The organism is Phytohabitans houttuyneae (assembly GCF_011764425.1).
Classification (GTDB): Bacteria; Actinomycetota; Actinomycetes; order Mycobacteriales; family Micromonosporaceae; genus Phytohabitans; species Phytohabitans houttuyneae.
On the sequence record NZ_BLPF01000001.1, the window covers coordinates 1 to 115,343 of the forward strand.

The 115,343-nt window shown below is 73.0% G+C and carries 91 protein-coding genes and 7 pseudogenes (1 of these 98 running past the window's edge); 36 read left to right on the top strand and 62 right to left on the bottom strand.

What is annotated here, in order from left to right:
* Positions 1–41: 41 nt before the first annotated feature.
* From secA2 to Phou_RS00015, 3 genes are read right to left on the bottom strand one after another with little or no spacing between them, the layout of a single operon-like run.
* A complete protein-coding gene (gene secA2, locus Phou_RS00005; protein WP_173052369.1) occupies positions 42–2,330 on the bottom strand; it encodes an accessory Sec system translocase SecA2 in 2,289 nt (762 codons plus the stop codon).
* Positions 2,331–2,348: 18 nt separating this feature from the next.
* Positions 2,349–3,437: a zinc-dependent alcohol dehydrogenase gene (locus Phou_RS00010; protein WP_173052372.1), complete on the bottom strand. Its 1,089-nt coding sequence runs from the start codon at positions 3,435–3,437 to the stop codon at positions 2,349–2,351.
* A complete protein-coding gene (locus Phou_RS00015) occupies positions 3,430–4,383 on the bottom strand; it encodes a Gfo/Idh/MocA family protein (RefSeq protein WP_173052374.1) in 954 nt (317 codons plus the stop codon). The genes Phou_RS00010 and Phou_RS00015 overlap by 8 nt, the downstream gene beginning before the upstream one ends.
* 67 nt (positions 4,384–4,450) lie before the next feature.
* On the opposite strand from Phou_RS00015, the gene Phou_RS00020 reads away from it, so the two are divergent.
* The gene (locus tag Phou_RS00020) at positions 4,451–5,440 is read left to right on the top strand and encodes a glucosyl-3-phosphoglycerate synthase (RefSeq protein WP_173052376.1); all 990 of its coding nucleotides are present in this window, start codon (positions 4,451–4,453) and stop codon (positions 5,438–5,440) included.
* Positions 5,441–5,445: 5 nt separating this feature from the next.
* A complete protein-coding gene (locus Phou_RS00025) occupies positions 5,446–6,558 on the top strand; it encodes a glycosyltransferase (protein WP_246273707.1) in 1,113 nt (370 codons plus the stop codon).
* Here the strand turns inward: Phou_RS00025 and Phou_RS00030 are convergent.
* Positions 6,531–7,652: a baeRF2 domain-containing protein gene (locus tag Phou_RS00030; protein ID WP_173052378.1), complete on the bottom strand. Its 1,122-nt coding sequence runs from the start codon at positions 7,650–7,652 to the stop codon at positions 6,531–6,533. The genes Phou_RS00025 and Phou_RS00030 overlap by 28 nt on opposite strands.
* 111 nt (positions 7,653–7,763) lie before the next feature.
* Here Phou_RS00030 and Phou_RS00035 point away from each other — a divergent pair, with 111 nt between their 5' ends.
* On the top strand, positions 7,764–8,312 hold the full coding sequence (locus Phou_RS00035) for a hypothetical protein (RefSeq protein WP_173052380.1): 549 nt from the start codon (positions 7,764–7,766) through the stop codon (positions 8,310–8,312).
* Between the two features lie 12 nt (positions 8,313–8,324).
* Here Phou_RS00035 and Phou_RS00040 read toward each other — a convergent pair whose 3' ends face one another.
* From Phou_RS00040 to Phou_RS00055, 4 genes are all read right to left on the bottom strand, one after another.
* Positions 8,325–8,831, bottom strand: a complete 507-nt coding sequence (locus Phou_RS00040) for a nucleoside deaminase (protein ID WP_173052382.1) — start codon at positions 8,829–8,831, stop codon at positions 8,325–8,327.
* Positions 8,832–8,923: 92 nt separating this feature from the next.
* Entirely contained in the window at positions 8,924–9,478 is a 555-nt protein-coding gene (locus Phou_RS00045) for a hypothetical protein (protein ID WP_173052384.1), read from the bottom strand.
* Complete coding sequence (locus tag Phou_RS00050) at positions 9,471–11,267, bottom strand: hypothetical protein (protein WP_173052386.1); 1,797 nt, start codon at positions 11,265–11,267, stop codon at positions 9,471–9,473. The genes Phou_RS00045 and Phou_RS00050 overlap by 8 nt, the downstream gene beginning before the upstream one ends.
* A 112-nt stretch (positions 11,268–11,379) precedes the next feature.
* Positions 11,380–12,357, bottom strand: coding sequence for a LacI family DNA-binding transcriptional regulator (locus Phou_RS00055; protein ID WP_246273085.1), 978 nt, complete (start codon positions 12,355–12,357; stop codon positions 11,380–11,382).
* Between the two features lie 76 nt (positions 12,358–12,433).
* Here Phou_RS00055 and Phou_RS00060 point away from each other — a divergent pair, with 76 nt between their 5' ends.
* Complete coding sequence (locus tag Phou_RS00060; protein WP_246273086.1) at positions 12,434–13,645, top strand: MFS transporter; 1,212 nt, start codon at positions 12,434–12,436, stop codon at positions 13,643–13,645.
* Here Phou_RS00060 and Phou_RS00065 read toward each other — a convergent pair.
* The gene (locus Phou_RS00065) at positions 13,642–14,988 is read right to left on the bottom strand and encodes an acyl-CoA synthetase (protein WP_173052390.1); all 1,347 of its coding nucleotides are present in this window, start codon (positions 14,986–14,988) and stop codon (positions 13,642–13,644) included. The genes Phou_RS00060 and Phou_RS00065 overlap by 4 nt on opposite strands.
* Positions 14,989–15,380: 392 nt before the next feature.
* Here Phou_RS00065 and Phou_RS00070 point away from each other — a divergent pair, with 392 nt between their 5' ends.
* From Phou_RS00070 to Phou_RS00080, 3 genes are all read left to right on the top strand, one after another.
* The gene (locus Phou_RS00070; protein WP_173052392.1) at positions 15,381–16,037 is read left to right on the top strand and encodes a hypothetical protein; all 657 of its coding nucleotides are present in this window, start codon (positions 15,381–15,383) and stop codon (positions 16,035–16,037) included.
* Positions 16,038–16,177: 140 nt separating this feature from the next.
* Positions 16,178–17,068 carry a DMT family transporter gene (locus tag Phou_RS00075; protein ID WP_173052394.1) on the top strand — a complete coding sequence of 297 codons (891 nt, stop codon included), beginning with the start codon at positions 16,178–16,180 and terminating at the stop codon, positions 17,066–17,068.
* Positions 17,069–17,106: 38 nt separating this feature from the next.
* Positions 17,107–18,585, top strand: coding sequence for a glutamate-cysteine ligase family protein (locus tag Phou_RS00080; RefSeq protein WP_173052396.1), 1,479 nt, complete (start codon positions 17,107–17,109; stop codon positions 18,583–18,585).
* 816 nt (positions 18,586–19,401) lie between these two features.
* On the opposite strand, the gene Phou_RS00085 is transcribed toward Phou_RS00080, so the two are convergent.
* Positions 19,402–20,931, bottom strand: a complete 1,530-nt coding sequence (locus tag Phou_RS00085) for a hypothetical protein (RefSeq protein WP_173052398.1) — start codon at positions 20,929–20,931, stop codon at positions 19,402–19,404.
* A 45-nt stretch (positions 20,932–20,976) separates the two neighbouring features.
* Complete coding sequence (locus tag Phou_RS00090) at positions 20,977–22,260, bottom strand: citrate synthase (protein WP_173052408.1); 1,284 nt, start codon at positions 22,258–22,260, stop codon at positions 20,977–20,979.
* A 164-nt stretch (positions 22,261–22,424) separates the two neighbouring features.
* On the opposite strand from Phou_RS00090, the gene Phou_RS00095 reads away from it, so the two are divergent.
* Entirely contained in the window at positions 22,425–22,820 is a 396-nt protein-coding gene (locus tag Phou_RS00095) for a VOC family protein (protein ID WP_173052410.1), read from the top strand.
* Positions 22,821–22,960: 140 nt separating this feature from the next.
* Positions 22,961–23,644 (top strand): helix-turn-helix transcriptional regulator, encoded by a 684-nt coding sequence (locus Phou_RS00100; protein WP_173052412.1) that lies wholly within the window; start codon positions 22,961–22,963, stop codon positions 23,642–23,644.
* 238 nt (positions 23,645–23,882) lie between these two features.
* Here Phou_RS00100 and Phou_RS00105 read toward each other — a convergent pair whose 3' ends face one another.
* The 6 genes from Phou_RS00105 to Phou_RS00135 form a co-directional block, all read right to left on the bottom strand.
* Positions 23,883–25,046 (bottom strand): MFS transporter, encoded by a 1,164-nt coding sequence (locus Phou_RS00105; protein ID WP_246273087.1) that lies wholly within the window; start codon positions 25,044–25,046, stop codon positions 23,883–23,885.
* 34 nt (positions 25,047–25,080) lie between these two features.
* Positions 25,081–25,458 carry a DUF2255 family protein gene (locus Phou_RS00110; protein WP_173052414.1) on the bottom strand — a complete coding sequence of 126 codons (378 nt, stop codon included), beginning with the start codon at positions 25,456–25,458 and terminating at the stop codon, positions 25,081–25,083.
* Between the two features lie 997 nt (positions 25,459–26,455).
* Complete coding sequence (locus Phou_RS00115) at positions 26,456–26,689, bottom strand: ferredoxin (protein WP_218578545.1); 234 nt, start codon at positions 26,687–26,689, stop codon at positions 26,456–26,458.
* On the bottom strand, positions 26,686–27,984 hold the full coding sequence (locus tag Phou_RS00120) for an NADH-ubiquinone oxidoreductase-F iron-sulfur binding region domain-containing protein (RefSeq protein ID WP_173052416.1): 1,299 nt from the start codon (positions 27,982–27,984) through the stop codon (positions 26,686–26,688). Before Phou_RS00120 ends, Phou_RS00115 begins: the two co-directional genes overlap by 4 nt.
* Positions 27,981–29,441 (bottom strand): FAD:protein FMN transferase, encoded by a 1,461-nt coding sequence (locus Phou_RS50810; protein ID WP_218578546.1) that lies wholly within the window; start codon positions 29,439–29,441, stop codon positions 27,981–27,983. The genes Phou_RS00120 and Phou_RS50810 overlap by 4 nt, the downstream gene beginning before the upstream one ends.
* Positions 29,438–29,797, bottom strand: coding sequence for a hypothetical protein (locus Phou_RS00135; protein WP_173052418.1), 360 nt, complete (start codon positions 29,795–29,797; stop codon positions 29,438–29,440). The genes Phou_RS50810 and Phou_RS00135 overlap by 4 nt, the downstream gene beginning before the upstream one ends.
* Before the next feature lie 90 nt (positions 29,798–29,887).
* Here Phou_RS00135 and Phou_RS00140 point away from each other — a divergent pair, with 90 nt between their 5' ends.
* Complete coding sequence (locus Phou_RS00140) at positions 29,888–31,528, top strand: hypothetical protein (protein ID WP_173052420.1); 1,641 nt, start codon at positions 29,888–29,890, stop codon at positions 31,526–31,528.
* 6 nt (positions 31,529–31,534) lie between these two features.
* On the opposite strand, the gene Phou_RS00145 is transcribed toward Phou_RS00140, so the two are convergent.
* Genes Phou_RS00145 through Phou_RS00155 form a run of 3 tightly spaced genes read right to left on the bottom strand, consistent with a single transcriptional unit; the run spans position 31,535 to position 33,461 of the window.
* Positions 31,535–32,152, bottom strand: a complete 618-nt coding sequence (locus Phou_RS00145) for a histidine phosphatase family protein (RefSeq protein WP_173052422.1) — start codon at positions 32,150–32,152, stop codon at positions 31,535–31,537.
* A gap of 37 nt (positions 32,153–32,189) precedes the next feature.
* Complete coding sequence (locus Phou_RS00150) at positions 32,190–32,579, bottom strand: cupin domain-containing protein (RefSeq protein ID WP_173052424.1); 390 nt, start codon at positions 32,577–32,579, stop codon at positions 32,190–32,192.
* Between the two features lie 45 nt (positions 32,580–32,624).
* On the bottom strand, positions 32,625–33,461 hold the full coding sequence (locus Phou_RS00155) for a phosphotransferase family protein (RefSeq protein WP_173052426.1): 837 nt from the start codon (positions 33,459–33,461) through the stop codon (positions 32,625–32,627).
* Between the two features lie 80 nt (positions 33,462–33,541).
* On the opposite strand from Phou_RS00155, the gene Phou_RS00160 reads away from it, so the two are divergent.
* Positions 33,542–34,342, top strand: a complete 801-nt coding sequence (locus Phou_RS00160; RefSeq protein ID WP_308784472.1) for an MBL fold metallo-hydrolase — start codon at positions 33,542–33,544, stop codon at positions 34,340–34,342.
* Here Phou_RS00160 and Phou_RS00165 read toward each other — a convergent pair.
* From Phou_RS00165 to Phou_RS00190, 6 genes are all read right to left on the bottom strand, one after another.
* The gene (locus Phou_RS00165; protein ID WP_173058017.1) at positions 34,315–34,791 is read right to left on the bottom strand and encodes a tetratricopeptide repeat protein; all 477 of its coding nucleotides are present in this window, start codon (positions 34,789–34,791) and stop codon (positions 34,315–34,317) included. The two genes, Phou_RS00160 and Phou_RS00165, sit on opposite strands and share 28 nt — an antisense overlap.
* A 256-nt stretch (positions 34,792–35,047) precedes the next feature.
* Positions 35,048–35,653 (bottom strand): response regulator transcription factor, encoded by a 606-nt coding sequence (locus Phou_RS00170; protein ID WP_173052428.1) that lies wholly within the window; start codon positions 35,651–35,653, stop codon positions 35,048–35,050.
* Positions 35,650–36,741: a sensor histidine kinase gene (locus Phou_RS00175; RefSeq protein WP_173052430.1), complete on the bottom strand. Its 1,092-nt coding sequence runs from the start codon at positions 36,739–36,741 to the stop codon at positions 35,650–35,652. Before Phou_RS00175 ends, Phou_RS00170 begins: the two co-directional genes overlap by 4 nt.
* A complete protein-coding gene (locus tag Phou_RS00180) occupies positions 36,738–37,448 on the bottom strand; it encodes an ABC transporter permease (protein WP_173052432.1) in 711 nt (236 codons plus the stop codon). The genes Phou_RS00175 and Phou_RS00180 overlap by 4 nt, the downstream gene beginning before the upstream one ends.
* 119 nt (positions 37,449–37,567) lie before the next feature.
* Positions 37,568–38,455 carry an ABC transporter ATP-binding protein gene (locus Phou_RS00185; RefSeq protein ID WP_173052434.1) on the bottom strand — a complete coding sequence of 296 codons (888 nt, stop codon included), beginning with the start codon at positions 38,453–38,455 and terminating at the stop codon, positions 37,568–37,570.
* Positions 38,456–38,523: 68 nt separating this feature from the next.
* Positions 38,524–39,525 (bottom strand): NAD-dependent epimerase/dehydratase family protein, encoded by a 1,002-nt coding sequence (locus Phou_RS00190; protein WP_246273088.1) that lies wholly within the window; start codon positions 39,523–39,525, stop codon positions 38,524–38,526.
* Positions 39,526–39,672: 147 nt separating this feature from the next.
* Here Phou_RS00190 and Phou_RS00195 point away from each other — a divergent pair, with 147 nt between their 5' ends.
* Positions 39,673–40,551: an ABC transporter ATP-binding protein gene (locus tag Phou_RS00195; protein ID WP_173052436.1), complete on the top strand. Its 879-nt coding sequence runs from the start codon at positions 39,673–39,675 to the stop codon at positions 40,549–40,551.
* Positions 40,552–40,612: 61 nt separating this feature from the next.
* Here Phou_RS00195 and Phou_RS00200 read toward each other — a convergent pair whose 3' ends face one another.
* Together Phou_RS00200 and Phou_RS00205 are read right to left on the bottom strand one after the other, a co-directional pair.
* Positions 40,613–42,049, bottom strand: a complete 1,437-nt coding sequence (locus tag Phou_RS00200; protein ID WP_173052437.1) for a sensor histidine kinase — start codon at positions 42,047–42,049, stop codon at positions 40,613–40,615.
* Positions 42,027–42,767 (bottom strand): response regulator transcription factor, encoded by a 741-nt coding sequence (locus Phou_RS00205; RefSeq protein ID WP_281364992.1) that lies wholly within the window; start codon positions 42,765–42,767, stop codon positions 42,027–42,029. The genes Phou_RS00200 and Phou_RS00205 overlap by 23 nt, the downstream gene beginning before the upstream one ends.
* Positions 42,768–42,955: 188 nt before the next feature.
* Between Phou_RS00205 and Phou_RS00210 the strand changes: the two genes are divergently transcribed.
* Entirely contained in the window at positions 42,956–43,639 is a 684-nt protein-coding gene (locus tag Phou_RS00210) for an FAD:protein FMN transferase (RefSeq protein ID WP_173052446.1), read from the top strand.
* A 657-nt stretch (positions 43,640–44,296) separates the two neighbouring features.
* Here Phou_RS00210 and Phou_RS00215 read toward each other — a convergent pair.
* The 4 genes and pseudogenes from Phou_RS00215 to Phou_RS00225 form a co-directional block, all read right to left on the bottom strand.
* Positions 44,297–45,172, bottom strand: a complete 876-nt coding sequence (locus Phou_RS00215) for an SWIM zinc finger family protein (RefSeq protein WP_173052448.1) — start codon at positions 45,170–45,172, stop codon at positions 44,297–44,299.
* Positions 45,169–46,490: pseudogene (locus Phou_RS51990) on the bottom strand (DEAD/DEAH box helicase); the annotation flags it as partial. The pseudogene Phou_RS51990 and the gene Phou_RS00215, both read right to left, overlap by 4 nt.
* 12 nt (positions 46,491–46,502) lie before the next feature.
* Positions 46,503–47,795: pseudogene (locus Phou_RS51995) on the bottom strand (LAGLIDADG family homing endonuclease); the annotation flags it as partial.
* Positions 47,781–49,412, bottom strand: a pseudogene (locus Phou_RS00225) (SNF2 helicase-associated domain-containing protein); the annotation flags it as partial. The pseudogenes Phou_RS51995 and Phou_RS00225, both read right to left, overlap by 15 nt.
* An 88-nt stretch (positions 49,413–49,500) precedes the next feature.
* Between Phou_RS00225 and Phou_RS00230 the strand changes: the two are divergent.
* From Phou_RS00230 to Phou_RS00245, 4 genes are all read left to right on the top strand, one after another.
* Positions 49,501–50,271, top strand: coding sequence for an aldo/keto reductase (locus tag Phou_RS00230; RefSeq protein ID WP_246273089.1), 771 nt, complete (start codon positions 49,501–49,503; stop codon positions 50,269–50,271).
* Positions 50,272–50,503: 232 nt separating this feature from the next.
* Positions 50,504–50,827 carry a hypothetical protein gene (locus Phou_RS50815; RefSeq protein ID WP_218578551.1) on the top strand — a complete coding sequence of 108 codons (324 nt, stop codon included), beginning with the start codon at positions 50,504–50,506 and terminating at the stop codon, positions 50,825–50,827.
* 139 nt (positions 50,828–50,966) lie between these two features.
* Positions 50,967–53,879, top strand: coding sequence for a YfhO family protein (locus tag Phou_RS00240; protein WP_173052450.1), 2,913 nt, complete (start codon positions 50,967–50,969; stop codon positions 53,877–53,879).
* On the top strand, positions 53,876–54,895 hold the full coding sequence (locus tag Phou_RS00245) for a lysylphosphatidylglycerol synthase domain-containing protein (protein WP_173052451.1): 1,020 nt from the start codon (positions 53,876–53,878) through the stop codon (positions 54,893–54,895). The genes Phou_RS00240 and Phou_RS00245 overlap by 4 nt, the downstream gene beginning before the upstream one ends.
* A 1,865-nt stretch (positions 54,896–56,760) precedes the next feature.
* Here the strand turns inward: Phou_RS00245 and Phou_RS00250 are convergent.
* The 10 genes from Phou_RS00250 to Phou_RS00295 all read right to left on the bottom strand — a co-directional run bounded on the left by Phou_RS00250 (position 56,761) and on the right by Phou_RS00295 (position 70,450).
* Positions 56,761–57,498, bottom strand: coding sequence for a class I SAM-dependent methyltransferase (locus tag Phou_RS00250; RefSeq protein WP_173052453.1), 738 nt, complete (start codon positions 57,496–57,498; stop codon positions 56,761–56,763).
* Positions 57,495–58,661 (bottom strand): glycosyltransferase, encoded by a 1,167-nt coding sequence (locus tag Phou_RS00255; RefSeq protein ID WP_173052455.1) that lies wholly within the window; start codon positions 58,659–58,661, stop codon positions 57,495–57,497. The genes Phou_RS00250 and Phou_RS00255 overlap by 4 nt, the downstream gene beginning before the upstream one ends.
* Before the next feature lie 100 nt (positions 58,662–58,761).
* Complete coding sequence (locus Phou_RS00260; RefSeq protein WP_173052457.1) at positions 58,762–59,496, bottom strand: class I SAM-dependent methyltransferase; 735 nt, start codon at positions 59,494–59,496, stop codon at positions 58,762–58,764.
* 46 nt (positions 59,497–59,542) lie between these two features.
* The gene (locus Phou_RS00265; protein ID WP_308784473.1) at positions 59,543–60,439 is read right to left on the bottom strand and encodes a lysylphosphatidylglycerol synthase domain-containing protein; all 897 of its coding nucleotides are present in this window, start codon (positions 60,437–60,439) and stop codon (positions 59,543–59,545) included.
* A 67-nt stretch (positions 60,440–60,506) separates the two neighbouring features.
* Positions 60,507–61,613, bottom strand: coding sequence for a glycosyltransferase (locus tag Phou_RS00270; protein ID WP_173052461.1), 1,107 nt, complete (start codon positions 61,611–61,613; stop codon positions 60,507–60,509).
* A 15-nt stretch (positions 61,614–61,628) separates the two neighbouring features.
* On the bottom strand, positions 61,629–62,585 hold the full coding sequence (locus tag Phou_RS00275) for a glycosyltransferase family 2 protein (RefSeq protein WP_173052463.1): 957 nt from the start codon (positions 62,583–62,585) through the stop codon (positions 61,629–61,631).
* A 646-nt stretch (positions 62,586–63,231) separates the two neighbouring features.
* On the bottom strand, positions 63,232–65,367 hold the full coding sequence (locus Phou_RS00280; RefSeq protein ID WP_173052465.1) for a hypothetical protein: 2,136 nt from the start codon (positions 65,365–65,367) through the stop codon (positions 63,232–63,234).
* A gap of 226 nt (positions 65,368–65,593) precedes the next feature.
* The gene (treZ, locus tag Phou_RS00285) at positions 65,594–67,180 is read right to left on the bottom strand and encodes a malto-oligosyltrehalose trehalohydrolase (protein ID WP_246273090.1); all 1,587 of its coding nucleotides are present in this window, start codon (positions 67,178–67,180) and stop codon (positions 65,594–65,596) included.
* A gap of 163 nt (positions 67,181–67,343) precedes the next feature.
* Entirely contained in the window at positions 67,344–69,191 is a 1,848-nt protein-coding gene (glgB, locus tag Phou_RS00290; RefSeq protein WP_173052467.1) for a 1,4-alpha-glucan branching protein GlgB, read from the bottom strand.
* Positions 69,188–70,450 carry a glycosyltransferase family 4 protein gene (locus Phou_RS00295; protein ID WP_173058021.1) on the bottom strand — a complete coding sequence of 421 codons (1,263 nt, stop codon included), beginning with the start codon at positions 70,448–70,450 and terminating at the stop codon, positions 69,188–69,190. The genes glgB and Phou_RS00295 overlap by 4 nt, the downstream gene beginning before the upstream one ends.
* A gap of 542 nt (positions 70,451–70,992) precedes the next feature.
* Between Phou_RS00295 and Phou_RS00300 the strand changes: the two genes are divergently transcribed.
* The 6 genes from Phou_RS00300 to Phou_RS00325 all read left to right on the top strand — a co-directional run bounded on the left by Phou_RS00300 (position 70,993) and on the right by Phou_RS00325 (position 78,470).
* On the top strand, positions 70,993–71,619 hold the full coding sequence (locus Phou_RS00300; RefSeq protein WP_173052469.1) for a TetR/AcrR family transcriptional regulator: 627 nt from the start codon (positions 70,993–70,995) through the stop codon (positions 71,617–71,619).
* Between the two features lie 20 nt (positions 71,620–71,639).
* Complete coding sequence (locus tag Phou_RS00305) at positions 71,640–72,392, top strand: hypothetical protein (RefSeq protein WP_218578553.1); 753 nt, start codon at positions 71,640–71,642, stop codon at positions 72,390–72,392.
* Between the two features lie 81 nt (positions 72,393–72,473).
* A complete protein-coding gene (locus tag Phou_RS00310) occupies positions 72,474–74,705 on the top strand; it encodes an HAD-IB family hydrolase (protein ID WP_281365053.1) in 2,232 nt (743 codons plus the stop codon).
* A 52-nt stretch (positions 74,706–74,757) separates the two neighbouring features.
* Positions 74,758–75,951: a zinc-dependent alcohol dehydrogenase gene (locus Phou_RS00315; protein WP_173052473.1), complete on the top strand. Its 1,194-nt coding sequence runs from the start codon at positions 74,758–74,760 to the stop codon at positions 75,949–75,951.
* Between the two features lie 31 nt (positions 75,952–75,982).
* A complete protein-coding gene (gene larAH / locus Phou_RS00320; RefSeq protein WP_218578554.1) occupies positions 75,983–77,542 on the top strand; it encodes an NPN-dependent hydroxyacid isomerase, LarAH14/15/16 family in 1,560 nt (519 codons plus the stop codon).
* A gap of 13 nt (positions 77,543–77,555) precedes the next feature.
* Positions 77,556–78,470, top strand: a complete 915-nt coding sequence (locus tag Phou_RS00325; protein WP_173052477.1) for a lysophospholipid acyltransferase family protein — start codon at positions 77,556–77,558, stop codon at positions 78,468–78,470.
* Between the two features lie 655 nt (positions 78,471–79,125).
* Here Phou_RS00325 and Phou_RS00330 read toward each other — a convergent pair.
* The 7 genes from Phou_RS00330 to larE all read right to left on the bottom strand — a co-directional run bounded on the left by Phou_RS00330 (position 79,126) and on the right by larE (position 88,488).
* A complete protein-coding gene (locus tag Phou_RS00330) occupies positions 79,126–79,533 on the bottom strand; it encodes a hypothetical protein (RefSeq protein ID WP_173052480.1) in 408 nt (135 codons plus the stop codon).
* Between the two features lie 33 nt (positions 79,534–79,566).
* A complete protein-coding gene (locus Phou_RS00335; RefSeq protein ID WP_246273091.1) occupies positions 79,567–81,540 on the bottom strand; it encodes an ABC1 kinase family protein in 1,974 nt (657 codons plus the stop codon).
* 54 nt (positions 81,541–81,594) lie between these two features.
* Positions 81,595–82,287 carry an RraA family protein gene (locus Phou_RS00340; RefSeq protein ID WP_173052482.1) on the bottom strand — a complete coding sequence of 231 codons (693 nt, stop codon included), beginning with the start codon at positions 82,285–82,287 and terminating at the stop codon, positions 81,595–81,597.
* A complete protein-coding gene (locus Phou_RS00345) occupies positions 82,287–83,141 on the bottom strand; it encodes a MarR family winged helix-turn-helix transcriptional regulator (RefSeq protein ID WP_173052484.1) in 855 nt (284 codons plus the stop codon). Before Phou_RS00345 ends, Phou_RS00340 begins: the two co-directional genes overlap by 1 nt.
* Before the next feature lie 177 nt (positions 83,142–83,318).
* Entirely contained in the window at positions 83,319–86,222 is a 2,904-nt protein-coding gene (locus Phou_RS00350) for a YfhO family protein (RefSeq protein WP_173052486.1), read from the bottom strand.
* Between the two features lie 56 nt (positions 86,223–86,278).
* Positions 86,279–87,709, bottom strand: coding sequence for a serine/threonine-protein kinase (locus Phou_RS50820; RefSeq protein ID WP_218578556.1), 1,431 nt, complete (start codon positions 87,707–87,709; stop codon positions 86,279–86,281).
* Between the two features lie 119 nt (positions 87,710–87,828).
* On the bottom strand, positions 87,829–88,488 hold the full coding sequence (larE, locus tag Phou_RS00360) for an ATP-dependent sacrificial sulfur transferase LarE (protein WP_218578558.1): 660 nt from the start codon (positions 88,486–88,488) through the stop codon (positions 87,829–87,831).
* A gap of 168 nt (positions 88,489–88,656) precedes the next feature.
* Here larE and larB point away from each other — a divergent pair, with 168 nt between their 5' ends.
* The 4 genes from larB to Phou_RS00380 all read left to right on the top strand — a co-directional run bounded on the left by larB (position 88,657) and on the right by Phou_RS00380 (position 91,657).
* Positions 88,657–89,352, top strand: a complete 696-nt coding sequence (gene larB, locus Phou_RS00365; RefSeq protein WP_173052489.1) for a nickel pincer cofactor biosynthesis protein LarB — start codon at positions 88,657–88,659, stop codon at positions 89,350–89,352.
* Positions 89,349–90,566 (top strand): nickel pincer cofactor biosynthesis protein LarC, encoded by a 1,218-nt coding sequence (larC, locus tag Phou_RS00370; RefSeq protein WP_246273092.1) that lies wholly within the window; start codon positions 89,349–89,351, stop codon positions 90,564–90,566. The genes larB and larC overlap by 4 nt, the downstream gene beginning before the upstream one ends.
* Before the next feature lie 11 nt (positions 90,567–90,577).
* Entirely contained in the window at positions 90,578–91,063 is a 486-nt protein-coding gene (locus Phou_RS00375; RefSeq protein WP_173052491.1) for a YbaK/EbsC family protein, read from the top strand.
* An 87-nt stretch (positions 91,064–91,150) separates the two neighbouring features.
* Positions 91,151–91,657, top strand: coding sequence for an SH3 domain-containing protein (locus Phou_RS00380; protein ID WP_173052493.1), 507 nt, complete (start codon positions 91,151–91,153; stop codon positions 91,655–91,657).
* 368 nt (positions 91,658–92,025) lie between these two features.
* Here Phou_RS00380 and Phou_RS00385 read toward each other — a convergent pair whose 3' ends face one another.
* A complete protein-coding gene (locus Phou_RS00385; RefSeq protein WP_173052495.1) occupies positions 92,026–93,264 on the bottom strand; it encodes a cellulose-binding domain-containing protein in 1,239 nt (412 codons plus the stop codon).
* A 142-nt stretch (positions 93,265–93,406) separates the two neighbouring features.
* Between Phou_RS00385 and Phou_RS00390 the strand changes: the two genes are divergently transcribed.
* Entirely contained in the window at positions 93,407–94,867 is a 1,461-nt protein-coding gene (locus Phou_RS00390) for a PQQ-dependent sugar dehydrogenase (protein ID WP_218578568.1), read from the top strand.
* A 53-nt stretch (positions 94,868–94,920) separates the two neighbouring features.
* Here the strand turns inward: Phou_RS00390 and Phou_RS00395 are convergent, their stop codons facing one another.
* The 7 genes from Phou_RS00395 to Phou_RS00425 form a co-directional block, all read right to left on the bottom strand.
* The gene (locus Phou_RS00395; protein ID WP_173052499.1) at positions 94,921–95,919 is read right to left on the bottom strand and encodes an aldo/keto reductase; all 999 of its coding nucleotides are present in this window, start codon (positions 95,917–95,919) and stop codon (positions 94,921–94,923) included.
* 1,182 nt (positions 95,920–97,101) lie between these two features.
* Positions 97,102–97,773 carry a FadR/GntR family transcriptional regulator gene (locus Phou_RS00400; RefSeq protein ID WP_173052501.1) on the bottom strand — a complete coding sequence of 224 codons (672 nt, stop codon included), beginning with the start codon at positions 97,771–97,773 and terminating at the stop codon, positions 97,102–97,104.
* 18 nt (positions 97,774–97,791) lie between these two features.
* On the bottom strand, positions 97,792–98,646 hold the full coding sequence (locus tag Phou_RS00405) for an amidohydrolase family protein (protein ID WP_173052503.1): 855 nt from the start codon (positions 98,644–98,646) through the stop codon (positions 97,792–97,794).
* Positions 98,643–99,620: an aldo/keto reductase gene (locus Phou_RS00410; protein WP_173052505.1), complete on the bottom strand. Its 978-nt coding sequence runs from the start codon at positions 99,618–99,620 to the stop codon at positions 98,643–98,645. The genes Phou_RS00405 and Phou_RS00410 overlap by 4 nt, the downstream gene beginning before the upstream one ends.
* Positions 99,617–99,973, bottom strand: a complete 357-nt coding sequence (locus Phou_RS00415; RefSeq protein ID WP_218578569.1) for an L-rhamnose mutarotase — start codon at positions 99,971–99,973, stop codon at positions 99,617–99,619. The genes Phou_RS00410 and Phou_RS00415 overlap by 4 nt, the downstream gene beginning before the upstream one ends.
* 46 nt (positions 99,974–100,019) lie before the next feature.
* Positions 100,020–100,673 carry an SDR family NAD(P)-dependent oxidoreductase gene (locus Phou_RS00420; RefSeq protein WP_246273093.1) on the bottom strand — a complete coding sequence of 218 codons (654 nt, stop codon included), beginning with the start codon at positions 100,671–100,673 and terminating at the stop codon, positions 100,020–100,022.
* 87 nt (positions 100,674–100,760) lie between these two features.
* A complete protein-coding gene (locus Phou_RS00425) occupies positions 100,761–102,110 on the bottom strand; it encodes an L-fuconate dehydratase (RefSeq protein ID WP_173052507.1) in 1,350 nt (449 codons plus the stop codon).
* Positions 102,111–102,175: 65 nt separating this feature from the next.
* Between Phou_RS00425 and Phou_RS00430 the strand changes: the two genes are divergently transcribed.
* From Phou_RS00430 to Phou_RS00460, 4 genes and pseudogenes are all read left to right on the top strand, one after another.
* Positions 102,176–102,625 carry a GNAT family N-acetyltransferase gene (locus Phou_RS00430; RefSeq protein WP_173052509.1) on the top strand — a complete coding sequence of 150 codons (450 nt, stop codon included), beginning with the start codon at positions 102,176–102,178 and terminating at the stop codon, positions 102,623–102,625.
* A 584-nt stretch (positions 102,626–103,209) separates the two neighbouring features.
* Positions 103,210–105,795 (top strand): annotated as a pseudogene (locus tag Phou_RS52000) (nSTAND1 domain-containing NTPase); the annotation flags it as partial.
* Positions 105,796–105,854: 59 nt separating this feature from the next.
* Entirely contained in the window at positions 105,855–106,616 is a 762-nt protein-coding gene (locus tag Phou_RS56140; RefSeq protein ID WP_173052511.1) for a WD40 repeat domain-containing protein, read from the top strand.
* A gap of 19 nt (positions 106,617–106,635) precedes the next feature.
* Positions 106,636–107,820: a low temperature requirement protein A gene (locus Phou_RS00460; protein ID WP_246273096.1), complete on the top strand. Its 1,185-nt coding sequence runs from the start codon at positions 106,636–106,638 to the stop codon at positions 107,818–107,820.
* Position 107,821: 1 nt separating this feature from the next.
* On the opposite strand, the gene Phou_RS00465 is transcribed toward Phou_RS00460, so the two are convergent.
* Complete coding sequence (locus Phou_RS00465; RefSeq protein WP_173052513.1) at positions 107,822–108,133, bottom strand: hypothetical protein; 312 nt, start codon at positions 108,131–108,133, stop codon at positions 107,822–107,824.
* 159 nt (positions 108,134–108,292) lie between these two features.
* On the opposite strand from Phou_RS00465, the gene Phou_RS00470 reads away from it, so the two are divergent.
* From Phou_RS00470 to Phou_RS00480, 3 genes are all read left to right on the top strand, one after another.
* Positions 108,293–108,565, top strand: a complete 273-nt coding sequence (locus Phou_RS00470) for a hypothetical protein (protein WP_173052515.1) — start codon at positions 108,293–108,295, stop codon at positions 108,563–108,565.
* Positions 108,505–109,233: a hypothetical protein gene (locus tag Phou_RS00475; RefSeq protein WP_173052517.1), complete on the top strand. Its 729-nt coding sequence runs from the start codon at positions 108,505–108,507 to the stop codon at positions 109,231–109,233. Before Phou_RS00470 ends, Phou_RS00475 begins: the two co-directional genes overlap by 61 nt.
* 453 nt (positions 109,234–109,686) lie before the next feature.
* The gene (locus Phou_RS00480) at positions 109,687–110,118 is read left to right on the top strand and encodes an Lrp/AsnC family transcriptional regulator (RefSeq protein WP_173052519.1); all 432 of its coding nucleotides are present in this window, start codon (positions 109,687–109,689) and stop codon (positions 110,116–110,118) included.
* 132 nt (positions 110,119–110,250) lie between these two features.
* On the opposite strand, the gene Phou_RS00485 is transcribed toward Phou_RS00480, so the two are convergent.
* Together Phou_RS00485 and Phou_RS00490 are read right to left on the bottom strand one after the other, a co-directional pair.
* Positions 110,251–111,078, bottom strand: a complete 828-nt coding sequence (locus tag Phou_RS00485; RefSeq protein WP_173052521.1) for an ABC transporter permease — start codon at positions 111,076–111,078, stop codon at positions 110,251–110,253.
* Positions 111,075–112,030: pseudogene (locus Phou_RS00490) on the bottom strand (ATP-binding cassette domain-containing protein). The gene Phou_RS00485 and the pseudogene Phou_RS00490 overlap by 4 nt, the downstream one beginning before the upstream one ends.
* 144 nt (positions 112,031–112,174) lie before the next feature.
* Here Phou_RS00490 and Phou_RS00495 point away from each other — a divergent pair.
* Positions 112,175–113,196 (top strand): annotated as a pseudogene (locus Phou_RS00495) (aspartate-semialdehyde dehydrogenase).
* Positions 113,197–114,063: 867 nt separating this feature from the next.
* On the opposite strand, the pseudogene Phou_RS52010 reads toward Phou_RS00495, so the two are convergent.
* Positions 114,064–115,278 (bottom strand): annotated as a pseudogene (locus Phou_RS52010) (D-alanyl-D-alanine carboxypeptidase family protein); the annotation flags it as partial.
* Between the two features lie 61 nt (positions 115,279–115,339).
* On the bottom strand, positions 115,340–115,343 hold the 3' portion of the coding sequence (locus Phou_RS00505; RefSeq protein WP_173164868.1) for an SsgA family sporulation/cell division regulator. It continues 401 nt past the right edge of the window; 4 of the gene's 405 nt are visible here — the last part of the coding sequence; its start codon lies beyond the right edge, outside the window — the gene reads right to left on this strand; the stop codon is at positions 115,340–115,342.

A 115,343-nucleotide genomic window follows, 5' to 3' on the forward strand; every position in this document is an offset into this window, starting at 1 on the left:
CACGACGACGTTGAAGTGCTCAGTCATACGAAAAGGAAACCTCAGCGGGACGTCAGGCGCCGACCAACCGCCGAGATGAGCCGGTCCAGCTCGGAGCCGAACGGGTTGTCGTGCACCAGGTACGTCCAGGTCGCCGACGGCCGCACCAGTGTGGCCGCCTCCGGCTCCCAGTCCTCGGTGACCTCGATCGACTCGAAGGTCTCCAGCGTCCGCTCCTCGATCTTCGGGAAGAGGTCGTTGAACGCGGGCACCGCCGAGCGGTGGAACTCGTCCAGCGGGTCGAGCCGCCCCAGCGCGCGCAGGTGCACACCCTCGCGCACCTCGTTGAGCTCGGCCAGGTGCTCGGCCCACAGGCGGTCGAGGTGGTACAGCGCGATCGAGCGGCCCACCCGCGACAGCAGCTCGTCGTCCAGCTCCTCGGTCTCCTCCGGGAAGCGGTCGCGCAGCAGGTCGGCGGCGACGTCGGTGGTGAGCAGGCGCTCGCGGCGCTCGGCCAGCGCGATGCGCTGCTGCTCGATCACCACGCTGTACCGCCAGGTGTTGCGGTGGATCTCGTGGTTGACGCCCTCGGCGACGCGCTGGGCGTGCTCCACCGCGTACGTCACCGCGTCGTCCTGCACCTTGCCGTCCGCGTACATCTTCGGGGAGGCGGGGATCAGCTCGGGCGCGTGCCGGACGACGAGCTCGTCCTCAAGGCTCACGAAGAAGACCGAGCTGCCCGGGTCGCCCTGCCGGCCGGAGCGGCCGCGGAGCTGGTCGTCGACGCGGCGGCTGTCGTGGCGGCCGGAGCCGATGATGTAGAGGCCGCCCAGCTCGGCGATGCGGTCGTAGTCGGCCTGGTCGCTGCCGCCGAGGCGGATGTCGACGCCGCGGCCGGCCATCTGGGTGGAGACGGTCACCGCGCCGTGCGTGCCGGCCTCGGCGATGATCGCCGCCTCTTCCTCGTCGTTTTTGGCGTTGAGCACGACGCAGGGGATGCCGGCGGCGGTCAGACCGGTGGCGAGCTGCTCGGACTCCTTGACGTCGAGCGTGCCGACCAGCACCGGGCGGCCCGTCTCGTGGGCCTCGCGGATCTCCTCGATCAGCGCCTCGTCCTTCTCGGCCCGGGTGGCGTAGATGCGGTCCTCTTCGTCCACGCGGATGCAGGGCGTGTTCGGCGGGATGACCGCGACCTCGAGCTTGAAGAACTCGCGCAGCTCGTTGCCGACCAGCACCGCGGTGGCGGTCATGCCGCACAGCGTCTTGTACAGCGCGATGTACGCCTGCACGGTGATCGTGTCGAGCACCTCGCCCTCGGCGGTGGCGTTGAGCCCCTCCTTGGCCTCGACGGCCGCCTGGAGCCCGTCCGGCCAGCGGCGGCGCTGCGCCACCCGGCCGCGCATCTCGTCGACCAGCTCGACCGCGCCGTTGCGCACGATGTAGTCGACGTCGCGGTGCAGCAGCGCCTCGGCGTGGAGGGCGACGTTGACGGCGGAGAGCTGCTCGACGTTCTCGTCCGCGTACAGGTCGATGCCGCCCAGCTTGGCCTCGACGGCCTGCAGGCCGCGGTCGGTGAGCGCGACCGACCGGCCGTCGTCGGCGATCTCGTAGTGGCGCTTGTTGACCAGGCCCTTGACCAGGGTGGCGGCCTGGTGCACCGGGTCCTGCTCGCCGGCCACGGTGCCGGCCAGCACCATCGGCACGCGGGCCTCGTCGATGAGGATGGAGTCGGCCTCGTCGACGATGCAGCAGGCCAGGTCGCGCTGCACCCGGTCGTCGATGTCGGTGACCAGCTGGTCGCGCAGGTAGTCGAAGCCGGCCTCGCTGACCGACACGTAGGTGACGTCGTTGCCGTAGGCGGCGCGGCGCTGGTCGCGGGTGGAGGACTCGGTGACCCAGCCGACGGTGAGGCCGAGCAGGCGGTACACCGGGGCCATCCAGAGGGCGTCGCGGCGGGCCAGGTAGTCGTTGACGGTGATCACGTGGACCGGGCCCTTGCCGCGGCGCACGTGCCCGTACGCGGCGATGGCGGCGGTCAGCGTCTTGCCCTCACCGGTGGCCATCTCGGCGACCTTGCCGGACAGCAGCGCCATCGCGCCGAGCAGCTGCACGTCGTACGGCGTCTGGTCGAGCCCGCGCCGGGCCGCCTCCCGCCCGTACGCACAGATGTCGACGTAGTCGGTGGCCTCGCCGGCCGCCTCGGTCAGCTCAGAGTCGCTGAGGTCGGCCAGCTCCTCCGCGCGACTACTGATCTTGGGGAGCAGCTTTTCCAGCGGGCCGAGGTCGACCGTCGTGCCCGGGCGCTGGAGGAAGCGCTGCATCCTGCTTTTCAACCGCTGCGACACACCCATGGTGCGCAACGGTACTATTCAAACTTCCAAGATCGTCGCCACCTCCTGCCGCGCACGCCGAGCGAGGTCGCGCAGCAGCTCAGGGCCCTTGTCGAACGGGACCACCGCGGTCACCACGTGCCGCATGATCCCCTCGCCGCACTCGCGGAGCATCGATATCGTCTCGCCGGAGAGCCGCTCGCGGTCCCAGGCGGCCGCCAGCCCGCGCGGGACGCGCCCGATCTGCGCGCAGCGCACCGAAAGTCCGTTGTGGTGAAACTCCTCCCCCAACCGCACCTCCCCCGCCCCGCCCTGGTAGAACGCCAGATCGACCACCGTCCCCTGCGGCCGCAGCAGGCGCATCGCGAGGTGCAGCGCCGACGCCCGCCCCCGGCACTGGAAGACGACGTCCGCGCCACGGTCGCCCGGCCCCCGCCGCCACGCGCTCTTGACGGCGACCGCCGGGTCGCCGGCGGCCGGGTCCAGCACCGCACAACCGAGGGCCTCCGCGACCGCCCGGCGCCGCGACGTCTCATCGAGTACGAGCACCGACTCCGCGCCGTGGCGGACGGCGAACGCCGCGGTCAGCAGACCGATCATGCCGGCGCCGATCACGGCGACACGCCGTCCCCGCACGCCGTCGCCGAGGTCGCGCACCGCCGGCCCGAAGGCGTCCGCCGCGGCGTGCAGCAGCCCGTTGGCGCAGATGGGGCCGGCGTGCGCCACGTAGACGCCCAGCATGGGGTCGAGGTCGGGCGGGAGTGGCACGAACCGGTCCACGAGCGGGTCGGCGAGGTAGCCGGTGCGGTGCCCGTACGCCATCGCGACGACCGTGCCCTCGGCGACCGCCGGCGTGGCCGACTCGGTGACCCGGCCGACCTCCATGTAGCCGAGGCGGGTCACCGGGTACCCCTGCGCCGGCTCGCCGTCGCGGAACAGCCCGAGGTCGGTGTCGAATCGCGCGGAGAGCATGGGGTTGGTGCCCTTGACGTAGCTCAGCTCGGTGCCCGCCGATACTCCACTGTAGAGCGTCGAGACGCGGAACGTGCCGCCCCGTACCGGCGCCGGCTCCTCCTCGACCATCTCGACCCGCTCGGGGCCGGCGACGACGATGACCCGGTCAGACACCGACGGCCTCCCCGATCACCGCCGAGCGGGCGACGGCCGCGGCGAGACGGTGGGTGCGCAGCGCCTCGGCGTACGGCACCCGCACGTCGTCGGCCACACCCAGCACCGCGTCGACGAACGCCCGGTCCACCGCCACCCGCGCCGCGGCCGGGTCGCCGGGGTAGCGGTGCTCGGCCTCCCCGTCCCGTACCAGAAGGCCGTCCTCGCCCACCGAGATGGCGAGGCCGTCCGCGAAGACCTCGACCGAGGCCCGGTGTTTCCACCCCAGCACGCAGGTCGTGGTCAGCGTGCCCGGCGCGCCGCTCTCGAACCGCAGCATGGCGGCGGTGGCGGCGTCCACGTCGGCACCCTCCACCGCCGGCCGGCCGCCGCCCACCGCGTGCACCTGCGCGACCTCGCCCGCCAGCAGCCGCATGACGTCGAGGACGTGCGGGGCCTGCTCGACCACCGGCCCGCCGGAGGACTCCCGCCGCACCCACCAGTCGACCGGCGGCACCTTGTCCAGCCAGCTGCCGGTGACCAGGCGCACCTCGCGGCCGGCGAGCAGCGCGCGGGCCCGTTCGACGGCGTCCAGGTACCGCCAGTGCAGCCCCACGGCGGTCACCACCCGCTCGGCGAGCGGCGCGATCCGCTCGGCGGTGGCGAGGTCGACGGCGAGCGGCTTCTCCACGAACATCGGCAGCCCCGCCGCCAGCACCGCCTCCTCGGCCGGGCCGTGCGCGAAGGGCGGCACGCAGACGTACACGGCGTCGGGCTCGGCGTCGACCACCGCGGCCACGTCCGGGTACGCGAGCGCGCCGTACTCGGCGGCGAGGGCGCCGGCCGCGTCGGGCACCACGTCGGTCACACCCACCAGGCGCACGTCGGAGAATCCGGCCAGGACGCTCGCGTGCCGCCGGGCCACATTGCCCGCCCCTACGATCGCAATGGCGCACCTTGTACCCATTTGTTGTGGCTCCCAACGCCGATCTTTCGCCGCGGTTGGATACCCGATCTTTGGGAAACCACGCGCCATGTGGCATCCGCTTTCGGTGAGCCCTGTGGTGGAGGCTTGGTCCGCTTACCGGACCAGCACCGCGAGACAGTGGAAATCCCGAGATCTGGTCCGGGCCAAAGGGTCCAGCGCGGTATCCGTCGTGCTGCCTGCCCGCAACGAACAGGAAACGGTCGGTGAGATCGTCCGTACGATCCGCCGGCACCTCGTCGAGCGCCTCCCGCTCGTCGACGAGGTCATCGTCGTCGACTCCCGCTCCTGCGACGCGACCGCGCGCGTCGCGGGCGAGGCCGGCGCGCGCGTCGTCGACCAGGACCAGCTGACACGGGGCCTGCCCCGCCTGGAGGGCAAGGGCGACGCGCTGTGGGCCGGCCTCGCCGCCGCACGCGGGGACATCGTGGCGTTCATCGACGCCGACCTGCGCGAGTTCCAGCCGCACTTCGTCACCGGGCTGCTCGGCCCCCTGCTCACCGATCCCTCCGTCGTCTACGTCAAAGGCTTCTACCACCGCCCCCTGGAATCCTCCGCCGACACCGAACGTGACGGCGGCGGCCGGGTCACCGAGCTCATGGCCCGCCCGCTGCTCAACCTCTGCTGGCCTGAGCTGGCCGGTTTCGTACAGCCCCTCGCCGGCGAGTACGCCGGCCGCCGCGACGTGCTCGAACAGCTCCCCTTCGTCTCCGGGTACGGCGTCGAGCTGGCCATGCTCATCGACCTGCTGGAGACCGTCGGCCTGGACGCGCTCGCCCAGGTGGACCTCGGCGAGCGCCACCACCGCCACCAGAGCACCGAGGCGCTCGGGCGGATGTCCGCGCAGATCCTCTACACCGCGTGGTCCCGCCTGCACCGCCAGGGCATCGTGCCCGACCCCGAGCCGCCGTCGGGCGCGCTGACCCAGTTCCGGCGCGGTGGTGCGCAGGCGCTGCCGGGGCTGGACCGCGAGGTCGTCGTGCACGACGTCGCGGTCAGTGAGCGTCCGCCGCTGGCCCAGCTGCGGGTCGTCTCGTGAAGGTCATGATGAACGCCGGCCCGTGGCTGTCCGTACCGCCGGACGGCTACGGCGGCATCGAGAACATCGTCGCCACGCTCGTGCCCCCGCTGCGCGAGCTGGGCGTCGAGGTGGTGCTCGCCAGCGTCGGTACCTCCACATTGGACGTGGACGGCCTCGTCACGGTCTTCCCGGAGGGGCAGTTCCGGCAGCTGCAACGCCCGTACAACCAGGTCAACGGCGTCGTGCCGGCGCACCAGCACGCGGTCGTGCGCGCGGTGCGCGAGCGCGGCGACATCGACCTGGTGCACGATCACGTGGAGGCGGCGGGGCTGGCCACGCTCGCCGCGCTCGGCCCGGACGACCCGCCGGTGCTGCACACGCTGCACTGGGACCTGCACAAGCACCCCGAGCTGTACGGCACGTTCGACGGCGGCGGGCGGGTGTGGGTCAACGGCGTCTCCGCGGACCAGGTGTCCCGCGCGCCGGAGGCGTTGCGGGCGCACGCGATCGGCCACGTGTACCTGGCCACCCCGCTCGCCGAGGGCGCCGACCGGCGGCAGCCGCCGCAGAAGGGCGACCACGTGGTGATCCTCGGCCGGATCACGCCCGGCAAGGGGCAGGACGTCGGCGTGCGGCTGGCCCACGAGCACGGCTTCGACCTCGTCCTCGCGGGGCCGGTGGGTCCGTACCACTCCCCCGCGGACCTGGCCGCCGTGTCCACTTCGGACAACCCCGACGTGGCGTACTACCGGGACAAGGTCGAGCCCTATGTGGACGGTGACCGGGTCCGCTGGCTCGGCACGGTACGCCCGCCGGCCCGCGACGACCTCGTGGCGAGCGCGCGGGCGGTGCTGGCGCCGCTGCGGTGGTCGGAGCCGGGCGGCACGTTCGTGGTCGAGGCGCTCGCGCTCGGCACCCCGGTCGTCGGCCTGTCGATGGGCTGCCTGCCCGAGCTTGTCGACCACGGCCGTACCGGCTTCCTGACCGAGGACGACGGCGAGCTGCCCGACCTGCTGGAGGCGGCGACGAAGCTGGACCCCGCCGAGTGCATGCGGGAGGCCGCCACCCGCTTCACGCCCGCGATGATGGCGGCCCGCTACCTGGAGCTCTACCGCACGGTGCTCGCGTCGGTGTAACGCAGCACCGCGCCGACACCGTGTCGCAGGTCCGCGTCGTCGGGGCCGACCAGCACCAGGTCGGCCCCGGCACCGGCCACGGCACGGACGAGGGCGGCGTCGGCGCGTACCCGCACCGGCTCCTCCACGCCCATCCCGCGCAGCTGCGCCGGGTCGACCGCGACCTGCGCCGCCTCCGGCCCGATCCACAGCTCGTCGGTCGACGACGGGTCGTCCACGATCAGCATCGCCTCGACCTGCTCGCGCTGCAGCGCGGTGACGACCGCGGCGAGCCCGTTGCCGACGCCCGCCTGCGCGCCGAAGCGGTCCACGGCGTCCCGGGTACGCCGGTCCGCCACCTCCGCCACCGCGATCGTCGTCGCGTCGTCCAGCGGCTCGGGGTCGGCGCCGTCGGCCCGGGTGCCGGCGTCGGTCACCACCGCACGTTCGCGCCACCGCTTGGGCAGCTGCTCCAGCAGGAGCTGCCGGGCCCGCACGTCGCCGGCCAGGACCAGCACGTCCGGCCCCATCGCGTCGGCGAGGTCCGCGGTGGCGGCGGCCACGTCGCCCGTGTTGCGCCGCCACGAGGTCTCGGCCTCGCGCTGGTACCGCGCCTGCGACCAGCCACCCGGCTTGACCTTGCGGATCGGGTACGACTCACGCCCCCGCACGGTCTCGCTCGCGGTGGGACGCACCCCGCCCGCGTCGAACGCGGTCACCTCGCCGCCGGTACGGTCCGCGACCACGCGCAGCCACCCGACCTCCTCGCCGCGCTGGGCGACGAGGGGCATCGAGTGTGGCAGGACGCCGTAGCGGGCAAGGTCGACGCGGGGACGCGTGGGCAGGCGCTCGACGGTCACGTCGTCCGGGGCGGCCTCGGAGGCGAACATCGCGATCCCGCGGCGGTCAGGCTCGGCCGGTACCCCGTCCAGGGCCTGGTCCATCGCGGCGAGGACGGCGGGGCCCACGCCCTGGCCGGCGAGGCTCTCCCGCAGCCCACGCCAGCGCAGGCCCAACGCCCGCGCGGCGTCCGCGGTGTCCGGGGTGGCGTCCATGTAGGCCGACGCCCACGGCCCGGGATGCGAGTAGAGCGGGCGCAGGAATGAGAGATCCATAGCGTGGCCATACCCCATGAGAAGGCATTCACTCACCCGCCGCCCTCTCGTGAGAATGCGCGTTTGTCGATACGCTGAGTACTTGCGCGATAAACAATCGGTAGGACTCTCATGACCTGGGACCGGGAGCTCTTCCCCGACCCCGTGGCGCGCCGGCAAGGCCCGATCATCAACGGGCACGTGGTGAAGCTGGAGGGCGGCTACTCCCGCGAGATCAAGGTGGGCCAGCCCATCCTTGTCGCGGTGCTGGCGGCCGCCGGCGTGGCCCGCCTGCTCTCCAAGGTGGTCCTGGCCGTCCTGCGCGCCGGTTCCGGCGCCGGCGGCGGGCGCAAGTGGAAAGAGCTGAAAAAGGGCCCCGAATACCTCGTCACCCCGATGCGAATCCGCGCCACCGACGGCGTCCTGTGCGAAATGGAAATCCACGGCCACCTGCCGCAAAGCGCGCTGGAACCCCGCGACCACGTGCAGGTGACCGTTCGCCGCCAGAAGGACCCGGACCTCCCACCCCGCGTCGAACGGATCGTCAACCTGACGACCGCCCAACTGCTGACCCCGCGCACGCCGACGCTCTGGTCCCACCTGGGCCCCGCCCTGCTCACCCAGGCCGTGTTGGGCATCGTCGTCTTCACCGTGGTAGCGGGGTGCACCGCCCTGACCTGACCAGCGACGTCCCTACAACTTCGGGACCAGCGGTCCCGGCAGCCGCTCGGCCCAGTCGCGCAACACGTCGACCGCTTGAGCCTGAGACGTCGGGCCGGCGAAGTCCGCACGCAAAGATCGCCGTTCGCTCGGGACGCCGAGCTCCCGGTAGAACTGAAGGTCCTCGAAGCCGTAGGTGGCGACGTCATGGCTGGTGGCACCGAAGACGACGCGGGGAACGCGGGCCCAGTAGCACGCGGCGAGACACATCGGACAGGGCTCGCTGCTCGAGTACATCACCCCATCTTCGAAGAGATGACGCCCCAACGTGCTGCCTGCGTGGCGTAAAGCCATGACCTCGGCATGCGCGGTGGGATCGCGCAGCTCCATGACGCTGCTCGTGCCTTCCCCCACGATCTCGCCGGCCACGACCACCACGGCGCCGAAGGGCGTCTTGCCCTCCAGCTCTAGCGCCTGGCGGGAAATCTCGATCGCGCGCGCGAGAAACTGCCGATCGGTGACACCGAGCGCGTCAGGCATCAGGCCAACCCTCTCTGGACGACACGACGGGGGCGACCCACGGGATACATCGCGATCTTACGTGCGATCCGCGCACCACTGCCGCTGGGCGTTCATGTCTGGCTGCCGACCCAGAGTGGACTTCGGTCGCTGTACGGCCCGATGATCGTCGCCTCGTGTGGATCAAGCGGGATCTTCCCCGGCGCTTGCCAGACCCTGTCGAAGGCAGCCGGCGGAGCGCTGTCGAGCCAGATCCCGTCGGGCAGGTCGAGCGTCGGTGAGCGCCCGGCCCGCGGCAGGATCACGAGACCGACCCGATAGTCCTGACCGCGCACGGCGCCCGGTCCCGCGCTGCTGGGCGCGCCCAACGCGGCGAGCTGGCGGCGCACCCGCGTCACCCACCGATTGTGTTCCGCCTTGGCCTGCTCGTAGTCCGGCGGCCTGCTCGCCGGATCGCTGGGCGGGTCGTAGAGCAGCAACCGGCGGACGCGGCCGGGTCGCCCGCGCAGCAACCACCGGAACACCGCCAGATCCAGGTCGTCACGGACCGCCGCCCAGGCCGGATCGCCATACCACCGGCTCGCGAGCTGCACGATCGACACGTTCGCCGCTCGAGACACCTGCTCGGCGGCCCGCCTCCAGGCGGCGAGATCGAGGGCATCAGGCATCGGCCAGCAACTCCCTGACGATTCCCAGCAGCTCCCGCTCCTGGCTGCGCCGGGTGCCGAGCCGTCGCTGTCTGGCCGGAGACCAGGTCAGCATGACCGGTTCGCCCGTGCCCTCGTCGCTGAACACGAACCTGGCGTGCTGCAGAGCACCTGCCAGCAGCGATGGAGGAAGCTGGCGCGCCAGCGACTCCGCCTGCCGTGGCCGGTGGAACGCAAGGCGGCACAACGCGGCGAGAGTGACCGCGGCGGGCCGTTCGCCCAGGTCGCGCAGCGGGAGAATGCTGGGCTCGCGGTATCCACGATGCGCCTCGCGGACCAGCTTTCCGAGGCTGGGCTGGGTCGGCGCGCTCGTCAGGGCCTGCGCCATCCAGTCGGTGGCCGCCTCGGCGGTGCGCAGGCAGTCGTAGGTGGCGAACACGCTCACCTGGGCACGCAGGTAGCGCCGGTCGATGGTGAAGTCCGGGTCGTCATCCCAGCCCGCCGGCGGGATGAACCGGCGGTTGCGCAGTCCGGCGATCACCCCCGCGGCCAGCTCGAGGCTGATGTTGCCGAGACCGCCGCACGAGCGGAGCAGGGGATGACCGGTTCGGCCGACCCGCCGTTGGATCTCGGTGAAGACACAGTCGCCGTGCCAGTAGTTGCCGTCGAACTTCTCTCCCGTCAGGACCTCACAGAAAATGTAGAGGCCGCTGCCGATATCGCTGCCCCCGAAGTCGGTCAGGGCGGACAGCCACAGCAGTGCGGCCAACGGGTCAGTGAAGCCATCCGGCCAGGGATCCTTCGGTCCTCGGACGAATCCGGGCGGATCCGGATCGACAAACTTGACGATTCGGACCCGAGCTTGGCCGAGGGTGTTCACCACCTGGCGGCTGCCCGCGTCGTCTGGACTGTGTTGCAGGCGCTCGTGGGCGCTCTGTCGCAGCCACCCGAGAATGCGGCAGATGTGACCGAGTGCCACGGCAGCCGGCACCTCGTCTCGACGCGCGGCGCCGCGCGACCGGACGGACAGGACGCTGAGCTGCCAGCTTGTGTGGAGTGCGCCCTGCACCAGCGGCGGCACCGCGTTGCGGATCGCCCCGGAACTCAACGCCTCGTACAAGACCGACCGGCCCAACCGCTCCAGCAGATGTGCCTGCAAGGCCAGCCGGAAGCGGGCCTGACGGACGGTCCGGTCCATCGGCCATCCGTCGACGATCTCGTGTGCGCGTGCGGCGATCTCCGCCACGTCGTTGCGGTTGATCGCGTACTCGATCTCCTCCATGAGATCGGAGACCTGGTCATGCCGGGCGCAATGGGACTGGCCGGCGCGCGACGCCGCCCGATGCATTCTTCGGGTGGCGAGCCCCATCAGAATGTTCCGGCGACCGGCGGCCGACCGGAACCGCATGAGCGCCAGGAGCGTGTCCAGCCCGAACGCCAGCTGGACGACGGTGAAGACGACGCCCACGATCGTCAGTCCGCGCACGTCGTAGATGTCGCCCGATGCCGCCGAGAGAATAGCTACCAACGCCACCGCCAGCCAGGATGTAACGGCGATCGCCCCGACGAGGTCTCCGAACGATGGCCAACGCGTTTGCGGCGTCACCGTGACAGCGAAGACGATGGTCAATGCCGTCAGCAGCGCGGAGAACGATCCGAGACCGACCTGCCACACCACTTCGGCCTTGGCCGCCGGCGCCGGCACGTCCAATCGCCATAGCAACACGCTCGTCGCGGCGGCGACAAGCACGGCCACGATCCGGGTCAGGTGCCGCACCGTCCCCGCGGAGGCTGCCACGATCCGCGGCATACCACCTCCGGAGCCATCCGCTGATTGGTGCACATGTACCAATGCAACCTACCAACGGCGGACCGGTACCACTCACCCGGTTTTGGCGCACGCGGCCGCGACCAGCGCGAAGCTAGGCGGTCTCGCGGGCTACCACGTGGGATGCGTACGCCGTCACCGGTGGGGATGTGCGGGCGCCGGCGATCACGGCCGTCGCGGCCCCCGCCGCGATCCGCTCGACCGGGTGGGTCGCCGTGGTCAGGGACGGCAGGCTCAGCGCGGCGAACGGGATGTCGTCGAAGCCGGCCACCGCCACGTCGCCCGGCACGTCCAGGCCACGCGCGCGCAGGGCGGCGATCGCGCCGAGGGCCATCGCGTCGCTCGTGGCGAACACGGCGTCCGTGTCCGGCCAGCGGTCCAGGATCCGGGCGGCGGCGGCGCGGCCGGAGGCGGCGGTGAAGTCGCCCGGCACCAGGCGTACCGGCATGCCCGCCTCGCCCGCGGCGTCCCGGTACGCGTCGATCGGGCGTTGCGTGCACGGCATCCAGCGCGGGCCGGTGACCATGGCGACGCGGCGGCGGCCGGCCGCGTAGAGGTGGTGGATCATGGCGGTGGTGGCGCCGCCGTTGTCCACGTCGAACGACGGGATCTCGCGCGAGCCGACGCCGATCGACGCCACCCGGCCGGCGAGCGCGGGCGGCAGCGCGGCGAGGACCGCGTCGGTGGTGTTGGCGATGACCAGGCCGCGTACCCCGCGGTCCTCGGCCAGCCGGCGCAGCAGCGGGGCCGGGTCGTCCAGCGGGAGCCACACGAGCGACACCCCGACGTCGTGCGGCGCGCCCGTCGCGGCGGCGGAGCGGACCACGCGGTCGACGTACGGGTCGTCGAGCACCGCGGGGCTGGCGCCGGCGATCGCGACGACGAGGCGGTAGCCGGCGCCGGTCACGAGGGCGCGGGCGACCTGGTCGGGGGCGTACCCGAGCTGGTCCGCGGCAGCCCGGACGCGGTCGCGCGCGGCTGGCGACGCGGGGCCGTAGCCGGCCAGGACGCGGGACGCCGTGGAACGGGAGACGCCGGCCGCGCGGGCGACGTCGTCCAGGGTTGGTGGCATGAGAGAAATCATGCACCCGCTTGAGGTGAGAACGCTCTCAGGGATGTGATGCATCAATCGCGTGAAAGGAGCGACCGTGCCACCACCCCGCTACGTCATCGCCGCCCGCAACGGGGTCGCCGCCGTCTTCGGCCTCAACGGGCTGGCGGTCGCGTCGTGGTTCGCACGCGTGCCGGCCGCCAAGGACGCGCTCGACCTCACCGCCGGACAGCTCGGCCTGCTGATGCTGACGCTCTCCGCGGGCGCGGTGCTGGCGCTGCCGGCGGCAGGGATGGTGGCGCACCGGCTGGGCGCCGCGCGTACCGTCGCCACCGCCGGCGTGTCCATGGCCGCCGGCCTCGTGCTGGCCGGCGTGGCCGCGGGCACCTGGGGTTGGATCCCGGCCGTCGGGGTGGGACTGTTCGCGATCGGGTTCGGCGCGGGCTGCTGCGAGGTCGCGATGAACGTCGAGGCGGCCGCCGTCGAGCGCCTGCTGGGACGCACGATCATGCCGCGCTTCCACGCGGCCTGGAGCCTGGGTACCGTCGCCGGCGCCGGCATCGGTGCCGCCGCGGCCCGCCTCGACGTGCCGATCGCGGCGCACCTGGCGTCGATGGCGGTGATCGTGGGTGGAGGCACGCTGGCCGCGATCCGCTACTTCCTGCCGGACGAGCGGGCCGAGGAGGAGCGCACCGCGAAGGGTGGCGGCCTGCTCGCCGCCTGGCGCGAGCCGCGCACGGTCCTCATCGGGCTGCTGGTGCTGGTGATGGCGTTCACGGAGGGTACGGCCAACGACTGGCTCGCGGTCGCCTTCGTCGACGGGCACGGGGTGAGCGAGGCGGCGGGCGCGGCGAGCTTCGGCGTGTTCGTGGCGGCGATGACCGTGGGGCGCACGGTCGGCACCGTCGCGCTCGACCGGTGGGGCCGGCTGAAGGTGCTGTGGGTGACGATGGCGTTCGCGGCCGCGGGTGCGGCCGTCACGGTGTACGCGGACTCGCTCGCCCTCGCCCTCGCCGGCGTGGCGCTGTGGGGTGTGGGCGCGTGCCTCGGATTCCCGGTCGGGATGAGCGCGGCGGCCGACGAGGAGAGCCGGGCACCGGCGCGGGTGAGCGTGGTGGCCGTGATCGGCTACACGGCTTTCCTGGCCGGCCCGCCGCTGGTCGGCCTGCTCGGCGACCGGGTGGGCGTCCTGCGCGCGCTGCTCATCGTGCCGCTGCTGATCGTGCCGGCGCTCGCGCTCGTGCCCGCCCTCCGCCCGCCGCGGGTGGCCGAGCCCGCGGCCGCGCCGGTGGAGGCCGCGAAGGCCTAGAGCAGCTGCTTCTGCACCTTGCCCATGCCGTTGCGCGGCAGCTCGGGCAGGAAGCGGACCTGGCGCGGCCGCTTGTGCACGGACAGCTGGTCGGCCACGAAGCCGATCAGCTCGTCAGCGGTGACGCCGTCCGCCACCACGTACGCGACGATCTCCTGCCCCAGGTCGTCGTGGGGCGCGCCGACGACGGCGGCCTCGCGTACGGCGGGATGGGCGAGCAGCGCGTTCTCCACCTCGCCCGCGCCGATGCGGTACCCGCCGCTCTTGATGAGGTCGGTGGAGGAGCGGCCGACGATGCGGTGCCACCCGTCCGGGCCGATCGTGGCCACGTCACCGGTGCGAAACCACCCGTCCTCGGCGAACGCGGCGGCGGTGGCGTCGGGCCGGTTCAGGTACCCGCTGAAAAGCGTCGCCCCGCGCACCTGCAGCTCGCCCACGGACTCGCCGTCGTGCGGGGCCGGCGCGCCGTCCTCGCCGACAAGGCGGGTCTGCACGCCGGCGATCGGCCGCCCGACCTGGCCCGGCCGCCGCTCGCCGTCGGCGCGGGCGGCGACCGTGATGAGCGTTTCGGTCATGCCGTACCGCTCGACCGGCTCGTGCCCGGTCAGCTCGCGCAGCTTGGTAAAGACCGGCACGGGCAGCGCCGCGCTGCCGGAGACGAGCAGCCGCGCGGGTGCGAGCGCGCGGGCGGAGGCCGGGTCGGACGCGACGCGGTGCCAGACCGTGGGCACGCCGAAGTAGAGGGAGCCGCGGGCGGCCGCGTACGCCTCGGGGCGGGGCCGCACGGTGTGCACGAGGCGCGAGCCGGTGCGGAGGGCGCCGAGCACGCCGAGCACGAGGCCGTGCACGTGGTACAGCGGCAGGCCGTGCACCAGCGTGTCGCCGGCGGTCCAGTCCCACGCGTCCGCGAGCCCGTCCAGGCCGGCCGCGATCGCGTCGCGGCGCAGGAGCACTCCCTTGGGCGCGCCCGTGGTCCCGCTCGTGTAGAGGATCAGCGCGGTGGCGTCGCCCGGCCCGCCCGCCGTGTACGAGCCGCGGGCCGCCAGGTCGACGCCCTCCACGAGCGCGGCGCCGGCGTCGCGGAGGATGTGCTCGCGCTCCATCGGGCCCGAGTCGGGCGGGACGGGCACGACCGGGACGCCCGCCGCCAAGCCGGCCAGCACCGTCACGATCGTCTCGAACGAGGCCGTGGCGGTCACCGCGACCGCCGGCGCGCCCGCGATCCGGTCCGCGAGCGCCCCCGCGGCGCCGGCCAGGTCGGCCCACGACATCGCGCGGTCGCCCACGCGGACCGCGTCGGGCCGATCTCCGAAATGGCCGCTCAGCGCGGGCAGCAGCTCCATGCGGAACACCCTAAGGTGGGCGATATGAGCGGGAGGCGCGAGATCGGCCACGACGGCGGACGAGCGCCGAGCGACGGAGCGAGGTAGGCCATGAGCGGGAGGCGCGAGGCAACGGAGTCCAGCCACGACGGAGGACGAGCGCCGAGCGACGGAGCGAGGTAGGCCATGAGCGGGAGGCGCGAGGCAACGGAGCCCGACCACGACGGAGGACGAGCGCCGAGCGACGGAGCGAGGTAGGCCATGAGCGGGAGGCGCGAGGCAACGGAGCCCGACCACGACGGAGGACGAGCGCCGAGCGACGGAGCGAGGTAGGCCATGAGCGGGAGGCGCGAGGCAACGGAGCCCGACCACGACGGAGGACGAGCGCCGAGCGACGGAGCGAGGTAGGCAGAGTGGCAAAACCGACTGTCGTCGACCTGGAGGCCGGGCAGAAGAAGGTCTTCGTCTGGGCGGTCGACTGGCCCGGGTGGTGCCGCTCGGCCCGCACCGAGGAGCAGGCGCTCGCCGCGCTCGCCGACTACCAGCCGCGCTACGCGGTGGTGGCCGACAAGGCCGGCCTGCGGTTCCCGAAGACGGCGGGCGACACGTTCGAGATCCGTGAGCGGCTGACCGGCGACGGCGGCACCGAGTTCGGGATACCCAGCACGATCTCGGCGGGCGACCGCGAGCCGGTGAAGGCGGCCGAGGCCAGCCGCGCCGCCAAGCTGATGACGGCCGCGTGGGAGCTGCTCGCCGAGGTCGCCGCCGAGTCCCCGGCCGAGCTGCGCAAGGGCCCGCGGGGCGGCGGACGCGACCGGGACAAGATGCTCGACCACGTGGTGGGCGCCGAGGTGGCGTACGCGCGGCAGGTGGGCATCAAGCACAAGCAGCCGGCGTTCGACGACGAGGAGGCGGTGGCAGCCGTGCGGGCAGACCTGCTGGCACTGCTGGGCAAGCCGACCCGGGCCGGCGCGGAGACCAAATGGCCCCAGCGGTACGCGGTGCGCCGCGTCGTCTGGCACGTGCTCGACCACGTCTGGGAGATGCAGGACCGCGCCACCCCCGCCTGACCTGGCCGGATCCCCTACCACCGGGCAGCGCGCATCCCTCTTGAGGAGGAGGCGTGACGCGCGTCCTACCGCCCATGACGTAGCGCACAAACCAACCGGTGGTGGACGCCAGGAGGCGTTTTCCGAGAGATCATCGTTTCATGAGTGCGGTAGCGCTGGCCGTGATCTTCGCGATCGCGTCAGCAGCGGCGTACGCAGCGGGGGCAGTGGTGCAGGAGCGACTGGCCGCCGAGGCTGTACGCATTCCCGTCCTGGCGCTACTGCGCCGGGGTCGGTGGTGGTTCGCGGTCGGTCTCAACGGGGCCGGTGGGGCGCTGCACGTCGCCGCGCTCGCTTTCGGCCCGCTCTCCCTGGTGCAGCCGCTGGGAGTGCTCACGCTCGTGCTGGCGCTGCCGATGGGCGCGGCGCTCGCCGGCCGCCGGGTCTCCATGCGGCACTGGCGCGGCGCGGGGTACACGGTGGCCGGACTTGTGGTGCTCCTGCTGCTGGTGAGCCCCGTGACAGGTGCCGAGGCGCTTGGTGGCCGCGATGCCACCACGCTGGCCGTCACCGCGGCGACGATGGTGGCCGTGCTGATGGCGGCCGCCCGCCTCGCCCGCCCGCCGGTGGCCCGCAGCCTGCTCAACGCCGTCGCGGCGGGTGTGGCGTTCGCCGTCGCCTCCGCGCTGACACAGACCGTGGCGCTGCGGACCAGCGAGGACGGCCTGTCGGCCCTGGTCAGTCCGATCGCGCTGGTGCTCGCCGCGATGGCGGTCGGCGGGCTGCTGCTGTCCCAGATGGCGTACCGCGACTCCGGCCTCGGCGCGCCGCTGGCCACCGTCACGCTGGCCAACCCGATCGCTTCCGCGGTCATCGGCATGATCCTGCTCGGGGAGCGGTTCATCGGCGGTACCCCCGGAGCGGTCGCCGCCCTCGCGGCCGCCGCGGTCGCCTCGTGGGGCGTGGTGGTGCTCGCCCAGCCCGAGTCGTACCCCCTCCCTCCCCTCGGCGAGCCTGACCTCGCCGAGGAGCGCGAGCCGGCCCTCGTGTAGCACTTTCCCCCGGCGCCTCGCCGTGCCACCGTAAACGCATGGGCACGGAGGTGGAGCGTCACGAGTTCAGCCGGGAAGACCGTGCCCGGTACCGGCGCAAGGTGCGGCAGTGCCTGGACGTGTTCGCGGAGATGCTGCGCGAGTCCCGGTTCGAGTTCGAGCGGCCGATGACAGGGCTGGAGATCGAGCTCAACCTCGTCGACGAGCAGGCCGAGCCCGCGATGCGCAACGCCGAGGTCCTCGCCGCGATCGCCGACCCCGACTTCCAGACGGAGCTCGGCCAGTTCAACGTCGAGATCAACGTGGCACCCCGCCGGCTGACCGGCGACGGCACCGCCGACTTCGAGCGGCACGTCCGCGACAGTCTCAACGCCGCCGAGGAGAAGGCCCGCACGGTCGGCGCGCACATGGTGATGATCGGCATCCTGCCCACCCTCACGCGCGACCACCTCACGCTGGAGTCGCTGTCCGCCAACCCCCGCTACGCCCTGCTCAACGAGCAGATCTTCGCCGCCCGCGGTGAAGACCTCGACATCCGCATCGACGGCGTCGACCGGCTGGCCGTCACCGCCGACACGGTCGCGCCGGAGGCGGCGTGCACGAGCACGCAGTTCCACCTGCAGGTGAGCCCGGGGCAGTTCGCCGCGTACTGGAACGCCGCGCAGTGCATCGCCGGCGTGCAGGTGGCGCTCGGCGCCAACGCGCCCTTCCTCTTCGGCAAGGAGCTGTGGCGGGAGACCCGCATCCCCCTCTTCGAGCAGGCGACCGACACGAGGTCCGAGGAGATCAAGGCCCAGGGGGTACGCCCGCGGGTGTGGTTCGGCGAGCGCTGGGTGACCTCGGTCTTCGACCTCTTCGAGGAGAACGTCCGCTACTTCCCCGCCCTCCTGCCCGTCTGCGACGACGACGATCCCGCGCGGACCCTGGCGCAGGGCGACACCCCGCAGCTCGGTGAGCTTCGCCTGCACAACGGCACGGTCTACCGCTGGAACCGCCCGGTCTACGACGTGGTCCGCGGCCGCCCCCACCTGCGCGTGGAAAACCGGGTGCTCCCAGCCGGACCCACGGTCGTCGACACGGTGGCCAACGGTGCCTTCTACTTCGGCCTGGTCCGCACGCTGGCCGACTCCGACCGTCCACTGTGGTCACAGATGAGCTTCAGCGCCGCCGAGGAAAACTTCCACGCCTGCGCGCGGCACGGCATCACCGCGCAGGTCTTCTGGCCCGGCCTCGGCTACCTGCCGGTGACGGAGCTGGTGCTGCGGCGGCTGCTGCCCCTCGCCCGCGAGGGCCTGGACGCGTGGGAGGTCGAGCCGGCCGAGCGCGACCGCCTGCTGACCATCATCGAGCAGCGCTGCCTGACCGGCCGCAACGGCGCGACGTGGCAGGCGGACACGCTGCACCTGCTGGAAGACGACCGCAACATGGCGCGGCCCGACGCACTGCGCGCGGTGCTGCAGCGCTACATCCCGCTGATGCACGAAAACACCCCGGTCCACGAATGGCCCGTGGAGTAGAGACCTTTCGCGGTCTGGTAAATGTCCAACCCAAAACAAGATGTGAGCTGCCGCGATGTCCGCCGTGGTCCGGACCGCTGCTCCCGCGGCCTCACCCTCCGCGGTCGCCCCTGGCGCAGCTCGACTTTCGGAGTGGGGATTGCCTCCCGCTGCGCCCCACGTCTCCCCGCAACGGTCCGGACCACGAGCGGTCGCACCTCACCCTGACCGCGAAAACGTCTAGAGACCTTGAGGTCCGTCCACTGTGCAGCGCCATCGCGGGAGGCGTCGACCTTGCCCACGGCGGACCTTCCAAGGGGGTCGCCGCCAGTGGCTCTCGACCTGGGCGCACGGATGCGCCCACGGACCGGTACCGATCGTTGGGTGTGGCTTGGGCAGCCGCCTGTGACTGTGTCGGGCTCCACGGCCAGCGGCTCCCACCGACCTGGACCGGCGCCGCCAGCCGCGCGCGACCTCGGGCTCGGCGCCAGATCGGGTTGAGGTACACAACCCGCGGAGGGCGAGGCCACAGGAGCAGGTCAGGGCATCCGCTCGCCACACAACCCGCCGGCCCGGACAACGGTTCCGGCTGCCAACGCCAGCCCACCCACGGTTGTGGTCCGAGCCCAGGGGCAACGGTCCGGACCGCCGCGGACCTCGCGGTAGCTCACAATCCCTCGGATCAAGGCCCTTAGTGCGGTGACCATTGATCAGGGAGTTCGTGGAGCGAATCGCCGACCGACACGCCCACGAACTCCCTGATCAACAGCCCGAGATCCCGGAGCGGTGCCTGCACCCGGCGACGACGACGGTGGTACAGGCCGGCGCACTAGGAGGTCAGGACGGAGTCGTCCACGGGGTGATGACGGTGGCGCCGGCCGGCGGGAGCGGGGTCAGGCGGAGCTCGCGGCCCGCGGCGAGGTCGTCGGCCGTGCAGATGTAGCGCTCGGTCACCATGAACTCCCACCGCGGATCGCGCGTGCACACCCGCGGGCCCATGCGCTCGCCGTGCACGACGAGGGCGGTGAGCGCCGGCCACGCCTCCTGCTGCACGTCGAGCACCACGGGGCTGCCGGCTGTGTAGCGGTCCAGGATGGCCATCACCGCGGGCATGTCGGGCACGTGCTCGGGCAGCCTGCGCATCGCTGGCGCGCCGCTGCCCACGCCGAGTGCGCCGATCACCACGGCCGCGACCAGCCAGGCGGCCACCGGGCGCCCCGCCCAGACCGCGGCCAGCGCGGGCAGGCGGCGAACGGCGGGAGAGGTCGCGGCGGCGGCCACCGCGATCCAGAGCAGCAGCAGCGGTACCGCGCGGCTGAACTGCCCGACGTAGGTGAAGCGGAGGTCGTCGACGCCGCGTGTCACGTACACGGCGAAGAGGAGCGTGGCCACCGCGGCGGCGCACACGCCCGCGGTGAGGAAGCGGCGCGGCGGCCCGGCGGGCAGGTGGCGGGTGAGGGCCGCGGCGGCGGCGAAGAGTAGCGTGGCGATCACAGCGGCCAGCGGGGTGGGCGAGGCGTAGAAGCTCAGCATGTAGCGCGCGATGTCGGCGGGGCCGACGCCACCGCCACCGCCACCGTTGTAGGCGAAGTAGCGCGCGAACTCGCCCGGCCAGTGCAGCAGCAGGTTGAGCACGATCGGCAGCGCGAACAGCCCGCACACCGCGGCCGCCACGGCCACCGCGGTGCGCACCTCGCGAAATGCCTCGCGGCGGCCGGTGCGCAGTGCGGCCGCGACGGCGGCGCCGGCGATCACCGGGACGAAGAGCAGGAAGCTCACGTGGCCGTGGATCAGCAGGCCCGACGCGAGCGCGAGTACCGGCAGGTGGGCGACGCGGCCGGCGGCCACCGACGCGGCGGCGATGAGCAGGAGCAGGAACGGCGCGACGTAGAGGTCGGGCATCCACGCCGACGCGAGGATCGCGGGTTGCGTGGCGAAGTACAGGATCCCGGCCGCGCCGCACAGGGCGGTCGCGGCCCGCGAGGCGGTCCAGCTGTGGATGACGGCGAGGGCGAGGCCGAGGAGTACCGAGTTGAGCGCGAGCAGCGCCACCCACTGCCCGTTCCACGGGGTGGGCACCACGCCGAGCAGGTCGTGGAGGAGCCACTCGCCGAAGGCCTGCACGTAGAAGAAGGCCGGGCCGGGGTGGTGGAAGCCGAGCCGCGAGTAGTTGCCGACCAGCAGCTCGAAGTGCTTCGCGTCGGCCGTGATGATCGAGTTGGCGGCGAAGTCACCGCGCTCGTACACGACGCGGCCGAACGTGACCGGGTTGCGCCACAGCAGCAGGCCGAAGAGAGCGCCCGCCGCGACCGCGAACACGGCGGGATCGAGGGTGACCCGCCGTGCCGCAACGCCTTGCTGTGTCACGTATCCGCCCCGTTGTCGACCGACCGGAGCGGATCGTACCTTGAGTTACCGCTCGTCGATGGGAACGTACGGCCGCTCCGCGGCCCCCGTGTAGACCTGGCGCGGACGGCCGATCTTGTTGGCCGGGTCGGCCATCATCTCGCGCCACTGCGCGATCCAGCCGGGCAGGCGGCCGAGCGCGAACAGCACCGTGAACATCTTCGGCGGGAAGCCCATCGCCTTGTAGATGAGGCCGGTGTAGAAGTCGACGTTCGGGTACAGCTTGCGGGAGACGAAGTAGTCGTCAGCCAGCGCGATCTCCTCCAGCTGCATCGCGAGGTCGAGCAGCTCGTCCGGCTGGTCCATCCGCTCCAGCACGTCGCGCGCGGCCTGCTTCACGATCGCCGCGCGGGGGTCGTAGTTCTTGTACACCCGGTGACCGAAGCCCATCAGCTTGACGCCGGGCTCCTTGTCCTTGACCCGGCGTACGAACGACTTCACGTCGCCGCCATCCGCCTTGATCTTGTCGAGCATCTCCAGCACGGCCTGGTTGGCGCCGCCGTGCAGCGGGCCGGAGAGGGCGTGCACGCCGGCGGATACCGAGGCGAAGAGGTTGGCCTGCGCCGAGCCGACGAGGCGCACCGTAGAGGTGGAGCAGTTCTGCTCGTGGTCGGCGTGCAGGACGAACAGCATGTCGAGCACCTTGGCGACGACCGGGTCCACCTCGTACGCCGTCGCGGGCACGGCGAACGTCATGCGCAGGAAGTTTTCCACGTACCCGAGGGCGTTGTCCGGGTACATGAAGGGCTGGCCGATCGACTTCTTGTACGCGTACGACGCGATGGTCGGCACCTTCGCCAGCAGCCGGATCGTGGAGATCTCCACCTGGTCGGCGTCGAACGGGTCGAGGCTGTCCTGGTAGAACGTCGACAGCGCGCTCACCGCCGAGGAGAGCACCGGCATCGGGTGGGCGTCGCGGGGGAAGCCGTCGAAGAAGCGCCGCAGGTCCTCGTGCAGCAGCGTGTGCATGCGCACCTTGTCGCTGAACGTCTCCAGCTGCTGCTTCGTCGGCAGCTCGCCGTAGATGAGCAGGTAGGACGTCTCGAGGAAGCTGGCGCGCTCGGCCAGCTCGCCGATCGGGTACCCCCGGTAGCGCAGGATGCCGGCGTCGCCATCGATGTACGTAACCGCGGAGGTCGTGGACGCGGTGTTGACGAAGCCCGGGTCGAATGTGACGTACCCGGTCTCCTTGAGGAGCTTGCCGACGTCAATGCCGGAGGCGCCCTCGACCGCCTCGTGCACCGGCATCGGCAGCTGTCCGCCGTGGTGCTCCAGCTTCACAACCGTCATGGGGTGCCTCGCTTCGCCCGCAGATTCTTCGTGAGTGGCTTTACTCAACCGTAATCCCTCCGGGGTTGATAGGCCTGAGCGCGCCCGCCCGTGAGGAATGCGTCACTAACCCTTGTCTGTTTTGTTCAAGCCACCTACTCCGGCGGCCTCCTAGCGTGGTGGTCATGGCACCTCGTGTAGACGCGATCGGCCTGGTAGTGGCCGACATGACCCGTTCCCTGTCCTTCTACCGCCGCCTCGGTCTTGTCTTTCCCGACGGGGCTGAGTCCGAACCTCACGTCGAGGCCCAGCTGGCCGGTGGCCTGCGCCTGCTTCTTGACACGGTGGAAACGGTCCGCTCGTTCGATCCCGAGTGGCAGCCACCGTCGGCGGGTGGGCCGCGGGCCGCGCTGGCGTTCGCCTGCGACAGCCCGGCCGAGGTCGACAAGGTCTACGCGGACCTGGTGGCCGCCGGCTTCGAAGGGCACAAGGAGCCGTGGGACGCGTTCTGGGGCCAGCGGTACGCAATGGTCCACGACCCCGACGGCAACGGCGTAGACCTCTTCGCCCGCTTGCCTTAGCCGGCTGCCCGCTCGGGGGTTGTTGATCAGGGAGTTGGTGGGCGTGTCTGTCGGCGTGTCCACCCACGAAGTCCCTGATCAACGCCGGCCCCGGGAGGTAGTGACGCGCGGATGTCGGGGGTCGCCGGTAGCCTCGGCGTGTGTACGAGGAGCGGCCTTCCCGGCTGCCCGGCGCCTATGTGTGGCGGCGCACCGCCGTCGGTGAGCCGCGCGCCGGGCGCGTGCTGCCGGACGGCTGCATGGACCTGCTGTGGTGGCGCGGCGACCTGGTGGTGGCCGGCCCCGACACCGCGGCCTACGAGTCCCGCCTCGACACCGGCGAGACGATCGTCGGCCTCCGCTTCGCGCCCGGGACGGCACCGGCCGCGCTCGGCGTGCCGGCCGACGAGCTCCGCGACTCGCGCGTGCGGCTGTCCGCGCTGTGGCCCGGCCGCCTGGCACGCGAGGCCGCCGAGCGCGTGGCCGCCGCACCCGAGCGCGCCCTGGAAGACATCGCCGCCACGCGACTGGCGGCCGCCGGCGGCCCCGCCCGCGAGGTCTCGGCGGTCGTGTCACTGCTGCGCGCCGGCACGCCGGTCGCCACGGTCGCGGACGAGGTCGGGCTCAGCGAGCGGCAGCTGCACCGCCGGTCACTGTCCGCGTTCGGCTACGGGCCGAAGACGCTGGCCCGCATCCTCCGGCTGGAGCGGGCGCTCGCGCTGGCCCGGTCCGGCACGCCGCTGGCCAGGGTGGCGGTGGAGTCCGGCTACGCCGACCAGGCCCACCTGTCCCGGGATGCCCGCGCGCTCGGCGGGGCGCCGATGGGCGAGCTCATCCGCCCTTGACCTGCGCCGTGCCGCACAACCCCGAACCAGATGCGAGCTACCGCGATGTCCGCCGTGGTCGGGACCGTCGCTCCCGCGGCCTCACCCTCCGCGGTCGGCTCGACTTTCGGAGTATGGATAGCTTTCCCTACGACAGCCTCCGGTGTCCTCCCAGCTCACGGTGTCCGCGCCGGCGTGGCCAGCTCCCCGGTGCACCATCCCGGACCCGCAGGACCGACGCACCCCGTCCACGACCCTTCTACGTGCCCCGCAGCGGACCCCTCCGGCCCACGGCCCACACAGCCAGCGCGAAACAACTCACCACCACACCCGCGGCCGACACCGCCCGCCAGCCGCCGGCGGACCACAACACCGTCGCGGCGGCGGAGCCGAGCGCGCCACCGGCGAAATTGCCGGTGATGAACGCGGTGTTCAGCCGGCTCCGGGCCTCGTGCGACACGGCGAAGAGGCGGGTCTGGTTGAGGATTCCCTGCGCCTGGATGGCGGCGTCGAGCACGACCACCACCACGATCACCAGCACCACCGAACGCCCCGCGAACAGCGCCACCACCCACGCACCCAGCGCCAGGCCCCACGCCGCGCCGGTCGCCGGCAGTGACCAGCCGCGGTCGTGCAGGGCGCCGGCGCGCTGTGCGGCGAGCGCGCCGGCGATGCCGGCCAGGCCGAAGAGGCCGATGACGGAGACCGGGTAGCCGAAGGGCGGGCCGCTGAGCAGGAACGTCAGCGCCGTCCAGAACATCGTCAGCGCCGCGAACCCGCTCGCCCCCAGCGCCATCGTCCACCGCACGGTGCGGTCGCGCAGCACCACCGTGCCGACCGACGCGATCAGCCGGTGGTACGGCATCCGCGCCTTGCCCGGCAGCGACGGGATCGCCCGGTACAGCAGGAACGCGAACAGCACGGACAGCGCCGCGGCCAGGGCGAAGACCGCCCGCCACCCCGCGACGTCGGCGATGAGACCGCTGACGGTACGGGACGCGAGGATCCCGGTCAGCAGCCCCGAGACGACCGCGCCCACCACCCGGCCGCGGTCGCCGTCGCCGGCCAGGTCCCCGGCGAGCGGGGTGAGGATCTGGCCGGAGACGGTGGTGACGCCGAGTGCGGTGATCGCCACCAGCAGCACGGCGAATGTGGGCGCGAGCGCGCACAGCACCAGCGCGGCCGCGGCGCACAGCATCATCACCGGCAAGAAGCGGCGGCGGTCGAGCACGTCGCCGAGCGGTACGAGCAACAGGATGCCCGCGGCGTAGCCGACCTGGGTCGCGGTGACCAGCCAGCCGGCGGTCGCGGTGGAGGCGTTCAGGTCGTCCGCGATGAAGTCGAGGAGCGGCTGCGCCCAGTACAGGTTGCCGACCGCCACGCCGGCGGCCACCGCGAACAGGAATGTCAGCCGCCGGGTCACGGTCGTTGATCTTGCCAGGTGGCGGAGCGCTCAGCTACCGAGGTTCGAGCCGCAGCGTGGCAGCGCGGGCCGGCGGCGCGAGCATCGGATCGACGTACTGCGCCCCGTAATGCTGGTACTTCCCGCGGTAGGCGTCGTCGATCCGGGCGTTCACCCCCGGGTCGGTCTCGTCGACGAACCTGACGTCGCGCCCGACGCCCCCCGCCTCGATGTGGCCCTGATGGCGGGCGCGGGTGCCGCGGTACCAGTGCGACCCCGCGCCCTTGAACGACCGGACATACAGGTCGTCACCGTCCCGAACCACCCAGATGGTGGTGGGCTCGCGAAGCGTGCCGTTCCGCCGCAGCGGCGCGATCCGCAGCTCGTCGGCGCCCTCGATCGCGGTCAGCTCGTCGGCCTTCCAGTCGGACATCGCAGTTCCCCCTCACGGGCGCGCAGCGCCCCTTGATGCCTCTTCCAGCGATACCCAGCCAGGACCCGTTCCAGCGGCGGCGTGAGACCGAACACCCCGCCAAGGGCTCCGTCACCAAAGCCCCAAAGCAAGATCCCAATGCAAATCCGGGCTACCGCGATGTCCGCGGTGGTCCGGACCGTTGCTCCCGCGGCCTCACCCTCCGCGGTGGCCAACCCCACCCAGCGCCCCGGCCGCCACTGGCCGCTCCCCCGAGGCGTAATCCTGTTCACCCACGTCGACCGTGGCCCGCTGCGCGAACCATGATCACGCAGAGGGACGGCACGCGGAGAGCGGGCCCGAGAGCTTTTTGAGGTCGAGGTGGGCGAATCCGTCCACAACGGAACGGACCGGTCGCCCTTGCCGACGCCGATCTGGGCGACCGCACGATCTCAACGGCAACCCGGAACTTGAAGCTCGCCCACCGCGGAGGGTGAGGCCGCGGGAACGCACCCCAAGAAACGCTCCGCTGCGCTCCACGTTTCCCCCGGGGCCCCGCGCGACGGTCCGGACCACTGAAACGGTCTCTAGAGACCTTTCGCGGTCAGGGTGAGCCTTCGCAGAGTCCGACCCGAGTTAGCTGTGAGCTGCCGCTATGCCGCGGGTGCCGCCTCACCCTCCGCGGTCGCCCAGCTCAACCCAGGAGCCCGCTCCGGCAGATCTTGGCAAGTTAGCGTCGAAATAACGCGCCAACTCACCAAGATCTCGACTGCGGCGCCGCATCCGTCCGACGGATGGTCACAGACGGTAGTAAAGCCCTCCAAGACGGCGCCGCATCGTGGGCGGGCTCGGCGCCGCCGTCCGGCTGTCCATGGAGCAGGCCCTTGGGTTGAGCCTGGCGACCGCGCAGGGTGAGGCCGCGGGAGCAACGGTCCGGACCACCGCGGACATCGCGGCAGCTCACATCTCCTTCGGTTTGAACTTTCCAGAAGGGCTTCACCCTGACCGCGAAAGGTCTCTAGCGCTTGCGGGCGACCTTGCCGTCGACGCGCAGGGCGAGAGTCGGGCAGGCGGCGACCGCGCGCCTCGCGTGGGAGACAAGGCCTGACGGCAGGGGGTCGGTCTCGATGATCGGGTAGCCCCACTCGTCCAGGGAGACGCGTTCGGGGAGGAGCTCGAAGCAGGAGGCGTGGCCCACGCACTTGATCATGTCTACCTGCAGGCGCAGGCCCTCCGGGTTGGGGGCGCTCACTTCCAGCTCCGGTCGCGGTGGCGGCGGTCGGGCAGCGGGAGGATGGGGTCGCGGCTCACGCCGGTGCAGGTCCAGCCGTCCATGTGGGTCATCAGGTCGTCGGCGAAGGTGGTCAGCGCGCTCGTCGCGAGCTTGGTGGCGGCGTCCGGGTGCCGGCAGGCGCCGCGGCCGGTGACCTGCGCGATGCGGCGGCTCAGCCGCTGGCGCGTGGCGGGGTCGCAGCGGCCGTACGCCACGGCGGCCAGGTCGGTGGCGATCGCCGGAAGGCCGAACATGCACGGGCCGCACTGCTGCGCGGACTCCTCGGCCAGGTAGCGCACCACGCGCGCGGTCTCGGCCAGGCCGCACGACTCGGCGGGCAGGGCGATGATGCCGCCGCCGCCGAGGCTGGTGCCCTGCGGTCCGGTGCGGTCGTGGGTGAGCGGGAGGCCCCAGCCGTCGGGCATGGGGACCCAGGTGCCGAAGTAGCCGCCCACCAGCACCGCGCCGATCGGCTCTACCGCGCCGCCCGCAGCGTCGAGCACCTCGCCGAGGCGCATGCCGGGCGCGATCTCGTACACGTTCGGGCGGGCCACCGCGCCGCCGACGGTGACCAGAGTGGACCCGGGGTCGCTGCGGGTGCCGACCTCGCGGAACCAGCCCGGACCGTACGCGGCGATCAGCGCCACGTGCGCGAGCGTCTCCACGTTGTCAACGAGCGTGGGGCGGCCGGCCACGCCCTTCTCGTACGGCCGAGGGGGCGCCGCCATCGGCCGGCCGTCGCCGTCGTTGATGAGGTGGACGAGGGCGGACTCCTCGCTGGACACGTACCGCCGGGGGACGCGCACCAGCTTCCACTTCACCGGGTCGTCGCGCTGGGCGAGCTCGCGCTCCAGGCGGTCGGCGATGCTCGTGCCGCGCTCCACGCAGAGGTACACGCGGTCGGCGCCCACGGCGTGCGCGGCCAGCACCGCGCCGTCCATCACGAGGTGCGGCGCGCACGCCATCAGCATCTTGTCCTTGCGGCTGGCGGGCTCCGACTCGCAGCCGTTGGCGATCACGACGGGGCGCTTGGCGCCGGCCGCGACGCTGGTCATCTTCCGCCCGGTCGGGAAGCCGGCGCCGCCACGCCCGCGCAGCCCGGCGTCGGTGATCGCGCGGATCAGCGTGCGGCGGCCGTCTTCGCCGGCGAAGCGGCGCAGCGGGATCTGCCCGTACGTCGCGCGGTGCTCGCCCAGCCGCCGGCCGCCGGCCAGGAGCCGGGGCAGGGTGCCGGGGGCGCCCTGCCGGGTGCCGCGTTCCAACATGATCGTCATGAGAGCCTCGCCAGGATCTTCTTGCGGGCCGCGGCGATCCGCCAGCCCACGCCGGCCAGGACGGCCAGCGCGCAGACCACCGACAGGCCGAGTGGCCAGCCGGACAAGGCGTCGGTGCCGATCCCCAGTCCATGCACCAACGCAAGCGGCCAGCAGAGGTACGCCGACCAGTGCAGCACCCGCCACATCCGCGGGTTGATCCGTGGCCGCAGCATGCTCGTCACCAGCAGCGCCAGGAAGATGTCGAACGAGACGGTGCCGATCCCCATCCACACCGGGTGGTACGCGGAGATGAACGGCACGAAGAGGTCCGTCCAGGTGATCGGCACGTACGAGTCGACGGCGACGCTCACCACGTGCACGCCGAGCAGGCCGAGCGCGATGAGCGAGATGTTGCGGTGCAGGCCGGCGAGCGTGAAGCGCGGCCAGCTCGGCGTGCCCACCCGCATCGGGCCGAGGATGCCGAGCAGCACCGTGGCGGTGAGCAGCAGCGTCGCCACGAAGCCGCTCGCCCGCGCCGCGTGCCAGAGCGACACGTCAGGCATGAGATCTCCACCCCCGACGGTCACGACCCGTCCGTCGTGACCCACCAGCCGGGCCGGAAGGCCGAGCCCGTCGAGCCAGGCGTCCGCGCCCTCGCCGCGGACGACCGCCGCGGTGGCCGCGGCGTTCGCGTCCACGCAGGTCCGGGCGGCGACCGAGACGGTGCGCCACACGGGTGCCGGCAGGTCGCCGGTGCGCGGGTCGACGATGTGGTGCACCGCGCGGCCACCCCGCCGCCACGCCCGCTGGGTGGTGCTGGAGGTGGCGAGCGCGCCGGAGCGGATCGTCACCACGGGGTCGCCGGGCGCCGCCGCGCGGTGGTCGTCGCCGACGCCGACGAGCCAGCCACCCTCGGGTGCCGGGCCGGCGGTGGCGAGGTCGCCGCCGAGCGAGACGAGCACACCGCAGCCGAGCGCGGCGATGCGGGCGGCGGCGCGGTCCGCCGCGTACGCCTTGCCGGTGGAGCCGAGGTCGAGCCGGACGCCGCGGGGCACGACCACCTGGCCCGTGGCCGCGTCCAGCCGCACCCGCCACCAGCCGGGCGCGGGGCGCGGGGCGGGCGGGTCGCCGTCGGCGGGGCCGAGCGCGAAGTCCCGGTCGTAGCCGAGATCGATCATGGCCTGGCCGACCGTGAGGTCGACCAGGCCGTCGGTGGCCGAGGCCGCGCGTAGAGCCGCGTGGAGCGCGGCGGCGAGCAGTGGGCTGACCGGTGCGACCCGCCCCTCGTACGCGCCGAGCCGCACGATCTCCGAGTCGTCCCGAAACCGGCTGTACGCCGCGTCGACCTCGGCGAGGCTCGCGCGGAGCAGCCGCTCCCCCTCGGCGAGCGCGGCCGCGTCGGTGACGAGCAGGACGGCCGTGGTGCCGAGCGCGGGAAAGGCGGCGCGAGGTGGCGCCGCCCGTACCGAAGTCATGATCCGCCGGACTGGGTGTCCGGCGGCGGTGCCGCCTCCTCCTGGGGTGGCTCCTCCACCGGGGCTTCCTCGGGCGCTTTGAGCTCGGGCTCGTCCTCGGTCTTCGTCGCGGCCGGCTTCTTCGTCGCGGGTTTCTTCGTCGCGGCCGGCTTCTTGGTCGCCGGCGTCTTCTTGACCGGCGCGGCGGGCTGCTCAGCGGCGGGGGCCGGCGCCGGCTGGGCGAAGATCCAACCGAACAGCAGTGCGAGCGCGGTGGCCCCGCCCGCCGCCGCTTGGGTCACCAGGCGCTGCCGTCGCATGCCCTGGTCACGCCGATCGACATGCCTGGGCTGGTGGCGGTCCGTCGGCTCCCTCACGCACGGCTCCCTCACACAGGTGACGAGTAACCAGTGGTACGGACGGTTCCCGCGCAAGGTTCATTCGCACCGTGCGGTACGGTGCCTCCGGTGGAACGGGCAGTGACGGACGTACCGCCGAAAAGTGTCGATCCGACCCGGCCGCTCCGGCGGCGGCCGTGGCTGCTCGCCGCGGTGGCGGCGCCGCTGCTCTTCGCGGCCTACCTGCTGATCTCCCGCCAGCTCGGTGTCAACTCCGACGGCGCGAGCAACGCCCTCCAGGCGCGCGAGATGCTCGACGGCAACGTGCTGCTCAGCGGCTGGACCGTCACCGACGTGTCGTTCTACACGAACGAGCTGCTGCTCTTCATGCTTGTCGAGCTCGTGTACGGCTTCCACGGCGACACCACCCACGCCACCGCCGCGCTCGTCTTCACGCTTGTCGTGCTGCTGGTCGCCGCGGCGGCGAAGGGCCGGGCCACCGGGCGGGAGGCGGCGGCGCGGATCGGGGTGGCGGTCGCGATCGTCGCGGTGCCGGCGCTCGGCCACGCCGCGATCACGCTGCTCACCTCGCCCGACCACACCGGCACCGCGATCCCGCTGCTGGCCACCTGGCTGGTGCTGGAGCGCGCGCGGCCCGGCCGGGGGCTGCCGGTCGTGATCGCGGTCATGCTCGCCTGGGCGCAGATCGCCGACCCGCTGGTCATGTACATCGGCGTGCTCCCGCTCATGCTGGTCAGCGGGTGGCGGGCCTGGCGCGGGCGCTCGTGGCGCGGCCCCGACGCCCGCCTCGTGCTCGCCGGTGCCGGCTCCGTCGTGCTGGCGCAGGTGACGCTGGTCCTGCTCCGGGCGGCCGGCGGCTTCGGTGCGCACGCGGCCGAGGCGAAGCTGGCCGAGCTGTCCAGCCTGGGCCGGCACGCCTGGCTGGGGGTGCGGGTGGTCGCGGTCAACTACGGCGCGTACCCGCCGGACCGGCACGGCCCGCTCGACACGTTCATGTCCGCGTTCCACCTCGTGGGACTGCTCGCCGCGGCCACCGCGCTCGTCGTGGTCGTGGCCCGGGCGCTGCGCCGGCCGGCCGGCGAGCCCGGTGACCGGCTGGCCGAGCTGGCCGCGGTCGGCGTCCTGGTCAACCTCGGCGCGTTCGTGGTCTCCGCCCTGCCGACCGACCTGCTCTCCGCCCGCCAGGTGGTGGCCGTCCTCCCGCTCGGCGCCGTGCTGGCCGGCCGCGTCTGGGGTCCCCGCCTCGCCACACTCCCCCGCGCCGCGCCGGTCGCGGCGGCCGTGGCGGTGCTGCTCGCGGCCGAGCTGGCCGGTCACGCGGCCGCGCGGGGCGCGCCGGGGCACGCCGAGGACGTCGCGGAGTGGCTGGACGGGCGCGGCCTGCGCTACGGGCTCGGCGAGTACTGGAACGCCAACAACATCACGCTGCTCACCAGCGGCCGCGTGGCGGTGCGGCCGGTGGTGGCCGGCGACCGGGTGGCCGCCTACCGGTGGGAGTCCAAAGTGGACTGGTACGACGCGGCCACGCACGACGCCACGTTCCTGGTGCTGGACACGCGAGTGCCGGGCGCGCGGGCCGAGGCGGTGGCGACGGCCCAGTTCGGCGCGCCGGCCGAGCGGCACGAGTTCGACGGCGCGGTGGTCCTGGTGTACCGCAAGGACCTGCTTGCCGGGCTCCCCGCGTACTGCGTGCCCGAGACCGTCCCCGACATCCGCGACTGCCCGTCACACGGGGTGGCCCTCTTCTGACGCGGCTTACTCCAGGTGCGCGATGTCGTTGTAGCGCATGAGGATCCACGGCCCGTTCGGCTCGGTGTACTCCCACTCGGTGATCGACGTGTACGCCGGGTTGATGTAGGCGCCGGTCCCCGGCCGGGGCACGTCGAAGCGGGTCAGGAACGCCCACGAGATGAACCCGCCGTGCGAGACCGCCACCACCCGCCGCCCCGGAAAGCGCCGGGGCAGCGCGTCGGTGGTGCGGCGGACCCGCGTGACGAAGTCGTTCCAGCACTCGCCGCCGGGTGCGACCACCCGGTTGGGCTCGGCCTGCACGTCGAACGAGCCGTACCGGGCGGCGAACTCCGCGATCGGCAGCCCGTCGCCGTCGCCGGGGTGCAGTTCGCAGAGGTCGCAGTCGACGAGGACGTCCGGCGCCAGCACGGACGGCGCGAGGATCCGCGCGGTCTCCTGTGCCCGCGGCGTGCCGCTGGAGAGCAGCACGTCCGCCGTGAACTCCTCGTCCGCGAACCGCCGCCGCAACGCCCGCGCCTGCTCCCGACCACGCTGCGTGAGCCCGGGGCAACCGCGCGGCCCGGCGACGAGCGCGCGGCGCCCGTGCTCCGATTCACCATGACGGATGAGTACCAACCGCATGGCGCTCAAGCCTAGGACCCCATGGATGTGGGGGTGGCTACAGGGCGTGGCCAGCGGTGCTGTCGACGTGGGCCGGGATCTCCCCCTCGTGGTGGTCGCCGGTGGTGAGCGTGCCCGAGGGTTCGAACATCAGGATCGAGCCGCCGGGCGACGAGGGCTTGTGCGCGACGCCGCGCGGCACCACGTACGTGTCGCCCTTGTTCAGCACCACCGTGGACTCGGTGCCGTCGGCCGCGCGCACCGCGACGTCGAAGCGCCCCTCCAGCACCAGGAAGAACTCGTCCGTGTCCTCGTGCGTGTGCCAGACGTGCTCGCCGCGCACGTGGGCGACGCGCACGTCGTAGTCGTTCATGCGGGCGACGATCCGCGGGCTGTACACCTCGTCGAAGGAGGCCAGCGCCGCGCTGAGGTTGACCGGTTGCGTCATGTCCCGATCATCCCGCGCGCGTCTTGAACGCGCGTGCGCCCCCGCTCACGCGAACAGCCACTCCAGCGCGACGAGCGACTTGGCCACGTACCGTTCGCGGCTTGTCTCGAGGCCGTAGGCCAGGTCTTCGAAGACGTTGCACCGCGCGTAGAAGACGGCCCGCGCGCGCAGGGCCTCGGACCCACCGCCGTACGCGGCGAGCGCCGCGTCCAGCGCGGCCGGGCCGAGGTCGCGGTACACCAGCCCGAAGTCGAACGCCGGGTCGACGATCGCCGCGTCGGACCAGTCGATGACGCCGGTGACCGCGCCGGTGAGCGGGTCCACGAGGACGTGCTCGATGCCCAGGTCGTTGTGGGAGAAGGCGAGCGTCTCCGGGTCTTCGGGCGGCGAGGTCTCCAGGAACGTCTCGACCCGCCGCCGGTACGCCGACGGCACGTTTGCGGACACCGACGCGTACGTCTCCCGCGCCTCGCGCCGCCACTCGTCCATCGGCAGGTCGTCGGTGGCGACGAGCTTGCCCATCCGCTCGACCGGTGCGGCGTGCAGGGCGGCCAGGAAACCGCCCAGGGCCGCGGCCACCGCGAGCCCGTCGACGCCGGCGGCGTCCAGGAGGGGCACGCCGCGCAGCTTCGGGTACGCCAGGCAGCCCGAGTCCGTGAAGCACGGCACCGGAACGGGCAGCGGCGAGAAGTTGCCGACGGCGGTGAGCAACCGCGCCTCGCGGTCGGCGCCGGCGCCGCTGCCGAAGCGGACGATGAGGTCGCCGTTCACCTCGTAGGCCACGTTGTCGAGGCCGGCGCCGAGCCGGGTCACCGACTCCACGCGGTACTCGGGGAGGTGCGCGGCCACCAGCGCACGCACGCGCTCCTCCGAGTCGACCATGGGACAATCCTATGAGTGTGGGTTGAGCTTGGTGACCGAGTCTTCGTGAGCCCAGGTGAGGGGCCTACCCCAACGCGGGCCTGATCGTGGGCGAATCCGCCTGCCTCGTCGTGGACACGCGCATGACCCACCCGCAGGGACGGGAGATCGCCGAGGCGGTGCGGCGGGTGACCGCGCTGCCGTGGGTGGTGGTCAACACGCACGGTCACTTCGACCACTGTTTCGGCAACCACGCGTTCCTGCCGGCGCCGATCTGGGGCCACGAGCGCTGCGCCGAGATGCTGCGCCGGGACGGGCCGGTCAAGCGGGCGCACTTCGCGGGTCGCGCCGAGCCGCCCCTCTCCGCCGACCTCGCCGCCGTGGAGATCGTGCCGCCGGACCGCACATTTGGCGGCGAGGCGGCGGTCGACCTCGGCGGCCGCACCGTCCACCTGCGACACCTGGGGCGCGGCCACACCGACAACGACGTGGTGGTGGACGTGCCCGACGCGGCGGTGCTGTTCGCCGGCGACCTTGTCGAGGAGGGCTACCCGCCGGTGTTCGGCGACGCGTTTCCGCTGGACTGGCCGGCCACGATGGACGCCGTCGCCGCGCTGGCCACCGGCGCGGTGGTGCCCGGGCACGGCGCGGTGGTCGACGGGGCGTTCGTCCGGGAGCAGGGCGCCACGCTCGCGCGGGCGGCCGAGGTGGCGCGCGAGGCGTACGCGGCGGGCCGCCCGGTCGACGACGCGTGGCCGGACATGCCGCTGCCCGAGGACTTCGCGCGGCAGGCGCTGGACCGCGCGTACCGGCAGCTGCGCGGCGACCCGCCCTACGACCCGCCGGAGGTGCTCGCCGCCCGGCTGGGCGTGCCCTACGGCTCGACCAGCAGCCGCCCGTAGTTGGCCATCGAGCGCTGGTAGCGCGGCAGGTGCGGAGCGATCGCGATCAGCAGCAGCGACACCGCCTCCCGCTCGCGGCCCAGGTCGGTGAGGGCGAGCGCGAGCACGCACCTGACGGCGTCGTCGAGGTGGTCGGAGGTGCGGTCCCGCTCCTGCTCCAGCAGCGCGACGCTCTCCTGTGGACTGCCGAGGTTGCGCAGCGAGCTGGCCAGCTGGATGGTCGCCCGCCGCCGCCGCTCACCGGTGAGCCCGGTGGCGAGCGCCGCGCGGTAGAGCGGCACCGCCCGCTCCGGGACGCCCGTGGAGTCGAACGCGCACGCCCGCTCGAAGTCAGCCTCCGCGCTCCCCGCCGGCAGCTCGCTGGCAAGCGACTCGATGAGCGCCCGGAACTCCTCCGGCTCGAACTCGTCGATCCGCTGCCACGCCTCGGCGACCCGCTCTTCCCACATCACCCGATCACCATATGGCGTTGACCTGCGCCGCAAGGTCACCGGGCAGCGGTATCCGCGGATCTCACAGAATTTTGCCCCGGTCCGCGCCAGCCGCTGACCGTATGCGCGGGCCCCGGGGGAAACGTGGAGCGCAGCGGAGCGTTTTCTTTGGGTGCTTTCCCGCGGGCACCGCTGCGGCCGGCGGCTCGCTCGGCGCTCGCCGAAACCCCGGCCTCCGCTGCCGGGTCCGCGCGACAAGCCCACCCGGCCGCGCTCAGAGCCAGCCCGACGCGTCGGCGAGGCGGACGGCCTCGGCGCGGGTACGGGCGCCGGTCTTGCCGATCGCGGCCGAGAGGTGGTTGCGCACGGTGCCCTCGGACAGGCCCAGCGCGGCGGCCAGGTCGGCGATCGTGCCGCCGTCGCGGGCGGCGCGCAGCACGTCGGCCTCGCGGGCGGTGAGCGGGCTGTCCCCCGCGGCGAGGGACTCGGCGGCGAGCCCCGGGTCGACGACGCGGAGGCCGGCGGCGACGCGGCGTACGGCGTCGGCGAGCTGCCGCGCGGGCGTGTCCTTGACCACGAAGCCGCTGGCGCCGGCGGCCATCGCGCGGCGCAGGTAGCCGGGCCGGCCGAACGTGGTGACGACAAGCACCTTGCACGACGGCAGCGCGGCGCGCAGGGCGGCGGTGGCGGCGAGCCCGTCGAGGCCGGGCATCTCGACGTCGAGCAGCGCCACGTCGGGCCGGTGGGCGCGGGCCGCCTCGACGACCTCGTCACCGCGGCCGACCTCGGCCACCACCTCCAGGTCCGGCTCGAGGGACAGCAGAGCGGCCAGCGCACCGCGCACGAGCGCCTGGTCGTCGGCGAGGAGGAGGCGGATCACGGCACCCGTACCCGCAAAGTGAACCCCCTCTCCGGCGCGCGGCCGACGGTGAGCGAGCCGCCGGCGGCCTCCGCCCGCTCCCGCAGCCCGGCCAGGCCCCGCCCGGTGGACGCGCCGTCCGGGCCGTGGCCGTCGTCGGTGACCTCGACCTCCCGCGGCGTGACGCGGATCCGGCAGCGCTTGGCACCGCTGTGGCGCACCACGTTTGTGACACCTTCCCGCACGACCCAGCCGAACAGCTCGCGACGCTCCGGCGGCACCTGCTCCACGTCCTCGGGCAGGTCGGCCTCGATGCCCGCCGAAGTGAGCGCGGCCTGCGCGCCGGCGAGCTCGGCGGCCAGCGACGCCTGTGCGTACCCGGCGACGGCCGCGCGCACGTCCCGCAGCGACTGGCGGGCGAGCCGCTCGACGTCGCCGATCTCCTCCTCGGCGCGTTCCGGCGCCAGGCGCACGAGCCGGCCGGCCAGCTCGGCCTTGACCGCGACCACGGTGAGCGAGTGGCCGAGCAGGTCGTGCAGGTCGCGGGCGAGGCGGTTGCGCTCGTCGGCGACCGCGAGGCGGGCGATCTCCTCGCGGGCGGCGGCGAGCTCCGAGTTGCGCTTGAGCAGCTGGGTCACGCCGAGCACGATCAGGCAGGCCAGGAAGATGGAGAAGCTGAGGTCGAAGCGGGGCTCCCAGCCGGGTACCGCGTACGGCACGACCGAGGGCGCCAGCACCAGCGCCGCCGCCAGCGCGACGGCCGCGCGGCGGGGCAGGGCGAAGAGCGCGACGACGGCGATGAAGGCGTACATGCCGAGCGCGCTCTCCCCGATCGCCGGCATGATCGCCAGGGAGAGCGCGAACATCGCGGCCACGCTCGCCCACCCCCACCAGCCGGGTATCGGGCGGCGCTGCTCGCGGGCGCGGCGGAACGCGGAGAAGAACCAGATGAAGATCGCCGCGAACAGACCGACCGCCACCACGCCGAGCGCGCGCACGGCCGGCCTGTCCTCGCGCCACGCCTGGACGAGCGGCTCGATCAGGTAGACCAGCCAGACCCCGTACCAGAGGTGGAAGACGCGTCCCCGCACGCTGCGAACGCTACTCATGCCCGTGCGGTGTCGGCGCGGAACCGCCGCAGCGCGATCGCGCCCAGTCCCACCGCCCAGGCCAGCAGCACCAGCAGCGCGCGCGGGTCGAGCGAGCCGTGGAAGAGCGGGTTGCGGGCGAGCTGGCCGACCCAGTACGCGGGCGTGAACTCGGCGATGTCCCGCATCAGCCGCGGCATGACCTCGACCGGCACCCACAGCCCGCCGAACGCGGCGAGCAGCATGTACAGCAGCGCGGAGATCTGCTGCACGCTGTCCGGAGTGGCGATGTAGCCGATGACCACGCCGAGCGCGGCGAACGGCAGCGCGCCGAGCCACGAGCCGACGAACACCAGCAGCCACGTCGCCGCCGACAGGTGCACGCCGAGCGCGAGCGCGCCGATCAGGTACACGACGACGAGCGGCGGGACGGCCATCAGCAGCGAGGTGGCCACCTTGATGGCGACATACCGGCTGGGGCGCAGCGGGGTGAGGCGCAGCTGGCGGTTCCAGCCGATGCCCCGCTCGACGGCGATCGAACCGCCCCGCCCCATCACGCTGGTCATCGAGCCGAAGACGCCCAGGCTGACCATGATGTACGCCGAGGCGTCCACGCCGTTGAGATCCTGGCCCTTGTTGAGGCCGCCGAAGACCAGCAGCAGCACGGCCGGCATGAGCATGCTGAAGATCAGCACACGCCGGTTGCGGGGCAGCCGCTTGAGCTCCATCAGCAGGTACGTCCACCCTGCGCGCCACGCTCCGCTGTTCCGCGCTCGTCCGCCGCCGAGGTCCAGGTCCGTAGCCGCACGAATCCCGCTCACACGAATCCCGCTCACACGAATCCCGCTCATTTGACTGCCTCCATGGTGAGCGCCACGAACGCGTCCTCGAGGCCGCGCGCGGTGACTTCGATGTCGTACGCCGGTGTGGTGGTGATGAGCGCGCGCAGCGCCGCGTCCGAGTCGCGGCAGGTCAGCAGCACCGCGTCGCCGCGGGTCTCCACCTCGTCGACGCCGGGCAGGCCGGCTAGGGCACCCGGGTCCGCGCCGGGCAGCGTGGCCCGGATCGTGCGGCCGGAGACCTGGGCCTTGATCTGCGCGGCGGTACCGTCGGCGACCACCCGCCCGGCCCGCACGAACACGATCCGGTCGGCGAACGCGTCCGCCTCCTCCAGGTAGTGCGTGGCGAACAGCACCGTGCGGCCGTGGCCGCTCTCCTCCCGCATCGCCGCCCAGAACGAGCGCCGCGCCTCCACGTCCAGGCCGGTGGTGGGCTCGTCCAGCACGATCAGCTCGGGGTCGGCGACCAGCGCCATCGCGAACCGCACCCGCTGCTGCTGCCCGCCGGAGAGCTTGGCGACCCGGCGGCCGGCGAGGTCCGTGAGGCCGGCGCGGGCGAGCACGTCGGGCACCGCGCGGTGGCCGGCGTACAGGGCGGCGGACAGCTCGACGATCTCCCGGACGGTGAGGTCGGGCAGCAGCCCGCCGGACTGGAGCAGCGCCCCCACCCTGCCGGCGGCGATGGCCGCGGCCGGTGCCATCCCGAACAGCAGCGCGCTGCCGCTGTCCGGCCGGGCGAGGCCGAGCAGCATGTCGATGGTGGTGGACTTGCCGGCGCCGTTCGGGCCGAGGAGGGCGACGACCTCGCCGGGCCGGATGGTGAGGTCGAGGCCGTCGACGGCGCGCACGTTGCCGTACGACTTGGTGAGCCCGTGGAGGGCGACGGTCGGTGTCATGCACCTACCGTCCGGCGGCGCGGGCCCCCGCGCGTACGCCGCTCGTCAGCCCCGGGGCATGACGGATGTCATGGCCGCCCGTGCGCCCAGGTCCGGCGGTACCAGTAGAAGGTGCGGCGCAGCCCGTCGGCGAGGTCGACGGAGGGCTCGAAGGCGGTGAGTCGGCGCAGCTTGGCCAGGTCGGGGGCGCGCCGGGCGGGCGAGCCGGGCGGGGCGGGCTCGGCCACCACCCGGGTCTCCACGCCGGCGATCCGCAGCACCATGCGGGCCACCTCGCCGATCGCGGCCTGCGGGGCGTCGTTTCCGATGTGGACGATCTCGCCGACCGCGGCCGGCGCCTCCATCAGCCGCAGCGTGGCCTCGACCGCGTCGTCGACGAAGCAGAACGCGCGCTTGCGGTGCGGCCCCTTGACCAGGAACGGGTCGTCGCCGCGCACGGCGCGCAGGCACATCTGCGGGATCAGGTGGTCGGTGCCCATGCGCGGCCCGTACACGTCGTAGAAGCGCCCCACCACCACCCGGCTGCGGCCGGCGCGGGCCGCGTGCACGAGCGCGGCCTCGGCGAACAGGCGGCTCGCCGCGTACGCCGAGCGGGGCTCGGCCAGGTCGCCGACCACCACCGGCTCGGACTCCTCGGTCGGCACCTGCACGACGCCGTCCTCGACGCCGTCCGCGTACACCTCGCCGGAGGAGGCGAAGAAGACCTTGTCGCCGGGCGCGGCCCAGTCGAGCAGGTGAAGGGCGGCGAGGGCGTGCCCGCGCACCGACCGGACCGGGTCGGACTCGATCGCCCTCGGCAGCGGCGCGGGCGGCAGCAGGTAGATCTGCGCCCAGCCGCGCTGCAGGGCGGACCAGGTGGCGGGGTCGGTGAGGTCACCGGCGATGAGCTCGACGCCGGGCGTGGCGCCGAGCGCGGCCACCTCGGCGCGGTTTCGGCCACGGGACAGGTTGTCGACCACCACGACGTGGTAGCCCTCGGTCACCAAGCGTCGCGCGAGGTGCAGGCCGAAGAAGTCGGCGCCGCCCAATATGAGAGCCCGAGCCTTCAGGCTGACCGCTCCGCCGTTCACCGCCTATGTCCCCCAAGCCCACGCTCTCCGACGCAGAACGTTAGCAACGTGGGGCTGAGCCCCAAAGAGGTGCGTCGATTGCACGACAGGGCAGGTCAGAGGTTATGTTAGGCTCACCAAACTTCGTGGGACCGGGGGTGGTTTCTCGTGCCGACGCGGCTGGCCGGCGAAGGGCTCACGCTCGCGTACGACCAGCGGGTCGTGACCGAGGGACTAAGCGTGACAATCCCCGACAACTCGTTCACCGTGATCGTGGGTCCCAACGCGTGCGGCAAGTCCACGCTCCTGCGCGCCCTCTCCCGCATGCTCCGCCCCCGCACCGGCGCCGTCCACCTCGACGGCAAGGCCATCACGTCGTACCCGTCCAAAGAGGTCGCCCGCCGCCTCGGCCTGCTCCCCCAGACCTCGATCGCGCCGGACGGCATCACGGTCACCGACCTCGTCGCCCGCGGCCGCTTCCCGCACCAGCGCCTGCTGCGCCAGTGGTCCCGCGAGGACGAGCGGGTGGTGCGCGAGTCGATGGCCGCCACCGGCGTCACCGACCTCGCCGACCGCCTGGTCGACGAGCTCTCCGGCGGCCAGCGGCAGCGGGTGTGGCTGGCGATGGCCCTCGCCCAGCAGACCGGCATCCTGCTACTGGACGAGCCCACCACGTTTCTCGACATCACCCACCAGGTCGAGGTGCTCGACCTCTGCGCCGACCTGCAGGAGACCGGCGGCCGCACCCTCGTCGCGGTGCTGCACGACCTCAACCAGGCCTGCCGGTACGCCACCCACCTGATCGCCATGCGCGACGGCCGCATCGTGGCCGAGGGCGCGCCCGGCGACATCGTCGACGCCGCGCTGGTGGGCGAGGTGTTCGGCCTGGCCTGCCGGGTCATCCCCGACCCGGAGACGGGCAGCCCGCTGGTGGTGCCGGCCGCCCGCCGCCCCTCCCGCGGGCCTCAGGACACGAGCTGGGACGCGACGGCCGAGGCGGTGTCGGCCGGGATCGCGAAGCCGAGCCCGATGTTGCCGCTGTCCTGACCCGTCGTGGCGATCGCCACCGTGATCCCGACAACCCGGCCGCTGGAGTCGACGAGTGCCGTCACTGTGAACCCGGCAGCCGCACGACGAACTCGGTGCGGCCCGGCCCGCTCTCGACCTCGACGCTCCCGCCGTGCGCGTCCACCACCGCCGCGACGATGGCGAGCCCGAGGCCCGTGCTGCCGGCGGCGCGGGAGCGGGAGGTGTCGCCGCGCGCGAACCGTTCGAAGACGTCGTCCTGCAGCTCCGGCGCGATGCCCGGCCCCGTGTCCAGCACGCTGACCTGCGCGCCTCCCCCGTCCCAGGGACGCAGGGTGACGGTGACCTCGGTGCCCGGCGGGGTGTGGGTACGCGCGTTCGCCAGCAGGTTGCCGACGACCTGGTGCAGGCGCGCCGCGTCGCCGGGCACGGTGACCGCCTCCTCGGGCAGGTCGAGCCGCCACCGGTGCTCCGGCCCGGCCACGTGCGCGTCGCTGACCGCGTCGACGAGCAGCCGGGACAGGTCCACCGGCTCCGTCTCCAGTGGACGGCCCGAGTCGAGGCGGGCCAGCAGCAGCAGGTCGTCGACGAGCGTGGTCATCCGCGCCGACTCCGACTCCACCCGCCGCAGCGCGTGCGCCACGTCCGGCGGCACCTCGTCACGGCCCCGGCGGGTCACCTCCGCGTACCCGCGGATCGCGGCGAGGGGCGTGCGCAGCTCGTGGCTGGCGTCGGCGACGAACTGCCGTACCCGCGTCTCGCTGGCCTGCCGCGCGGAGAGCGCGGCGGCGACGTGCCCCAGCATGCGGTTGAGCGCCGCGCCCACCTGCCCGACCTCGGTGCGCGGGTCGGTGTCCGCCTCGGGCACGCGCACCGACAGCGCCACCTCGCCCCGGTCCAGCGGCAGCTCGGCGACCCGCCCGGCGGTGGCGGCGACGCGGCGCAATGGCCGCAGCGCGCGGCCGATGATGAACGCGCCGACACTCATGGCCAGGAGCACGCCCGCGCCGACGACGGCCACCTCGATGGCGACCAGCCGCAGCACGGTGTCGTTGACGGAGCCGAGGGGGATCGCGGTGATCGAGTCGCCGTCGGGCGTCTTCACCGCGACCACCCGGTACCCGCCGAGGCCGGGCAGCTCGGTCGTGCGGATCGTGCCGTCGACGGGCACCGAGGCCAGCGCCCGCCCCTGCTCGGCGGTGATGTCGCTGCGGCCCCGGTCGGCATAGGGGTCGGCCCGCTCACCCGACACGGCACCGCCGGGGCGGACGACCGCGCGGACGGTGTCCTTCGGCTGGCCGGGCCGGACGGTGCCCGGGTCGCCCGGCCCTCTCATGTGGAAGCCGACGTCGCGCCGGGCCTCCTCCTGGACCTGCGCGTCGACCTGCTGGATGAGGTAGTCCCGCACCGCGAACGTGGTGGCCACCCCGATCGTCAGCCCGACCACCGCGAGCAGCGCGATGACGGCCGCGAGCAGGCGGGCCCGCAGCGACCAGCTACTGCGCCGGCTTGAGGACATAGCCCGCGCCACGCAGGGTGTGGATCATCGGCGGGCGGCCCGCGTCGATCTTCTTGCGCAGGTACGAGATGTACAGCTCGACGACGTTCGCCTGCCCGCCGAAGTCGTAGTTCCACACGCGGTCGAGGATCTGCGCCTTGCTCAACACCCGGCGGGGGTTGCGCATGAGGTACCGCAGCAGCTCGAACTCGGTCGCGGTCAGCGACACGAGGTCGCCGCCGCGCCGCACCTCGTGGCTGTCCTCGTCGAGGCTCAGGTCGCCCACCACGAGCACCGCGTCGTCGCGCGTGGTGCCCACGCCGGCCCGCCGCATCAGCGCGCGCAGCCGGGCCACGACCTCCTCCAGGCTGAACGGCTTGGTCACGTAGTCGTCGCCGCCCGCGGTCAGCCCCGCCACCCGGTCCTCGACCGCGTCCCGCGCGGTGAGGAAGAGCACCGGGACGTCGGGCCGCACGCCGCGCAGCCGCCGCAGGACCTCCAGGCCGTCGAGGTCGGGCAGCATGATGTCGAGCACCACCGCGTCCGGCTCGAACTCGCGCGCCACCCGCACCGCGGCCAGCCCGTTGCCGGCGCTTCGCACCTGCCAGCCCTCGTAGCGCAGGGCCATCGACAGCAGGTCGGTGAGCGTGGCCTCGTCGTCCACGACGAGCACCCGCACCGGCTCACCGTCCGGCCGGCGCAGCTCGGGCCCGGCCGTCCTCGCGTTCACGCTGATCACGCTCCTAATGCTGGCGAGCGCGCCTGTGCCCGGCCTGGGCCGTTTCTGTGCGCCAACTGTGAGAATGTCACAGCTCCCGCACAGCCGCGCCCGAACAGCCGCACAGCCCGAAGCCGCACGCTTCCGTGGTGTCCCTGCCCTTCTCACTCGCTGTCGCTCAGCCTTTGTCACACTCCTCGGTCGGCACCGTGGCTCGCGAGGCGCGGCGCCTGGTGGCCCGCGAGGTCGCCGCCGCGCGCGCCGCCCTGGCCCGCGAACTGCCGAGCGTCACGCTCGCCGCCGGCCGCCCGGTCCACCTGAGCCCCGTCCTGGCCGACCTCGTCCGCGCCGCCCTGGAGGCCGCCCGGCTGACGGACGGCGCCGTGGACCCGACGGTCGGCGCGGCGCTGCTCCACACCCGACCGTGGCTGCCGGCCTGCGGCTCCGCGGTAGGCCTGTTGGGGGCCCGCCGCCACAGCTGGCGCGACGTCCGCCTCGACGGCCGGTGGCTGACGCTGCCCCGGACCGTCCTGCTGGACCTGAACGCCACGGCCGCCGCGCGCACGGCCGACCGCTGCGCCACCCTCGTCACGACCCGCTTCGGCGTGGGCGCGCGGGTGAGCGTGGCCGGCGACGTGGCCACCTGCGGCCCCGCGCCGGCGGGCGGCTGGCCCGTCCCCGGCTGGCCGGGCACGCTGCCCGCGGGACGGTCACTGGGCACGTCACGCGCGCCGCTGGTCGACCCCGCCACCGGCCGGCCCGCACCGCGGACCTGGACGGCGGTGACGGTCGAGGCGGCGGACGCGCTGACCGCGAGCGCCTTGGCCAAGGCCGCCGACCTGCGCCCCGACACCCCGCTCCCGCCGGGCACGCGCGCCCACACCGTCTCCTGAGCCCGCGATCCGGCAGCCTTTTTTGATGATGTGAGCTACCGCGACGTCCGCGGTGGTCCGGACCGTTGCTCCCGCGGCCTCGCCCTCCGCGGTCGCCCAGCTCACCCCTTCTGGCGCGCGGCTGACAGCGCCGGCCGGTCGCGCCGCTACCGGTGGCCGTTGTTGCCCCGACGTGCCACGGCGCTTGGTCGTTTCACCGCACCCCGCACCCGCGCAGGCCGCCCCACCGGCAGACCATCTGAGCTGCGGCGGCCGTCCGCAGTCGTCCGGACCGTTGCTTCGCGGCCTCACCTTCCGCGCTGGGCGCGGTTAACCCCGGGTCCCGTTGAGATCGTGGACGTCTACTGCCCCTACAGGGGCAGTAGACGTCCACGATCTGCTCTGTACAGGCCTTTGTCGACGCCGATCAAGGAGCCAGTGTGGTCCAGACCGTTGTCTACCGCCCTTGGGGTTGAGCCTGGCGACCGCGCAGGGTGAGGCCGCGGGAGCAACGGTCCGGACCACGACGCACATCGCGGCAGCTCACATCTCGTTCGGATTGAGGTTTCCAGATAGGGCTCACCCTGCACGGCGAAAGGGTCTCTAGACACGAGTGGCTCTCGACCTGGGCGCGCGAGTGCGCCCACCGACGTGTGGCGCGGCGCGGGCCGGCAGGCGCTAGGGCGGGGGTGTCTCGGAGAACGCCTCGTACGCGGGGCGCAGGCGGGCCACCAGGCCGGCGCCGCCCAGCTGCGGGCCGGGCGTGGGGAGCTGGCGCAGCAGCAGGTCCGGCTCGGTCTCCAGCGTCGGCGGGCGCGCGGGCAGCGGCTGCGGCGGGAGCCAGAAGCGGTCGACCGTCTCCGCCAGCGGCGTGTCCACCACCTCGGCCAGCGCGGACGCGGCACCCACCGGCGCCGGCGGGCGCTCCCTGCGGCGGGAGGGCTCACCGGCCACGCCGCCGCCGCGCAGCAGGCGCAGGCGGGACAGCAGATCCTCGCGGGAGCGGCCGCGCCAGTGCAGGATCTGGAACGGGTCGTCGTCGAACTCCTCCGCCAGCAGGTAGAACGTCGCCGCCAGGTGCTTGCACGGCACCGCGTGGTCGGGGCAGGTGCAGCGCATCAGCAGGTCGGTCATCGCCTGCGGGAAGAGCGGCGCGTCAAGGTCGGAGAAGAGCTGCTCCAGCTCGGGCGGTACGTCGCCGGCCAGCAGGCGGGCGCTGTAGAGCGCCTGGCTGGCCAGGGCCTCCTCGACGCGGGCCCACACGGCGGCGGAGAAGCGCTCCAGCCGGATCGACACCTGGTACGGCGCCTCGCGTGAGCCCTGCACCGACGCGGTGACCTCGCCCGGTGCCACGGCGAGCGAGAGCACCTGGCCCTTGCGGGCGTACGAGCGGCCGCGCGTGAGGCGGCTGCCGACCGCGAACGACTCCAGCACCGCCAGGAAGCGGCGGGACCACCACGACTCGCCGATCGCGCCGCGGGTGCTGCGCGCCTTGAGGCCGCCCTCGACCGAACGCGTGCGGCCGTACTGGCGGAAACCACCCGGCTGTGTCACTCGACCACCGCCCCCGCCTCGAGCGCGAACAGCTTGCGCAGATCCGATGTGGACATCTCGGTGAGCCACTGCTCGCCGGTACCGACGATCTTCGCGGCCAGCCCCCGCTTGTCGCGGATCATGCCGGCGATCTTCTCCTCGACGGTGCCCGCGCACACGAACTTGCGTACCTGCACCGCCCGCCGCTGCCCGATCCGGAACGCCCGGTCGGTCGCCTGGTCCTCGACCGCCGGGTTCCACCACCGGTCGACGTGCACGACGTGGTTGGCCGCGGTCAGCGTGAGGCCGGTGCCGCCCGCCTTCAGCGAGAGCACGAACAGCGGCGGGCCGGCGGGACCCTGGAAGCGGGCCACCATCGCGTCGCGGTCCTTCTTGGACACTCCACCGTGGAGGAAGAGCACCTCGCGGCCGGAGCGGGCGGAGAGGTGGGCGCGGAGCATGCCGCCGAACTCCGCGTACTGCGTGAACAGCAGCGCCTTCTCCCCGCCGCCAGCACCTCCTCGAGGATCTCCTCCAGGCGAGCCAGCTTGCCCGACCGCCCGGCGAGCCGCGTGTCGTCGTGCAGGAACTGCGCGGGATGGTTGCACACCTGCTTGAGCTTGCTCATCGTGGCGAGCACGAGGCCACGCCGCTCGATGCCGTCGCTCCGCTCGATCTTTTCGAGCATGTCGTCGACCACCGCCTGGTACAGGGACGCCTGCTCACCGGTCAGGTTGCAGAGCACCTCCATCTCCAGCTTCTCGGGCAGGTCCGAGATGATGGTCTTGTCGGTCTTGAGCCGCCGCAGCACGAACGGGCCCGTGATCCGCCGCAGCCGCGCCGCCGCCTCCTCGTCACCGTGCCGCTCCACCGGCTCGGCGTACTTCTTCTTGAACGCCGCCGCCGCGCCCAGCAGCCCCGGGTTGGCAAAGTCCATGATGGACCAGAGGTCGGCGAGCCGGTTTTCCACCGGGGTGCCCGTGACGGCCACGCGGTGCCGCGCGGGCAGCGCCCGGACCGCGGCGGCCTGGCGGGTGGCGGCGTTCTTGATCGCCTGCGCCTCGTCGACGACCACCCGGTGCCACGGGATCTCGCCGAGCGCCTCGGCGTCCCGCGCCGCGATCGAGTACGTCGTGACGACCACGTCCGACTCCCGCACCGCCGCCGCGAAGTCCGCCCCGCGCGCCCGCTCCGCGCCGTGGTGCACGTGCACGCGCAGCCCGGGCGCGAACTTCGCCGCCTCCCGCTCCCAGTTGCCGACCAGCGACATGGGGCAGACAAGCAGCGTCGGCCCCACCTCCGGCCCGTCGCCCGAGATCAGCGCAAGCAACTGCACGGTGTTGTGGCAGAGCATCCCACCGGCGACGAAGTTGTGGTGCCGATCGACCTCGAAGTCGTACACCCAACCCGTATGGTGCACGTCCTCGACCTCCACCACCTCCGCGAAGTGCACCTCGCTGCCCGCCCGCCACGCGAGCGCATCGCGCAGGTCACCGAGGCGATCGAGATCAAGGCGCCGGTAGGCCTCGGTCACGGCCGCCGTCCACCTGTTGCGCGGGCGGGTGGCGTAGTGGCGGGCGGGCAGGCCCGTGACCGCCTTGGCGTGCATCAGGATGTCGGCGGCGGGGACACCCTCGACGTTCGTGCTGGCCGGCTTGGCGCATATGTCCGCGAGCTTCGCGGTCTTGGCCGGGTCGGAGAAACCGATGTGCTCTTGGAAGAGCCGCAGCGACGGACCACCGATGGTGCCCACGTGGTAGGGGCGGAGGATGCCCGAGCCGTTGGTGGCACGCTTGTGCTTCACGCCGAACCGCAGCCAGATGCCGAAACGGCGCAGCATCGTGGAGAGCTGCCGAATGACGGCGGGCGACGCCGAGCTGATCTCGACCAGGCGCATCGACGGTATGACGGAGCCCTCCGCCGTGAAGAACTCCCGCAGGAACAGCGCGATCGTCGCGTCGTCGGCCGCGACGATGAAGTCCGGGATCGACTTGCCCGCCGAACGCTCTCCCCAGCGGTATCCGCGACTTTCCAGGTAGCGCATGTACGCGACGCTGCGGATGCCCAGGACGCCTTGCCCCTTGGCGTCACGACCTGTCGACGGCTGGTTCATCCGCACGCCTAGCCGGGCACCCACGTCGACCGCGGCCAGGCGCAGCCGATCGAGGACGCTCACGTCCTTCTGTGTGATGCGGAGCGCCCCGTTGGGCAGCTCGTAGCCCTCGCCTATCTGCCAGGCCAGGAGCGTCGTCAGGTCGGGGTCGACCGGCTCGCCCCGCCAGGTCAGCCGCGCCGGCACGCAGAGCCGGTCACCCACCGCGATGTCGTTGGTCCAGCCACGCGTACCGAGCAGCTTGTGCCGTCGGGTGATCAGGACTTCGCTTCCGTCGTCGAGCCGGACCCGCCGGAGCCGCTCGCTGACGCGCTGGCGGTACAGGTGGCGGATCGGCGCCTCGACCATCGGCCCGGGGAAGGGACCTCCCGACAGCGCGTTCACGATCAGCGGCCGGGTCGGGACGGCCCACTCGCCCACGCCGTCCGGTGTGGTTGGCCCGGCACACTCGGCCCACAGGCGCTCGGCCGTGGTGAGGCTGCCGTTGACGAACACCGACATGTCGCCGCTCAAGCATTTACCCAAGCCCATGTCGTCGGCGAGGATGCCGCCCAGGCCCAGTGACTGCAGGAAGGTCAGCCACGCCAGCCCGCGCTTCTGGTACGGGCGCAGCGTGCCCGCGAAGCCCGCCGGCGGGTCGATCGGGGCGAGGTGGCGCTCGGCCTCGCCGGCGAGCAGGTCGCCCAGCGCGCCGTCGGCCGTCACCGTCTGGATCGGCAGGGCGTCCGGGTCGTCCTCCATGGACAGTCCGAGGTGGAGGAGCTCGCCGACGCTCATCTCGCCGCCCGACTTGAGCAGCTTGAGGCCGGCGGCCAGGTGCTTGGCGTCGAGCTCGACCCACTGGCCGCGCAGGCGCACCAGCGGCGTCTTGAGCTTCGCCAGCTCGCGCAGCTCCTTTTCGGACAGCGGCTCGTCGCCGAGCGCCAGCTCCCACTGGTAGTCCACAAGGGAGCTCATGCCGACCGCGCTCGCGGTGGCGACGGTGCCCGGCGCGGAGCGGCGGCCCCGCGCGCGCAGCTTGGCGCCCAGCCGCGAGCCGGGCCGTCCCCACCAGGTGGGCAGCAGCACGCCGAAGCCGGCCGCGTGCAGCTGCGGCGCGCCCTCGCGCAGGAAGCGGTGCGCCCCCGTCACGTCCATGCCCAATGTGGACGGCTTCGGGGTGCGCAGGGCGTCGTCGAGCTCGGGCCACAACCGGCTGGCGCGGCCCAGCTCGGTCAGGAGCGTCTCTTGTGGAGCGTCGAGGTGGCGGGCGAGGGCGCGGAGCGCGCCGCGAGAGCGCCACACCTTCTCCGCGTCGACGACGAGGCTCGGCTCGTCGGCGGCCTGGAGGGAAAAGTCGACGCGCCAGTCCTGTGTCTCGTCCTCGTCCGGCTCGACGAGCCGGAAGCACGCCCGCACCGCTCCCCCGGCCGCGTCGCGCTGCCACTCGGCCACCGCGACGGCGAGAGCGTCCAGTTCGGGCGCGGCAGCGTCGACGACCCGCTCGCGCCCCGACAGCGCCCCGAGCCATGAGCCGGAGATGGTGCCACGGCCGCCCGCGAGGCGTACCCCCTCCAAAGCTGTCCGTGCGGCGGCGTCGACAAGCGCGTCGAGCGCGCCCCCGACGAGCGCCCGCGGGTCTCCGCCGGCGGCCCGCGCGGAGGGCGGGAGCGCGGCGGCGAGTGCCCGCGCCCACTCCGCGTCGCCCCCGGTCAGCAGCGGCCGCCACACGGCCGCGCCCCCCGACACGCCCGGAAGGACCCGCCCGCGCCGCACGAGGTCCGCGGCGAACGCGGCGATCTCCCCCGCGTGCCGCAGCGAAAACCCGCGGGCCACACCGTCGTCCAGGCCGCGCAGCAGCGCCAGCGCCGCGTCGGGCTCCAGCTCCAGCGTGGGTACGAGCCATGGGGCGAGCGCCACCTCGGCGCTGCCGCGGGCCGGCGGGTCGGTGCGCACGAGCTCGGGCGAGTCGAGCGGGCGGCCGCCGGCGGTGGGCAGGTCGAGGGTGGCGGTGGCGTGGCTCCCCTTGGCGGCCGCGTCACCCAACGCGCCGGCGACGGCCTCGGCGGGCGCGGCGAAGGGGTGGGGCCGCACGGCGCGCCGGCTCGCGCGGACGGGCATGGTCGGGTCTTCCGCCCAGAGGCCGAGGTGGCCGGTGGGCAGCCACAGACCGTGTACGACCAGCACCGCACAAGTCTGCCAGCCCGATGCGGTGAGCCGGCGGAACGGCGCGGCGCCACTCGGTAGGTTGGGTGGCATGACACAACCCTCCGTGAGCGTCGGTGACGGACAGGCGATGCCGCTGCTCGGCTTCGGCACGTGGCAGCTGCCCGGCAAGCAGGCGTACGAGCCGGTGCGGGTGGCCTTGGAGACCGGCTACCGGCACCTGGACACGGCCACGATGTACCGCAACGAGAGTGAGGTCGGCCGGGCGCTGCGGGACAGCGGGGTCGCGCGCGGGGAGGTGTTCATCACCACGAAGCTGCCGGCCGAGCGGGCGGGGCGCGAGCGGGAGACGATCGAGGCCAGCCTCAAGGCGCTCGGCATCGACCAGCTGGACCTGTGGCTCGTGCACTGGCCGCCGAACGGGTCGGCGAGGCCTCAGACGTGGCGCGAGTTCGTGGCGGCGCGCGAGGCGGGCCTCACTCGCGCGATCGGGGTGAGCAACTACAGCATCCCTCAGATCGACGACCTCACCCAGGCGACGGGCGTGACGCCGTCGGTGAACCAGATCCCGTACAGCCCGGCGCTGCACGACGCCAAGCTGCTGGCCGAGCACCGCGAGCGTGGGGTGGCGCTGGAGGGGTACAGCCCGTTTCGCCGCAGCGACCTGCGAGAGCCGGTGTTCGCGCAGGTGGCGGCCGCGCACGGGGTGACGCCGACCCAGGTCATCCTGCGGTGGCACCTGCAGCACGAGATCGTGGTCATCCCGAAGTCGGCGACGCCTGAGAGGATCCGCGCGAACTTCGACGTGTACGGCTTCACGCTGACGGACGAGGAGATGTCCCGCATAGACGCGGTCCGCTGACGGCTCGTCGCATGCGCCCGGCGGATTGCCTGTTCGCCGGCTCAGCACTCACCTGCCCGTCGGTGGCCGTGGCGGAAGCCTCGATGAATGGGTTACCAGCAGTTCGTTCCGGGTCGAGTCGGTGAAACATCCAACCCAAAACGAGATGTGAGCTGCCGCGATGTCCGCCGTGGTCCGGACCGTTGCGCGGGGCCATGGGGAAACGTGGAGCGCAGCGGAGCGTTTTCTTGGGGTGCGTTCCCGCGGCCTCACCCCGGCCGGGGGCCTCGTCGGCTGGGCGACCCAGGGTGGCGGCACCACCGGCGGCGGCAGCGCGGCGGCCACGACCGTGACCAGCTCGTCGGCGCTGTCCAGCGCAGTCTCCGGCACGACCGCCCGGGTGGTACGCGTCTCCGGCACGATCTCCTGCTCCGGCATGATCTCGGTCGGCTCGAACAAGACAATCGTCGGCAGCGGCCAGGCGGGTGGCAGCGTGGCGAGCATCCCGTACTCGTACTCGCTGGAGACCGCGAGCGCGGGGAAGGCGTCGGTCATGGCCGGCGCGGGCGCCCGCTGACGCGGTAACCCAAAGGGGGAGGTGGCCGGGAGCGCGGCCGCCTCCCCCGCGCGCGTGCACGGTCCCGGGCTCCACCGCTGGGCGGAAGGTCGTAGGCTATCCGGGTTTACGTTCTGTACCCACTGGCCTAGGAAGCTCGATGGTCTTGCCGCGCGCACTGACGCCGCCAGCCGCTCCGGACACGCCCGACCCCGCCCCGCAGGCGGGCGGTCGCGTCCCGGCGCTGCGCCGGCTGGACCGCATCCTGCCCGCCGTGGTGCTCGTGGCGATCGCCGCGTTCGCCCTGATCGGCATCGGGTCGCCGCTGCTGGGCCAGGCCACGTTCGCGGCGACCGACGAGATGGTGACCACCTCGCCGTACAGCGAGGTGCCCGAGTTCGCCGGCGTGCGGCCCACCAACAACTACCTCGACGACACGTGGGACTCGGCCCTGCCGAACACGCTGCTTTTCGGCGAGGAGCTGCGCGACGGCAACATCGCCCCGTGGAACCCGTACACGGCCGGCGGCGTGCCACTCGGCGCCACGCCCAACTACGGGCTCGGCTCCCCGCTGACGGTGCCGTTCTACGCGCTGCCCGGCTGGTTCGCGCCCGGCATCGTCAAGCTGCTGGAGATCGTCGTCGCGATCGGCGGCATGTACCTCTTCCTGCGCCGCCTCCGCCTCGGCGCGGCGTCGTCGCTCCTCGGCGGCCTGGTCTTCGCGAGCAGCGCGTTCATGGTGGTCTGGACCGGGTGGCCGCAGACCCGGGTGGCGGCGTTCATCCCGGCGGTCTTCTGGGCGGTCGAGCTGATCGTGCAGCGCAGGCGCGTGCGCGACGCGGCGGTGCTCGCGCTCGCGATGGCCGCCATGATCTTCGGCGGCTTCCCCGCCGTCACCGGGTACACGGTCGCCACCGGCGCCATCTACCTCGCCGTCCGCCTCTTCGCCACGTACGGGCGGGAGTGGCGCCGGATCCTCGGCGGGTTCGCCCTGGCCGCCGGCGGGGTGGCGGGCGGAGTGCTGCTGACCGCGGTGCAGCTGCTGCCGTGGGTCGCGTTCATGAGCAGTGCGTACGTGGAGGGTCGCGCCCAGCAACCGGACGCCCACCTGTCGATGGCGAGCCTCGTCACCTCGATCGCGCCGTGGGCGCTCGGCTCCACCAACCCGTACGGCGACGTGTACTGGTACCTGCCGGTCAACCTCGTCGAGTCGATGTCGTACCTCGGCGCCGCCGCGCTGGTGCTCGTGGTGGCCGCGGTCGCGATGGCGCGGCGGGGGCGGGCCGCGCTGCCACAGGGCGCGTGGCTCTTCATGGTCGTCGCCACGGGCGGCTGGCTGGTGCTGATCTACGGCGGCGGCTTCCCGCTCAAGGTGGCGCAGAGCCTGCCGTACCTGTTCTCGGACAACTTCGTCGGCCGGTCCCGCTGCGTGCTGGGCTTCCTGCTGGCCGTGCTGGCCGCGGTCGGGCTGGAGCTGCTGCTGCGCCGGCGGGAGGCGGTGCGCGCGCGGCGTTGGGAGCTCGCCTGGGCGCTGCTCGTCGTCGGTGGCGTCGGGGTCGCCGCTCTGGCCGCGCTGCGGGGTGCCCGCCGCGCCGCGTACCTGGCCGACCGCGCGGCCGCCGGCGACGGCTGGCCGCGCACGCACGAGCTGACCCGCGAGTTCGCGGTGGGTGCCGTGCTCGTGCTGCTCGCCGCGGCCTGCGCCGCCGCACTCTGGTGGCAGGGGCGGCGCGAGGGCGGCGGGAGGCTGCGCCTCGTCGCGGCCGGCCTGCTGCCGCTGCTCGTCGCGGGGCAGGCGCTCGCGTTCGTCGTGCCGTACTGGCCGCGCTCCGACCGCGACACGTTCTTCCCGATGACCGACGCGCACGACTACCTCGCCTCGCACCTGGGACCCGACCGCTTCGCCGGCATGTACCGGTCGATGACCCGCAGCGTGGAGTCGGCGTTCAGGCTGCGCTCCGCGACCGGCCACGCGTTCGTCGACCGGCGGTACGGCGAGCTCATCCGCTCCCCCGCCGACCGGGTCAACTTCTCCTCCACCAACGTCGCCGTCGGCGGCGGGCTGACCGCGATCACCAGCCCCACCCTCGACCGCATGTCCGTGCGCTACGGCATCACCGCTCTTGACGCCCCCGTGCCCGGCACCGCCCGCCCCGCGCCGACGACCACCGGCCTCACGACCCTCCAGCCAGGCGCCTCGGTGACCGTGCCCGTGCCCGGCACGGGCCCGATCCGGGCCGTGGAGCTGACGCCGATGGAGAGCCGGGAGGAGTGGGAGGCGACCGATCGCATCGAGGCCGTCGTCACCGACGAGAGCGGTGCCGAGGTGGCCCGCACCAGCCGCCGCCTCGGGCGCACCACGGCCGGGCAGCCGCTGTACATCCCGCTCGCGGCCGAAAGCGCACCCGCCGGGGCCCGGCTCGGTGTCACGATCACCGTCCGTGCCGCGCACGCCGTCCCGGTGCAGGCCGCCGGCGAGCAGGCGGCGGTGGGCGCTGTCGGTACGGCGGACGACGGGCTCAAGCTGGCGTTCGTCGGCGCCGCGGCGATCTACGAGCGGACGCGGGCACTCCCGCGCGTGCGGTGGGCCGGCACGGCCGTCGTCGAGCCCGACTCGACGCGCCGGCTCGACCTGCTCAAGGGCGGCACGCTCACCAACGACCAGGTGGTGCTGGAGCAGCAGCCCTCCGCGCCGGGCGGCGGCACGGCCGACGTGCGGATCACCGAGGACGGCACCGACACCACCGAGGTGTCCGTGACCGCGCGCGGCTCCGGGTACCTCGTGCTCGCCGACCCGATCCAGTCCGGCTGGACCGCCACCGTCGACGGCGCCCCGGCCACGATGCTCAAGGCCGACCACGCATTCGTGGCGGTCGCGGTGCCGGACGGCACGCACACGGTGCGGTTCCGGTACACGACCCCCGCCGGCGGCGCGGGCGGATGGCTCAGCCTCGCGGCCGCGCTCGGCATCGCCGGCGTACTCGTGGCGGGCGTGGTGCGGGACCGCCGCCGCCGAACGGGCGAGGCGCCATTAGGCTCGTCAGGTCCCGTTCTCCCACCGTCTGCGAGTTGAGCCAGCCGATGACCGTGCGCGACGACACCACCGAAAGCCCCGCCGTGCCGGCGCCTCCCGCGCCGCCGACCCGGCGCGCGCGGGCCCGCCGGTGGATCCGCGCCGGTGTCCTCGTGGTCATGGTCGTGTCGGCGGTCACCGTGCTGGCCGCCAACCGCGAGGCGGTGCTCGACGCGCTCACCGAGATCTCCCCCGGCTACGTCGCGGCCGCACTCCCCGGCGCCATCGCCGCCATGCTCGCGGCCCTCATCGTGTGGCGCTCGCTCCTGGCCGACCTCGGCTCGCCCATCGCCTGGCGCGACGCCGCGCGGGTGTTCTACCTGAGCCAGCTCGGCAAGTACGTGCCGGGCACCGTGTGGTCGATGGTCGCCCAGGTCGAGCTGAGCCGCGACCTGCGCATCCCCCGCCGCACCAGCCTGGCCGTGGGCGTGCTGGCCATCGCCGTCTCGGTCACCGTGGGCCTGACCGTGGGCTCGGCGATCCTGCTGGTCGCGGCGCCGGGCGTGGCCGAGCACTTCCGGTACTTCCTCTTCGCCGTGCCCCTCCTGCTGACCGTGCTGCACCCCGCCGTGCTCACCCGCCTGCTCAACCTGGCCTACCGCCTGCTCCGCCGCCAACCCTTGCCCAAGGCACCAAGCTGGGGCGGCATGCTCCGCGCGGCCGGCGCACAGCTGCTGGTCTGGATGTGCCTGGGCCTGCACATCTGGCCGTTCCTGGTCGGCATCGGCGCCGACCCGCTGGAGTCCCTCCCGGTAGCGATCGGCGGCTACGCCCTCGCCTACAGCCTCGGCCAACTCGCCGTAGGCCTGCCCGCCGGCGCCGGCGTCCGCGAGGCCGCCCTGGTGCTAGCCTTCGCCCCCCTCCTACCAGGCGGCGCCGCGGCCGCACTGGTGGTCGCGCTGATCTCGCGCGTCACCCTCATCGTCGTGGACGTCCTGATGGCCGGCCTCCAACGCCTGATCGCCCGCCGCGCCCCCGCGACCCCACCGCCCGCCGAGGAGCCCGAGGCGGCGTAGCGGCGCGGTTACGGTCCGCAGCCGGGCCCGCTCTTCGAGAGCTGGCGCCCTCCACAACAGATTCGAGCTACCGCGACGCCCGTCGTGGTCCGGACCGTTGCTCCCGCGGCCTCACCCTCCGCGCTGGTCAAGCCCCAGCAGCTCGCCGCTTCACCGCGGGCAAGGGCCGCCGCCTCGGCCTTAACCACCCGCCCGCGCTCCCGCCGCCCACGCACCCGTCGCCGCGCACGCCCGCTGCACGGTCGCGCCACTCGCCCGCTGCACGGTCGCCTCGCCCGCCGCCCGCCGGCGCACGCGCACGCGCACGCCCGTCCGCCCGCCCGCCGCATGGTCGCCTCACTCGCCGCCCGCCAGCGCACGCGCACGCCGCCGCGCGGTTGCCCGTGCTCGCCGCCCCCGTCCACCGCTGCGCACACCCGCACTCGCCGCGCGCACGCCCGGACGCATCCCGCTGCGCGCGTCCGCGCCCTGCCGTCGCCGCAGCCCGTGACCATGGTCTCTGCTGCACTGATCATGGTTTGTGTACCAGTTTTCGGTGATTTGTTCCCGCAGAAATCATGATCGCGCGTAGCGCAAAGGTGCGGGTCCGTCCACAGTGCAGGAACTGCGAGAAGCCAAGCACGATGCGAGATCTTGGTGAGTTATCGCGCCATATCGCCGCCTCGACTTTCGGAGTTTCGTCGTCTGGAGTCCTTCCGCGGTCGGGGTGAGCTTTCTTGGAGTCCGACTCGATTTAGCTGTGAGCCGCCGCTGTGCCCGCGGTTGGCGCCTCACCCTCCGCGGTCGTCCGGCTCAGCCCAGGAGGCTGCTCCGGCAGATCTTGGCAAGTTAGCGTCGAAATGGCGGGCAAACTCACCAAGATCGTGAAGCGCACACCGCCGCACCTGATCGACAGTCACCGACCGCGACGAGGGTGCACTCGCGCACTGCCGCCCGAAGATCTGCAGAAGCACGGGTGGGGGAAGATCGGACCGGTGAATCTTGCATCTTGCCTGGTCAATGCCTTGCCCCGTAAAGCCGGCCGCCGGGGCGCGGACCGTGAGCGGGGAAGACCCCGGAAGCTCTCGCACGGCAAGTGATCCCAAACGCCGAAAAGTCGAGGCCGCTAACTCACCAAGATCTGCCGGAGTCGCCGTGGAGGGTGCGGTCGCGGGACACGAAACGCGCCGGGCTCGCCGCCGGATCCAGCCACGGGTTCAGCTTCGCCACCCCACGGAGAACAAGGTTGCGGCCCTGGACAACCCCGCCCAGACCAAGGAAGCCGCCAGACACGGCCGGTGATGGCGTCAGGCGACCGGGACTGTGGGCGCACCGGTGCGCCCAGCTTGAGAGGCACTCGCAGCACGACACCTTCGGAGGCAGGCGAAGCCGCCCTCGGGGTGAGCTTGCCGACCGCGTGGACGGTGAAGCCGCGCGGGAGCAACGGTCGGTCGGTGAAGACCCCAGGCGCACCGATGCGCCCAGGTCGAAAGGCACTCGCGGCACGACACCTTCCGAGCCAGGCGAAGCCCTCGGGTGAGCTTGCCAACGGCGGACGGTGAAAGCTTCAGGCGACCGGGACCCTGGGCGCACCGGTGCGCCCAGCTTGAGAGGCACTCGCCGCGCGACACCTGCCTAGCCAGGCGAAGCCGCCCCGGGTGAGGTGGCCGACCGCGGACGGTGAGGCCGCGCGCAGCAGTGGCGGACGGTGAAGGCGACGGGACCGCGCACCGTGCGCTCGGGTTGAGGGGCGCTCGCGGCGCGACACCCTGCGGAGCCAAGGCGTCCCTTGGGTGAGCTTGGCCACCGCGGAGGGTGAGGCCGCGGGAGCAACGGTCTGGACCACGACGGACGTCGCGGTAGCTCGAAGTGGGGTGGTGGTTTCCTCAGGAGGCGCGGCGGCCGTACGCCACCAGGCCGATGCCGCGGCCGGGCGCGAAGTTTTGCACCACGGTGAATGGCGCGATGCCGAGCTGGAGGACGGCGCTGGCCACGCGGCGCGGCTGGAGGAAGCGGCCGGAGGTGGCGCTGCGCTCCTGGATGTCGGTCGAGGCGGCGGCGAGGCGGCGGGCGGAGATGCGGTTGTGCGCGGCCTCCAGGGCGTAGCCGACGGGCCAGCCGTACTGCCGGACCTTGATGTCGACGCAGCCGGCCTGCTGCATGACCTCGGTGAGCTGCTCGGGCGTGTACCGCCGGAAGTGGCCGACCAGCTCGTCGGACGGGCCGAAGCGCTTGGGGTCGGCGGGCACCGACAGCAGCACGTGGCCGCCGGGGCGGGCGAACGGCACCCACTCGGCGAGCACGCCGCGGTCGTCGTCGATGTGCTCAAGCACCTCGAACGCGCACACCAGGTCGAACTGCGCGCCGTCGGGGACCTTGTGGTGATCGCCGTGCAGGACGGTGCCGCCCAGCGGGGTGACGCGCGAGGAGGCGACCGACCACGATGACTCGTCCGGCTCCACGCCCGTGTATTCCCCCAGGCTGGCCAGGCGGGCACCGAAGCCGCCCTGCCCGCAGCCGAGCTCCAGGATGCTCTTCGGCGCGAGCCTGCGCAGCAGCGGACCCACCACCGCCCAGCGGAGGCGGGCGCGGGCGCTGAGCGGCGGAGTGGCGGTCGAGCTCATCGGTGTCGGTGTCCAAACTCGAGGTGGGCGACGGATCGGCGGAGCGGCGCGACGACGGCATCGGGGCCGAAGCGCTCGGCGGCGTAGAGCTGGCCGCTGGACTTGAGCTTGGCCAGCCGGTCCCGGTCGTCCGCCAGAGAGCGTAGAGCCTCGGCGAGCGCGGCCGCGTCACCGGGGGGCACGAGCACGGCGGTGTCGTCGAGCGCGTTGCGCTGGGGTGCGGTGTCGGAGGTGACGACCACGCAGCCGGCGGCCAGGCCCTGGTAGACCTTGGTCGGCACGACGCGCGTCGCCTTGTCGGTCGTGCCGAAGATGCCCAGGCTGACGTCGTGGCCGGCGACGAGGTCGGGCAGGTCGGCGCCGGGCACCCAGTCGAGCCAGGTCACGCGGGGGTTGGCGGAGGCGAGCTCGCGGCAGCGGTCGTAGTCCTGCCCGGTGCCGACCATCGTGAACGCGATGCGGTCGTCGCCGGCCAGCTCCGCGAGTGCCTCGCCGATCGTGGCGGTGCCGTGCAGGGGCGTGAAGAGGCCGACGAAAATCACCCGCAGGGGGGCGCCGGCCCGGTGGACGACGCCGGGCTCGCGGGCCACGCCGGCGTCTCCGGTGTGGGCCTCGCCGGCCTTGAACCACACGTCGCTCGCGCCCACGGGCACGACGACGGACCGCTCGGCGGCGTCGGCCGGCAGCGTCGCGCCCTGCTCCACAGTGTCGACGATGACGACGTCGGCGCGGCGCAGCGCGGTGCGGTCGATCCAGCGCATCAGGCGGTGCTTGATCCCGCCGCTGCCGGCCAGCGCGCGGTCTTCGGCGGTGCCGGCGGCGGAGACGAGGTGGTCCAGCGCGATCGGCGTGGAACGGAACAGCAGCCGAGCCAGCCGTACATCGAAATGTCCGAGATATCCGACAAGCACCGCATCGGGCGCCTGTCGCCGGCGTTCGCGGCGTGCGGCGACCGCCAGGCGGGTCCAGCAGGTGGCGAGGCGCCAGGCCAGCAGCGGAAGGCGCCACGGCTGCCGCAGCATGGCGACCCGCGCCGCGGTGGACAGCCGCAGCGGCGCGTTGACCTCGACGACCTCGTCGCCGCTGGCACGCAAACCCTCGATGAGCACCGCCACCCTGGGGTGGCGCTCGACGTCGAAGGTGCCGAAAGCCAGCCAGCGCATCCGCAGAGCGTACCGGAGACTCACGCGCAGACCGAGCCCCCGTGCGGCCGGTCGCGGTATGCCGCAACAAGGTCGAACACGGACCTGAGCTGCCGTTCCGCTAGGCGCGGACGAATGCCAGCCGGATGAACGTGTAGTCGACGCCGACGCGCTTCCAGTGCACGGGTCGCTCGGCGTGTTCGAGGGCGAGCTCACCGAGCAGGCGCAACCGGTGACGCTCGGCAACCGCGACAAACTCCTTGATCTCCACCGGCGAGAAGATGTGGACAGGCGCGCCGTACGCGGTGCGGCCGCTGGTGTCCGGCGGGTCCTGGTCGTAGTCGGTGGAGACGACGAGCAGGCCACCCGGGCGGATGATCCGGGCCGACTCGGCCAGGAACGGCTCCAGCGGCACCCCGTGCTCGATCACGCTCATGCAGGTGACCGCGTCGAAGCGGCCGTCCGGGAAGTCGGTGCCGGTGATGTCGCCGTACCGGAAGAGGACACCGTCGCGGCGGACGTCCACACCGAACTCGAGGTTGTTACCGACCAGGTCGGTGAGGCCGAACAGGCGCAGCCACGGAAGCACCGACGAGTACCGCGCGCTGCCCGCGTCCAGCACCGACGCGTCCGTGCCGAGGCGGGACAGGATCGTGGCCACCGCGCCGAGCGCGTCCCAGTTCTTCGGGCGGTCGTGGTGCAGCGGCAGCCGCAGCCGCCGGCATTCGGCCACCGCCCGCTCCCACTCGGCGCGCGAACGCAGCACGTCGGTCGGGGGCACGCCGGCCGGGTGGGTGGTGGGCGCGGCGAGGGCGCGCTGGAGGCGTACCCGCGTCCACAGCGCCCGCTCCGCCACGCGCTTGGCCAGCGCGATGGCCGCTCCCCCGGCGGTGCCGCGGCACTCATGTCTTCTCCTCGTGCTGGTGCTTGGTCCGGTGGATGCTCAGCGCGGCCATTCCCATGTCGACCACGGCGAGCACGAGCCGCGAGACGAGCACGACGGCGGCCGCCGCCTGGGCGGGCAGCGCGGTGGCGAGGGCGGCGCCGAGTGCCAGCTCGCGTACGCCGACCCCGGCCGGTGCGGGTACGAAGAGGACACCGGCGCAGTACGCCAGCGTGAAGCCGCCCACGGCGAGCGGCAGCACCGACCACCCCTCGGCGCCGGCCGCGCGCACGAGGATGTAGCAGTGCAGCCCCATCAGGCACCAGCTCAGGACCTGCCACCCGGCGGCGGCCAGCATGCCGCGGCCGCTGGGGCGTACGGCGAGGGGCGGCCGCCGCAGCACGCGCAGCATCTGGTTGATGCCCCACGTGGTGACCGACGGGTGGATCACCGCGACGAGCACGGGCAGGATCAGCCACAGCCACCAGAACTCGCGCAGCGCGTCGCCCGCGCCGAACGGCAGCAGGATCGCCGCCATCCCCAGGCCCACCGCGATCGACAGCACGACAGCGAGCACGCTCACCGCGAACGACACCGCGCGCGGCACCTTCAGCTGCTTGGCGAGCTCGACCTGCGCGACGAACGTCCACACCGAACCGGGCAGGTACTTGCCGAGCTGGCTGGTGTAGAAGACCCGGCCGGCCGGCACCACCGGGAGCGGGTGGCCGAGGTCGGCGAGGAGGCGTCGCCACGCGAGCATGCCCGCGATGCCGGCGCCGACGACGAACGGCACCGAGGCGAGTGCGGCGCCCCAGCCGATCTGGCGCAGGGCGGGTCCGGTCTCGTCCCAGTTGGCCACGACGTACCAGACGCCCGCCGCGGCGGCGAGGACCAGAAAGCCGATCTTGAACCAGATGCCGGGGCCACGCCGCCGCCTGCCCGCGGGGGCGTGGGGACGTCGGACGACACGGAAGCCTGTGCCGTCACGACGAGGCCGCCGACAGCGACGACGCGGTCAGGACCGCCGCGCAGTACGCCCGCCAGCCGGGTCCCGTGTCCACCGGGCGCACGCCGCGGCGCAGCCGCGCCGGCTCGCCGTCGGTGTAGAAGCGGCGCAGCGCGTACACCAGGGACTCGACGTTGTCCGGTGCGCACAGCACCCCGTCGACGCCGTCCCGCACGTCCTGCTCGACCGTGCCGACCCGGGTGGCGATCACCGGCCGCTCGTGCGCGAACGCCAGGAACGCGTTGAGCGAGGCGGTCGCCGACCGGTACGGCAGCACGAGCGCGTCGGCGTCCGCGAAAAGGCTTGGCACGTCGGCGGCGTCCACGTACCCGGGGCGCAGCTCCACGCGAGAGACGAGCCCCAGCTCGCGGATCAGCCGCTGGGTCTCCTCGGTGCCGCCCCAGAACTCGCCCGCGACCCGCAGCGTCACACCGGGCGGACCGGCGGCCATCGCGCGCAGCAGCACGTCCAATCCCTTGTACGGGCGGACGATGCCGAAGAACAGCAGCCGGTTGAACACGCCGTCGACGGTGCACGGCGCGGTCGGCGAGGCAACCACGACGGGCGCCATGTGCTCGACCACGACCGGCTTGTCGGTCAGCGACTTCGCGATCTTCGCCTGCTCGGCCGTGTGCGCGAGCACACCGTCCACACGGGACAGTACGCCGCGGATCAGCCGCACGTCCATGGAGCCGCGCTCGTGCGGCAGCACGTTGTGGCACTGCGCCACCACGCGGGCGGTCCGGTGGCGGCCGAGCCCCGCGAGGATCGCGCGGTAGGCCGGCAGCTGGATCGGCGCGGCGACGACGAGCACCACCACGTCGGCGCCGCGCAGCCGCCGCCCGCAGGCGAGCCACGAGTCGGGACGCCGCCAGGAGAGGTGCCGCACGGTACCCGGAAAGGGCGGCAGCTCCGGCTCGCGGACCGTCAACTGCCCGGGGTAGAGCAGCTTCGGGTACTGGTGAGCCCAGGACTCCAGCCGCACCTGGTGACCCGCCGCGGTCAGCTCGTGTGCCAGCGCCGTCGTGTACTGGGCGATGCCGCCCTTGTACGGATGGGCCGGCCCCACGATCGCGATTCGCAACAGATGGCCCCCGGGTCAGTCCGCCCGCGACCGGACTATGAGGTCGGCCAGCAGCGCCACCGCCGCGATGATCAGACCGGTGACGATGAGCAGCATCGCGTTGGTGGTGACCCGGAAGTTGTACTGGATGACGTCGACGACCGCCTTGACCGCGCCCAGCCCGAAGAGGAAGAGCGCGAGCGGCATCAGCACCTTGATCGGGTTGAAGTACACGACCATGCGGAGCACCTGCAGGATGTACCGGTAGGCGTCGCGCACGAAGTGGAACTTGCTCTTGCCCGACCGCTTCGCGTAGTCGATCGGCAGGAAGTCGACCTGGTGCTGGTTGGACAGGAACGCCAGCGTGATCGTGGTGACGCAGGAGAAGCCGGGCGGCAGCAGCCGCAGGTACGGCAGCGACACCTCCTTGCGGAACGCGCGAAGCCCGGAGTTCAGGTCGGGGATCTTCGTGCCGGCGAGCACCTCGGCAAACTTGCGGATCGCCCACTTGGCCGGCACCCGCAGCGCCTTGTGGCTGCCCTGCTCGGACGTGCGCGCGCCGACGACCTGGTCGACGTGCTCGTTGTCGCGCAGGTACTGCACGAACTCGGGGATCCGCTCGTTCGGGTACGACATGTCGGCGTCGGTCCACACGACGATGCCGCCCCTGGCCTCCTGCGAGCCGATGCGGCGGGCGGTGCCGGAGCCGCCGTTGCGCTGGAACGCCATCAGGCGCATGTGCGGGAAGCGCGGCTCGGCCTCGCGGAGCACGGCGAGCGTGTTGTCCGTCGACTTGTCGTCGATGACGAGAAGCTCGTACGTGAACTCGCTCGCGTCCATCGACTTCGTGATCCGCTCGATCTCGGCCACGACGTGGGTCTGCTCGTTGTAGCAGGGAAGGACGATGGTCACGTCGAGCGTGGCCGGCTCAGGTGGCGTTGGTGCCATGGATGGGCGCCCCTCGGCGGTCCGTACCGTCTGCTCGATAATCATCGACTCGTCACAATCTGGCTCTGGCGTGCGGCGCCGAAGCCCTCGGATGTGGAACGGCGGCGGTCCCGGACGCGTCCGACCACCACCACCATGACGATGGCGATGACCATGAGCATAGAGACCCAGCCGCCGAGATTAGCGTATGGCGCGGCATATTCGACGCGCACCACGTGCTCCCCCGCGGGGACGGCGACGGCCACGAGGCCGTGGTCAGCCGGGCGCAGCTCGGCCGGCGTGCCGTCGACCGTGGCGGTGAACTGACCCTGCACGGCGTCGGCCACGACAAGGTACCCGGCGCCCCGCGCGGAGACCGACACCTCGATGCGGTCCGTGCCGTCCTCGTCGATCCGGAGGTCGGCCCCGGCGCCCTGCGCCGGCGGGCCCGGCGTGTCGAGCACGACCTGGTCGGGGCGGAGCGTGCCGCTCGCCTCGCGGTCGACCCGGGCCACCCCGTCCGGCTCGACGATCGCCTCGCTCGCCCAGCGGATCCGCGGCGCCGCGTCCAGCCGCTCGTACACGACCGCCGGGAACGCCTGGACGAGCTTGAGCCCGTCGCCGGCCGCGGTGGTGGTCTCGAGCGCGACCTCCCCGTCGATCCCCTCGGCGCGCAGCGGCCCGTCGACCCCGCTCGTGCTGAACTCCACGGTCAGCTCGCTGCCCGCCGGCACGTCCTCGGCCGCCACCGGGAAGTCGAACGGCTGTCCCTCGACGAGCCTCGCGGCGAGGCGCTGTGACCGGGCCACCTCCCGCCCGCCGGAGTCCTTGAGCACCGCCACGACCACCGAGTCGGGCGCGCGGGCGGGCAGCGGACCGACCGGCCGGATGACCACCGCGCGCAGCGGCCCCTCGGTCGTGAGGCTGGCCGGGCCCTCCCCACGACGACCGGGGTGCCGCCCTTGGGCGCCGGCGTGCGCCGCCCGAACACCCGGTCGGACGGGCTGGTCACGAAGTAGCGGACGCCCAGCCGGTCGAGGACGGGGCTGCTCGCCACGTCCGCCCGCGCGGGCAGGTCCAGCCAGGTGGACGATTCGAGCTGCTTTGTCGGTATGCCCTGCACAAGCTCGGCGAAGCGCCGGTTGACGAACTGGTGGCCGCTGAGCGCCCGCAGCCGCAGCTGCGAGTCGGCGCCGATCTGCATGCCGCCCCAGGTGCCGGAGAAACGGTCGTGGCCGATGTGCTCCATGAGGTACCGGTGCGTCTGCGTGACCGGGAAGAACGTGTCCTTGTCCACCCGCGGCAGGTACGGCACGGTGAGCGTGAGCGCCTGCGCCGCCGCGAGCACGGGCAGCGTGGCGGCCGCGCCCACGCGGACCCGGCCCCACAGCGGACCCCGCCGGCCGCCCGACCACCAGGCCAGCACCACGGCAGCCACCGCGACCGCGAGGAAGATGACGCCGACCAGCACCTCGCCGTCGAGCTGCCGCATCCGCTCCGCCTGCTGCACCGCGTCGGCGCGGCCAACCGTGGTGACCTGCCGCGCCTGGAAGAGGATCACCAGGCCGGCCGCGCCGAAGGCGGTCGACACGCCCGCGGCGTACCAGAGGCGTCGGCGGCGCCCGCCCGCGACGGCGCCGGCCTCCCGGCGGCGCAGGACCACCTCCAGTCCGATGGCCGCGAGGGCGGCGATCAGCAGCCACACGACGCTGCGCGCGCGGCCGACGAAGTTGGTGGAGAAGACCGGCAGGTGGTGCACGACGCCGGCGCCCGGTGCCGTGTAGATGACCGCCACCCAGATGCCCAGGGCCAGGACGAGGAAGCTCCAGGTGCCGCGGGGCAGGAACGCGCGGGCCGCCCAGGGAGCGGCGACGGCGACCACGATAAGCACGAGCCCCGCCGCGCCGACGTAGGACATCGACTCCACGAGGTTGACCGGCAGGTACCACTCCGGCGGGCGGGACGGTGCGACCGAGCCGAGCGCCCACGGCGCGATCGAGGTGATCAGGCTGGCGGCGGAGAGGTGCTCGTCGGACTGCTGCTCACGGCCGGCGATGAGCACCTGCGACATCTGCCGGGCGAACGGCAGCAGCTGGAACGCGACGAGCGCCACGGCGCCGGCCAGCCCGGCTGCGGCCCCGGCGACCACGCCGAGGGCGCGGCGGGCCTGTCCGGGGTAGGCGGCGAACGCGCGTACCAGCAGGTATGGGGCGGCCGTGAACAGCGTGAACGCGGTGACCGCCGGGAAGCCGCCGGCCAGCATGCCGCCGACCGCGAGGCTGACCAGGGCGGCGTCCCGCACCCGCCGCTGCTGCACCAGCCGCTCGAGCGCCCAGAACACCGCCGGTATGAACGCCGCGGTGCGGGTGTGCGGCCAGTTCGTCCACATGATCATGAAGGCGCTGCTGGCGAAGACGAGCCCGCCCAGCACCGCCGCCGGCCGCCCCAGCCGCAGCCGGCGCAGGAAGAGAAACGTCATTATCCCGCAGAAGACGGTCTCCAGGACCTTTACGTATCCCGGTGCGAGCGCGTCGGGCAGCAGGTAGTACGGAAGGGTGAGCGGGTTGGCGAGCCCGAGCGTGGGGATCGACCCGAGCGGGACACCGCCCACCACGTACGGGTTCCACGCCGCGACGTGCCCCTCTTTCAGCTCGTTGGCGAAGAGGATCGTGTCCGGAATGACCGCGTTGTACGTGTCGTCCATGTAGGTGTTCTGCACCGGGATGCCCGCGAACCCCGTGTCCTGGTACGGGCTGCGCAGCTGCAGCTCGTCCGTCGGCGCGAGCACCGAGCCACCCCACAGCGGCGAGCCGACCGTGCCGAGCGTGAAGAGGACGAACGCCAGCACCCCGACCGTGGTGAGCAGATCGGGCCGCCACCACCGGCGGCGACCGGCCGGCTCGTCCCCTCCGCCGCCGGCCTCTCCGGCGCGGATGGCGGGGCGCTCGCTGAAGGCCCCGCGACCGAGTGCTGTGTGGTCATCGCCTTCTTCCGTGTGGCCGCCGCCCCGCTCCGTCGCAAGGCCTCGTGGAGAATAACGGCGCTGAGCGCCGGACGGATGACTCGCTCCACATCTAAAGCCCGACGATCGCCGCGGACTCGCCCGGCAGGTCCACCACCTCGCCGTCGACCACCGCGCCGACGTCGGTGACCAGCAGCGTGGCGCGGGCGGCGGCCGGCAGCACCAGCCGCTGGGGGTGTGGCGCAAAGTTGGCGGCGACCACCGTGCCGCCGCGGCGGACCACGAGCGACCGGTCCCCCGGCGACGCCTCCACCCGGTCCAGGCGAGGGTCGGTGAGGTCGGGCCGCCGGCGGCGCAGCGCGATCAGGGCGCGGTAGAAGTCGTACATCTCGCGGTGGGCGGGCTTTTCCAGCTCGGCCCACTCCAGGTGCGAGCGGGCGAACGTCGCGGGGTCCTGCGGGTCGGGCACCTCGTCGCTCAGCCACCCGTGCGCGGCGAACTCCCGGCGCCGCCCGGTGGCGACCGCCGCGGCCAGCTCAGGCTCGGGGTGGCTGGTGAAAAACTGCCACGGGGTACGCGCGCCCCACTCCTCACCCATGAAGAGCATCGGCGTGAACGGGCTGGTCAGGAGCAGCACCGCGCCGACTTTGAGCAGCCCGGGGCTGAGCGTCTCGGCCATCCGGTCACCGGTCGCCCGGTTTCCGATCTGGTCGTGGTTCTGCAGGTAGGCCAGGAAGCGGTACCCGGGGGTCCGCTCCCGGTCGACCGGCCGCCCGTGCACCCGCTTGCGGAAGGCGGACCAGGTGCCGGCGTGGAAGAAGGCGCCTCGCAGGACGGTCGCCAGGCACTCGGCCCCGCCGAAGTCGGCGTAGTAGCCCTGCCGCTCGCCGGTCAGCAGCGTGTGCAGCGCGTGGTGCACGTCGTCGTCCCACTGCGCGTGCAGCCCGTACCCGCCGGCCTCGCGGGGAGTGATCAGGCGGGGATCGTTCAGGTCGGACTCGGCGATCAGCGTCAGGGGGCGGCCGAGGTGCGCGGCGAGCGCGTCCACCTCCGTGGCGAGCTCTTCCAGCAGGTGTACCGCCCGGTGGTCGACCAGCGCGTGCACGGCGTCCAGCCGCAGCCCGTCGGCGTGGTAGTCACGCAGCCACATCAGCGCGCTGTCGATCACGTACCGCCGCACCCCGTCGGAGTGGGGCCCGTCGAGGTTGAGCGAGCGGCCCCAGGTGTTGGCGCCCTCGGCGAGGTAGGGCGCGAAGCGCGGCGCGTACGCGCCGGAGGGGCCGAAGTGGTTGTACACCGCGTCGACGATCACGGCGAGCCCGCGCTGGTGCGCCGCGTCGACGAAGCGCTTGAGCCCGTCCGGCCCGCCGTACGCCTCGTGCGGCGCGTACCAGCAGACGCCGTCGTAGCCCCAGTTGCAGGTGCCGTTGAACGCGTTCACCGGGAGCAGCTCGACAGTGGTCACGCCCAGGTCGGCGAGGTGGTCCAGGCGGGTCACCGCCGCGTCGAACGTGCCCTCCGGCGTGAACGTGCCCACGTGCAGCTCGTACACCACGCTGCCGGGCAGGGCGCGCCCGGTCCAGCCGGCGTCGGTCCAGCGGAAGGCGGCGTGGTCGTACACCCGGCTCGGCCCGTGCACCCCGTACGGCTGCCAGGGTGAGCGCGGGTCGGGCAGCGGCTCGTCCTCGTCGTCCAGCAAAAACGCGTAGTCGGCGGCGGGCGCCGTTGCCCGCCACCAACCGTCTTCGCCCGGGTGAGGTCGATGTCCCGCCCGCCGTCCAGGCGCGCACGCACCCGGGACCGCTCCGGCACCCATACGGCAAGCTCGGCCATGGGCCTATCCTGCCCGCAATCAGACGTTTTTATCCCGATTTGCGGAGCCACACCGCCGCGTACGGGCCGACGTGCACCTCGGCCGAGTGCGGCTGGCCGTCGGCTGCGGGGCCGTCCGCCTCGACCGCGCCGAGGTTGCCCACGCCGGAGCCGCCGTACACGTCGGCGTCGGTGTTGACGACCTCTTCCCAGCGGCCGCCCTCGGGCAGCCCGAGCCGGTAGCCGGTCCGCGGCACCCCGGAGAAGTTGACCACGCAGGCGAGCGTCTGGCCGTCGGCGTGCCGCAGGAACGACACGACGTTCGACGCGCGGTCGTCGTGCCGGATCCAGCCGAAGCCGTCCGCGCTCGTGTCGTTCGCCCACAGCGCCGGCGACTCGCGGTACACCCGGTTGAGGTCGCGCAGCAGGGCGGGCGTGCCCTCGCCGGTCAGCGACCAGTCAAGCCCGCGCGCCTCGCTCCACTCCCGCTCGTCGGCCAGCTCGCAGCCCATGAAGAGCAGCTGCTTGCCCGGGAACGCCCACATGTACGCCAGGAACCCGCGCAGGCCCGCCAGCTTCTGCCACCGGTCGCCGGGCATCTTGCCGATGAGCGAGCCCTTGCCGTGCACCACCTCGTCGTGGCTGATCGGCAGCAGGAACTGCTCGTCGAACGCGTACATGGACGGCCAGGTCAGCTCGTCGTGGTGGTAGGTGCGGTGCACCGGGTCCCGGCTCACGTAGCCGAGCGTGTCGTGCATCCAGCCCATGTTCCACTTCAGGCCGAAGCCCAGGCCGCCCCAGTCGACCGGCCGGGAGACCCCGGGCCACGCGGTCGACTCCTCGGCGATCATGACGACGCCGGGGTGGTTGCGGTACACGGTCGCGTTCAGCTCGCGCAGCAGGTCGATGGCCTCCAGGTGCTCCCGGCCGCCGTACGCGTTCGGCTCCCACTGGCCGTGCTCGCGCGAGTAGTCCAGGTACAGCATCGAGGCGACCGCGTCCACGCGCAGGCCGTCGATGTGAAACTCCTCCAGCCAGTACAGCGCGTTGGCGACGAGGAAGTTGCGCACCTCCCACCGGCCGTAGTTGAACACCAGCGAGCCCCAGTCGGGGTGCTCGCCGCGGCGCGGGTCCTCGTGCTCGTACAGGAAGGTGCCGTCGAAGCGGGCCAGGGCCCACTCGTCCTTGGGGAAGTGCGCCGGCACCCAGTCCAGCAGCACGCCGACACCGGCCTGGTGCAGCTTGTCGACCAGGTACCGGAACTCGTCCGGCGTCCCGAACCGGGCCGTCGGCGCGTAATAGCCGGTCACCTGGTAGCCCCACGAGCCGCCGTACGGGTGCTCGGCGACCGGGAGCAGCTCGACGTGTGTGAAGCCGAGATCGGTCACGTACGCCACGAGCTGGTCGGCAAGGTCCACGTAGGACAGTCCGGGACGCCACGAGCCGAGGTGCACCTCGTACACGGACATCGGCCGGGCGTGGTGGTCCTTGGGGCGGGCGGCGACCCACGCCTCGTCACCCCACGTGTAGGACGACTCCTCGATCACCGAGGCGGTGAGCGGGGGTGCCTCGGTCGCCCGCGCCAGCGGGTCGGCCTTGTCCACCCAGCGCCCGTCCGCACCGTGGATCTTGAACTTGTACCGGTTGCCGGCCCGGGCGCCGTCCACGTGGCCCGCCCAGACGCCGCTCGCACCGAGCCGCTCCAGCGGGACGCCCTCCCAGCCGGTGAAGTCGCCCGCGACCTGCACCTCGCGCGCGTTGGGGGCCCAGACCGCGAACCGCGTGCCCGCACCCTCGACGTGTGCGCCGAGCACCTCCCAGAGCCGCTCGTGGCGGCCCTGGCCGATGAGGAAAAGATCGAAGTCGCTGATCCGGGTGAGAGTACTCAGCGCCGTCATGCCACCGCCAACAGGTTGCCCTCGCGGATGCTCATGGCCGGGCGGCCCTGTGCCATGCGGGCCTCGGCCTGCGCGGCGTTGAACGCCGGCGCCTGCGCGATGGCCGCGGAGTACACGGCCGCCGTGCGGGCCGCGATCGAAGCCCAGCCGTACCGCTCGTGCACCATCGCGCGGGCGCGCTTGGCCATCGTGCGGGCCTGGTCGGCGTCGGACAGCAGCGAGCCGACCGCGTCGGCCAGCGCGTCCGGGTCCTTGGCCGGGAAGGTGATGCCGTTGAAGCCGGGCTGCACGAACTCGGCCAGCCCACCGGTCGAGGCGACCGCGAGCGGCGCACCGGCCGCCGCGCCCTCAAGCGCGACCATGCCGAACGGCTCGTAGATGCTCGGCACCGCGAAGCAGTCGGAGGCGGCGATCAGTGCCGGCAGGTCGGTGCCGCCCAGGAACCCCGGGAAGGTCACCGTCTGGCTGAGGCCGTGGCGGTGGATGTCGGCCTCCAGCTCCGGCTTGTACGGCCCGTCGCCGGCGATCACCAGGCGCAGGCCGGGGTGCCGGTCACGGAGCTTGGGCAGGCTGGCGATGAGGTCCTGCACGCCCTTCTCGTACACGAGGCGGCCGGCGAACGTGAGCAGCGGACCGTCACCGGCGAACCGCCGGCGGGCGGACTCGACCGCGTCCGTGGGCACCTGCCAGCGGTCGGTCTCCACCCCGTTCGCGACCACGTCGAGGCGCTCGGTCGGCAGGTCGAACAGGCGGTTGACCTCCCACTTCATGTACTCCGAGCAGACGATGACGCGGGCCGCCTCCTGGCCGAGCCACCACTCGACGGAGTGGATGGCCTTGTTCATCTCCTCGGGCAGCCAGCCCTGGTGCCGGCCCGCCTCGGTGGCGTGGATGGTCGCCACGAGCGGCAGGTCCAGGTGCTCCTTGAGGGTCATCGCGGTGTGCGTGACCAGCCAGTCGTGGGCGTGGATCACGTCGTACTCGCCGGACTCCGCGGCACGCAGCGCGGCCCGGGTCAGCGTGTGGTTGAACGCCATCGTCCAGGCCAGCAGCGAGGGCGTGGCCAGCGGGAAGACCGGCGGGTCCTCGGGAGCGCGGACGATCCGCACGCCCTCGGAGTACTCCTCCAGCGGGGCGCCGGGAGCGTGGCGGGTGACGACCGTGACCTCGTGGCCGGCGGCGGCCAGGGTGGTCGAGAGGTGGTGCACGTGCCGCCCCAGGCCACCCACCAGGACCGGCGGGTACTCCCAGGAGAGCATCAGGATGCGGCGCCGGCCGTCGGGAGCGCCGCCACGGTGGCTCGGAGTCTGCGGGAAAGTCGGGGCGGTCGGGGAGGGACGGTAGGCGCCGTCGGTGGGGTCGACCCGCAGGGTCACACTCTTCTCCTTCTACGCGAAACAGGCAGGTGGGTACGCCAGCCGGCGCCTGTGGCGGCAGTGCGTGCGTGAAAGTAAGTCATTGGCCGAGCGGCCACGTATAGGAAAAGCCATCCGTGTTTCGCCCGCATTCCAGGGAGGTGTAAAGGTGAGGGACGACACGCCCGATGTGCCCCTTACCTGCCAGTAGCGTGTCCCAGCCCACCAGCCCACGTCACAACGCGGCCGGGGCAGCGCCAAACGGCCTCCGGCAAGCCCGAAGGAATGCACCGCTCGCCTGGTGGAGCGCGGGCGGGACGGAAGACACGCGTGTGACGGGGGTCGCCCTTGATGTGGGCGGGGTGACATGACAGCATCACCTGAAATCAAACTGAACAGTTTGGTTTGTTTGGCGGGCCCGACCCGGGCCCGCGCAACGGGGGCACATGGGGGGTGTCGTGGAGCTGGACTCGCGGCGGGCCCAGGCGAAGCGGGAGCAGATCCGCCAGGGCGCCCTCGCCGCGTTCCTCGAGTCCGGCGTGTCCGGCACGAGCATGGACCACGTCGCGGCCTGTGCGGGCGTCTCCAAGCAGACGCTGTACGTGTACTTCCGCAGCAAAGAAGACCTGCTCGTCGACGTGCTGGGCAGCATCGTCGCGTCCCTCGACGAGCGAGCGCCCTTGCTCGCGGACCGCACCGTCACCGATCTGGAGCACCTGCGGGAGGTGCTCTCCGAGGTGGCCCGGGTGATGGTCACCCACCTGATGAGCGACGACAACCTGGCCCTCTTCCGCATCTTCATCGCGGAGATGGCGACCACACCGGGGCTGCTGGCGATCTGGAGGGAAACCGTGCCGGCCCGCTTCCTGGCCCGCGTGGAGGCCGTACTGGAGCGTGCCCGCGGAGCCGGGGTGATCCGCGACGTCGACCTCGACCTCGCCACCCGGCTCTTCATCGGCCCGATGATGACCTTCGTCTTTCTCGATGGGCTGGCCCGTCCGGGTGAGGTCCTCGTTCCGAATCGCAAGCGGCTCGACGAGGTGGTCGAGCTCTACCTGCGCGCCGTAACTTGAGCCCCCGGAGGCCGGCCGACATGTCCTTTGACCTGGACCACTACAAACAGACCGCCAAGGCGGTCGAGGTTGACGACATCGACTTCGATGACTTTCGTGACAAGCCGCTGAGCGCCGAGGCCATCCGCTGCCTGCACTACATGACGGACGTGGAGACGCACACGGTCTGCTACCTGCGCGACCTGCTGGTCACCCCCTCGCACCAGAACCCCCGGATCACCGCGTTCCTGACGATGTGGAACTTCGAGGAGTACTGGCACGGCGACGTGATCGACCGGGTCCTCGCGGTGCACGCCGAGATCAACGGGCTGCCGCGGCACCGCTCGGTGCGGTTGGCACAGGGGTTCCGCGGAAACGTGATCGCACCGATCACCCAATGCCTCACCGCGGCCGTTTTCGGGGAGGACTTCATCGCCACGCACATGACGTGGGGCGCGGTCAACGAGTGGTCGGCGCACGCCGCCTACGGCAGGTTGATCGAGCTTGAGCAGCATGCGACGCTGACGAAGATTCTGCAGCGCATCCAGCAACAGGAGAGCCGACACTTGGCGTTCTACATGTCCGAGGCCCGGGAGCGGCTGGAAAAGAGCCGAAAGGCACAGCGGATCACCCGCTTCGCGCTTCGGAAGTTCTGGGCCCCGGTCGGCTCGACCATCACGCCGAAGGCCGAGACGCGCTTCGTCCTCAACCACCTGCTCGGCGGCGAAGGGGCAACAAGATGGTGCAGATGCTCGACTCCAAGGTCGACAAGCTTCCCGGCCAGCAGGGCCTGAGCCTGGTTTCCAAGGCCGTGCAGGCGTTCGGCGTCCGAGTGGCCACAGCGTGACGGACCACCTGCGGGGCAGCACATCCTCCTGACCGGCGGCACCGGGTTCCTCGGTCAGGCGCTGCTGGAAAAGCTGCTCTCGAGCTACCCGGAGACGCGGGTGACGCTGCTGATCCGGCGGCGCGGCAGCTCGTCCGGCACCGATCGCCTCAACACGCTGCTCAAGCGGCCGGTCTTCGCCAAGTGGCGGCAGGCGGTCGGCGCGGAGGCGGCCGCGGCCATCGTCGCGGAGCGGGTGAGCGTGGTCGACGCCGAGCTGGGCAGCACCGACGTGCGCCTGCCGGCCGACATCGACGCGGTGATCCACGCGGCATCGACGGTCTCGTTCGACCCGCCGATCGACGACGCCTTCCGCACCAACGTGCAGGGCGTGATCGACCTCTACGAGGCGGTCAAGGCCAGCGGCGCCACGCCGCACGTCGTGCACGTCTCCACGGCGTACGTGGCGGGAGCGCGCAAGGGTGTCGTGCCCGAGCGGTCGCTGGACCACAACGCCGACTGGCGGATCGAGCTGTCCTCGGCGCGGGCCGCGCGCGAGAGCGTGGAGTGGGACTCGCGCCGCCCCGCCGTGCTCAAGCGGGCCATCGCCGACGCCCGCAAGGACCACGGCAAGTCAGGGCCGCAGAGCACCGCGACCGCCGCCGAGCAGCGGCGGGTCGAGTGGGTGGAGAAACAGCTCGTCGAGTACGGGCGGCTGCGCGCGCAGAGCGTCGGCTGGCCGGACGTCTACACGTTCACCAAGGCGCTCGGCGAGCGGGTGGCCGAGGAGACGCTGACCGGCGCGATGCCGCTGTCGGTGGTACGCCCGGCGATCGTGGAGAGCGCGCTGCGCTACCCGTTCCCCGGCTGGATCGACGGCTTCAAGATGGCCGACCCGCTGATCCTCGCGTTCGGCCGGGGCATCCTGCCGGAGTTTCCCGGCCTGCCGGACGGCGTCCTGGACGTGATCCCGGTCGACATCGTGGTCAACGCGACCCTCGCGGTGGCCGCCGCTCCCCCGCCGGTCGAGACGCCGGCGTACTACCACGTCGGCTCCGGCGCCCGTAACCCGCTCACGTTCCGGGCCATGTACGACAGCGTCAAGGAGTACTTCACCGACCACCCGATGCCCGACGGCGGACGCGGCCAGATCAAGGTGCCGGAGTGGACGTTCCCCGGCGCGCGGCGGGTCGAGCGGCAGCTGCGCACCGGCGAGAAGGTGCTGTCGGTGGCGCAGAAGGCGCTGCTGTCCGCGCCGGCCAACAAGCGCACCCGGCGGTGGCAGGACGACCTGACCCGGCAGCAGGACCAGCTCGACTTCCTGCGCAAGTACGCCGACCTGTACGGCGTCTACACCGAGGCCGAGGTCATCTACACCGACAACAAGCTGCTGGCGCTGCACCGCGCGCTGCCCGGCGACCGGGTCGAGGCGCACGGCTTCGACGCGGCGGCCATCGACTGGCACCACTACCTGCAGGAGGTGCACTACCCGGCGATCACCGCCACGATGCGCAAGGCGACGGTCGGGCGGCGCACCAGCAGCAACGCGCTGCCGGCGCTGCGCCAGTCGCCAAACGGCGGCGACGTGGTGGCGGTGTTCGACCTGGAGGGCACGCTTGTCGCGTCCAACGTGATCGAGACGTACCTGCTGGCCCGCCTCTGCGACCTGCCCCGCTCCGGCTGGCCGGCCGAGGTCGCCGACCTGGTCCGCAAGCTCCCGCGCTACCTGTCGGCGGAGCGGCGCGACCGGGGCGAGTTCCTGCGCACGTTCATGCGGCGGTACGCCGGTGCCGACGAGGCGGGCCTGGCCCGCATCGTGCACGAGCGGCTCGGCGACGCGCTGCTGCGCCGCTCCCACCCCGAGGCCATCCGCCAGGTGCGCAAGCACCGCTCGGCCGGGCACCGCACGGTCCTGATCACGGGGACGGTCGACGTGCTCGTCCAGCCGATCGCCGGCCTCTTCGACGAGGTGGTGGCGAGCCGGCTGCACATGCGCGACGGCCGCTACTCCGGCTTCCTGGAGGCGCCGCCGCTGGTCGGCGAGGCCCGCGCGGCGTGGCTGCGGCGGTACGCGGAGAACTCCGGCGCCGACCTGCCGGCCAGCTACGCGTACGGCGACAGCTACTCGGACCGCCCGCTGCTGGAGGCGGTCGGCCACCCGGTCGCGGTCAACCCCGACCCGCACCTGTACCGGCACGCCAAGTCCCGCCGCTGGGCGGTGGCGCAGTGGAAGGCGTACACCCTGCCGGCCAGCGACGCCTTCCTGGAGACGGTGCCATGAAACACCCCGTGAACCCGCTCCGCTCCGCGTCGCGCTCTCCCGGGGGAAAGCCGTGAACCTCAACCTCGAGTACCACCGCTCGCCGATCCGCTACATCACCGCGCGGACCGCGACCGGCACCATCGCGACGGGCCGCGCGGCCGGCTGGTGGGCGGCGAACATGTCGCCCGTCCGGCTCGTCAACCGCCCCGAGCCGCGCCTGCCCGGCCCCGGTTGGACGCGGGTCAAGCCGCTGCTGTCCGGCATCTGCGGCTCCGACCTGGGACTGCTGACCGGCCGCAACTCGCCGTACCTCAGCGCTTTGATCTCCTTGCCCTTCACACCGGGTCACGAGGTCGTCGGCGAGACCCTGGACGCGCTGCCCGACCTGCCGAAGGGCAGCCGCGTCGTGCTCGACCCGGTGCTGGGCTGCGTGCCCCGCGACGTCAAGCTCTGCCCGGGCTGCGCGGCCGGCGAGCACAGCCGGTGCGACCACATCACCTCCGGGCGGGTCTCGGCGGCGCTGCAGACCGGCTTCTGCGCGGACACCGGCGGCGGCTGGAGCCGGATGTTCGTGGCGCACGCCAGCCAGCTGCACAAGGTGCCGGACGAGCTCGACGACGAGCGGGCCGTGCTCGTCGAGCCGCTGGCCACCGCGGTCCACTCGGTGCGCCGCGTGCCGATCCCGGACGGCGCGAGCGTGCTGGTCGTCGGCGCCGGCACGGTGGGGCTGTTCACCACGCTCGCGCTGCGCGAGTACACGAAGGCCGGCCCGATCTACGTGATCGCGCGCTACGGCCACCAGCGCGAGCGGGCGCGCGAGATGGGCGCCACCGAGGTGCTCTCCTCGGACCGGGCGGCGCGGGCGCTGCGCCGGGCGACGGGCGGCTTCCTGGCCCGGCCCGAGCAGGGCGCCGAGTTCCTGCTCGGCGGCACCGACATCGCCTTCGACTGCACGGCCGGCTCGGGCCTGGACACCGCGCTGCGGGTGGTCCGGGCCGGCGGTACCGTGCTGCTGTCCGGAATGCCCAACGCCAGCGTCGACCTCACGCCGGCCTGGTTCCGTGAGCTCAACATCGTCGGGGCGTACGCCTCGGGTGGCAACGACTTCCCGGACGCGATGGCGCTCGCCAAGTCCGCGCCGCTGAACGGCTACGTCGACGCCGTGTATCCGCTGTCCCGTTGGCGGGACGCGATCGGGCACGCCAGCTCCGCGGGGCGGCTCGGCTCGATCAAGGTGGCGTTCGACCCGACCAAGGATCAATAGGGGGACCCTCGATATGAGTAGGCCTGGTTTCGTGCTGGAAGTCGATGAGAGGACTCCAGCGCTGCTGATGCACGAGGGCGAGGGGTTCCGCCTGGAAAAGCTGCCGCTGGGCAGCCGCGTCATCTATCCGCCGGAGTCGCTGCCGGGCATGCGCGACGTCGACGGTGAGATCCGCCGCGCGCTGGACAACCCGCTCGGCCGCGAGCCGCTGCGGGAGCTGCTGTTCGCCGGCATGAAGCTGACGATCGTCTTCGACGACCTGTCGATCCCGCTGCCGCCGATGCGCACGCCCGACATCCGCCAGCGGGTGATCGAGCAGGTGCTGGAGCTGGCCGCGGCCAAGGGCGTCGACGACGTCGAGCTGATCGCCGGCAACGCGCTGCACCGCCGCATGACGCCGGCCGAGCTCAAGCGGACGGTCGGCGAGCGCGTCTACCGCTCCTTCTTCCCGCGCCACCTGCGCAACCACGACGCCGAGGACAAGGCCAACCTTGTCGAGATCGGACACACCAAGCACGGCGAGGTCGTCGAGATCAACCGGCGGGCGGCCGAGAGCGACCTCATCGTGTACGTCAACGTGTCGCTCACCGCGATGAGCGGCGGCCCGAAGTCGGTGTCGGTGGGGCTCGCCTCGTACCGCAGCCTCAAGCACCACCACAACGTGCACACGCTGCGGCACTCGCGCTCGTTCAACGACCCGCCGAACTCGGCCATGCACCACTCCTACGACCGCATGGCCGGCCTGCTCGGCGACAATCTCAAGATCTTCCAGATCGAGACGACGCTCAACAACGACACGTTCCCCTCGCAGGTGGGCTTCCTGAACAAGCGCGAGTGGGAGTGGACGCTCAAGGACCAGGCGGCGTACCTGGCGGTGAAGCGGGCCAACGACCTCGCCCCGCCGAAGCGGCGGCGTCAGCTGTGGCACAAGACCGCCTCGCCGTACGGCGTCACGTCGGTCACCGCGGGAGACCCGATCCAGGTGCACGAGGTGACGATGCGCAACGTGCTGCGGCAGCAGCTGACCGAAGTGGACGGTCCGGCGGACATCGGGATCTGGGGCCTGCCGTACATCTGCCCGTACAACGTCAACTCGATCATGAACCCGATCCTGGTGATGTCGCTCGGGCTCGGCTACTTCTTCAACCTGTACCGCAACCAGCCGATCGTCCGCCCCGGCGGCGTGGCCATCTACTACCACCCGGTGCGCAACGAGTTCCACCCCGTGCACCACCCCAGCTACATCGACTTCTTCGAAGAGGTGCTCGCCGAGACCACCGACCCGGTGGCGATCGAGACGAAGTTCGAGGAGCAGTTCGCCACCGACCCGTGGTACATCCACCTGTACCGCAACAGCTACGCCTACCACGGCGTACACCCGCTCTACATGTGGTACTGGGGCGCGCACGCGCTGGAGCACCTCGGCGACGTCATCTTCGTCGGTGGTGACCGCAAGACCACGGCGCGCATGGGCTTCCGCTCCGCGTCCACTTTGGATGACGCGCTGGAGATGGCCCGCGAGCGGGTGGGCAGCTCGCCGACGATCAACTACCTGCACGCCCCGCCGCTGACGATGGCGGACGTACGGTGAAGGGGTTCTCTTCATGGGCCTGATGAAGGACATCCGCACCCTCACCGGCGGCCGTGACTGGCGCGGCCGCTCGCGCACCCCGCGGTCCGCGGTCGCGCACGAGCCGCCGGAGCCGCCGCGCGAGTTCCCGACCGGCTGGGCGCGCACCCAGGCGGCGCAGACCGCGCGTCGGGCGCTGCAGCGCGGGGTGCTGACCCCGCTGACGTGGAGCCAGACCCGCCCGGAGATCCAGGGACGCGACCGGCTGGCCGCGCTCAAGGGGCCGGTGGTGTTCGTGGCCAACCACAGCAGCCACCTGGACACCCCGCTGATCCTCGGCTCGCTCCCCCGCCACCTGGGCGAACGCGTCGCGGTCGGCGCGGCGGCCGACTACTTCTTCGACGCCCGCCTGCGCGCGGTCGTGACGGCCCTGGTCTTCAACGCCTTCCCGGTCGAACGCCACCGCTCGCGCCGCCTGCGCAGCCTGGCGCCGATGCTGCTGGCCCGCGGGTGGAGCCTGCTGCTCTTCCCGGAGGGCACCCGCAGCGAGGACGGCTGGATGTCGCCGCTCCGGCTGGGCGCGGCACACCTCTGCGTGACCCAGGGCGTGCCGATGGTCCCGATCGGCCTGCGCGGCACGTACGCGGCGATGCCCCGCGGCCGCAACTGGCCCATCCCGGGCCGCGCCCGCGTGGTCGTCCGGTACGGCACGCCGCTGCACCCGCAGGCCGGCGAGGGCGCCCGCGCGTTCAACGCCCGCATGGCCGACTCGATCGCCCAGCTGTGGGCCGAGGAGGAGCTCGGCTGGTACGGCTCGCTGCGCGCCCAGGCCAAGGGCGAGCTCGCGCTGCCGAGCGGCCAGCAGTATCCCGCCGGCTCGTGGCGCCGCACCTGGGAGTCGACGCGCCCCCTCGGCGACCGCGCGCCACGGCCCGCCTGGGACGACTGAAGGACCCAAAACCCAAGAGCCGGATCCGGGCTACCGCGACGTCCGCGGTGGTCCGGACCGCTGCTCCCGCGGCCTCACCCTCCGCCCCGGTCAACCACCCAGCCCACGCCGCCGGCCACGACCCCGTCGATCCGCCCCATCGTGGTACCTGCCCGCCGCACGAACCATGGCCGACGCCGCTGGCAGCATGATCACTATGCGGAGCGGCCGCGCGACGGCATGCCAACGCTCCGACGGTGTCAGAGAGCGGCGACAGGCCAGGAGGCAGATCGAGATCTTGGTGAGTTGGCGTTGCCATTTCGCGCTAACTTGCCAAGATCTGCGCGAGCTGGCCCCGCGCGCTGTGTCCAACCCGCGCCCGCCCACGGATCCCTTGACCGGCGTCACCAGCAGGCGCCACCAGCCTATCGTGGTACCTGGCTGCACCTTTAGGCGCAGTAAGTACCACGACCACCAGGTCGCCTCCCCGATCAAGGAACCTACGACCGTGCCCGCGGAGCGGGACGGGCGGACGGGCGCCGGGCGGGATGGGCTTGGCGGGCGGACCCGGCAGCGGAGGTCGGGGAACTCGGCGAGCCCTGGCGAGCCGCCGACCTCCGCGGTGCCCGCGGGAGCATGCGGTCCGCAGCTGGCGCGGACGCGGGCAGATATGTCCTCAAAGGGCGAGCAGCCGCTCGATCCGCGGGGCGTCGGCGGTGCGGAGCCGGACCTCCACGCGGCCGGAGCGGGATGGGTTGGTCGTGCCCGCGTCGTACGCGAAGAGGATGCGGTCGGGGCGGTCGGCGCGCGCCTCGATCGTGGCCCGCACCGGGTCGGCGAGTGGCACGTCGATGTGGCGGAAGCGGCCGGCCCAGACCAGGAGGCGGTCGGTGCTGATGGCGACGGCGCCGGACACCGCCTGCTTGCGCCAGTTGGCGCGCTGGCCCGGGGCGCGGAAGTGGCGGTACGTGACCGAGCCGGACAGGCCCTCCGCCAGCAGGACGAGGCCGTTGGCCGTGAGGTCGGCGCGGAGCTGGTCGGGCAGGCGGCCGGGGCCGAGGACGAGGCGGAGGAACGGGTTCACACCGCCGACCCTAGGGGCCGCCCGCTACCGGCGTCAGTCGCGGCGGAAGATCACCACGAGCACGCGGAGGATGAGCACGACGGCGACGACCAGCAGGCCGTAGCCGAGCAGCGGGAAGAGGCCCAGGCTGTCGCTCAGCTCGGGGCCCTTGCCCATGCCGAGCAGGAGTACCGCCATCACGCCGGCCGCCGCCCCGATGACGGTCAGCAGCGAGCGGTGCAGCAGGCCGGTCACCAGCAGGCGGTCCTGGTCGTCGGCGAAGAGGCGCACGTTCACGCGCAGCCGCCCCTGTTCGAGTGCCTCGCCGATCCGGTCGACGCGCCGGGGCAGGCGGCGCAGCACCGGCAGCAGCGCGGCGAGCTCCTCCTCCAGCGTGCCGGGCAGGCGGTCGGGCGCGAGCGCCTCGGCGATGCGCCGCCCGCCGGCCGAGCGCGCGTAGCCGACGAGGTCGAAGCCGGGCATCAGCAGCCCCAGCGTGCCCTCGAGCGTGGCGAAGGCGCGGAACACGGCGGCGACCGGCGGTGGCACGCCCAGCCCGTACGAGGTGAATGTGCGCAGCAGGCCGGCGACGGCGGTGGCGCCGGCTGTGCTGCCGGGGGCGGCGTACCGGACGATCAGCGCGCCCAGTGCCCGCTGCAGCTCGCGTTCGTCCACTGTGTCCGGACGGTCGACGAGCTGCAGGAGGGCGTCGCTGACCGCCACCGAGTCGCCCCGCCCCAGCGCGCCGAGCAGCTGACCGATCGCCACGCGGGTCGCGGTGTCGAGGCGCCCCACCGAGCCGAGGTCGAGCATGCCGAGCGCGCCGTCGTCGGCGACGAGCAGGTTGCCCGGGTGCAGGTCCACATGGAACAGTCCGTGCACCAGCACCTGGTCCAGCATCGTGTCGAGCAGCCCGGCGGCGATCGCGGCGCGGCGTTCGTCGCCGAGCCGTTCGAGCAGGGGCGCGGCGGCGCCGAGCGGCGTGCCCGGCAGGCGCTGCATCACCAGGACCCGCTCGGAGCTGAGCGCAGGGTACGGCACCGGCACGCCGACGCCCCGGTCCGGCGAGGCGGCCAGGACCGCGGCCATGGCCTGGAGGTTGTCCCGCTCGACGGTGAAGTCCAGCTCCTCCCGCAGCGCCTCGGCGAACCCGCCGACCAGCCGCCGCGCGCCGAAGGAACGGCTCCACGCGGTGCGCGCTTCGAGGGTCCGCGCGAGTCGCTCCAGGATGTCGAGGTCGCGCTCGACGACCGCGGCGACACCCGGGCGCCGTACCTTGACCACGACCTCGGTGCCGTCCGGCAGCCGGGCCGCGTGCACCTGCGCGACCGAGGCGGCGGCGAGCGGCTCGGGGTCGATCCACGCGAACGCCTCGTCGACCGGCCGCCCCAGCTCGGCCGCGAGCACGCCGGCCACCTCGTCCCACGGCACCGGCGCCACCCGGTCCTGCAGCGTGGTGAGCTCGTCGACGAACTCCGCCGGCAGCATGTCCCGCCGCGTGGACAGCTGCTGGCCGAGCTTGACGAACGTCATGCCGCCCTCGTCGAGCGCCATCCGCAGCGACCGGCCGAGCCGCCGCCGGGAGGCGGCCGACCCGGGGCCGGGCCCGCCCCGTTCGCGCAGGAACCGTCCCAGCCCGTGCCGCAGCGCGATCCGCGTGATCGTCCAGTAGCGGCGCACTCGGGCCACCCGCCGTCCCGCGCCCCGCCACAGCTCCAGCGGGCCGGGCAGCGAGCCGGTCGGCAGCAGCACCTCCAGGATCACCAGCGCCACCATCGCCAGCAGCGCCGCGATGACGATCGACACGGCCGAGAGCAGGATCGCCTCGCCGCCGCCGACGGTCGCGGGGTCCGGTGGCGCGAACCCCTGGATGATCGGCGGGGTGAGGAAGAGCACGAGGACGGCGGCCAGGATCGTGCGCACGGGGCCGAGCCGCACCCCCAGCAGCCGCCGGATGACGACCGCGAGCAACCACACGGTCACGGCCATCGTGGGCACGAACACAATCACCGAGATCGTCGTCTCCACGGTCACCGACGATATCCGCCCGCGAGGCCGGCGCCCGGCATCGCAAGGGAGTGCTTACACCTCGATGGCGCCGCCGATGTGCCGGAGGTGGTCGCGGAGGGTCCAGTCGGGCTGGGTGGCGCGCCGCTCCAGGAACTCGGCGAACCGCAGCTGGCCGCGCAGCGTCTCGCCGGCGCGGATGCGGTCGGCCTGAGCGCGCTCGGTGTCGCGGATCCGCTCGGCGTGGTCGAGCACCTCCGGCAGGCGCGTGAGGGGCACGAAGAGCACGCCGTCCTCGTCGCCGAAGACGAGGTCGTCGCGGGTGACCCGCCACGGCCCGACCTGGGCCGACTCCAGCGCGCCGTCCGGGCGGGGGTCGAGGCGGAGCGGGCCGGTCGGCAGGGAGCCGAGGCTGAAGACCGGCAGGCCGATCGCGCGTACGTCGGCGGTGTCGCGGTGCAGGCCCCAGATGACCGCGCCGGCGAGGCCCGCGGTCTTGGCCTCCAGCACCGCCAGGTCGCCGACGCAGCTCTCGTCGAGGCGGCCGCCGTTGTCCACGACAAGCACGTCGCCCGGCGCGGCCGACTCGTACGCCTCCAGGAACACGTCCACGCTGCCCACGTGCCGCACCGGCGCGACGCGCCCGGCGACCCGGTCGCCGGGCACGACCGCGCGCAGGCCGGCGGGGCCGCAGCGGACCGGCACACCGGCGCGGATGCAGCCGTCCGCCACGTGTGCCGTGGTCAGGGCAGAGAACCGGGGATCCATCACAGCTCCTTCGTAAACCAGTGGTGCGCGTACGGCTCGTCGTTGAAGGCGGGCACCTCCCGGTAGCCGGCGGACCGGTACAGGGCGATCGCCTCGGTCAGGGCGCGGTTGGTCTCCAGGCGCAGCGTGCCGACCCCGCGGGCGCGCGCGGTCGCCTCCAGCTCGGCCAGCAGCCGCCGGCCCAGGCCGAGGCCGCGTACGGACGGGGCGACCCACATCCGCTTCACCGCCGCCCACGAATCGTGCACGCGCAGCGCGGCGCAGCCGACCGGCTCGGTGTGGAGGGTGGCCACCAGCAGCAGCGCGCCGTCGGCCGGGATGCTGCGGGACGGGTCGAAGCCGGTGTCGAAGCGGGCGGCGAGCTCGGCCACGTACGCCGCGACGCACGCGCGGGCCTCGGGCGCCTGGGGGTCGGTCTCCGCCACGCGGACCATCGACGCGACGAGGAGGCGCTCGACCTCACCCATCGCGGCCACCAGCCGGCCGCGCTGCGCCTCGTCGAGCGGGGTGAGGATGTCGGTGGCGAGATCGTCGGAACGGCGGTCGAGCTCGTCCCGCTCGGCGGCGCCGGCCGGGGTCAGCCGGACCGTGCGGACCCGCCCGTCGTCCGCGGCGGTGACCTCGACGAGCCCGTCGGCGCGCAGGGCGGCGAGCAGGCGGCTCAGGTAGCCGGAGTCCAGGTCGAGCCGGGCCCGCAGCGCGCGGACCTCGCTCCCCCCGTCGCCGACCTCCCAGAGCACGCGGCACTGGCCGAGCGGGCGGCCGCGGGCGAGGTAGGCGTCGTCGAGCGCGCCGATCCGCTGGGTGACGGTGCGGTTGAAGCGCCGCACCCGCTCCACCAGCGAGGAGTCCATTCTCTGACCTTAGTCAGAGAATCCTGCGAAAAGCCAGAGGCAGCTGTCTTCCCGGGTCCGCGTCAGCTGCGGACCGCCGCTCCCGCCGGAGACCGCGCAGGCCGGCGGCTCGCAGCGCTCGCCGAAACCCCCGGCCTCCGCTGCCACGCCCGCGCGGCAAGACCGCGACCACCCGATCTACGGCGTCGGGTCTTCGCGGGGTCGCGGTGGCCGCTGCACCGGAAGGGTCGGCCGGCGGCGGCGCAGCCACCACCACTCGGCGAGGACGGCGAGCAGCAGGAGCGCGCCGGTGGCGACGGTCAACCAGCGGCCCAGGTCGTGGCCGCGCGGCGCGTACCTGAAGTGCACGGTGTGCGCACCCGCCGGCACCGCCACCGCCGCCAGGCCGTGGTCGGCGCGGACCAGGTCGGCCGCCTTGCCGTCGACGGTCACCTGCCACGTCGGCTGGATCGCGTCGGCGAGCACCAGGTAGCCGGCGCCCTCCGCCTCGACCGCCACCTCCATGTCGTCGAAGCCGTCCTGCACCCACCGCACCTGCGCCGGCTGGCCGGTCGCGGCCGGGCCGTCGCGGTCGAGCAGCACCTCGTCCGGCGCGACGGTGCCGGCGGCGAGGCGCTCGAGCCGGCGTTCGCCGGAGGGCTCCACCGTGGCGTGCGACGCCCACCGCACGCGGGGCATGGCGCGGGTCCGCTCGTAGATGACCGCCTTGTCCGCGTAGACAAGCCGCAGGCCGTCGTCGGCCGGGGCCACGACGGACAGCGCCGGCTTGCCCGCGCGACCGGCCACCGCCATCGCCGGCCCGTCGCGGAGGGTGATCTCCGCGGTCAGCGGGCCGCGCGCGCCCTCGCCGGCCACCGGGATGAAGAACGGCTTGCCCGCGGCGATGCCGCGGTCGTAGCGCTCGGCCTCCGCGACGACGGTGCCGGCCGCGTCCTTCACGACGATCCCGATCCGGGTACGGCGCGTCTGGCGGATGCCCGGCGTGACCGGCGTGACGGCGATGGCGCGCAGCGGGCCGCCACCCGGCACGGCGACGCTCACCGCCTGTCCGGGCTGCAGGCGCACCTCACCGCCGTCGCCCGCGTCCACCCGCTGCGTGCCGTACGGCACGAGCTGCGGCGGCGTCACGTAGTGGGTCACGCTCACCCGGTCAAGGATGGGGCTGGTCGGCGGGTTTCCGCCTTCGAGCGGCTCGGTGCGCAGGTACGTGGCGGGCTTGGGCGGCGGGCTGAACTGCCGCCCCGGCATCGCCTCCAGCAGCTCGCCGAACCGCTCGTCCACAAAGGAGTGTCCGTGCAGCGCGCGCAGCTTGTGCTGCATGTGTATGCCGCCGAACAGCGCGTTGTTGCTGCCGAACCACCGCTCGTGCCCCAGGTGCCCGGCCAGGTACGTGTGCACCCCGGTCACCGGGTAGAAGGTCTCCCGCTCGGTGCGCGGGTAGTACGGCCGTACCCAGATCAGGGCCTGGACCGCGATGAGCATCGGGATGAGCGCGGCGACCGCCACCCGGAAGGTGACCCGCCGCGGGCCCCACCACAGCAGCATGGCGCACGCCACGGCGACCCCGACGAACGCCAGCCCCTGCAGCACCTCCTCGTTGAGCTGGCCGACGTAGTGGCCGCCACGCATGGAGACGCGGTCCCGGTTGGCGTCGTACGCGAACTGGCGCCCCGCGAGGTAGACGGCGACGCCGCCCGCGGCGACCACCGCCCACACGGCCACGCCGTAGAGCTTGCGGGCGTGCGCGGTGGCTTCGCGGCGGCGGCGCAGCAGCACCTCGAAGCCGACCGCGGCGAGCATCGCGACGAGGAAGCCGAAGATGCTCCGGGCCCGCTCGACGGAGTTGTCGGAGAAGAGGTAGGGCAGCTTCTGCAGCAGCCACAGCAGCGGCCCGCCGCTGAAGACCACGATGCCCCAGAAAAGCGTGGCGCCGACGAGGAACGGCCACGTGGCCCGCGGCAGCACCGCGCGGCCGGAACGGGCCAGCGCGATCGCGGCGACGGCGAGCACGAGGACGGCCGCACCGACGTACGAGACCTCCTCCAGGAAGATCCGCACGTGGTAGTAGTTCGGCGGGTTGGCCGGGTCGGTGGTGCCGAACGCGTACGGCGCGATCGTGGTCAGCAGCAGGTCGAACGGGATGTGCTGGTCCGAGGTCTGCTCCCGGCCGCGCACGAGCACCGTGGACATCACGCTCGCCCACGGCACGAGCTGGGCCGCCACGAGCAGCACGCCGGCGACCACGCCACCGGCGGCGAGCGAGAGCGTGGCCGCTATCCGGCGCGGGGCGCCCGGATTCTCCGCCAGCGCGCGCACGACGAGGTAGAACGCGCCGGTGAACAGCGCGTACCCGGTGATGGCCGGAAAGCCGCCGAGCAGCAGCGCCGCCACCACCAGCGCGACGAGCGCCAGCTCGCGGACGCGGCGATGTCGCACCACCCGCTCCAGCGCCCAGAAGAGCGCCGGGATGAACGCGGCCACCCGCGACTGCGGCCAGTTGGTCCACACCACCATGAACGCGCTCGTGGCGTACGCGAGGCCGCCGACGAGCGCCGCCGCCCGGCCCAGGCGCAGCAGCCGTAAGAACAGGTACGCCCCGCCGACCGCCACCAGGATCTCGAGCAGCTTGACGAACGCGGGTGCCAGCCACGCCGGCAGGAACCAGAACGGCAGCGCCACCGGAGAGGCCAGCCCCGGGTTTGTCGTACCGGCGAGCGGCGTACCGCCCATCACGTACGGGTTCCACGACGGGTACTCGCCGTCACGCACCGCGTCGCCGAACAGTCCAGCGGTGGGGATCGCGCCGTCGACGGTGTCGCCGAGGTCGAGCGTCTGCTGCCCGATGTCGCGGAACTGCCCGTCCGTGTACGGGCTGACGTGGTTGAGCAACCCCGTCTCGACGAGCGACGTGCGCCCCCACAGCGGCGAGCCGATGCCGAGCACCGCGAACGCGGCGATGGCGACCACGACCGCGCACACGACCGGATCGGGGAGGCGCCGCCACCAGCGCGCCGGGCGGTCAGGCGGCGGGGCGGACGGGGTGTCGGTGCGCTCGACAGCGCCAATCGTGGTGGTGGCCATGTCGGCCGGGACGCTATCACGTCAAGCTGTACCGGCAGGTCCCGCCGGGCCGCCCGCTAACCGGTCGTGAGCGGCGTGGATTCGACGGCGGGCGGGGCGCTGCCCTCGGTGTCGTCGCCCGGCGGGCTGGGCTCGCCGGCACCGCCGCCCTCGCTCTCGCTCGTCTCCGGCGCGTCGGGCGAAGTGGTCTGCTCGTTCGACGGCGGCGGGGCCTCCTCGCTCTCCTCCGGCCCGCTCGTGCCCTCCCCGCCCGTCGGCGCCTGGCTCGGCGTCGCGCCGCCGCCGGTGTTGCGCGGGCGGTCCGGCTGCTCCTGCCCGGCCGGCTGGCTCGTGGAGCTGCCCGGCGTCGCGGAAGGCGCGGTCGTGGTGCCGCCGTCGGCCGGCGGGTTGTTGCCGTCCGGCAGGAAGAGCACAAGCGCCAGCAGGACGAGCAGGCCGGCGCCGGCGACCACGCCCGCGATGGTCGCGTTCCGGCGCTTGTTGCCGCCGCCGGCCGGCCGCAGTGGCCGCAGTGCGCCCGTCTCCCGCAGCGGGACGGGTGCGACCGGCACCGTGGCCCGCCCGCCGCCGGTACGCCCGTTGGCGCCCACGGCCATCGGCGCGGTCGCCTCCGGGTCGTCACCGGGCACCATCTCCGCCGTCGACTCCAGCCCGCCCGCACCGACCGCGGACAGCGCCGCCGCGGCGAACGAGGCGCCGCCGCGGTACCGGTCGGCCGGGTCCTTCTCCAGAGCGCGGAGCACGACCGCGCGCACCGCCGGCGGTACGTCAGCGGGCAGCTCGGGCGGCGGCGTGTCCAGGTGCATCATCGCGATCGCGACCGGGTTGTCCCCCATGAACGGCGGGTGCCCGGCCAGCGCGTGGTACGCGACCGCGCCCAGCGCGTACACGTCGGTGGCCGCCGAGACGGGCTGCTGGCGGGCCTGCTCGGGAGCCATGTAGAGCGCGGTGCCGAGCACGGCCGCGTTGGTGCCGGTGACGCTGGTGACGGCCGCCGACCGGGCCACGCCGAAGTCCAGCAGCACCACGCTCCCGTTCGGCCGCAGCAGCAGGTTGCTGGGCTTCACGTCGCGGTGGACGATGCCGCCCTCGTGCACCGCGTCGAGCGCGCGGGCCGCCTCGGACACGATCCGCATGGTTTCGGCGGCGGGCAGCCGCTCCTCGCGGGCCAGCCGTTCGGACAGCGGCTCGCCGTCGACGAACTCCATCACCAGGTACGTGGCGCGGGTGCCCTCGGGCAGCTCGCAGTCGCCACGGTCGTACACCTGTACGACGCCGGGATGGCGCACGGCGGCGAGCATCCGCGACTCGGCGAGGAAGCGCGCCCCGAAGCCGGGGTCGGCGGAAAGGCTGGGCAGCAGCACCTTGACCGCGACGGTGCGGCCAAGGGCGAGGTCGGTGGCCCGCCACACGTCGCCCATCCCACCGGTGGCGACGCGCTCCTCGAGGCGGTATCGGTCGTCGAGGGACACTCCGGAACGCAGCACGGTCCCCTCCCTACCCAGAACCGGCGACATCCATCCATGGCGAATGGTCTTCGACTCCGCGCCGGCAACAGCTCACCGCTCAGCAACGCGGTCACCAGTCCCTTCCAGGACTGCTGAACTCAGGCGCGGCGCCACCGCTCCGGGTCGGCGAGCAGCTCGTTCATCGACCCGGAGCGGAACGGCTCCACCGCCACCTCGGCCCCGTCGAAGCCGGCCGCCCGGATCGCCGCGTGCAGGGCGGCGTCATGGCGCGCGGCATCCACGAGGTGCGGGTCGACTTCGAGACGCGCGGTCGCGCCGAGGTCCCGTACCCGGACATTATGGACGTGATGGGCGGCGAGCAAGCGGCGCGCGGCGGCCTCCGCGCGCTCCACCCGGGCCAGCCGGGCCGGTGTGATCGAAACGCCGTAGGCGATGCGGCTGGACAGGCACGCGGCGGCGGGCTTGTCCGCGGTCCGCAGGTCCCAGGCCCGCGCGACGGCGCGGACCGCCGCCTTGTCCAAACCAAGATCAGCCAATGGGGTACGCGCGCCGCGCTCGGCCGCCGCCCGGATGCCGGGCCGGAAGCCCGCGGCGATGTCGGAGGCGTTCGTGCCGGTGGCCACCTCGTCGAACCCATGCTCCGCCGCCACCCGCCGCGCGGTGTCCAGCAGCGTGCTCTTGCAGAAGTAGCAGCGGCGCGGCCCGTTTTCCCGGTAGCCCGCCACGTCCATCTCGCGCGTCTCCACCGCGTAGTGCGTGACGCCCAGCCGCGCGCAGAACTCTGCCGCCTCGGCCACCTCCGCCCCGGCACCGCGGGCGAGACCGCCGTGACGGCCGCCACGCCGCCGGGGCCCAGCGCACGCGCCGCGGCGGCCAGGACCACGCTGGAGTCGACGCCGCCGGAGAACGCCACCAGCGTCCGGCCGTATCCTGCGATTTCGGTGACCAGGCGGTCGGAGGGCAGCATGACTGAACGGTACCCAACGGGGAGCGGAGCGGAGATCGCGGATCTCGGTTTCGCCCGCCTCGACCTGCAGCGCGCCGCGCGCACCGGCGACCCGGAGGTGGTCTTCGGCCGGGGCAAGACGCCGTCGCAGGTGGTCGCGGCGCTGGCCGCGCTGCACGAGGCGCACCCCGAGGGAGCCGTGCTCGCCACCCGCCTCGACGATGACGCGCTCGCCCTGTGCCGGGCCGAGCTGCCCGACGCCGACCTGGACGAGGTGGCCCGGACGGCGGTGCTGGGCAAGCCGCGCACCTCCCAGGGCCGGGTCGCGGTCGTCGGCGCCGGCACGGCCGACCTGCCGGTCGTCCGCGAGTGCGTCACGACGGTACGCGTCTTCGGCGCCGACCCCGACCTGATCGTCGACGTGGGCGTCGCCGGCTTGCACCGCCTGCTCGCCCAGCGCGACCGCATCGACTCGGCCGACGTGGTCGTCGCCGTGGCCGGCATGGAGGCCGCTCTCCCCTCGGTGATCGGCGGCCTGACGGGCGCGCCACTGATCGCGGTGCCCACGAGCGTCGGGTACGGCTGGCACCTGGACGGCCTCACCGCCTGGCTGGCAACGCTCAACAGCTGCGCGCCCGGCGTGCTGACCGTCAACGTCGACAACGGCTTCGGCGCCGGCGTGGCCGCCGCCCGAATCGCCCGGCGCGCCCGGTGAGCGCCGCACGTGTCTTGTGGGTCGACGCCTCCAACGGCGCGGCCGGCGACATGCTGCTTGCCGCGCTGCTCGACGCGGGCGCCTCGCTCGACACCGTGCGCGCCGGCCTGGCGCGCCTCGGCGTGCCGGTGGCCGTCGACGTGACCGCGGTACGCCGCCACGGCTTCCGCGCCGCGCACGTGCGGGTGGACGCGCCGGAGACGGATGTCCACCGTGGACTGTCCGATGTGCTCGCCGTGCTCTCCCGCCTGGATGGGCCGGCACACGACTTCGCGGCCGGCGTCTTCACCCGGCTCGCCGAGGCGGAGGCGCGCGTACACGGCTCCACGGTGGACGAGGTGCACTTCCACGAGGTCGGCGCGCTCGACGCGATCGCCGACGTGGCGGGCTGCGCGCTGGCCCTGCACGACCTGGGCCTGCTGGACGCCCCGTCCCGCGTGGTGTCGCCGGTCGCGGTCGGCTCCGGCACGGTACGCACCGCGCACGGCCCGCTGCCCGTACCCGCGCCCGCCGTCGTCGAGCTCCTGACCGCCGCCGGCGCCCCGCTGGCCGCGCACACCGCCACGATGGAGCTGTGCACGCCCACCGGCGCCGCGCTGCTGACGGCGCTGGCCACGGCGTGGGGCCCGCCGCCGGCGATGACCCCGTCGGCGGTGGGCGTGGGCGCCGGTACCGCCGACCCGCCCGGCCACGCCAACGTGCTCCGCGTGCTCGCCGGCACCACCGCCGCACAGGCCGCCGCGGACTGGCAGGAGGGCGAGCTCTTCCAGGTCGAGGCCACAGTGGACGACCTCGACCCGCGGGTGTGGCCGGACCTGCTGGAGGAGCTGCGGTCGGTGGGCGCCGCGGACGCCTGGTGCGTACCCGCCCTGATGCGCAAGGGCCGCCCCGGCCAGGTGCTGACCGTGCTCGTGGACGCCGCCCGCCTGGACCTCGCCTGCCGCGTGGTCTACACCTGGACGACGACGCTCGGCGTCCGCGTCCACCCGGTGCGCCGCCGCGCCCTGCGCCGCGACTCGGTGACGGTCGAGGTGACCGGCGGCGCGGTGCGGGTCAAGCGCGCCTTCCTGGGCGCGGAGGTGGTGACGGCGCAGCCCGAGTACGACGACGCGCTGGCCGCCGCACGCACCGCCGGCGTGCCGGTCACGGCGGTCATCGACGCGGCCCGCGCCGCCGCTTCCCCGCAAGCCCCCGAGCCTGGCCCACGACACTGAGGAGAAGCGCCGTGACGGCAACGGACACGTACGAGCGGTTCATCGCGCTCCTGGACGAGCACGGCGCGCGGTACCGGCTCATCGAGCACGCGCCCGAGGGACGCACCGAGCTGGTGAGCAAGCTACGCGGCAACACCCTTGCCGCGGCCGCCAAATGCCTGGTCATCATGGTGAAGCTGGGCAAGAAGACCACCCGGTACGTCCTCGCCGTCGTGCCCGGCGACGCCAAAGTGGACATCGCCGCGGTGCGCGACCTGCTCGGCGGCACGTACGCGTCGTTCGCCTCGGCGGACAAGGCGGAGGCGCTCGCGGGCAGCGCCAGCGGCACGATCCTGCCGGTGAGCTTCCACCCCGACCTGGAGCTGATCGTGGACCCGGGCCTGGTCACCCACCCGGAGATCTTCTTCAACGCGGCCCGCCTGGACCGGTCGGTCGCCCTGGCCACCGACGACTACCTCCGCGTCGCCAACCCCCGCCTCACCCCGATCGCCGCCTGATCAGCTCTTGCCAGACGATCATCACGCAGAGTAACGTCAACACTACCTGCCGCTGACCAGACAAGCTCCCAGCCCTGGGAGGCAGCAGTGTTTCGCGAATCCAGCGCCCTGGCGGCCGTCGCCGTCCTGATCGCCGCCGCCGGGTGCAACCAGTCGCCGGACCAGCCGGCGGGCCAGGCCGCGCCGCCCACACAGACCGCGCCGGCGGCACCGCCCCCGGCGTCGACCGCACCGGCGGCGCCCCCGAGCTCGGCCGCGCCGGCGCCGCCCGCCCAGCCCGTGCCGCCACAGGTCGTGCCGGTGCCCGTACCGGTGCCGGTGCCGCATCCGGTGCCGTACGCGGTGCCGGAGGGGTACGCCCCGCTCGGGCAGCTCGCCACCGTCACCCAGGAGGCCAACCTGCGGGCCGAGCCCAACACGACGTCCACGGTGCTGGCCGAGCTGCCCGCCGGCAGCACTGTCGACGTGTTGTGCTGGGTGACCGGCGAGCCGACGTTCGGCACCGACAAGTACGGGTCGATGTGGCTCAGCGTCTCCACCGGCGGCTTTGTCCACTCGCACCTGACAAGCCCGGTGGACGTAGCCGCCTGCTGAGCGCGGGCCGGGCGCGACTCCCCGCCGCGAGCGGCGAAAAGCCGCGCCCGGCGGCGCAAACCTGGAGTGCTTTCGGGTCGAGGTGGGCGATCCGTCCACAATCGAGCGGGGTGGTCGCCGTTGCCTGATGCCGATCAAGAAAGCTGACAGATCCGCCGGAGTCGGCCGCCCGGGCGATCTGGGCGACCGCAGGGGTGAACAACGGTCTGGACCACACTGGGTCCTTGACCGGCATCAACAAGCGCCCCCATAGAGCAGATCGTGGTCGTTTGCTGCCCCTGTAGGGGCAGCAAACGACCACGATCTCAACGGCACCCAGGGGATGAGCTCGCCCACCGCGGAGGGTGAGGCCGCGGGAGCATTGGTCTCTAGTAGCCGTACCTCGACTTCAGGTGCCGCCACCAGTCACGGAACATCCACCGGTCGAACTCGGTGATCTGCGACGCGCTGCCCGCCTTCATGATGAACCCCTGCCCCGGCAGCGGGTCCCAGTCGTAGAAGTCGTCCAGGCCGTACGTGTGTCCGAGTTCGTGCAGGAAGATGTGGATGTTCTCGGAGTTGCGGGCGTTCACGAAGTACTCGCGACCCATCCGCTGGCCCCAGTCACCGCCCGCACCGCCGCCGAAGCCGTCGGTCAGCCACAGCGAGTGGTCGTAGTGGCGGGACGCGCCGCCTGGGCAGTTGGGGTAGTTGCCGCTCTGGTTGAAGAAGCGGCCGCACGGCTCCGAGCACTGTGGAGCGTTTTCGCGGATGTTGTTGACGTAGATGTCGACCGAGCTGTCCGTCCACTGTAGCTGGTTGCGGTCACGCACCGCCCAGCCGACGACGTTCACCGGCACGTCCGTGTACGGCCAGTTGTTGTGGCCGACCATCACGTCCATCCACTTCTTGTACTGCCGCTTCAGCGCCGCGTGGATCTCGTCCCGCAGCTGCGCCGACACGGTCGCCGACGAGTCCCACCGCACGCAGTAGTTGATGTAACCGCGGTTGGCGAACAGCTGGTCCCAGCCGTAGTTGCGGAACCCGTACAGGTTGCCGTTGTTGTACGTCTGCTCCTGGTGCGTCCACACCGCGTTGAGCGGCTGCACCAGGTTGGACGGTGGGTTCCACCCGCTGCTCGGCGGCGCCGTGGTGACCGGCGGCGCGGTGGTGGCGGGCGGCGTCGTCGGCGGCCGCGTCGTGGGCGGGGCGGTCGTGGGGGTGCCCGGCGAGCCGGTGCACGCCACACCGTTCAGCGAAAACGCCGTCGGGTTCGTGTTCGTGGTGCTGAACTGGCCGTTGAACCCGAACGCCGCCGAGCCGTTGGTGCCCATCGCACCGTTCCAGCTCACGTTCGTCGCGGTGACCGCGGCGCCGCTCTGGGTGACCGACGCGTTCCACGCCTGCGCCACCGACTGCCCGGTCGGGAACGACCAGGTGAGGCGCCACCCGTTGACGGGGTCGCCGAGGTTGCTGATCGCCACGTTCGCCGTGAAGCCGCCGCTCCACTGGGATGTGACGGTGTAGTTCACCCGGCAGGCGACCGCCGCTTCGGCCGCCGTCGCCACCAGCAGACCGCCGGCGAGCGACGCCACGACGGCGCCGGACGTCAGGACTGCACGTCTCATCATGCTCCTTCGCATGTTCGTGCGACCTCGCCCGGCGACCGCTACATAGTTTGATGCCCATACATAATTGCCCGGTGCTATCGTGCCGTCAACGATCGGAGTGAATATGTTTAGACCTCGATGGCTTGCGGGCCTGGTGGCGATGGCTGCCGCCGTCCCGCTCGCCGCGGCGGCTCCAGCGAGGGCCGCCGTTCCCCTCGACCAGATAACCGTCTCCACCACGCAGGTCGCCTTCGGTCTGCAGCGCCCCACCGCGATTGCCGGCATCGACAGCGGCCGCCTCCTCATCACCGAGAAGGTCGGCACCGTGCGGCTGTACGATCCCACCTCCGGCCTCGCGACGGCGCCCGTCCTCGACATCGGCTCGAAAGTCGATGTATCCGGCAACGAGCGCGGCCTGCTCGGCATCGCGCCGGCGCCCGACTTCGCGACAAGCCAGACGGTGTACGTGGCGTACACCGCCCTCCCCGACGGCACCCTCACCCTCTCGCGGGTCCGCCTCGGCAACGCGGCCAGCGAGCAGGTACTGCTGACCCAGGCGCACAGCGAGTTCTCCAACCACAACGGCGGCCAGGTGGCGTTCGGCGGCGACGGCTACCTCTACTGGAGCCTCGGCGACGGCGGCGCGGCCGACGACGTGCTCGCCAGCGGCCAGAACCTCGGCACGCTGCTCGGCAAGATCGTGCGGCTGGACGTGAGCCGGACCTGCGGCACCCAGCCGTACTGCGTGCCGGCCGACAACCCGTTCGTCGGCCGGGCCGGCGCCCGCCCGGAGATCTGGACGTGGGGCCTGCGCAACCCGTGGCGCTTCTCGTTCGACACCCGCCCCGGCGGCGACAACTCGCTGTGGATCGCCGACGTCGGCCAGGGCACGTGGGAGGAGGTCGACCACCTCGGCGCGGCACAGGGCGGCGCCAACCTCGGCTGGTCCTGCCGCGAGGGCCGCGTGGTCTTCAACGCCGAGCGGTGCATCGCCGGCGAAACGTACGTCGACCCGGTGCACGTCCACCAGACCTCGGTCGACGGCTGCGCGGTCATCGGCGGCTTCGTGTACCGCGGCGCCCAGTTCGCGGACATCGCCGGCGGCACCTACTTCCACACCGACTACTGCTCGGCGTCCGTGTGGGGCATCCGCAAGATGGCCGACGGCAGCCACCAGAGCCTCAAGCTGACCACGCTCGACATCGTGCAGCCGACCAGCCTGGGCGTCGACTCCAACGGCGAGCTGTACCTCGTCAACGACCTGCCCGGCCAGCTGCACAAGATCTCGTTCGGCCGCGTGGCGCCGCCGGTCGCGTGCCGCGTCACGTACGACACGCAGGTCTGGGGCACCGGCTTCCGGGCCACCGTCAAGCTCACCAACACCGGCACGGAGCCGGTGAACGGCTGGACCGTCGGCTGGGCCTTCCCCGGCGCCCAGCGGGTCGGCAGCGCCTGGAACGCGAGCATCACGCAGAGCGGCGCCACCGTCTCCGCGCGGAACGCGAGCTGGAACGGCGCCATCGCACCCGGCGCGACGGTCGAGTTCGGCTTCCTGGGCACGCCGGGCGGAGCTCAGCCCGCACCCGCCGCGTTCACGCTCAACGGCAACGCCTGCGGGTAGAAAAGTCCGGCGGCCGGGCCCATGGTCCCGAGCCCGGCCGCCGGGCCCCTCGGCTAAGCCCCGGCCGTGTCCAGGCGGGCCAGCTGCGCCTCGTCGAGCTTGACGTCGAGCGCCGGCAGCGCCGCCTCGAACTGCGCGACCGTGCGCGGCCCGAGCAGCGTCACCATGGCCGGGTCCGTCTGGTGCAGCAGCCACGCGATCACCAGCTGGTTGGGCGTGACACCCAGCTCCCCCGCCAGCTCGGTGAGCACCGCGAGCCGCGCCTCGGCGTCCGGCCCCTCGTACGCACCCATCATGTCGTGGCCGCGCCGCTTCTCCGGGTCGTCGTAGATGCCCTTCAGGATCGGCGAGTACGCCACGAGCGTCACGTCGCGGTTGGCCCGCAGGAAGTCCATCTGCTCGTCGTCCACGATGGACGCGTGCGACAGGCCCGCCCGCCGCCGCAGGTAGCTGTGCTGCTGCTGCAGCGCGACCGGCGCCACCCAGCCGTTGCGCTCGGCCACCTGCCGCACCCGCTCCAGCCGCCAGGTGCGCACGTTGGACCAGCCGATGTAGCGCACCTTGCCCGCCCGCACCACCTCGTCCAGCGCCTCGAGCGTCTCTTCGATCGGCGTGTCGCGGTCGTCGACGTGCACGTAGTACAGGTCGATGTGGTCGATCCCGAGCCGCCGCAGGCTGTCGTCCACCGCGCGGCGCAGGGTGTCGCCGCCGGCACCCTCGTACTCCTTGCTCACGACCTCCCACCCCGCGCCGCGCACCTCCTCGGCACGCTCGACCCACGCGCTGCCCTTGGTGGCGAGGAAGACGTCATCACGCCGGCCGCGCTTGGCAAACCAGCGGCCCAGCAGCGCCTCGCTCTCACCACCCCGGTCACCGGGGCCGGTCCACCACGCGTAGCAGTTGGCCGTGTCGACGAAGCTCCCGCCCGCGGCGAGGTACCTGTCGAGAATCTCGAACGAGTCGGCCTCATTGGTGCGCGTCCCCATGAGCATCGCGCCCAGGGCGAGCTGGCTGACCCGCTCGCCCGTGTTTCCGAGTGCAACGGTATCCATGCCGAAGACCGTAGAAGTTAGAGCGCACACGAAGTCAAAACCATCCCGACCAAGATTTACCCCGGTCCGCGCCAGTCACCGGCCGCACGCTCCCGCGGGCACCGCTCCGGCCGGCGGCTCGCCAGGGCTCGCCGACTTCCCCGACCTCCGCTGCCAAGTCCGCCCCACAAGCCCTCTCGCACCCGCACCGATACGCGATCACCACTTCCGGACACGCCCCACCGCTCCAGCACCCGTGCCCGATCCTGCCCTCAATCCGCAGCGCGATCCCAGCCCTCCGTTCTCGCGTGATCGTGGTCTCCAGAGCAACAAATCGCCCAAAACGGCTATTCAGACCGTGCTCACGTCTGCTGAGCCCACGATCACGCGCGACGGCCGTGGGGGATGCAGCCGAGCCCGGGCGGCCCGGTGAGCAGGCAGCGACCACAGGCTCCCACCTGACGCCCGGAGCGCCCTCACTGTCCATCATGGTCAGGACCGTTACTGCCGCAACCATGCTCCACGCGGGGCGGCAAGCTGGCCCCGTCACCGGACCGAATTCCGCACCTGGCGGCACCGGTTGATCTTCGACTCGGACTGCGGGCCAGATAGGTGCGAACATCCTCCCCCGCGCCCTCGCCAGCCGACTCCAACAGATCTCGGCGAGTCAGCGTCCTCGACTCTCGGAGTTGGGATTGCTTCCCGTCCGACAGCGTCCGGTGTCTTCCCATCTCGCGATGTCCGCGCCGTCTGGCACCGTCGTCGCGGTCTGTGACTGTCGATCGGTTGGGGTCCGGTGAGCTTCGAGATCTTGGTGAGTTAGCGCCGCCATTTCGACGCTAACTTGCCAAGATCTGCCGGAGCGGGCTCCCAATTGAGCTGGGCGACCACGGAAGGTGAGGCGGCGACCGCGGCACAGCGGCAGCTCACATCCAACTCGGCGTCGGACTTCAAGAGCGCTCACCTGACCGCGAAAAGGCTCCAGACGACGAAACCCGGAAAGTCGACGCGTCGAAATGGCGCACTTACTCACCAAGATCTGCATCTTGCTTGGCTTCCGGGGGCGGCGCCCGCGTCGACGCCCACTGTGGACGGCTTCGGGCGCGGGCGATCGGCGCGGGGTTCGCCAAGCGCGGAGGGTGAGGCCGCGGGAGCAACGGTCCGGACCACCGCGGACATCGCGGCAGCTCGCCTCAAAAGGTCTTAAAGGGCGCGCCGCAACCAGTCCTCGACGCCGGCGACGTGCACGGTGGCCCAGGAGCGGGCCAGCTCGGGCTGGCGGGACGCGATCGCCTCCAGGATCGCGGCGTGCTGCTCGCGGGTCTTCGCGACCGCGCCCTCCTGGGTCAGGCCGCGCCAGATGCGGGCGCGGGTGGTCGGCCCGGAGAGGCTGTCGATGAGCGAGCAGAGCACGTTGTTGCCGGAGCCGGCGGCGATGCGGCGGTGAAACTCCAGGTCGTTGGCGACCAGCGCGTCGATCGTCGGGTCTTCGCCGAGCTCGGCCAGCACCGTACGCAGGCCGTCCACCTCGGCGTCGGTCATGCGCTGGGCGGCCAGGGCCGTGGCGGACGGTTCGAGGATCCGCCGCACCTCGAAGAACTCCAGCACCGTGTCGTCGCGGTGGAAGTCGACCACGAAGCTCAGCGCGTCGAGCAGGAGGCCGGGCGCGAGGCTCGTCACGTACGTGCCGTCGCCCTGGCGCACGTCCAGCACGCGGATCAGTGAAAGCGCCTTGACCGCCTCGCGCAGCGAGTTGCGCGACAGGCCCAGCCGCTCGGCGAGGTCGGCCTCGCGCGGCAACCGGTCGCCGGGGCGCATCTCGCCCGACACGATCATGCCTTTGATCTTTTCGATCGCCTCGTCGGTGACCGCCATATGTCGCCTCCTCCGGGGCTACGGTCGTAGATCGTACGTCCGGAGGGCCGTTCCGCCGAACACCGCGTCCCGCTCGGCCGGTGACAGCGGCGGCAGCGCGTCGGCCAGCGCGTCCTTGACCCGCTCGTAGGAGGCGGCGAGCAGGCACACCGGCCAGTCCGAGCCGAACATCACCCGATCGGGTCCGAAGGCGTCCACCGCCACCGCCACGTACGGGCAGAGGTCTCCCACCGTCCACGCGCTCCAGTCGGCCTCGGTGACCAGGCCGGAGAGCTTCGCGGTCACGTTGGGGTGTGCGGCGAGGGCGGCCAGCGGGCCGCGCCACCGCGCGAAGCCGGCGGCGCCCTCCACGATCGGCGGCTTGCCGAGGTGGTCGAGCACGAGGCTGACCTCCGGCAGGTCGCCGGCGAGGCGGGCCGCCGCGGTGAGCTGGTCCGCCCGCAGCACCAGGTCGAAGGGGAGTCCGGCAGCCGCGATGGTACGCAGCCCGCGGCGCACCCCGGCCCGGTCCAGGTAACCCGGGTCCGACTCCCCCTGCACCTGCGCCCGGATGCCGGCCAGCCGCTCGCCGCCGGGCAGTGCGCGGTAGCCGGCGATCGTGTCGGCGAGCGCCGGGTCCTCCGGGTCGGCCCACGCGACCACGCCGGCGATGAGCGGCGAGGTCCGCGCGTACCCGAGCAGCAGCTCGGCCTCGGCGGTGTCGCAGCGCCCGCCCTCGACCAGCACGGTGCGGGCCACGCCGCTGCCCTCGACCGCGGCGGCCAGGTCGCCGGGGCCGAACGTGTGGCGGATCGGTGCCAGCGCGGGCTCGTCCAGCCACGTGTACCCCTGGTCGGCGCCCCAGAGGTGGTGGTGCGCGTCCACGACCGTCATGCCACACCGCCCGGCACCGGTGCGTCGGGGCGGAGCAGGCCCTCGGCGACGAGGTCGGCCCACAGCTCCTTCGGCGGCGGGTCGGCGTCGGCGAGGGCGGCGTTGCGGCGCACCTGGTCGGGGTCCTGCGCCCCCACCACGACGCACGCCACCGCGGGGTGCGCGGCCGCGAAGGCGATGGCCGCGGCCGGCAGCGACGTGCCGTGCCGCGCGCAGACGGCGGCGAGCGCGCGGGCGCGGTCGAGCACAGTGGACGGAGCGGCCTCGTACTCGTACGGCAGGCCCTCGTGCGGCCGGTCCTCGGCGAGCAGCCCGCTGTTGAAGACGCCGGCGATCACCGCGCCCACCCCGCGCCGCTCGCACTCCGGCAGCAGCGTGTCGAGGGCCGGCTGTTCGAGCAGCGTGTACCGGCCGGCGATCATCACGAAGTCGACGTCGGTGTCGCGGGCGAAGCGATGCAGCGCGTCCCACCGCTTGCTGCCCACGCCGACCGCCCGCACCACGCCCTGGGCGCGCAGCTCGGCGAGGGCCGGGTACGCCTCGTCGAGGGCCGCCGGCATGTGGTCCTCGGGGTCGTGGACGAGCACGAGGTCCACCCAGTCGAGGCCGAGGCGGGCGAGGCTGCTGTCGAGCGTGCGGCGTACCCCGTCGGCGGTGAAGTCCCACACCCGGCGCTGGTCGGCGGGCACCGCGAAGCCCTCGCTGTCGCGGCGGCCGGCGCCTCCCGGGTCGGGCACGAGGCGGCGGCCGACCTTGGTGCTGAGCACGTACTCGGCGCGGGGGAAAGTGCGGACGGCGGCGCCCAGACGGCGCTCGGAGAGGCCGAGCCCGTAGTGCGGGGCGGTGTCGAAGTAGCGGACGCCTGCGTCCCAGGCGGCGGCGACGGTGCGGGCGGCGGTGGCGTCGTCGATCTCGTGGTAGAGGTTGCCGAGCTGGGCGCAGCCCAGGCCCAGCCGGCCGAGCGCGAGTGTCACGGCAGCTCCCAGACCAGCTTGATCCCCGAGTCGGTGCCGGAGTAGTCGTCCTCGACGTCGAGGAGCTCGGCCATGCGGGCCTGCCACGGCACGTTTGCCGGGTGGTCGCGGAGGGTGTCGCGCATCTTCCGGTAGTCCTCGACCTCGACCACGTGGAACAGGTCGCGGCCGTCGCGCCAGATCCGCCAGGTGTGGACGCCGGCCTCCCGCAGCGCGGCGTCGAGCTCCGCCGGGATCGTCGCGTGGACCTCCTCGTACTCGCTTTCCTTGCCCGCCTTCAGCCGGGTGTGGAGCGCAATACGTTGGAACGGCCGTCCGGTGGTGCCTGATGGTTCGCGCGCAAGATCGCTCACGGCGGATCCTCCGATGTTTGTGGTCGCCGCGACGTCGCGGCGACGCTTAGGGCTGCCGCAGCCGCAGGCCCTGCATCCCGCCGTCGACGGCGAGGACGGTGCCGGTGGTGGCGCCGGCGGCCGGGCTGGCCAGGTACGCGATAGCGGCGGCCACCTCCTCGGCGCTGACCAGGCGTCCCGTGGGCTGGCGGGCACGCAGCGCGGCGAGCTCGGCCTCCGGATCGGCGGAGGTGTCGAGCAGGCGGCGCACCCACGGCGTGTCGACGGTGCCGGGGTTGACGCAGTTGACCCGGATGCCCTCGCGCACGTGGTCGGCGGCCATGGCCAGGGTCAGCGACTGCACGGCACCCTTGCTGGCGCTGTAGAGCGCCCGCGCGGGCAGGCCGGCGGTGGCCGCGATCGAGCAGGTGTTGACGATCGCGGCGTGCTCGGACGCGCGCAGGTGCGGCAGCGCCGCCCGGGTGACCCGCACGATGCCGACCACGTTGACGTCGAGGACGCGCAGCCACTCCTCGTCCGGGTTGGTCTCGACGGTCCCCTGCGCGCCGATCCCGGCGTTGTTGACAAGCACGTCGAGGCCGCCCAGCGCGTCCGCCGCCGCGGCGACCCCGGCGCGCACCGACGTGTCGTCGCGCACGTCGGAGCCGAATCCCAGCAGGGGCTCGGGGAGCCCCTCCGGCTTGAGGTCGAGGCAGGCCACGCGGGCCCCCGGGCGGCGAGCAGCCGGGCCGTCGCCAGCCCGATGCCGGACGCGCCGCCGGTGACCACCGCCTTCAAGCCGCCGAAGTCATTCACTTCCAGGCCCCGGCGTCAACGTGGAGCGAAGCGGAGCGTTGTCGTCTGGTGATTTCCACATTGGACCGTCCGGGAAAGCGTAAGTTGCCAGTGTCTCCGGCCGCATCGTAGCGCTGAATCCAGGCGCTGTCGGCGTGACGTACCGGCCGTCCCGCACGACGACCGGATCGGCGAAGTGTTCGTGCAGGTGGTCCACGTACTCGATCACGCGGTCGTCCATGCTCGCCGACACCGCCACGAAGTCGAACATGGACAGATGCTGGACCAGCTCGCACAGCCCCACCCCGCCGGCGTGCGGGCAGACCGGCACGCCGTACTTGGCGGCCAGCAGCAGGATCGCCACGTTCTCGTTCACGCCGGCGACCCGGGCCGCGTCGATCTGCACGTACGACACGGCGCCGAGCTGGAGCAGCTGCTTGAACATCACCCTGTTCTGCACGTGCTCGCCGGTCGCCACCCCGATCGGCGCGATCTGGCGGGCGATCGTGGCGTGGCCGAGCACGTCGTCGGGGCTGGTGGGCTCCTCCACCCACCACGGATCGAACTCCGCCAGCGCCCGCACCCACTCCACCGCGGGCCCCACGTCCCACCGCTGGTTGGCGTCGATGGCGATGCGCACGTCGGGTCCGCACACGTCGCGGGCGATCCGCATGCGCCGCACGTCGTCCGCGAGGTCGTCGCCGACCTTGAGCTTGACCTGCGTGAAGCCCTGCTCGACGGCCTCCTTGCAGAGGCGGCGCAGCTTGTCGTCGTCGTATCCCAGCCAGCCCGGCGACGTCGTGTAGGCGGGGAACCCGGAGGCGAGCAGCGACTTTTCCCGCTCGGCCCGCCCCGGCTCGGCGCGGCGCAGGATCGAAAGGGCCTCGTCGGGGGTGAGCGCGTCGCTCAGGTACCGGAAGTCGACCAGCTCGACCAGCTCCTCGGGCGACATGCGGGCCAGCAGCTGCCACAGCGGCAGGCCGGCGCGCTTCGCCTTGAGGTCCCAGAGCGCGTTGATCACGGCGGCGACCGCCATGTGGATCACGCCCTTCTCCGGGCCCAGCCAGCGCAGCTGCGAGTCGTGCACCAGCTCCCGCCACACGCCGCCCAGGTCGTCGAGCGTGCCGTCCAGGTCCCGGTCGACCAGGTACGGCGCCAGCGCCTTGATCGCCGCCGACTGCACGTCGTTGCCCCGGCCGATGGTGAACGCGAAGCCGTGCCCCTCGTGGCCGTCCCCCGCGTCGGTGCGCAGCACCACGTAGGCGGCGGAGTAGTCAGGATCGGGGTTCATCGCGTCAGAGCCGTCCAGCTCCCGGGATGTCGGAAACCGGATGTCGAAAGTGTCCAGCGCGACGATCCTCATACATCGGATGTTTACCAGTCCCCGGAGCCGGCACAAGGGCGCGCGGCTGTGGGATAGTGGCCGCGATGATCACCATCGGCCAGCTGCGACCCGAGGACCGCGCCGCCTGGGAGGTCCTGGCCCGCGGTTACAAGGCGTTCTACGAGACGCCGGTGCCCGACGAGGGGTACGCCCAGACCTGGCGCCGCCTGCTCGGCCCGGAAGACCTGCACGGCGCCGGCGCGTGGCTGGACGGCCGGTTGGTCGGGATCGCGCACTACCTGTTCCACGCGACGATCTGGCAGCCCGACTACTGCTACCTGCAGGACCTCTTCGTCGACGAGTCGACCCGCGGCAAGGGCGCGGCCCGCGCGCTGATCGAGCACGTCGCGCAGCGGGCGCGCGAGCGCGGCGCGGCCCGCCTCTACTGGACGACGAAACAGGACAACACCACGGCACGCGCGCTCTACGACAAGATCGCGCGCTTCACCGGCTTCATCCGCTACGACTACGCTGGATCGATCACCAACCCTTAGCCTTTTTGAGCTGCCGCGACGTCCGTCGTGGTCCGGACCGTTGCTCCCGCGGCCTCACCGCGCGCGGTGGTGCCGGTCGAGAACAAAACCCCCCTCGCGTGCCGAAAGGTCCGGCGGCCCCGTGTCGGCCGGCCCCTTGGGCAGCGCAGGAGCTAGGCGGAAAGATCCTTCCGCATCGCCTCCTGGGAGTCGCCTGGAAACGTCGCGTGCTGGGCGGACAGCAGCCGGTCCATCGTGTTCCTCCACCGTTTCGAAAATGCCTGCATCCGCGGCCCGATTCCGGGGCCGGAAATGCCGTTCGCCGATGTGTATAGTCGCCGGCTAGTTGTCCAGAAACGCCTTGTCGCGCTGGACAAACAAAAGCCGCGTCGCATCGGGGGAGCGCCGTGGGACGGCCGGAGCGGGAGATCGATCCAGACGGCGGGCCGCTGGCGCGGTTCGCGCTCGACCTGCGCGAGCTGCGTGCCGCGGCCGGGCGGCCGAGCTACCGGGAGCTGGCCCGGCGCGCGCGCTTCTCGGTGACCGCGCTCTCCGAGGCGGCGGGCGGCGACGTGCTGCCGACGCTGGCGGTCACGTTGGCGTACGTGCGGGCGTGCGGCGGCGACGCCGAGGCGTGGGAGGAGCGGTGGCGGGCGCTCGCCGCCGACCTCGGGCTCGCCACGGCGGGCGGCGAGGGCGACGAGGAGGCGCCCTACCTCGGACTTTCCGCCTTCGAGGCGCGTGACGCGGAGCGCTTCTTCGGCCGCGAGCAGCTCGTGGCGGAGCTGCGCGACCGCATCGCCGCCGCGCCGTTCCTCGCGGTGTTCGCACCCTCCGGCGCCGGAAAGTCGTCGCTGCTGCGGGCCGGCCTGATCCCCGCCGTCCCGAAGGACTGGGTGACGGTCCTGCTGACCCCCGGTGCGACGCCGGTCAAGGAGCTGGTGGAGCGGCTCGGCGGCGCGGACACCGACGCCGACGCGGTCCGGGCGGCTGTCCGGGAGGCGCTTGCCGGCCGGCCGGAGGAGGCACGGCTCCTGCTGGTCGTCGACCAGTTCGAGGAGGTCTTCACGCTCTGCGCCGACGAGCGGGAGCGGGCCACGTTCATCGACCTGGTGATGACGATCACGGCCGAGCCCGCCGCCCGCGTGGTGATCGGCGCGCGGGCCGACTTCTACGCGCGGTGTGCGGCGTACCCCGTGCTGGTGGAAGCCCTCCGCGACCGCCAGGTCCTGGTCGGGCCGATGGGCGACGACGACCTGCGCCGGGTGGTCGCGGGCCCGGGGCGCAGCGCGGGCCTGAAGGTGGAGGCGGCGCTGGTGGAGGCGGCGGTGGCCGACGCGCGCGGCCAGGCCGGCGCGCTCCCGCTGCTGTCGCACGCGATGCTGGAGACCTGGCGGCGGCGCCGCGCCGGCGCGCTGACCCTCGCCGGCTACCTGGCCGGCGGCGGGGTGACCGGTGCGATCGCGCAGACGGCCGAGCGGGTGTACGGCGGGTTCGACCCCGACCGGCAGCGCCTGGCGCGTGACGTCTTCCTGCGGCTGACCGCGTTCGGCGAGGGCACCGAGGACACCCGGCGGCACGCCACCCCCGGCGAGCTGCTCGACGGCCCCGACGCGGCCGCGCTCGGCGCGGTGCTGGCCGAGCTGACCGAGGCCCGCCTGATCACCCGCGACGAGCAGCGGGTGACGGTCGCGCACGAGGCGCTGATCCGCAGCTGGCCGCGGCTGCAGGGCTGGCTGGCCGAGGACCGGGAGGCGCTGCGGGCGCACCGCCGGCTCACCGACGCCGCCCTGGAGTGGGAGCGGCAGGGGCACGACGACGGCGCGCTGTACCGCGGCGCGCGGCTGGACGCGTGGGACGGGCGCGACGAGGCGGGCCTGAACAACACCGAGCGGGCCTTCCTCGCCGCCAGCCGCCGCCAGCTGGCGCGGGAGCGGTCCGCCGCCCGCCGCCGCACCCGGCTCGCGCTCGCGGCGCTGACGGCGGCGGTCGCGGTGGTGAGCCTGCTCGCCGCGGTCGGGTTCGTGCAGGCGCGCCGGGCCGACACAGAGCGCGACATCGCCGTCTCCCGGCAGCTCATCGCCGAGGCGCGCAGCGAGGCGCGGCTCGACCCGGAGCAGGCGCTCGACCTGGCCCGCCGGGCGTACGCGCTGAACCCGTCCAACGAGACCGACATGGCGCTGCGCCAGGCGGTGGCCGACCGGCTGGCCCGCGCCGTGCTGCCAGTGGGTAGCCAGCAGGCGATCGGGGTCGCCTTCAGCGCGGACGGGCGGCGGCTCGCCTCGTCCGATGTGGATGGTCTGGTGCGCGTCTGGGACCGGTCCGGCGACGGTGTCGTGGGCGCACCCGTCTACTACCACGGCTTCCACCAGCAGGCGTGGGCGCCGGTCTTCAGCCGGGACGGCGCGCGGCTCGCGGCGGGGAGCGTCGAGGGCACGATCCGGATCTGGGACGCGCGGCGCCGCAACACGCTGGCGGTACTCACCGGACACAGTGGACAGGTGTGGTCGGTCGCGTTCGCGCCGGACGGGCGGTGGCTGGCGAGCGCGGGCGAAGACGGCACGGTACGCGTGTGGGACACCGCCGCGCCGGGCACGAAGCCGCTGGTGCTGCGCGGGCACGACGGCCCCGCGCTCGGCGTCGCGTTCGCACCGGATGGGCGGCGCCTGGCCAGCGGCGGCACCGACGGCACGGTGCGGCTCTGGGACGTGCCGGCGCGGCGGCAGCTGACCGTCCTGAGAGGACACGAGGACCCGGTCAAGAGCGTCGCCTTCACCGCCGACGGCGCGCGCCTGGCCAGCGCCAGCACGGACGGCACCGCGCGGGTGTGGCCGCTGCGCGGTGGCACTGCGGTGGTGCTCCGCGGCCACCAGGGCACGGTGGAGTCCGTCGCGGTCAGCCCGGACGGCCACTGGGTCGCCACCGGCAGCGACGACCGCACGGTCCGGGTGTGGAACTCGGCCGGCGGCCCCGCCGTCACCCTCCGCGGCCACCAGGGCACGGTGTGGTCGGTGACGTTCAGCCCGGACGGCTCGCGGCTGGCCAGCGCCGGCGGCGACGGCACCGTCCGCCTCTGGGACCCGCGCGGCCCCGGCGACCCGCTGATCCTGCGCGGGCACGAGGGCGCGGTGTGGGCGGCCGCGTTCACCCCGAGCGGCGCGCGCGTGGTCAGCGGCGGCGCGGACGGCACGGTGCGGGTCTGGGCGGCCGACGGCACGCCCGCTCCCCGCTGCGGGGACACACCCAGGAGGTGCTCGGCCTCGCGGTCAGCCCGGACGGCCGCCGGGTGTCCAGCGCGAGCCGCGACACCACGATCCGGGTGTGGGACCTGGCCGGCGACGCGCCCCCGGTGGTGCTGCGCGGGCACACCGACGTGGCGTGGCTCGCCGTCTTCAGCCCCGACGGCCGGCGCCTGGCCAGCGCGAGCAAGGACGGCACGGTCCGCATCTGGGACGCGGCCGGCGGGCCGGCCACGCGCACCTGGCGGGCGGACGCGGAGCAGCCGCGGCACCTGGCGTGGAGCCCGGACGGCCGGCGCGTGGCGACCGCCGGCATGGACGGCACGGTCCGCATCTGGGACCCGGACGGCCCCACCGAACCGGTGGTGCTGCGCGGGCACAACGGCCTCGTGTGGGCGGTCGCCTACAGCCCGGACGGGCGGCATCTGGCCAGCTCCGGCAGTGACGGGACGGTGCGCGTCTGGTCCACCGAGCGCCCCGCCGCGGCGCCGCTCGTGCTGCGCGGGCACCAGGGCTTCGTGTGGAACGTGGCGTACAGCCCGGACGGCCGCTGGATAGCCGGCACCGGGCAGGACGGCACGCTGCGGATCTGGCGGGCGACGGAGGAGGGCGAGCCGGTGACGTTCCCCGGCTTCGCCGCGTCGGTGGAGCAGGTGGCGTTCGCCCCGAGCGGCGACCGGCTCGTCACCACCCACGACGACGGCACCGTGCGGCTGTGGCGGTGCGTGGTCTGCGCGCCGATCGAGCACGTAGCCGCACTCGCCGCGGGATGATGACCTTATCGTTTAGCCCGTGACGCACACGTCTGCACGGCGGCCCTGGTACCAGCCGATGGTGGCCCGCCAGCCCCACGAGCCGCACCGGGCGTCGACGCCGCTCGAGCTCTTCTTCGACCTGTGTTTCGTGGTCGCGGTGGCGCAGGCGGCCGGCGAGCTGCACCACGAGGTCGCCGAGGACCACGTGTGGCACGCGATGCCGAGCTACCTGATGGTGTTCTTCGCGATCTGGTGGGCCTGGATGAACTTCACCTGGTTCGCCTCCGCCTACGACACCGACGACGACGTGTACCGGCTCACGACGCTCGTGCAGGTCGCCGGCGCGCTGGTGCTGGCGGCCGGCGTGCCGCGCGCCTTCATCGACGCCGACTTCACGATCATCACGATCGGGTACGTCATCATGCGGCTCGCCATGGTCGCGCAGTGGCTGCGCGTCGCCCGCACCGACGTGGAGCCGGGGCGGCGCGCGTGCGGCCGGCGGTACGCGATCGGCATCACGCTCGTGCAGGTGGGCTGGGTGCTGCGCCTGATGCTGCCGGACGAGCTGCTCGTGCCCGGCCTCGTACTGCTGGTGCTGGCCGAGCTCGCGGTGCCGATCTGGGCCGAGCGGGTGGCGGAGACGACGTGGCACCCGGAGCACATCGCCGAGCGGTACGGCCTGTTCACCATCATCGTGCTCGGCGAGTCCGTGCTGGCCGCCAGCATCGCGGTGCAGAGCGCGGTCGACGCGCACGAGGAACTGGCCGGGCTGCTGTGGGTGGCGGGCGGCGGCGTGGTGATCGTGTTCGCGATGTGGTGGCTCTACTTCGACCGCCCGGCCAGCGGCCTGCTCACGTCCATGCGCGTCGCCCTCCGCTGGGGTTACGGCCACTATCTGATCTTCGCGTCGGCGGCCGCTGTCGGCGCCGGGCTCGCGGTGGCGGTCGACTACGAGACGCACAAGGCGCACCTGGGCGGCGTCGCGGCGGGCTACGCGGTGGCGGTGCCGGTCGCCGTGTACCTGGCCAGCGTCTGGTTCCTGCACGCGCGCCCGCACCAGCACGGGTTGATCGTCGCGGCGTACCCGGTCACAGCCGTCCTGGTGCTGCTCGCGCCGCTCACCCCCGCGCCGGTGCCGGTGGTCGCGGTCGTGGTGGCCGCGCTGGTGGCGGTGACGGTGGCGGCCGGTCACCGGGAGCGCAGGCCGGTGGAGGCCGGGTAGCTCAGGCCGCGGGGGCTTCCCGGGCGCGCGGCACACGCGCCGCAGGCCGTCCCGCCACGGCGGCGGGGTGGTCGGCCGGCATGCGCACCGGCACGTCCCAGAGCCGCGCGGCGGCCACCGGGTCCACCGTGGACTGGCGGGCGCGGCGCAGCAGCAGGTGGTCGGCGATGCGCCAGAGGGTGTCCTCCACCGCCGCGAGGTCGGCGGGGTCGAGGTCGGGCCGGCGCCGTGCGAGCCGCTCCCGCTCGGCCCGCACGATCAGCTCCACGCGGTCCGCCAGGTCGTCGTGCCAACATCCACCGTCGATCGACACGCCCACACTGTAATACTACCAGGCGTAGTAGTCATCGCCCCCAAGGGAAGATCGCGTGCGCCCGACGCCTCGCCGCGGAACCTCACGCCCGTTTGCGACGCCTAAGGCGGTGTGACTGGACAGGCCGGCATCGATATCGCCCCGGAAGCGGGTGTCGCCATGGCTGGGCGGCGGCGCGTCGGGCGTACCACATTTGTCGTCGCCGCGGCGGTGCTCGCGGTGTCCCTCGCGGCCGGCACCGCCGCGGTGCTGGGGTCGCCCGGCGCGGACAAGGCGGCCGCGCCACCCGCGGCGACCCCCGCGGGGATCGCGTGCCCCGCGGACCTCGCGGTGCCGGACGGCGCGCCCCGCCTCGCCGCGGACTTCTCCCCGTGGCCGTCACCGTCTGCCGCGACGAGACCCGTCGCCGCGCGGACGGCGGACTCGACCTGATCACCGTCGAACTGCGCGGCGACCGCGTGGCCGAGCTGACCGCCGCGCTTCGCCTCCCCGACCTCGACGCGACCCGCGGCGCGTGCCGGACGATGCTGCGCCGCAGCGTGGGGTGGTTCGCCCTGCACGACGCGGGCGGGCGATCCGTGCGGCCGCGCGCCCCGCTGGACGAGTGCGGCAACGCGCGGCGCGAGGCGGCCGAGGCGTTCGCCGCGCTGCCACTCACCCGCGTCGCCGACACCGTGGTGCGCGAGCTCGAGTCGGCCGGCGCGGCCGCCGCCGGCTGCGCCCAGGACTGGAAGAACATGATCGCGATCGACGCACCCACCGCCCGCCCCGGCCGCGGCGCCGACCTGGTGGGCGACGAGGTCCGGATCTGCGTGTACCGGGTGGGCGCGGACACCGGCCAGTTCGTGCGGGGCGAGCTCGTGGACCGCGGCGAGCGCCGCACCGCGATCGGGCGCGCGCTGGCGGCCGCGGGACCGGCGGGTGAATGCACGCGCACGGCGGAACGGTTCGCGGTGCTGCGGCCACCATCGGCCGAAGGGGCCGAGGTGTATGTCGAACTTGATGGGTGCAACCGCGTCCTGCTCCCCGCGCCGGATGGTGCGGGTCGGCTGCTCGCCCAGGCCGGTCCGCGGCTGATCCGGCTGATCGACGAGCCGTAGGCGGTCGGTTGGTCGTGGGTGGGCGCGGTGTTGGTCGGTGGCGCTTGGTGAAACGGGCATGGGCGGTGATCACCCTCGCGCGCTCGTCTCTCGACGTTGGATCAGCTCATCGGGCCGGTCGCGGTCGTAGCGGCGGGGTTGGCTGGCTGGTGGGCTGATGCCGGTGCAGGCCGTGCCGGGTAGCGTGCGGCGCCCGTCGTGGCTGGCCACGCTTGAGCTGCGTGCGCAACGCCCGGGCTTCGCTTTCAGATCAGTCTTGCCGGGCGGTGCTCGGGCGGCCGGCGAGCGCCTACCGGTCGTCGCCCGGGTCCGGCGCAGCCGCGCGTCGACCGGCCCTGCTCACCCGGTCGTCCGGGCTCGGCGCAGCCGGTCGGCCGGGCCCACAGCAGCCGGTCGTCCGGCGTCGGCGCAGGCCGGCGGGGATTTCCCAGGACAGGGCATAGTCTGGTGGCGGTGGATGAGATGGACTGGGCGCTCCTGCGCGAGCTGCAGCGGGACGCCCGGCTGTCGTACAGCGAGCTGTCCCGCCGCGTGCACCTCTCCCCGCCCGCGGTGGCCGAGCGGGTGCGGCGGCTGGAGCGCATCGGCGTGGTGACGGGCTACCACGCCCACGTGGACCTGGCGAAGGCCGGCCGCCACGTGGTCGCCGTCATCCGCATGTCCTGCTACGGCTCGCGGTGCGTGCTCCGCGACCCCGACGTGGCCGGCTGGCCGGAGGTGCTCGAGATCCACCGCGTCACCGGCGATGCCTGCTGCATCCTGAAGGTCGCCACGGGCGCGATGGAGGAGTTCGAGGCGGTCATCGACCGGCTGGCACCCTACGGGCAGCCGTCCAGCACGATGGTCCTCTCCACGCCGCTGTCCTGGCGACCCGTCGACCCCTAAGACGGCGTTGACCAGGGAGCTGGTGGGACGGCGCGCCGCACGACACGCCCACCAACTCCCTGATCAACCGCGAAGGTCACCGCGAAGGTCGCCGCGGCGTCGCCGCGAAGCCGCGGGAAACGCGGGGCCGGGCTAGCGGGAGGCGGCCTTCTTGTAGCGGTTTACCGCCAGGGGGACCGAGATCAGCAGGAGGACCACGACCCACGCCAGGCTTGTGACGACCGGGTGCTGCAAGGGCCAGGCGTCAGGGGCGGGGACGGCGGGGTTGGTGTTGCCGAACAGCTCGCGGGCGGCCTGGGTCACGGCGGACACCGGGTTCCACTCGGCGAAGGTCTTCAGCGGCCCGGGCAGGTCCGTCACGCCCACGAAGGTGTTGGCGATGAACGTCAGCGGGAAGATGAAGATGAAGCTGGCGTTGTTGACCACCTCGGGGCTGCGCACCGAGAGGCCCACGACCGCGAACACCCACGAGAACGCGTACGCGAACAGCAGCAGCAGCGCGAAGCCGCCCAGTGCCTCCAGCGGGGAGGAGTGGATGCGCCAGCCGACGATCAGGCCGGTCAGCGACATCACGATGATGACGATGACGTTGTTGACCAGGTCGCTGGTGGTGCGGCCCACCAGCAGCGCGGAACGGGCCATCGGCAGCGAGCGGAAGCGGTCGACGATGCCCTTCTGGATGTCGTCGGCCAGGCCGTAGCCGGTGAGCGTCGATCCGAACAGGACGGTCTGGGTGAAGATGCCGGCCATCAGGTACTCCCGGTAGGAGACGCCGGGCACCTCGATCGCGCTGCCGAACACATATGCGAACAGCAGCACGAACATGATGGGCGACAGCGTGGAGAAGACCAGCAGGTCGGGCACACGCTTGATCTTGATGAGATTGCGCCGCGCGACCGTGAGGCCGTCGCGGAAGGCCTTGAACGTCGGGTTGGCCATCGCGAACGTCGGCGTCGTCATGATGCCTTCTCCTCCTCGGCGGCGTGGCCGGTCAGCGTCAGGAACACGTCGTCGAGGCTCGGGCGCCGCAGCCCCACGTCGAGCACCTTGACCGCCTCGGCGTCGAGCCGCCGCAGGCTCTCCATCAGCGCGGACGCGCCACCGGTGACCGGGACCGTGAGGCGGCGGGCCGGCTCGTCGACGCTGATCTCGCCCGACGCGAGCGAGGAGAGCGCGGAGCGGGCGCTGTCGATGTCGGCGGGCGTGCTGACCGTCAGCTCGAGCCGCTCGCCACCCACCTGGTTTTTCAGGTCGTCGGAGGTGCCGAGCGCGATCACCTTGCCGTGGTCGATCACCGCGATCCGGCTGGCCAGGTGGTCGGCCTCCTCCAGGTACTGCGTGGTCAGCAGCAGCGTGCTCCCGGCCGCGACGAGCTCGGAGATGACGTCCCACATGCCGAGGCGGCTGCGCGGGTCGAGGCCGGTGGTCGGCTCGTCGAGGAAGAGCACCGGCGGCTGCGCGACCAGCGCCCCGGCGAGGTCGAGGCGACGCCGCATGCCCCCGAATACCCCTTTACGGGGCGGTCGGCCGCGTCGTCCAGGTCGAAGCGGGTGAGCAGCTCGCGCGCCCGCTCGCGGCTTGCCTTGCCGGTGAAGCCGTAGAGCCGACCGACCATGTCGAGGTTTTCGAAGCCGGTGAGGTGCTCGTCGACCGCCGCATACTGCCCCGAGAGGCCGATCATGCCGCGGAGGCGGCGGGCGTCGGCGACCACGTCGAGGCCGGCGACACGCGCCCGCCCGGCGTCGGGCTTGAGCAGCGTCGTGAACACGCGCACCGCGGTAGTCTTACCCGCCCCGTTAGGCCCCAGCAGTCCCATCACGGTGCCCTGCGGAACCGAAAGATCCAAGCCATCGAGCGCCACCACAGCGCCGTATTTTTTGACGAGGCCCTCTGCCTCGATCGCGATTTCCATCATCACCCCTTCCGGAACGGCCCCATCGTGCCGCATCCCCCGACATTTCGCGGCCCATTTCACCCGCGCGGTCGTGGGTAAGACGGCCCACACCCTGGGAATTCATCGGTACTTCCGATATCTGTTCCGGGTAGCGTGTCGGCCATGCAGATCGGGATTGTCGGCGCCACCGGCCAGGTCGGTGGCGTCATGCGGCGGGTGCTGTCCGAGCGTGCCTTCCCCGTGGATCGACTCCGCCTCTTCGCCTCGGCCCGCTCCGCCGGCCGCCCACTGCCGTGGGGCGACACGCAGGTGACGGTGGAGGACGCGGCCACGGCCGACTACGAGGGGCTCGACATCGTGCTCTTCTCCGCCGGCAAGGGCACGTCGAAGGAGCTGGCCCCGCGCGTGGCCGACGCCGGCGCGGTCGTGATCGACAACTCCTCGGCGTGGCGGATGGACCCGGAGGTACCCCTCGTCGTCTCGGAGGTCAACCCCGACGCCGCCGCAAACCGTCCCAAGGGCATCATCGCCAACCCCAACTGCACCACGATGGCCGCGATGCCGGTCCTGCGCCCGCTGCACGCGGAGGCCGGGCTGGTCAGCATGGTGGTGGCCACGTACCAGGCGGTCTCCGGCAGCGGCCTCAACGGCGTCGCCGAGCTGGACGAGCAGGTGCGCAAGGTCGCCGACCGCGCCACGGAGCTGGCGTTCGACGGCGAGGCCGTGCAGATCCCGGCCCCCGGCTGTACGCGCGCCCGATCGCCTTCAACGTGCTCCCGCTCGCCGGCTCGGTCGTCGACGACGGCTCCGAGGAGACCGACGAGGAGCAGAAGCTCCGCAACGAGAGCCGCAAGATCCTCGGCATCCCCGGGCTGAAGGTGGCCGGGACGTGCGTGCGCGTGCCGGTGTACACGGGGCACTCGCTCCAGGTCAACGCCCGCTTCGCCGCGCCGCTCACCCCCGCGCGCGCCCGCGAGCTGCTCGCCACCGCGCCCGGCGTCGAGCTGTCCGACGTGCCCACCCCGCTGCAGGCGGCCGGCAAGGACCCGACGTTCGTGGGACGCATCCGCGCGGACGAGACGGTGGAGCACGGCCTGTCGTTCTTCTGCTCCAGCGACAACCTCCGCAAGGGTGCCGCGCTCAACGCCGTCCAGATCGCCGAGCTGGTCGCCAAGACACTCTGACAGCGTCCGCGCAGGGGTTACCACGATCCGGCGGCGGCGACGCGGGAACGGGAGTCAGCGCCAGCCGTCGTCGCGGCGGGGGCGAGGTCGGGGATCGCCCGGCGCGTAAAGGTCGGATGGCGGGAAGCCGTCCGCCCCGCGCCGGCGCTCGGTGCGCCCGTCGCGCTGGCTGGGCACCGGCCGGTCGCCGCGCGTGCGGTGCTCGGGCGCACGGCCGTCGCCGCCGCGCGGGCGGGTGTCCGGCCGGGTTGGGCGGTCGGTGGCGGGCGGCGGGTAGTAGTCGTCCGGCGCGCCGTAGCCGGTAGCCGGGCGCGGACCCGAGGGCGGGCGCGGTCCGCGGCGCGGTCCCGGCTCATGGGGCTGCGGGTCGACCGGGCGGTACACACCGTCCGAAACCTCCCCACGGCCCGGCGCGCGCCGGCGCTCCGTGGTCCGGCGGCCGTCCGCCCGCTGATCCCGGCTCGCGCCGCGACGCCCGTCCCGCGCCGCGCCGGCACCACGACCGGCGTCCGGCACATCGTCACGAACCGGCCGGCGACGACCATCCAGCGTGCCGTCGGAAGCGGGCCCACCACGACCAGCGTCCCGGCGGCCCTCCGGCGCGCCGTCGAAAGCAGGACCACCACGACCGGCGTCCCGGCGGCGGCCATCCGGCGTGCCGTCGAAAGCGGGCCTACCGCGAGCGGACGGCGGCGCGCTCGCACCGGGCCCACCGCGGGGGTCGAAGGGTGGGGCGGTGTCGTCGGGCGACCAGAGGCGTTCGTCCGTCGGGTGGCGGGGGCTGGGCGTGCGCCGCGGGGCGGGATGGTCGGCGGTGGGGCGGGCGCGCGGGGTGGCGGCGCGGCGTTCGGCGAGGGCGGCGCGGCGGGCGCGGACCACCGCGCGGCGGCGGGTCGTGGCCAGCAGGATGACCAGGGCGACGGCCGCGACGGCGACGGTCAGGCCGATCACCGCGGCCGGGGACGAGCCGGGCAGGCTGTCGGAGGGGCGGGCGGCGCCGTCGGCGGCGGGCTGGTCGGCGGGCGGGGTGGGCTTCACGTCCAGCTCGCCGGGCTCGACGAGCCTGCCGACCGAGGCGTCGGCCGGGAGGGCGAAGCCCCAGTCGAGCAGCTTCGCGGTCTGCTCGGAGGCGCGGATCGGCCGCGCCTCGGCGCCGAGCACGGCGGCGACCAGCGTACGGTTGCCGCGCTTGGCAGCCCCGACGAACGAGTGGCGGGCCAGCGTCGTGAAGCCACTCTTGCCGCCGAGCGCGCCGGGGTACTTCTGCAGCAGCCCGTTGTCGTTCTGGATCTGGAAGCCGCGCGGGTCCTTGGGCGGCTGCGGCGGGATCTTGGCGGTCCTCGTCGCCACGTACTTGCGGAAGTCGGGCAGCCCGAACGCCGCGCGGGCGATCAGCACCAGGTCGTACGCGCTGGTGAACTGGCCCGGCCCGTCGAGCCCGGACGGCGTGACCGCGTGGGTCTGGAGGGCGCCGAGGTGGCGGGCCTCGGCGTTCATCATCGCGACGCCGCCCGGCTGTCCCTTGTCGCCGCCGCCGACGCGGGCGAGCACGTTGGCCGCGTCGTTGCCGGAGTCGAAGAGCAGGCCGTACCAGAGGGTCTCGATCGGGTACTTGCCGCCCTCCAGCAGGCCCACCGCCGAGCTGCCCCGCTCGATCTTGAGGTCGTCGCGGGTCACCTGGACGACCTGCTTGGGGTCGAGCTTGGGGATCATCGTGGCGGCGAGCAGCACCTTCTGGACGCTCGCCGGCGTCTCGTACCCGTGCGGGTTGCACCCGCCCAGCACCTGCCCCGTGTCGAGGTCGGCGACGAGCCACGTGCTGGCGGTGAGCTTCGGCGGTGCGGCGGCGCCGTCGGGGATGGCGAGGCCGCTCGTGGCCAGCGCCTCGCCACCGACCTGCGCGTGCGCGGGGTCGAGCGCGGGCGCCTTCGGCTTCGGCGGGCGCTGCGGGGGCGGCGACAGCTTTTCGGTGGGACACGGCACGACGGGCGCGGCCGCGGCCGGCGCGGGCCCGAACACCACAACGGGTGCCGCCGCCAGCACCGAGCCCACCAATGCCGCCGCCAGACCCCGTCCGTTCATCGCGAACAGGCTAGCCAAACAGCCGAGCCGACGCATCCCCCAGCGAAAGCTGAGTCGTCAATCAG

Excerpts from the sequence above, each read along its gene's own strand:
- Phou_RS00425 (WP_173052507.1), bottom strand. The coding sequence starts at position 102,110 with ATGAGGATCGTCGCGCTGGACACTTTCGACATCCGGTTTCCGACATCC.
- Phou_RS00400 (WP_173052501.1), bottom strand. The coding sequence starts at position 97,773 with ATGGCGGTCACCGACGAGGCGATCGAAAAGATCAAAGGCATGATCGTG.
- Phou_RS00250 (WP_173052453.1), bottom strand. The coding sequence starts at position 57,498 with ATGAGCTCGACCGCCACTCCGCCGCTCAGCGCCCGCGCCCGCCTCCGC.
- Phou_RS00395 (WP_173052499.1), bottom strand. The coding sequence starts at position 95,919 with ATGGATACCGTTGCACTCGGAAACACGGGCGAGCGGGTCAGCCAGCTC.
- Phou_RS00090 (WP_173052408.1), bottom strand. The coding sequence starts at position 22,260 with ATGACGGTTGTGAAGCTGGAGCACCACGGCGGACAGCTGCCGATGCCG.
- Phou_RS50810 (WP_218578546.1), bottom strand. The coding sequence starts at position 29,441 with ATGACTTCGGTACGGGCGGCGCCACCTCGCGCCGCCTTTCCCGCGCTC.
- Phou_RS00015 (WP_173052374.1), bottom strand. The coding sequence starts at position 4,383 with ATGGGTACAAGGTGCGCCATTGCGATCGTAGGGGCGGGCAATGTGGCC.
- Phou_RS00405 (WP_173052503.1), bottom strand. The coding sequence starts at position 98,646 with ATGACGGTCGTGGACGCGCACCACCACCTCTGGGGCGCCGACCAGGGG.
- Phou_RS00300 (WP_173052469.1), top strand. The coding sequence starts at position 70,993 with ATGGGGGGTGTCGTGGAGCTGGACTCGCGGCGGGCCCAGGCGAAGCGG.
- secA2 (WP_173052369.1), bottom strand. The coding sequence starts at position 2,330 with ATGGGTGTGTCGCAGCGGTTGAAAAGCAGGATGCAGCGCTTCCTCCAG.
- Phou_RS00430 (WP_173052509.1), top strand. The coding sequence starts at position 102,176 with ATGATCACCATCGGCCAGCTGCGACCCGAGGACCGCGCCGCCTGGGAG.
- glgB (WP_173052467.1), bottom strand. The coding sequence starts at position 69,191 with ATGACGGCGCTGAGTACTCTCACCCGGATCAGCGACTTCGATCTTTTC.
- Phou_RS00110 (WP_173052414.1), bottom strand. The coding sequence starts at position 25,458 with ATGTCCGACTGGAAGGCCGACGAGCTGACCGCGATCGAGGGCGCCGAC.
- Phou_RS00200 (WP_173052437.1), bottom strand. The coding sequence starts at position 42,049 with ATGTCCTCAAGCCGGCGCAGTAGCTGGTCGCTGCGGGCCCGCCTGCTC.
- Phou_RS00035 (WP_173052380.1), top strand. The coding sequence starts at position 7,764 with ATGACCTGGGACCGGGAGCTCTTCCCCGACCCCGTGGCGCGCCGGCAA.
- Phou_RS00340 (WP_173052482.1), bottom strand. The coding sequence starts at position 82,287 with ATGGATCCCCGGTTCTCTGCCCTGACCACGGCACACGTGGCGGACGGC.
- Phou_RS00150 (WP_173052424.1), bottom strand. The coding sequence starts at position 32,579 with ATGACGCAACCGGTCAACCTCAGCGCGGCGCTGGCCTCCTTCGACGAG.
- Phou_RS00055 (WP_246273085.1), bottom strand. The coding sequence starts at position 12,357 with ATGCCACCAACCCTGGACGACGTCGCCCGCGCGGCCGGCGTCTCCCGT.
- Phou_RS00025 (WP_246273707.1), top strand. The coding sequence starts at position 5,446 with ATGATGAACGCCGGCCCGTGGCTGTCCGTACCGCCGGACGGCTACGGC.
- Phou_RS00045 (WP_173052384.1), bottom strand. The coding sequence starts at position 9,478 with ATGCCTGATGCCCTCGATCTCGCCGCCTGGAGGCGGGCCGCCGAGCAG.
- Phou_RS00050 (WP_173052386.1), bottom strand. The coding sequence starts at position 11,267 with ATGCCGCGGATCGTGGCAGCCTCCGCGGGGACGGTGCGGCACCTGACC.
- Phou_RS00345 (WP_173052484.1), bottom strand. The coding sequence starts at position 83,141 with ATGGACTCCTCGCTGGTGGAGCGGGTGCGGCGCTTCAACCGCACCGTC.
- Phou_RS00120 (WP_173052416.1), bottom strand. The coding sequence starts at position 27,984 with ATGACGATCATGTTGGAACGCGGCACCCGGCAGGGCGCCCCCGGCACC.
- Phou_RS00080 (WP_173052396.1), top strand. The coding sequence starts at position 17,107 with ATGGGCACGGAGGTGGAGCGTCACGAGTTCAGCCGGGAAGACCGTGCC.
- Phou_RS00040 (WP_173052382.1), bottom strand. The coding sequence starts at position 8,831 with ATGCCTGACGCGCTCGGTGTCACCGATCGGCAGTTTCTCGCGCGCGCG.
- Phou_RS00165 (WP_173058017.1), bottom strand. The coding sequence starts at position 34,791 with ATGTGGGAAGAGCGGGTCGCCGAGGCGTGGCAGCGGATCGACGAGTTC.
- Phou_RS00350 (WP_173052486.1), bottom strand. The coding sequence starts at position 86,222 with ATGGCCACCACCACGATTGGCGCTGTCGAGCGCACCGACACCCCGTCC.
- Phou_RS00065 (WP_173052390.1), bottom strand. The coding sequence starts at position 14,988 with ATGGAGCTGCTGCCCGCGCTGAGCGGCCATTTCGGAGATCGGCCCGAC.
- Phou_RS00155 (WP_173052426.1), bottom strand. The coding sequence starts at position 33,461 with ATGGTCGACTCGGAGGAGCGCGTGCGTGCGCTGGTGGCCGCGCACCTC.
- Phou_RS00485 (WP_173052521.1), bottom strand. The coding sequence starts at position 111,078 with ATGACGACGCCGACGTTCGCGATGGCCAACCCGACGTTCAAGGCCTTC.
- Phou_RS00095 (WP_173052410.1), top strand. The coding sequence starts at position 22,425 with ATGGCACCTCGTGTAGACGCGATCGGCCTGGTAGTGGCCGACATGACC.
- Phou_RS00185 (WP_173052434.1), bottom strand. The coding sequence starts at position 38,455 with ATGACACCGACCGTCGCCCTCCACGGGCTCACCAAGTCGTACGGCAAC.
- Phou_RS00390 (WP_218578568.1), top strand. The coding sequence starts at position 93,407 with ATGGCTGCCGCCGTCCCGCTCGCCGCGGCGGCTCCAGCGAGGGCCGCC.
- Phou_RS00385 (WP_173052495.1), bottom strand. The coding sequence starts at position 93,264 with ATGAGACGTGCAGTCCTGACGTCCGGCGCCGTCGTGGCGTCGCTCGCC.
- Phou_RS00470 (WP_173052515.1), top strand. The coding sequence starts at position 108,293 with ATGGCTGGGCGGCGGCGCGTCGGGCGTACCACATTTGTCGTCGCCGCG.
- Phou_RS00325 (WP_173052477.1), top strand. The coding sequence starts at position 77,556 with ATGGGCCTGATGAAGGACATCCGCACCCTCACCGGCGGCCGTGACTGG.
- Phou_RS00020 (WP_173052376.1), top strand. The coding sequence starts at position 4,451 with ATGTGGCATCCGCTTTCGGTGAGCCCTGTGGTGGAGGCTTGGTCCGCT.
- Phou_RS00030 (WP_173052378.1), bottom strand. The coding sequence starts at position 7,652 with ATGGATCTCTCATTCCTGCGCCCGCTCTACTCGCATCCCGGGCCGTGG.
- Phou_RS00075 (WP_173052394.1), top strand. The coding sequence starts at position 16,178 with ATGAGTGCGGTAGCGCTGGCCGTGATCTTCGCGATCGCGTCAGCAGCG.
- Phou_RS00305 (WP_218578553.1), top strand. The coding sequence starts at position 71,640 with ATGTCCTTTGACCTGGACCACTACAAACAGACCGCCAAGGCGGTCGAG.
- Phou_RS00145 (WP_173052422.1), bottom strand. The coding sequence starts at position 32,152 with ATGCGGTTGGTACTCATCCGTCATGGTGAATCGGAGCACGGGCGCCGC.
- Phou_RS00255 (WP_173052455.1), bottom strand. The coding sequence starts at position 58,661 with ATGCGCTGGCTGGCTTTCGGCACCTTCGACGTCGAGCGCCACCCCAGG.
- Phou_RS00275 (WP_173052463.1), bottom strand. The coding sequence starts at position 62,585 with ATGATTATCGAGCAGACGGTACGGACCGCCGAGGGGCGCCCATCCATG.
- Phou_RS00175 (WP_173052430.1), bottom strand. The coding sequence starts at position 36,741 with ATGAGTAGCGTTCGCAGCGTGCGGGGACGCGTCTTCCACCTCTGGTAC.
- Phou_RS00295 (WP_173058021.1), bottom strand. The coding sequence starts at position 70,450 with ATGCTCTCCTGGGAGTACCCGCCGGTCCTGGTGGGTGGCCTGGGGCGG.
- Phou_RS00230 (WP_246273089.1), top strand. The coding sequence starts at position 49,501 with ATGACACAACCCTCCGTGAGCGTCGGTGACGGACAGGCGATGCCGCTG.
- Phou_RS00240 (WP_173052450.1), top strand. The coding sequence starts at position 50,967 with ATGGTCTTGCCGCGCGCACTGACGCCGCCAGCCGCTCCGGACACGCCC.
- Phou_RS00180 (WP_173052432.1), bottom strand. The coding sequence starts at position 37,448 with ATGGAGCTCAAGCGGCTGCCCCGCAACCGGCGTGTGCTGATCTTCAGC.
- larB (WP_173052489.1), top strand. The coding sequence starts at position 88,657 with ATGACTGAACGGTACCCAACGGGGAGCGGAGCGGAGATCGCGGATCTC.